Annotated in this window: 100 protein-coding genes, 1 pseudogene and 2 riboswitches (1 of these 103 running past the window's edge); of the genes and pseudogenes, 56 read left to right on the top strand and 45 right to left on the bottom strand. The window is 65.3% G+C overall.

Annotation, left to right across the window (positions count from 1 at the left end):
- Nucleotides 1-205: 205 nt before the first annotated feature.
- The gene (gene thiC, locus IX761_RS11705; protein ID WP_194789748.1) at nt 206-2,086 is read right to left on the bottom strand and encodes a phosphomethylpyrimidine synthase ThiC; all 1,881 of its coding nucleotides are present in this window, start codon (nt 2,084-2,086) and stop codon (nt 206-208) included.
- Between the two features lie 157 nt (nt 2,087-2,243).
- Nucleotides 2,244-2,350, bottom strand: a riboswitch (TPP riboswitch).
- Nucleotides 2,351-2,510: 160 nt separating this feature from the next.
- Between thiC and IX761_RS11710 the strand changes: the two genes are divergently transcribed.
- Nucleotides 2,511-3,944 carry a TolC family outer membrane protein gene (locus tag IX761_RS11710; RefSeq protein ID WP_194789749.1) on the top strand — a complete coding sequence of 478 codons (1,434 nt, stop codon included), beginning with the start codon at nt 2,511-2,513 and terminating at the stop codon, nt 3,942-3,944.
- 120 nt (nt 3,945-4,064) lie between these two features.
- Here the strand turns inward: IX761_RS11710 and waaA are convergent, their stop codons facing one another.
- Nucleotides 4,065-5,339 (bottom strand): lipid IV(A) 3-deoxy-D-manno-octulosonic acid transferase, encoded by a 1,275-nt coding sequence (gene waaA / locus IX761_RS11715; RefSeq protein ID WP_194789750.1) that lies wholly within the window; start codon nt 5,337-5,339, stop codon nt 4,065-4,067.
- Nucleotides 5,340-5,350: 11 nt separating this feature from the next.
- A complete protein-coding gene (locus IX761_RS11720; protein WP_194789751.1) occupies nt 5,351-6,241 on the bottom strand; it encodes a LysR family transcriptional regulator in 891 nt (296 codons plus the stop codon).
- Between the two features lie 89 nt (nt 6,242-6,330).
- Here IX761_RS11720 and IX761_RS11725 point away from each other — a divergent pair, with 89 nt between their 5' ends.
- The 4 genes from IX761_RS11725 (at nt 6,331) to IX761_RS11740 (ending at nt 9,788) form a co-directional block, all read left to right on the top strand.
- Nucleotides 6,331-6,663, top strand: coding sequence for a DMT family transporter (locus IX761_RS11725; RefSeq protein ID WP_194789752.1), 333 nt, complete (start codon nt 6,331-6,333; stop codon nt 6,661-6,663).
- 134 nt (nt 6,664-6,797) lie between these two features.
- Complete coding sequence (locus IX761_RS11730; protein WP_194789753.1) at nt 6,798-7,973, top strand: NAD(P)/FAD-dependent oxidoreductase; 1,176 nt, start codon at nt 6,798-6,800, stop codon at nt 7,971-7,973.
- Nucleotides 7,970-8,782, top strand: a complete 813-nt coding sequence (locus IX761_RS11735) for an aldo/keto reductase (protein ID WP_194789754.1) — start codon at nt 7,970-7,972, stop codon at nt 8,780-8,782. Before IX761_RS11730 ends, IX761_RS11735 begins: the two co-directional genes overlap by 4 nt.
- Nucleotides 8,783-8,819: 37 nt before the next feature.
- Nucleotides 8,820-9,788, top strand: a complete 969-nt coding sequence (locus tag IX761_RS11740; protein WP_194789755.1) for a metal ABC transporter ATPase — start codon at nt 8,820-8,822, stop codon at nt 9,786-9,788.
- A gap of 84 nt (nt 9,789-9,872) precedes the next feature.
- On the opposite strand, the gene hldE is transcribed toward IX761_RS11740, so the two are convergent.
- The 3 genes from hldE to IX761_RS11755 all read right to left on the bottom strand — a co-directional run bounded on the left by hldE (nt 9,873) and on the right by IX761_RS11755 (nt 14,424).
- Nucleotides 9,873-11,294, bottom strand: coding sequence for a bifunctional D-glycero-beta-D-manno-heptose-7-phosphate kinase/D-glycero-beta-D-manno-heptose 1-phosphate adenylyltransferase HldE (gene hldE / locus IX761_RS11745; RefSeq protein ID WP_194789756.1), 1,422 nt, complete (start codon nt 11,292-11,294; stop codon nt 9,873-9,875).
- A 130-nt stretch (nt 11,295-11,424) separates the two neighbouring features.
- The gene (msbA, locus tag IX761_RS11750) at nt 11,425-13,233 is read right to left on the bottom strand and encodes a lipid A export permease/ATP-binding protein MsbA (protein WP_194789757.1); all 1,809 of its coding nucleotides are present in this window, start codon (nt 13,231-13,233) and stop codon (nt 11,425-11,427) included.
- Between the two features lie 15 nt (nt 13,234-13,248).
- On the bottom strand, nt 13,249-14,424 hold the full coding sequence (locus IX761_RS11755) for an O-antigen ligase family protein (RefSeq protein ID WP_194789758.1): 1,176 nt from the start codon (nt 14,422-14,424) through the stop codon (nt 13,249-13,251).
- Between the two features lie 109 nt (nt 14,425-14,533).
- Here IX761_RS11755 and IX761_RS11760 point away from each other — a divergent pair, with 109 nt between their 5' ends.
- Entirely contained in the window at nt 14,534-15,139 is a 606-nt protein-coding gene (locus tag IX761_RS11760) for a toluene tolerance protein (protein WP_194789759.1), read from the top strand.
- Nucleotides 15,140-15,142: 3 nt separating this feature from the next.
- Here IX761_RS11760 and IX761_RS11765 read toward each other — a convergent pair whose 3' ends face one another.
- From IX761_RS11765 to putP, 8 genes are all read right to left on the bottom strand, one after another.
- Entirely contained in the window at nt 15,143-16,231 is a 1,089-nt protein-coding gene (locus IX761_RS11765; RefSeq protein ID WP_194789760.1) for a glycosyltransferase, read from the bottom strand.
- Between the two features lie 16 nt (nt 16,232-16,247).
- Nucleotides 16,248-17,204, bottom strand: coding sequence for a glycosyltransferase (locus tag IX761_RS11770; RefSeq protein ID WP_194789761.1), 957 nt, complete (start codon nt 17,202-17,204; stop codon nt 16,248-16,250).
- A 47-nt stretch (nt 17,205-17,251) separates the two neighbouring features.
- Nucleotides 17,252-18,655, bottom strand: a complete 1,404-nt coding sequence (locus IX761_RS11775; protein WP_194789762.1) for a PIG-L family deacetylase — start codon at nt 18,653-18,655, stop codon at nt 17,252-17,254.
- Nucleotides 18,652-19,548: an antimicrobial resistance protein Mig-14 gene (locus tag IX761_RS11780; protein ID WP_194789763.1), complete on the bottom strand. Its 897-nt coding sequence runs from the start codon at nt 19,546-19,548 to the stop codon at nt 18,652-18,654. The genes IX761_RS11775 and IX761_RS11780 overlap by 4 nt, the downstream gene beginning before the upstream one ends.
- A complete protein-coding gene (locus IX761_RS11785) occupies nt 19,548-20,678 on the bottom strand; it encodes a glycosyltransferase (RefSeq protein ID WP_194789764.1) in 1,131 nt (376 codons plus the stop codon). The genes IX761_RS11780 and IX761_RS11785 overlap by 1 nt, the downstream gene beginning before the upstream one ends.
- Nucleotides 20,662-22,419 (bottom strand): carbamoyltransferase, encoded by a 1,758-nt coding sequence (locus IX761_RS11790; RefSeq protein ID WP_194789765.1) that lies wholly within the window; start codon nt 22,417-22,419, stop codon nt 20,662-20,664. The genes IX761_RS11785 and IX761_RS11790 overlap by 17 nt, the downstream gene beginning before the upstream one ends.
- A gap of 241 nt (nt 22,420-22,660) precedes the next feature.
- A complete protein-coding gene (locus IX761_RS11795; protein ID WP_194789766.1) occupies nt 22,661-23,497 on the bottom strand; it encodes a 23S rRNA (adenine(2030)-N(6))-methyltransferase RlmJ in 837 nt (278 codons plus the stop codon).
- Nucleotides 23,498-23,639: 142 nt separating this feature from the next.
- Nucleotides 23,640-25,118: a sodium/proline symporter PutP gene (gene putP, locus IX761_RS11800; protein ID WP_194789767.1), complete on the bottom strand. Its 1,479-nt coding sequence runs from the start codon at nt 25,116-25,118 to the stop codon at nt 23,640-23,642.
- Here putP and IX761_RS11805 point away from each other — a divergent pair.
- Nucleotides 25,117-25,341: a hypothetical protein gene (locus IX761_RS11805; protein WP_194789768.1), complete on the top strand. Its 225-nt coding sequence runs from the start codon at nt 25,117-25,119 to the stop codon at nt 25,339-25,341. The genes putP and IX761_RS11805 overlap by 2 nt on opposite strands.
- Before the next feature lie 138 nt (nt 25,342-25,479).
- On the top strand, nt 25,480-29,433 hold the full coding sequence (putA, locus tag IX761_RS11810) for a trifunctional transcriptional regulator/proline dehydrogenase/L-glutamate gamma-semialdehyde dehydrogenase (protein ID WP_194789769.1): 3,954 nt from the start codon (nt 25,480-25,482) through the stop codon (nt 29,431-29,433).
- A 59-nt stretch (nt 29,434-29,492) separates the two neighbouring features.
- Here putA and IX761_RS11815 read toward each other — a convergent pair whose 3' ends face one another.
- From IX761_RS11815 to IX761_RS11830, 4 genes are all read right to left on the bottom strand, one after another.
- Complete coding sequence (locus IX761_RS11815; RefSeq protein ID WP_194789770.1) at nt 29,493-29,801, bottom strand: Txe/YoeB family addiction module toxin; 309 nt, start codon at nt 29,799-29,801, stop codon at nt 29,493-29,495.
- On the bottom strand, nt 29,767-30,051 hold the full coding sequence (locus tag IX761_RS11820) for a type II toxin-antitoxin system Phd/YefM family antitoxin (RefSeq protein WP_023630627.1): 285 nt from the start codon (nt 30,049-30,051) through the stop codon (nt 29,767-29,769). The genes IX761_RS11815 and IX761_RS11820 overlap by 35 nt, the downstream gene beginning before the upstream one ends.
- A 333-nt stretch (nt 30,052-30,384) precedes the next feature.
- Nucleotides 30,385-30,654 (bottom strand): DUF3077 domain-containing protein, encoded by a 270-nt coding sequence (locus IX761_RS11825; protein ID WP_194789771.1) that lies wholly within the window; start codon nt 30,652-30,654, stop codon nt 30,385-30,387.
- A gap of 157 nt (nt 30,655-30,811) precedes the next feature.
- Nucleotides 30,812-31,054, bottom strand: coding sequence for a hypothetical protein (locus IX761_RS11830; protein WP_194789772.1), 243 nt, complete (start codon nt 31,052-31,054; stop codon nt 30,812-30,814).
- A 592-nt stretch (nt 31,055-31,646) separates the two neighbouring features.
- On the opposite strand from IX761_RS11830, the gene IX761_RS11835 reads away from it, so the two are divergent.
- The 8 genes from IX761_RS11835 (at nt 31,647) to yccS (ending at nt 43,892) form a co-directional block, all read left to right on the top strand.
- Complete coding sequence (locus tag IX761_RS11835; RefSeq protein WP_194789773.1) at nt 31,647-32,249, top strand: hypothetical protein; 603 nt, start codon at nt 31,647-31,649, stop codon at nt 32,247-32,249.
- A 191-nt stretch (nt 32,250-32,440) separates the two neighbouring features.
- Nucleotides 32,441-34,237, top strand: coding sequence for an acyl-CoA dehydrogenase (locus IX761_RS11840; RefSeq protein WP_194789774.1), 1,797 nt, complete (start codon nt 32,441-32,443; stop codon nt 34,235-34,237).
- Nucleotides 34,238-34,267: 30 nt separating this feature from the next.
- Nucleotides 34,268-35,710, top strand: coding sequence for a TldD/PmbA family protein (locus IX761_RS11845; RefSeq protein ID WP_194789775.1), 1,443 nt, complete (start codon nt 34,268-34,270; stop codon nt 35,708-35,710).
- On the top strand, nt 35,710-37,038 hold the full coding sequence (locus IX761_RS11850) for a TldD/PmbA family protein (protein WP_194789776.1): 1,329 nt from the start codon (nt 35,710-35,712) through the stop codon (nt 37,036-37,038). The genes IX761_RS11845 and IX761_RS11850 overlap by 1 nt, the downstream gene beginning before the upstream one ends.
- Nucleotides 37,039-37,307: 269 nt before the next feature.
- The gene (gene mdtD, locus IX761_RS11855) at nt 37,308-38,735 is read left to right on the top strand and encodes a multidrug transporter subunit MdtD (protein WP_194789777.1); all 1,428 of its coding nucleotides are present in this window, start codon (nt 37,308-37,310) and stop codon (nt 38,733-38,735) included.
- Between the two features lie 112 nt (nt 38,736-38,847).
- A complete protein-coding gene (dbpA, locus tag IX761_RS11860) occupies nt 38,848-40,185 on the top strand; it encodes an ATP-dependent RNA helicase DbpA (protein ID WP_267241130.1) in 1,338 nt (445 codons plus the stop codon).
- A 128-nt stretch (nt 40,186-40,313) separates the two neighbouring features.
- Nucleotides 40,314-41,495 carry an NAD(P)/FAD-dependent oxidoreductase gene (locus tag IX761_RS11865; RefSeq protein ID WP_194789779.1) on the top strand — a complete coding sequence of 394 codons (1,182 nt, stop codon included), beginning with the start codon at nt 40,314-40,316 and terminating at the stop codon, nt 41,493-41,495.
- Nucleotides 41,496-41,708: 213 nt separating this feature from the next.
- Complete coding sequence (gene yccS, locus IX761_RS11870; RefSeq protein ID WP_194789780.1) at nt 41,709-43,892, top strand: YccS family putative transporter; 2,184 nt, start codon at nt 41,709-41,711, stop codon at nt 43,890-43,892.
- 156 nt (nt 43,893-44,048) lie between these two features.
- On the opposite strand, the gene IX761_RS11875 is transcribed toward yccS, so the two are convergent.
- Nucleotides 44,049-44,786 carry a substrate-binding periplasmic protein gene (locus IX761_RS11875; protein WP_194789781.1) on the bottom strand — a complete coding sequence of 246 codons (738 nt, stop codon included), beginning with the start codon at nt 44,784-44,786 and terminating at the stop codon, nt 44,049-44,051.
- 223 nt (nt 44,787-45,009) lie between these two features.
- On the opposite strand from IX761_RS11875, the gene IX761_RS11880 reads away from it, so the two are divergent.
- Complete coding sequence (locus IX761_RS11880; protein WP_194789782.1) at nt 45,010-45,462, top strand: GNAT family N-acetyltransferase; 453 nt, start codon at nt 45,010-45,012, stop codon at nt 45,460-45,462.
- A gap of 143 nt (nt 45,463-45,605) precedes the next feature.
- On the opposite strand, the gene IX761_RS11885 is transcribed toward IX761_RS11880, so the two are convergent.
- The 9 genes from IX761_RS11885 to tkt all read right to left on the bottom strand — a co-directional run bounded on the left by IX761_RS11885 (nt 45,606) and on the right by tkt (nt 55,280).
- Nucleotides 45,606-45,908 carry a winged helix-turn-helix domain-containing protein gene (locus IX761_RS11885; protein WP_110994181.1) on the bottom strand — a complete coding sequence of 101 codons (303 nt, stop codon included), beginning with the start codon at nt 45,906-45,908 and terminating at the stop codon, nt 45,606-45,608.
- A gap of 14 nt (nt 45,909-45,922) precedes the next feature.
- Nucleotides 45,923-46,423 carry a M48 family metallopeptidase gene (locus IX761_RS11890; protein ID WP_194789783.1) on the bottom strand — a complete coding sequence of 167 codons (501 nt, stop codon included), beginning with the start codon at nt 46,421-46,423 and terminating at the stop codon, nt 45,923-45,925.
- A gap of 39 nt (nt 46,424-46,462) precedes the next feature.
- Nucleotides 46,463-48,580 carry a putative bifunctional diguanylate cyclase/phosphodiesterase gene (locus IX761_RS11895; protein ID WP_194789784.1) on the bottom strand — a complete coding sequence of 706 codons (2,118 nt, stop codon included), beginning with the start codon at nt 48,578-48,580 and terminating at the stop codon, nt 46,463-46,465.
- A 431-nt stretch (nt 48,581-49,011) separates the two neighbouring features.
- The gene (gene fba / locus IX761_RS11900; protein ID WP_194789785.1) at nt 49,012-50,076 is read right to left on the bottom strand and encodes a class II fructose-bisphosphate aldolase; all 1,065 of its coding nucleotides are present in this window, start codon (nt 50,074-50,076) and stop codon (nt 49,012-49,014) included.
- Nucleotides 50,077-50,175: 99 nt separating this feature from the next.
- Nucleotides 50,176-50,505, bottom strand: a complete 330-nt coding sequence (locus IX761_RS11905; protein WP_194789786.1) for an MliC family protein — start codon at nt 50,503-50,505, stop codon at nt 50,176-50,178.
- A 158-nt stretch (nt 50,506-50,663) separates the two neighbouring features.
- Nucleotides 50,664-50,915, bottom strand: coding sequence for a hypothetical protein (locus tag IX761_RS11910; protein WP_416366774.1), 252 nt, complete (start codon nt 50,913-50,915; stop codon nt 50,664-50,666).
- Nucleotides 50,915-52,078 (bottom strand): phosphoglycerate kinase, encoded by a 1,164-nt coding sequence (locus IX761_RS11915; protein ID WP_194789788.1) that lies wholly within the window; start codon nt 52,076-52,078, stop codon nt 50,915-50,917. Before IX761_RS11915 ends, IX761_RS11910 begins: the two co-directional genes overlap by 1 nt.
- A 12-nt stretch (nt 52,079-52,090) precedes the next feature.
- Nucleotides 52,091-53,152 carry an erythrose-4-phosphate dehydrogenase gene (gene epd, locus IX761_RS11920; RefSeq protein ID WP_194789789.1) on the bottom strand — a complete coding sequence of 354 codons (1,062 nt, stop codon included), beginning with the start codon at nt 53,150-53,152 and terminating at the stop codon, nt 52,091-52,093.
- A 130-nt stretch (nt 53,153-53,282) separates the two neighbouring features.
- Entirely contained in the window at nt 53,283-55,280 is a 1,998-nt protein-coding gene (tkt, locus tag IX761_RS11925; protein ID WP_194789790.1) for a transketolase, read from the bottom strand.
- A gap of 253 nt (nt 55,281-55,533) precedes the next feature.
- Here tkt and IX761_RS11930 point away from each other — a divergent pair, with 253 nt between their 5' ends.
- The 4 genes from IX761_RS11930 (at nt 55,534) to IX761_RS11945 (ending at nt 60,007) form a co-directional block, all read left to right on the top strand.
- Nucleotides 55,534-56,532, top strand: coding sequence for an ArsR/SmtB family transcription factor (locus tag IX761_RS11930; protein WP_194789791.1), 999 nt, complete (start codon nt 55,534-55,536; stop codon nt 56,530-56,532).
- A 12-nt stretch (nt 56,533-56,544) separates the two neighbouring features.
- On the top strand, nt 56,545-57,735 hold the full coding sequence (gene metK, locus IX761_RS11935; RefSeq protein WP_194789792.1) for a methionine adenosyltransferase: 1,191 nt from the start codon (nt 56,545-56,547) through the stop codon (nt 57,733-57,735).
- Between the two features lie 145 nt (nt 57,736-57,880).
- Nucleotides 57,881-59,551, top strand: a complete 1,671-nt coding sequence (ligB, locus tag IX761_RS11940; protein WP_416366773.1) for an NAD-dependent DNA ligase LigB — start codon at nt 57,881-57,883, stop codon at nt 59,549-59,551.
- Between the two features lie 60 nt (nt 59,552-59,611).
- Nucleotides 59,612-60,007, top strand: a complete 396-nt coding sequence (locus IX761_RS11945; RefSeq protein ID WP_194789794.1) for a DUF1090 domain-containing protein — start codon at nt 59,612-59,614, stop codon at nt 60,005-60,007.
- An 88-nt stretch (nt 60,008-60,095) separates the two neighbouring features.
- Here the strand turns inward: IX761_RS11945 and IX761_RS11950 are convergent, their stop codons facing one another.
- Entirely contained in the window at nt 60,096-60,542 is a 447-nt protein-coding gene (locus IX761_RS11950) for a c-type cytochrome (protein WP_194789845.1), read from the bottom strand.
- A 119-nt stretch (nt 60,543-60,661) separates the two neighbouring features.
- Between IX761_RS11950 and IX761_RS11955 the strand changes: the two genes are divergently transcribed.
- A complete protein-coding gene (locus IX761_RS11955) occupies nt 60,662-61,813 on the top strand; it encodes a murein transglycosylase A (protein ID WP_194789795.1) in 1,152 nt (383 codons plus the stop codon).
- A 151-nt stretch (nt 61,814-61,964) separates the two neighbouring features.
- Here the strand turns inward: IX761_RS11955 and IX761_RS11960 are convergent, their stop codons facing one another.
- Nucleotides 61,965-62,351, bottom strand: coding sequence for an MAPEG family protein (locus IX761_RS11960; protein ID WP_194789796.1), 387 nt, complete (start codon nt 62,349-62,351; stop codon nt 61,965-61,967).
- A 30-nt stretch (nt 62,352-62,381) separates the two neighbouring features.
- Nucleotides 62,382-63,215 (bottom strand): EamA family transporter, encoded by an 834-nt coding sequence (locus IX761_RS11965; RefSeq protein WP_194789797.1) that lies wholly within the window; start codon nt 63,213-63,215, stop codon nt 62,382-62,384.
- Between the two features lie 239 nt (nt 63,216-63,454).
- On the opposite strand from IX761_RS11965, the gene IX761_RS11970 reads away from it, so the two are divergent.
- Nucleotides 63,455-64,690 (top strand): cation:proton antiporter, encoded by a 1,236-nt coding sequence (locus tag IX761_RS11970; protein WP_194789798.1) that lies wholly within the window; start codon nt 63,455-63,457, stop codon nt 64,688-64,690.
- A gap of 133 nt (nt 64,691-64,823) precedes the next feature.
- On the opposite strand, the gene IX761_RS11975 is transcribed toward IX761_RS11970, so the two are convergent.
- Complete coding sequence (locus tag IX761_RS11975; protein WP_139673986.1) at nt 64,824-65,225, bottom strand: acyl-CoA thioesterase; 402 nt, start codon at nt 65,223-65,225, stop codon at nt 64,824-64,826.
- A 179-nt stretch (nt 65,226-65,404) separates the two neighbouring features.
- A riboswitch (S-adenosyl-L-homocysteine riboswitch) is annotated at nt 65,405-65,500 on the top strand.
- A gap of 21 nt (nt 65,501-65,521) precedes the next feature.
- On the opposite strand from IX761_RS11975, the gene ahcY reads away from it, so the two are divergent.
- From ahcY to IX761_RS12000, 5 genes are all read left to right on the top strand, one after another.
- Nucleotides 65,522-66,931 carry an adenosylhomocysteinase gene (gene ahcY, locus IX761_RS11980; RefSeq protein ID WP_194789799.1) on the top strand — a complete coding sequence of 470 codons (1,410 nt, stop codon included), beginning with the start codon at nt 65,522-65,524 and terminating at the stop codon, nt 66,929-66,931.
- Between the two features lie 141 nt (nt 66,932-67,072).
- On the top strand, nt 67,073-67,918 hold the full coding sequence (gene metF, locus IX761_RS11985; RefSeq protein ID WP_194789800.1) for a methylenetetrahydrofolate reductase [NAD(P)H]: 846 nt from the start codon (nt 67,073-67,075) through the stop codon (nt 67,916-67,918).
- A 78-nt stretch (nt 67,919-67,996) separates the two neighbouring features.
- Nucleotides 67,997-69,073 carry a hypothetical protein gene (locus IX761_RS11990; RefSeq protein WP_194789801.1) on the top strand — a complete coding sequence of 359 codons (1,077 nt, stop codon included), beginning with the start codon at nt 67,997-67,999 and terminating at the stop codon, nt 69,071-69,073.
- Between the two features lie 55 nt (nt 69,074-69,128).
- Nucleotides 69,129-69,908 carry a substrate-binding periplasmic protein gene (locus IX761_RS11995; RefSeq protein ID WP_194789846.1) on the top strand — a complete coding sequence of 260 codons (780 nt, stop codon included), beginning with the start codon at nt 69,129-69,131 and terminating at the stop codon, nt 69,906-69,908.
- A gap of 221 nt (nt 69,909-70,129) precedes the next feature.
- Nucleotides 70,130-72,076, top strand: coding sequence for a DEAD/DEAH box helicase (locus tag IX761_RS12000; RefSeq protein WP_194789802.1), 1,947 nt, complete (start codon nt 70,130-70,132; stop codon nt 72,074-72,076).
- A 122-nt stretch (nt 72,077-72,198) separates the two neighbouring features.
- Here the strand turns inward: IX761_RS12000 and IX761_RS12005 are convergent, their stop codons facing one another.
- From IX761_RS12005 to IX761_RS12015, 3 genes are all read right to left on the bottom strand, one after another.
- A complete protein-coding gene (locus tag IX761_RS12005) occupies nt 72,199-72,777 on the bottom strand; it encodes a YceI family protein (RefSeq protein WP_194789803.1) in 579 nt (192 codons plus the stop codon).
- Nucleotides 72,778-72,811: 34 nt separating this feature from the next.
- Nucleotides 72,812-73,363, bottom strand: coding sequence for a cytochrome b (locus tag IX761_RS12010; protein WP_194789804.1), 552 nt, complete (start codon nt 73,361-73,363; stop codon nt 72,812-72,814).
- 321 nt (nt 73,364-73,684) lie between these two features.
- Nucleotides 73,685-75,544 carry a flavin monoamine oxidase family protein gene (locus IX761_RS12015; protein WP_194789805.1) on the bottom strand — a complete coding sequence of 620 codons (1,860 nt, stop codon included), beginning with the start codon at nt 75,542-75,544 and terminating at the stop codon, nt 73,685-73,687.
- A 239-nt stretch (nt 75,545-75,783) separates the two neighbouring features.
- Between IX761_RS12015 and IX761_RS12020 the strand changes: the two genes are divergently transcribed.
- Together IX761_RS12020 and IX761_RS12025 are read left to right on the top strand one after the other, a co-directional pair.
- On the top strand, nt 75,784-77,190 hold the full coding sequence (locus tag IX761_RS12020; RefSeq protein ID WP_194789806.1) for an adenosylmethionine--8-amino-7-oxononanoate transaminase: 1,407 nt from the start codon (nt 75,784-75,786) through the stop codon (nt 77,188-77,190).
- Nucleotides 77,191-77,363: 173 nt separating this feature from the next.
- Nucleotides 77,364-78,083 (top strand): 16S rRNA (uracil(1498)-N(3))-methyltransferase, encoded by a 720-nt coding sequence (locus IX761_RS12025; RefSeq protein WP_194789807.1) that lies wholly within the window; start codon nt 77,364-77,366, stop codon nt 78,081-78,083.
- Here the strand turns inward: IX761_RS12025 and trhA are convergent.
- The 7 genes from trhA to IX761_RS12060 all read right to left on the bottom strand — a co-directional run bounded on the left by trhA (nt 78,080) and on the right by IX761_RS12060 (nt 88,073).
- Nucleotides 78,080-78,697 carry a PAQR family membrane homeostasis protein TrhA gene (gene trhA, locus IX761_RS12030; RefSeq protein ID WP_194789808.1) on the bottom strand — a complete coding sequence of 206 codons (618 nt, stop codon included), beginning with the start codon at nt 78,695-78,697 and terminating at the stop codon, nt 78,080-78,082. The genes IX761_RS12025 and trhA overlap by 4 nt on opposite strands.
- Nucleotides 78,698-78,858: 161 nt before the next feature.
- Nucleotides 78,859-79,341 carry a chemotaxis protein CheW gene (locus IX761_RS12035; RefSeq protein ID WP_194789809.1) on the bottom strand — a complete coding sequence of 161 codons (483 nt, stop codon included), beginning with the start codon at nt 79,339-79,341 and terminating at the stop codon, nt 78,859-78,861.
- On the bottom strand, nt 79,334-84,622 hold the full coding sequence (locus IX761_RS12040) for an Hpt domain-containing protein (RefSeq protein ID WP_194789847.1): 5,289 nt from the start codon (nt 84,620-84,622) through the stop codon (nt 79,334-79,336). The genes IX761_RS12035 and IX761_RS12040 overlap by 8 nt, the downstream gene beginning before the upstream one ends.
- 11 nt (nt 84,623-84,633) lie before the next feature.
- Nucleotides 84,634-86,658: a methyl-accepting chemotaxis protein gene (locus tag IX761_RS12045; protein ID WP_416366775.1), complete on the bottom strand. Its 2,025-nt coding sequence runs from the start codon at nt 86,656-86,658 to the stop codon at nt 84,634-84,636.
- 48 nt (nt 86,659-86,706) lie between these two features.
- On the bottom strand, nt 86,707-87,261 hold the full coding sequence (locus tag IX761_RS12050) for a chemotaxis protein CheW (RefSeq protein ID WP_194789811.1): 555 nt from the start codon (nt 87,259-87,261) through the stop codon (nt 86,707-86,709).
- Complete coding sequence (pilH, locus tag IX761_RS12055; RefSeq protein WP_194789812.1) at nt 87,258-87,623, bottom strand: twitching motility response regulator PilH; 366 nt, start codon at nt 87,621-87,623, stop codon at nt 87,258-87,260. The genes IX761_RS12050 and pilH overlap by 4 nt, the downstream gene beginning before the upstream one ends.
- Before the next feature lie 48 nt (nt 87,624-87,671).
- Nucleotides 87,672-88,073: a response regulator gene (locus tag IX761_RS12060; RefSeq protein ID WP_194789813.1), complete on the bottom strand. Its 402-nt coding sequence runs from the start codon at nt 88,071-88,073 to the stop codon at nt 87,672-87,674.
- Nucleotides 88,074-88,259: 186 nt separating this feature from the next.
- On the opposite strand from IX761_RS12060, the gene gshB reads away from it, so the two are divergent.
- From gshB to IX761_RS12130, 14 genes are all read left to right on the top strand, one after another.
- The gene (gene gshB, locus IX761_RS12065; protein WP_194789814.1) at nt 88,260-89,213 is read left to right on the top strand and encodes a glutathione synthase; all 954 of its coding nucleotides are present in this window, start codon (nt 88,260-88,262) and stop codon (nt 89,211-89,213) included.
- A 91-nt stretch (nt 89,214-89,304) separates the two neighbouring features.
- Entirely contained in the window at nt 89,305-90,204 is a 900-nt protein-coding gene (locus tag IX761_RS12070; RefSeq protein ID WP_194789815.1) for an energy transducer TonB, read from the top strand.
- A gap of 282 nt (nt 90,205-90,486) precedes the next feature.
- Entirely contained in the window at nt 90,487-91,056 is a 570-nt protein-coding gene (locus IX761_RS12075; protein ID WP_194789816.1) for a YqgE/AlgH family protein, read from the top strand.
- A complete protein-coding gene (gene ruvX / locus IX761_RS12080) occupies nt 91,056-91,481 on the top strand; it encodes a Holliday junction resolvase RuvX (protein ID WP_023378332.1) in 426 nt (141 codons plus the stop codon). Before IX761_RS12075 ends, ruvX begins: the two co-directional genes overlap by 1 nt.
- A gap of 51 nt (nt 91,482-91,532) precedes the next feature.
- Nucleotides 91,533-92,051, top strand: a complete 519-nt coding sequence (pyrR, locus tag IX761_RS12085) for a bifunctional pyr operon transcriptional regulator/uracil phosphoribosyltransferase PyrR (protein ID WP_194789817.1) — start codon at nt 91,533-91,535, stop codon at nt 92,049-92,051.
- Nucleotides 92,052-92,063: 12 nt separating this feature from the next.
- Nucleotides 92,064-93,068 carry an aspartate carbamoyltransferase catalytic subunit gene (locus tag IX761_RS12090; protein ID WP_194789818.1) on the top strand — a complete coding sequence of 335 codons (1,005 nt, stop codon included), beginning with the start codon at nt 92,064-92,066 and terminating at the stop codon, nt 93,066-93,068.
- Nucleotides 93,065-94,336 carry a dihydroorotase gene (locus IX761_RS12095; protein WP_194789819.1) on the top strand — a complete coding sequence of 424 codons (1,272 nt, stop codon included), beginning with the start codon at nt 93,065-93,067 and terminating at the stop codon, nt 94,334-94,336. Before IX761_RS12090 ends, IX761_RS12095 begins: the two co-directional genes overlap by 4 nt.
- A gap of 213 nt (nt 94,337-94,549) precedes the next feature.
- Nucleotides 94,550-95,080, top strand: coding sequence for an ATP-dependent protease subunit HslV (hslV, locus tag IX761_RS12100; protein ID WP_194789820.1), 531 nt, complete (start codon nt 94,550-94,552; stop codon nt 95,078-95,080).
- A 73-nt stretch (nt 95,081-95,153) separates the two neighbouring features.
- On the top strand, nt 95,154-96,497 hold the full coding sequence (gene hslU, locus IX761_RS12105; protein ID WP_194789821.1) for an ATP-dependent protease ATPase subunit HslU: 1,344 nt from the start codon (nt 95,154-95,156) through the stop codon (nt 96,495-96,497).
- Between the two features lie 146 nt (nt 96,498-96,643).
- Nucleotides 96,644-97,021, top strand: coding sequence for a gamma-butyrobetaine hydroxylase-like domain-containing protein (locus IX761_RS12110; RefSeq protein ID WP_194789822.1), 378 nt, complete (start codon nt 96,644-96,646; stop codon nt 97,019-97,021).
- A gap of 332 nt (nt 97,022-97,353) precedes the next feature.
- Nucleotides 97,354-99,033, top strand: a complete 1,680-nt coding sequence (gene phaC / locus IX761_RS12115; RefSeq protein ID WP_194789823.1) for a class II poly(R)-hydroxyalkanoic acid synthase — start codon at nt 97,354-97,356, stop codon at nt 99,031-99,033.
- Between the two features lie 64 nt (nt 99,034-99,097).
- Nucleotides 99,098-99,949, top strand: coding sequence for a poly(3-hydroxyalkanoate) depolymerase (gene phaZ / locus IX761_RS12120; RefSeq protein WP_194789824.1), 852 nt, complete (start codon nt 99,098-99,100; stop codon nt 99,947-99,949).
- Nucleotides 99,950-100,015: 66 nt separating this feature from the next.
- Nucleotides 100,016-101,698, top strand: a complete 1,683-nt coding sequence (gene phaC / locus IX761_RS12125; protein WP_194789825.1) for a class II poly(R)-hydroxyalkanoic acid synthase — start codon at nt 100,016-100,018, stop codon at nt 101,696-101,698.
- A 5-nt stretch (nt 101,699-101,703) separates the two neighbouring features.
- Entirely contained in the window at nt 101,704-102,318 is a 615-nt protein-coding gene (locus tag IX761_RS12130) for a TetR/AcrR family transcriptional regulator (protein WP_194789826.1), read from the top strand.
- 151 nt (nt 102,319-102,469) lie between these two features.
- Here IX761_RS12130 and IX761_RS12135 read toward each other — a convergent pair whose 3' ends face one another.
- The 3 genes from IX761_RS12135 to IX761_RS12145 form a co-directional block, all read right to left on the bottom strand.
- On the bottom strand, nt 102,470-103,201 hold the full coding sequence (locus tag IX761_RS12135; protein ID WP_194789827.1) for a phasin family protein: 732 nt from the start codon (nt 103,199-103,201) through the stop codon (nt 102,470-102,472).
- 10 nt (nt 103,202-103,211) lie between these two features.
- Entirely contained in the window at nt 103,212-103,628 is a 417-nt protein-coding gene (locus tag IX761_RS12140; RefSeq protein ID WP_194789828.1) for a phasin family protein, read from the bottom strand.
- A 184-nt stretch (nt 103,629-103,812) separates the two neighbouring features.
- Nucleotides 103,813-104,088 carry a polyhydroxyalkanoic acid system family protein gene (locus tag IX761_RS12145; protein ID WP_194789829.1) on the bottom strand — a complete coding sequence of 92 codons (276 nt, stop codon included), beginning with the start codon at nt 104,086-104,088 and terminating at the stop codon, nt 103,813-103,815.
- 125 nt (nt 104,089-104,213) lie between these two features.
- Here IX761_RS12145 and ubiE point away from each other — a divergent pair, with 125 nt between their 5' ends.
- From ubiE to IX761_RS12200, 12 genes and pseudogenes are all read left to right on the top strand, one after another.
- Nucleotides 104,214-104,984, top strand: coding sequence for a bifunctional demethylmenaquinone methyltransferase/2-methoxy-6-polyprenyl-1,4-benzoquinol methylase UbiE (ubiE, locus tag IX761_RS12150; protein ID WP_194789830.1), 771 nt, complete (start codon nt 104,214-104,216; stop codon nt 104,982-104,984).
- Nucleotides 104,984-105,610 carry a ubiquinone biosynthesis accessory factor UbiJ gene (locus IX761_RS12155; RefSeq protein ID WP_194789831.1) on the top strand — a complete coding sequence of 209 codons (627 nt, stop codon included), beginning with the start codon at nt 104,984-104,986 and terminating at the stop codon, nt 105,608-105,610. Before ubiE ends, IX761_RS12155 begins: the two co-directional genes overlap by 1 nt.
- A complete protein-coding gene (gene ubiB / locus IX761_RS12160) occupies nt 105,607-107,220 on the top strand; it encodes a ubiquinone biosynthesis regulatory protein kinase UbiB (RefSeq protein ID WP_194789832.1) in 1,614 nt (537 codons plus the stop codon). The genes IX761_RS12155 and ubiB overlap by 4 nt, the downstream gene beginning before the upstream one ends.
- 74 nt (nt 107,221-107,294) lie before the next feature.
- Nucleotides 107,295-107,687, top strand: coding sequence for a phosphoribosyl-AMP cyclohydrolase (gene hisI / locus IX761_RS12165; RefSeq protein WP_194789833.1), 393 nt, complete (start codon nt 107,295-107,297; stop codon nt 107,685-107,687).
- A gap of 2 nt (nt 107,688-107,689) precedes the next feature.
- Nucleotides 107,690-108,025: a phosphoribosyl-ATP diphosphatase gene (locus IX761_RS12170; RefSeq protein ID WP_194789834.1), complete on the top strand. Its 336-nt coding sequence runs from the start codon at nt 107,690-107,692 to the stop codon at nt 108,023-108,025.
- A 149-nt stretch (nt 108,026-108,174) separates the two neighbouring features.
- The gene (locus IX761_RS12175) at nt 108,175-108,447 is read left to right on the top strand and encodes a twin-arginine translocase TatA/TatE family subunit (protein ID WP_194789835.1); all 273 of its coding nucleotides are present in this window, start codon (nt 108,175-108,177) and stop codon (nt 108,445-108,447) included.
- 3 nt (nt 108,448-108,450) lie between these two features.
- A complete protein-coding gene (gene tatB / locus IX761_RS12180; RefSeq protein ID WP_194789836.1) occupies nt 108,451-108,825 on the top strand; it encodes a Sec-independent protein translocase protein TatB in 375 nt (124 codons plus the stop codon).
- Nucleotides 108,822-109,613, top strand: a complete 792-nt coding sequence (tatC, locus tag IX761_RS12185) for a twin-arginine translocase subunit TatC (RefSeq protein WP_194789837.1) — start codon at nt 108,822-108,824, stop codon at nt 109,611-109,613. Before tatB ends, tatC begins: the two co-directional genes overlap by 4 nt.
- Nucleotides 109,610-110,317 carry a 16S rRNA (uracil(1498)-N(3))-methyltransferase gene (locus IX761_RS12190; RefSeq protein ID WP_194789838.1) on the top strand — a complete coding sequence of 236 codons (708 nt, stop codon included), beginning with the start codon at nt 109,610-109,612 and terminating at the stop codon, nt 110,315-110,317. The genes tatC and IX761_RS12190 overlap by 4 nt, the downstream gene beginning before the upstream one ends.
- A gap of 99 nt (nt 110,318-110,416) precedes the next feature.
- Nucleotides 110,417-111,478: pseudogene (locus tag IX761_RS27580) on the top strand (methyl-accepting chemotaxis protein); the annotation flags it as partial.
- A gap of 141 nt (nt 111,479-111,619) precedes the next feature.
- Nucleotides 111,620-112,333 (top strand): methyl-accepting chemotaxis protein, encoded by a 714-nt coding sequence (locus tag IX761_RS27585; protein WP_416366776.1) that lies wholly within the window; start codon nt 111,620-111,622, stop codon nt 112,331-112,333.
- A 304-nt stretch (nt 112,334-112,637) separates the two neighbouring features.
- Nucleotides 112,638-114,425, top strand: the 5' portion of a protein-coding gene (locus IX761_RS12200; protein WP_194789840.1) for a methyl-accepting chemotaxis protein. Its footprint extends 165 nt past the window's final position; the window shows 1,788 of its 1,953 coding nt (coding positions 1-1,788); the start codon lies at nt 112,638-112,640; its stop codon lies off the right edge, out of view.

Genomic DNA, 114,425 nt, shown 5'->3' on the forward strand with positions numbered 1-114,425 from the left:
GGACCGGGTGGTCGGGGGAAAAGTGGCTGGGGGTGGTCATGATGGCGCTCGCCGGAATTATTGTGGGTGTTTTTGGCGAGGACTGCGTCCTCGTATCGCGGCACAAGGCCGCTCCTACAGGGACCGCGCCGACCTTGATCACGCGCAATCCCTGTAGGAGCGGCCTCGTGCCGCGAAAGGGCCGCAGAGCGGCCCCCTTTTCTTGTTACACCTTCTGGTACAACTGGCTGCCTTCCTGGCGGAACCGCTCGGCCTGCTCGCGCATGCCCTGCTCGGCCGTCACATCGACGGTGTCGATCTTCGCGGCGTACTCACGCACTTCCTGGGTGATCTTCATCGAGCAGAACTTCGGCCCGCACATCGAGCAGAAGTGCGCGACCTTGGCCGATTCCTTGGGCAGCGTCTCGTCGTGGAACGCGCGGGCGGTGTCCGGGTCCAGGCCAAGGTTGAACTGATCTTCCCAGCGGAACTCGAAGCGCGCCTTGGACAGCGCGTTGTCGCGAATCTGCGCGCCTGGGTGGCCCTTGGCAAGGTCGGCAGCGTGGGCGGCGATCTTGTAGGTGATGATGCCGGTCTTCACATCATCCTTGTTCGGCAGGCCCAGGTGCTCCTTGGGCGTGACGTAGCAGAGCATGGCGCACCCGAACCAGCCGATCATCGCCGCACCGATGCCCGAAGTGATGTGGTCATAACCTGGGGCGATGTCGGTGGTCAGCGGGCCAAGGGTGTAGAACGGCGCCTCGTCGCAGCATTCGAGCTGCTTGTCCATGTTCTCCTTGATCAGCTGCATCGGCACGTGGCCGGGGCCTTCGATCATGCACTGCACATCGTGCTTCCAGGCGATCTTGGTCAGCTCGCCGAGGGTTTCCAGCTCACCGAACTGGGCGGCGTCGTTGGCGTCGGCGATCGAGCCCGGGCGCAGGCCATCACCCAGCGAGAAGCTGACGTCGTAGGCCTTCATGATTTCGCAGATCTCGTCGAAGTGCGTGTACAGGAAGTTCTCTTTGTGGTGCGCCAGGCACCACTTGGCCATGATCGAACCACCGCGGCTGACGATGCCGGTGACCCGCTTGGCGGTCAGCGGCACATAGCGCAGCAGCACGCCTGCGTGGATGGTGAAGTAGTCCACGCCCTGCTCGGCCTGTTCGATCAGGGTGTCGCGGAACAGCTCCCAGGTCAGGTCTTCGGCAACGCCGTTGACCTTTTCCAGGGCCTGGTAGATTGGCACGGTGCCGATCGGTACCGGCGAGTTGCGGATGATCCACTCGCGGGTTTCGTGGATGTGCTTGCCGGTGGACAGGTCCATGACCGTGTCCGAACCCCAGCGGATGCCCCAGGTCAGCTTGGCCACTTCTTCCTCGATCGAGGAACCTAGGGCGCTATTGCCGATGTTGCCGTTGATCTTCACCAGGAAGTTGCGGCCGATGATCATCGGCTCGAGTTCGGTGTGGTTGATGTTGGCCGGGATGATCGCGCGGCCACGGGCGATCTCTTCGCGGACGAACTCAGGGGTGATCTCTTTGGGGATATTGGCGCCGAAGCTGTGGCCGGCGTGCTGCTGGTCCAACAGGCCGGCGGCGCGGGCTTCCTGCAGCTTCATGTTCTCGCGGATGGCGACGTATTCCATCTCGGCGGTGATGATGCCCTGGCGCGCGTAGTGCATCTGCGAAACGTTGGCGCCGGCCTTGGCACGGCGCGGGTTGCGCACGTGGGCGAAGCGCAGCTTGGTCAGCTCGGCATCGTTCAGGCGCTGCTGGCCGAAGTTCGAACTCAGGCCCTCGAGGCGCTCGGTGTCGCCACGGGCGTCGATCCACGCCGAGCGCACATCGCCCAGGCCCTTGCGCACGTCGATGACGACGTTGGGGTCGGTGTACGGGCCGGAAGTGTCATACACCAGCACCGGGGCGTTCTTTTCGCCGCCGAAGTCGGTGGGGGTGTCGTGCAGGCTGATTTCACGCATCGGCACGCGGATGTCGGGGCGCGAACCTTCGACATAGACCTTGCGCGAATTGGGCAGGGGTTGCACGGACTGTTGGTCGACTTGGGCCGACTCGCTCAGGCTGATAATTTTTTCTTGTTTGCTCATCACAGGCTCTCCAGACAGCTTCCTAGCGGGCGGAATGTCGGGGTGAACCTGAAAGGCGCGGACGCACCCGTGGTGACGAGTGCAGTGCCGGATATGGGGTGCCATGAGCTGCATGCAGCTGTGACGATCCCGGACCTGGCACAAGAGGCTCCCGGGAGGTGAGAGCAATCTTGTTCCCTACGCAGGCGCTAACCTGATCAGGTTCAACGGGATCCGCAACTTTGCGATCTCAGCCTTTGCATCAAGGCACCCCGACAAGAACCTGCGCAGTCTAAGCTGGAGTGGTCGGCAAAGCCAAGCGGCTATTTGCGGGCATGACAAATGGCATGAACAGTGGATTGTTGATGCAGGCGCGCGGCACTACACTGGCCCACCGCTCGATACCCGACAGTACAGTAATTAAAACTCGATCAAGGATTGCCCTATGCTGCGCAAACTCTCACTGGCGATTGCCGTGTCTTGTGCGACCCACGGAGTGGCGTGGGCAGTGGATACGCCCACCACGATCAAGACCGACCTGGTCAGCGTCTACCAGGAAGCGGTCGACAACAACGCCGACCTGGCCGCCGCTCGCGCCGACTACGGCGCCCGCCGCGAAGTGGTGCCCCAGGCCCGCGCCGGCTTGCTGCCCAACCTGTCGGCCGGCGCCGAAATGCTCAACACCCGCACCAAGCTGGACGAGCCGTCGATCACCTCCAACCGCAGCGGCAACTCCTGGAGCGCGACCCTGGCGCAACCGATCTTCCGTGCCGACCGCTGGTTCCAGCTGCAAGCCGCCGAAGCCGTCAACGAGCAGGCCGCGCTGGAGCTGTCGGCGACTGAACAGAACCTGATCCTGCAAACCGCCGAGAACTATTTCGCGGTACTGCGCGCCCAGGACAACCTGGCCTCCACCAAAGCCGAGGAAGCGGCCTTCAAGCGCCAGCTGGACCAGTCCAACGAGCGCTTCGACGTCGGCCTTTCGGACAAGACCGACGTGCTGCAATCGCAAGCCAGCTACGACACCGCCCGGGCCAACCGCATCATCGCCGAGCGCCAGGTGCAGGACGCCTTCGAAGCCCTGATCACCCTGACCAACCGCCAGTACAGCTCGATCCAGGGCGTGGTCCACACCCTGCCGATACAGGTGCCCACCCCCAACGACGCGACAGCCTGGGTCGAGACCGCCGGGCGCCAGAACCTCAACCTGCTGGCCACCAACTACGCAGTCGATGCCGCCCAGGAGACCCTGCGCCAGCGCAAGGCCGGCCATGCGCCGACCCTCGATGCGGTGGCCAAGTACCAGAAGGGCGACAACGACAGCCTCGGCTTCACCAACCCTGCGCAGAATGGCATCCGCTACGGCGGCGATGTGGAGCAGACCAGCGTCGGCTTGCAGCTGAACATTCCGATCTACAGCGGCGGTTTGACCAGTTCGCAAGTGCGCGAAGCCTATTCGCGCCTGAGCCAGAGCGAGCAGCAGCGCGAAAGCCTGCGCCGCCAGGTGGTGGAGAACACCCGCAACCTGCACCGCGCGGTGAATACCGATGTCGAGCAGGTGCAGGCGCGCAAGCAGTCGATCGTCTCCAACCAGAGTGCGCTGGAGGCCACCGAGATCGGCTACCAGGTGGGTACCCGCAATATCGTCGACGTGCTGGATGCGCAGCGCCAGCTGTACACCTCGGTGCGCGACTACAACAACAGCCGCTATGACTACATCCTCGACAACCTGCGCCTGAAGCAGGCGGCGGGGACGCTGAGCCCGCAGGACCTGCAGGACCTGGGGCGGTACTTGAAGGCCGACTACAACCCGGACAAGGACTTCCTGCCACCGGACCTGGCAGCGGCAGCGGCGAAGAACTTCGAACGCAGGCCCTGAAGCAGAAGCGAGCTTCGTGGGAGCGGGCTTGCCCCGCGATAGCGCCCGATCAGGCAGTGATGTCGTCTGGTCGGATGCTATCGCGGGGCAAGCCCGCTCCCACGAGTACCGACAGGCTCATCATCGGCTCAGCAGTCGCCCGAGCCCATCCAGCAACCGCTGCAACGCCCCCTGGTTGGCCTGCATCACCGCCCTGCCCGCCTCGCCCATGCGCCGGGCGTCCTGCGGCAACTCGACCAGCCGGCGCACCGCGCCCGCCAACCCTTGCGCGTCATCCACCTGCTGCAACGCCCCCGCCTCGCGCAGCATCGCGCTGATCTCGAGGAAGTTGAACACATGCGGCCCCATCAGCACCGGCAGCGCCAGCGCCGCCGGTTCCAGCGGGTTGTGCCCGCCAGTCGGTACCAGGCTGCCACCGACGAAGGCGATGTCGGCCAGGGCGTAGAGGAACAGCAACTCACCCATGGTGTCGCCCAGCAGCACCTGGGTCTGCGCCTCGACCGCATCACCAACCGAACGACGCACCGTGGCGAACCGCTCGCTGCACAGCGCATGCACCGCAGCGAAACGCTCGGGGTGGCGTGGCACCAGGATCAGCAACGCATCGCTGTGCACCTCGAGCAGCTGTCGATGGGCGTCGAGGATCAACGCATCCTCGCCGTCATGGGTGCTGGCAGCGATCCACACCGGCCGCTGCGTTGCACCCCACTGCTCACGCAGGGCTCTGGCACGCGGCAGCAGTTGGTCATCGACCTTGAGGTCGAACTTGATCGAGCCGGTTACCTGCACGCATTCACGGCGGGCACCCAGGTCGCGAAAACGCTGGGCCTCGGTCTCGGTCTGCACGGCGATCAGGCTCATCGCTTCGAGCATCGGCCGGGTCAGGCCGGCGAAACGCGCATAGCCGCGCGCCGAGCGCGCCGACAGCCTTGCATTGGCCAAGGCCACCGGGATGCCGCGCTTGGCGCACTGGTGGATATGGTTCGGCCACAGCTCGGTCTCCATGATGACCCCAAGCTTCGGGCGCACCTGGTCGAGAAAGCGCCCCGCCGCCCACGGCAGGTCGTAGGGCAGGTAGCAGTGTTGCACCCGCGGCTCGCCTGCGAACATCGCGCGAATACGCTCCGAACCGGTCGGGGTCATGCAGGTCAGGGTGATCGGCAGGTCCGGGTACTGCTTGAGCAAGGCGCGCACCAGCGGCGCGGCGGCGATACTCTCGCCCACCGACACCGCGTGCACCCAGATCCCACCCTGGCGCATCGGCGGCAGCTGGCAGGCGAAGCGCTCGGCGATGCGCGCACGGTACGCCGGCGCCTTGCGCCCACGCAGGAACAGGCGCAGCGCAACCAGCGGCAGGCCCAGGTGAAACAGCAGGGAGTAGAGAGTTCTGTTCATGGCGGCGGAGTTTACCCGATCGCACGCAGGTGCACCGCAAAGCGCTCGGCCAACCACTGCGCGGCGGGCCCCAACGGCTCATCCCGGCGCCAGGCGAGCTCCGCCACCAGCGCCGGCGGGCGCCATTCGCTGTCCAGTTCGACCATCTGCGCCTGGTAGGTGGGGTACTGCACCACGTGCCGTGGCAGCCAGGCCCAGCCCAGGCCGCGCATCAGCAGCTCGGCCATGGCGTAGAAACTGTCGGCGCGCCAGACCTGCGGGCTGATCGCCTCGCCGCCTGGGTAGCCGCTCTGCTGCGGGGTGATCAGCAATTGACGATGCCGCGCCAGCTGTTGCCGGCTGGCCTTGCCCTGCCCCGCCAGCGGATGACCGATCGCACACACGGTGACCATCTCGACGCTGCCCAGGGCGCGCCGCTCCAGCGAGCTGGGGATGCTTTCGTGGTGGAAGAACAGGCCCAGGTCGGCGCGCCTTTCCACCAACTTGCGCGCCACATCGCCCTGGGCGCCGCTGGCCAGTTGCACTTCCAGGTAGGGGAAGTGGGCCGCCAGTTCGTCGAGGCTGTCGATCACCGGCTGGTAAGGCATGGCCTCGTCCTGGGCTACCCGCAGCAACGCCTCCTGCCCGCGCATCAGGGCCAGCGCCCGTCCGTCCAGGCGCTCGCACTGGCGCAGCAGTTCACGGGCATCCTCCAGCAGTGCCGCCCCGCTTTCGGTCAGGCGCGGCTGGCGGCCACTGCTGCGTTCGAACAGGGTCACGCCCAGGTCCGTTTCGAGCAGGGCAATGGCGTTGCTCACCGCCGACTGCGCCTTGCGCTGCTCACGCGCCACGGCGGAGAACGAGCGCAGCTCGGCGGTGCGCACGAACAGGCGCAACTGCTCCAGGTTCCAGTGCTCGGTCATGACCAACCTATCTCCCATACAGATAGGTAATGACTTTACCGCATCCGAAGATCCCCTAGAATGCCCAGCCAGCAACGGAGGAACCGACCATGAACGCCTATACCTATCTCGCCATCGCCATCTGCGCCGAAGTCATCGCCACCGCCTCCATGAAGGCGGTCAAGGGTTTCAGCACGCCGCTGCCGCTGTTGCTGATGATCTGTGGCTATGGCGTGGCGTTCTGGATGCTCACCCTGGTGGTGCGCAGCATCCCGGTGGGCATCGCCTACGCCATCTGGTCGGGGCTGGGGATCGTGCTGATCAGCATCGTTGCGCTGGTGATCTATGGGCAGAAGCTGGATGTACCGGCGATGCTGGGCATGGCCATGATCGTGGGCGGGGTGGTGGTGATCCAGGTGTTCTCCAACACGGCCGGGCATTGAGTGTGGGAGCGGGCTTGCCCCGCGATGACGATGGCAGGGTTGCCTACCTGATCGCGGGGCAAGCCCGCTCCCACGACCAGCACGATCCCACTGTCTGTATACTGCGCACCTGTCCCAGCTTTTGAGGTGCCCGCATGCCATCCGCCATTTCCACCGACGTGCTGATCGTCGGTGCCGGGGTCGCCGGCCTCTGGCTCAACGCCCGCCTGCGCAAGCAAGGCTATTCCACCGTGCTGGTGGAGCGCGCCAGCCTCGGCGGCGAGCAGACCATCAAGTCCCAGGGCATCATCCACGGCGGCACCAAGTATGCGCTGCATGGCGCCCTCACCGGTGCATCCGAAGCCATCGCCGACATGCCGCGCCGCTGGCGCGAAGCCCTCGCCGGCAGCGGCGAGCTCGACCTGACTGGCACCCGCCTGCTGTCCGACGCCCACTACCTGTGGTCCCCCGGCACCTTGGCCGGCAACCTCACCAGTTTCTTCGCCAGCAAGGCCGTGCGCGGCCGGGTCGACCAGGTCAAGGGCGAGCAACTGCCACCGGCCCTGCAGGACCGCGCCTTCAAGGGCAAGGTGTATCGCCTGGCCGAACTGGTCATCGATGTGCCCAGCCTGCTGGCCAACCTGGCGCAACTGGCCGGTGACAGCCTGCTGGCCGGCGAACGCATCGAGCCGCTGCGCGAAGGCGACGAGCTGGTCGGGCTGGTGGTCGATGGCCGCGAGATCCGCGCCCAACGCATCGTGCTCAGCGCTGGCAGCGGCACTGAAGACCTGCTGCACGCACTGGGGCTGTCGCAGCCGGCCATGCAGCGCCGGCCACTGCACATGGTGTTGGCCAAAGGCCCCAACCTCAAGCCGCTGTACGCCCACTGCCTGGGCGGCGGGCCCAAGCCGCGCATCACCATAACCACCCACCCGGCCGCCGATGGCCAGTGGGTGTGGTACCTGGGCGGCGACCTGGCCGAGGCCGACGGCGTCGCCCGCGACCCGGCCGCGCAGATCGCCGCGGCACAAAAGGAAGTCGCCGGCCTGCTGCCCTGGGTCGATCAAGACCTGGTGCGCTGGGCCACCCTGCGCATCGATCGCGCAGAACCCGCGCAATCGGGCCTGGTGCGCCCGGACAACGCCTTCCTCGCCGAGCAACAGCGCCTGCTGGTGGGCTGGCCGACCAAGCTGGCCCTGGCGCCGGACTTCGCCGACCGCGTACTGGCCAGCTTCGAGCGCGACGGCATTCGCCCAGCGGCCCACCCCGAACTTGCCGACCTGCCACGCCCGCCCCTGGGCGTGCCGGCCTGGGAGCAATTGCTGCCATGAGCCTGCCGACCCTGCACGATCATCACCGCGCCCTGGGCAGCACCGGCCTGCGGGTGTCGCCACTGGGCCTGGGCACGGTCAAGCTCGGCCGCGACCAAGGCGTGAAGTACCCCAACGGCTTCACCATCCCCGATGACCAGGCCGCCCGCCAGTTGATGGCCCAGGCCCGTGAGCTGGGCATCAACCTGATCGACACCGCCCCGGCCTATGGCCGTAGCGAGGAGCGCCTGGGCCCGCTGCTGCGCGGCCAGCGCGATGAGTGGGTGATCGTCAGCAAGGTCGGCGAAGAGTTCGACAACGGCCAATCGCACTTCGACTTCAGTGCAGCCCACACCCGTCGCTCGGTGGAACGCAGCCTGCAGCGCCTGGAAACCGACCGCATCGAACTGGTGCTGGTGCACTCCGACGGCAACGACCTGGCAATCCTAGAGCAGCAAGGGGTGTATGAAACCCTCGCGGCGCTCAAGCGCGAAGGCAAGATCCTCGGCTATGGTTTGTCAGGCAAGACCGTTGCGGGTGGCCTCAAAGCCCTGGAGCAGGGGGACTGCGCCATGGTCACCTACAACCTCAACGAGCAGGCGGAGCGCCCGGTGCTCGACTACGCTGCCGAACACGGTAAAGCCATCCTGGTGAAGAAAGCCCTCGCCAGCGGACACATCTGCCTGGCTCCCGGGGTCGACCCGGTGCAGGCCAGTTTCGAGTTGCTGTTTGCCCACCCGGGCGTGAGCAGTGCCATCGTCGGCACCATCAACCCGGTGCACCTGGCCCACAACGTGGCCACCGTCGCCCGCATCCTGGGCCGGCCCTGAGCCGCCCGGGCGGGGGCCCAACGCAAGGAGGAGCCTCGTGCCGCGTACGCTGATCCGCAAGAACCCGAGCAACTTCAAGACCCTGCCGCTGCATGTCGAGGCCACGCCCGACGGCCTGACCTACCAGAGCATCGGCATGCCGTTGAACTTTACCCAGACCCTGCAGCGGCGCAAGGCCATCCAGCTCGCCGACCCGCAACGTTTCGTGGTCGAGCTGGCCAACCTGGGGGTCTCGGTGCGCCTCACCCTCAGTTGGCAAGGCCATGACTACTGGGTGCTGGTGCGCCAACGCCGCCAGGACCGCGGCGATGTGGTGCTCAAGCTGATTTCCGGCTACGTGCCGGCCCATGAGCTGAACCTGCCGCTGCTCACGGCCATTCAGGAAGTCGCCGAGGAGTGCCTGCTGGAAACCCCGGAAGGCTGGCTGGGCGGGCGTTTCAACGACACTTGGCTGCCGGCGCCCTACGCCGCCGCCCTGCACTACCGTGAAGCCCTGCCGTTCGTGCTGACGCCCGAGTCCGGTGCCGCGCGGCCGGTGCATTGCGCCAAGCTGATGCTGCTGGAGCGGCCCCGGGCCTACGTGCATCTGCCCACCGCCTCGCTGCAGCTGATCTATGACCTGCGCCTGCAAGTGCCCCGGGAGGCCAAGCCGCTGAGCCTGTTCCATGTCGATGAACGGCTGGAGGGTGATCAGTTGGTCGCACGGCTGAACCGCAAGCGGCCAGACCTGTACCTGATGCCATTGAAGGATGGGCAGCCGCTGCCCGAGCTCTACACCCTGAAGAAGGATGAGTTGCTGCCGGCGAGCACCCGCGGGGTGTGGCTGGCCGAAAGCTTTGCCCGCCAGGACGGATGGGTGGTGAGGGATGAGCGGGTGCGTTGGAGGGATTGGCTGAAGCAGCAGGGGCTGGTGGAGCGCAAACGCGAACCTGCCGGCCACCTGCAGCGTTTCAGCGACAAGGCCCGCGAACTGCTGGAGCGAGCGCGGGGGACGCTGCACAAGTAGTCATGGGAACCACTATCGTGCGCTGGTTTGCTGTAGGAGCGTGCAGGCTTGCCGGCGATGGGCCGCACAGCGGCCCCAGTGACTTCAGTGCTTGCGGATCTTCTCGACGATCGCCGTGGTCGAGCTGTTCTCGACCAGTCCCAGCACCTTCACCGTCCCGCCATAGGCCTTGACGATATCGGCGCCGACCACCTGGTCGATGCCATAGTCACCGCCCTTGACCAGCACATCTGGCTTGACCTGGCGCAGCAGGTTCTCGGGGGTGTCCTCGGGGAAACTGATCACCCAGTCCACCGCCCCCAGGCCGGCCAGCACGGCCATGCGCCGGTCGACGCTGTTGATCGGCCGACCCGGGCCTTTCAGGCGGCTGACCGAGGCATCGTCGTTGATCGCGACGATCAACCGGTCACCCTGGGCCCGCGCCTGCTCCAGGTAGGTCACGTGACCTGCATGGAGGATGTCGAAGCAACCGTTGGTGAAGACGATCTTCTCGTTGTGCGCACGGGCGTCATCGATGGCCAGCAGCAGTTGCTCCAGGCCCAGTACACCACGCTCGGAACCCTCTTCGCGCTGGATTGCCCGGCGCAGTTCCGGGGCGCTGATGGCTGCGGTACCCAACTTGCCAACCACGATGCCGGCGGCCAGGTTGGCCAAGGCGACAGCATGGGGCAGGTCTTCGCCGGCGGCGATGGCGGCCGCCAGGGTAGAGATCACGGTATCGCCGGCACCGGTGACATCGAACACTTCACGGGCCCGGGCTGGCAGGTGCAGGGCTGGGTGGCCGATGCGCAGCAGGGTCATGCCGTGCTCGCCACGGGTGACCAGCAACGCGCCGAGGTCGAGCTCTTCGAGCAGCTTGAGGCCTTTGGCGACCAGCTCGGCTTCATCGGCGCAACGCCCTACGATCGTCTCGAACTCGCTCAGGTTCGGGGTGATCAAGCTGGCGCCGCGGTAGATCGAAAAATCCTTGCCCTTGGGGTCGGCCAGCACCGGAATGTGCTTGCTGCGCGCTGCCTGGATCAGCGCCTGGTGGTTCTTCAACGCGCCCTTGCCGTAGTCGGACAGCACCAGCACCTTGACGCCTTCGAGCAGGTCATCGACCTCGGCGCCCAGCGACAGCGGGTCAGTGGCGAAGGGTTCTTCGAAATCGATGCGCAACAACTGCTGGTGCCGGCTCATTACCCGCAGCTTGACGATGGTCGGCTGGTGGGCGATGCGCTGGAAGATCGAGCGCACGCCAGCGGCCTGCAGGCTGTTGGCGAGGCTGTCGGCAGCCTCGTCCTGGCCGGTGACACCCACCAGCGCGGCCGGCGCACCCAGCGCGGCGATGTTCAACGCGACGTTGGCCGCACCGCCGGGGCGATCCTCGATCTGATCGACCTTGACCACCGGAACCGGCGCTTCAGGCGAAATACGTGAAGTACCGCCATGCCAGTAGCGGTCGAGCATGACATCGCCGACCACCAGTACCGGGGCTTGATCGAAACGCGGCATGGACAACTTCATGGGCAACCCATATGAAAAAAGTGAACAAGGGCAGGATATTAGCACAGGGTCGGGGATGGCTTTACGGCCACCTTCGCTGTGGACAACTGCGGTGACAATCGGGGCCGTGCAGGCCCCGACTTGTAGGGTTTCAGGTGATATCGGCGCTTTCAGGCGCGTCCAGGCCCATCGCGTGCAGGCGGGCATAATAGCCATTGGCTGCCAGCAGCTCGGCATGCGTGCCACGCTCCACCAGACGCCCCTGGTCCATCACCAGGATCATGTCGGCCTTCTCGATGGTCGACAGGCGGTGGGCGATCACCAGCGTGGTGCGGCCTTGCATGACATGGTCCAGCGCTGCCTGGATGTGCCGCTCGGACTCGGTATCCAGGGCCGAGGTGGCCTCGTCGAGGATCAGCAACGGCGCGTTCTTCAACAGCGCCCGGGCGATCGCCAGGCGTTGACGCTGGCCACCAGAAAGCAGCACACCGTTCTCGCCGACTTCGGTATCGAAGCCTTTGGGCAACTGGTCGACGAACTCCTTGGCGTAGGCATCGGCGGCGGCAGCCTCGATATCGGCGCGTGGCGCGCCGGCCAGGTCGCCATAGGCGATGTTGTTGGCCACGGTGTCGTTGAACAGGGTGACGTGCTGGGTGACCTGCGAGACATGCCGGCGCAGGTTGCGCAGGCGGTACTCCTCGATCTCCACGCCGTCGAGCAGGATCTGCCCTTCGCTGTGGTGATAGAAACGCGGGATCAGCGCCGCCAGCGTCGACTTGCCGCTGCCGGAACGGCCCACCAGGGCGATCATCTGCCCAGGCTCGGCGGTGAAGCTGATATCGCTGAGCACCTGGCGTTCGGTGCCGGGGTAGGTGAAGCTGAGGTTGCGCACTTCCAGGCGGCCCTCGACCCGCTCTTTCTCGACGGTGCCGGTATCGATCTCGGGCGCTTCGTCCAGTTGCTCGAAGATGCTCTCGGCGCCGGCAAGGCCTTTCTGGATGGTCGAGCTGACTTCGGACAGCTGACGAATCGGCTTGGGCAGCAGGCCCGCGGCGGTGATGTAGGCGACCATGTCGCCGGCCGAGGCATCGCCGCGCAGGAACAGCACCAGGAACATCAGCACAGCCATCGCGGTGTAGATCACCAGCTGCAGCATCGGCGTGTACAGTGCGCCGGTCTTGGTCATGCGCAGCTGCTTGTCGGTGTTGCTCTGGCTGGCGTCATCGAAGCGCTGGCGCTCGTAGCCCTCGCCACCGAAACTGCGCACCACGCGGTAGCCCTGGATGGTTTCGGAGGCGACGTGGGTGACGTCACCCATGGCCACCTGGATCTTCTTGCTCTGCTTGCGGAATTTCTTGCTGGCGGTACTCACCATGACCGCGATGACCGGCAGGATGGCGAGCATCACCAGCGTCAGTTGCCAGTTCATCCACAGCAGGTAGACGAACAGGAACACCACCGTCAGCCCCTCACGGATCACCACTTTGATGGCATCGGTGGCCGCACCGGTCACCATGGTCACGTTGAAGGTGATGCGCGAGATCAGGTGCCCGGAGTTGTGGTTGTCGAAGTAGCGATTGGGCAGTACCAGCAGCTTGTTGAACAGCTCGACGCGCAGGTCGTGCACCAGGCACAGCGACACTTTGGCGAGGTAGTAGTTACCCAGGAACGAGCCCAGGCCCTGCCAGGCGGCGATCAGGATGATCAGCAGTGGCACCGCCTGCAGCAGTTGCAGGTCTTGTAGATAGGGTACGCCGGGGAACAGGACGGCCTCGGGGTTGCTCAGGCCATCGACGAAATACTTGAGAATGCCGGCCAGCATCGGCTGGGTGGAGGCGAAGATCACGAACCCGACAATGCTCAGCAGGAAAATGCCGACGTAGGGTTTCACGTAGCTCAACAGCCTGAAATAGATCTTCAGGCTGGAGGAGTTCTCCGCCGGTAGCGGTGTTTCGGCCATCATCGAGCTCGCTGTTCAGGTTGAACCGGCGATTTTACCACAGGCTTGATGACGGTCATGTGCCCAGGGCAACAACATGACCAGCGCCACCGGCAACCAGCTGATGAACCATTCGGCGCGGGGCGTGCCGGTCAGGCTGGCAGCGTCGAACTGCATGGCCAGCGTGGAGAAGATCCACAGCCCGAGCAGGACCTTGCCGAACAGGGTGGCCCGTGCGCGTACGATCTCTCCCAGGGTGAACAACCAGACCGCGGCCCACAGCAGCATGCCGGGCAGTCCCAGTTCCATGGCAACGTGGGTGAACATGTTGTGAGTGTGATCGAACACCATGCCTGCCGCCTGCACCCGGTAGAACGCACCAAGGCCCAGGCCGGTCCATGGGTGCTCACCAATCATCTGCATGGCAGCCTGGAAAATCTCCGGCCGATAGGACGAGCCGCGCTGCATGATCAGGTCGTACATGCCGCAGAAGGCAATGCTGGTCACCAGGGCCGCCAGCAGGGCGATCAGGCAACTGCTGCGATTGCGATGCCACAGCGGCGCGAGGACGAGAGTGACCACCAATGCCAGTGCCGCGCCACGGCTCTGGCTGAACACCACGAACGCCCCCAGGCAGGCCACTGCCACCGCCCACCCCAACTGCAACGCACGCTGACGCGGCGGGTTGTACAGCAACCACAAGATTGCCGCGCCGATCACGTAGGCGCCCAGGATCGGGTGGGAAATCTCACCGATACCCTCCAGACGAGCCTCCAGCGGGTGTCCCAGCACGGCGTAGAAATGCACGATGGAAATCAACGCCGCCAACCCCAGCAATGCCGCTCCCAATTGCAGCAGGCGCGAGGCGCGCCCCAGCCCTGCCTGCGCCAGCAGGGGGAATGCCAACAGGAACAACAGGATGTACAACAGCCGCTTGATTTCGCGGCCATCATCCTCGGCGCTGGACCATGCCAGTGACACCGCGCTCCAGGCAAGCAACCCCAGCAACGCAATCCACAACGCCGGCTGGCGGCGCCAGGCCTGAATGAATACCTGCCGAGCGGACCAGGCAAGACCGAGGGTGGGCAACCACAGGAAAAGAATCAGGCCCTGCTGATAAATCTTGTTGCTAGGCGCCAAGGCGATCGCCGCCAGGAACCAGACAAATCCCAACCCCAGCCAGACCTTGGCCCAGCTCTTCTCGTACAACATCCCTTTCCCCTGTTGGAACCCAATCACACCGGCTTGGTGCTGACAGATAATGTTCTTTTCGGCATTATTGCCGGTCATTTTGCCTGCCCCTAAGACAAGGCCTGAACTCATGCAATGCTCTCGGCTTTCCCAGACCGACTTCGATCGGCTGACACTCGGTGCCAAGGTGCTGGAGGCAGATAGCCATGGTGCGAAAGTCTACCTGCTTGGCGATGGAAATATCTTCAAGGTTTTTCGCCGCAAGCGCCTGATTTCATCTGCGCTGCTGCGCCCTTACTCGCAGCGTTTCATCGACAACGCCATGCGCCTGGCAGAGCTGGGCTTCCCCACCCTGGAAGTGATCAGCCACCACAAGCTGCCGCTGCCTGGGCGTACCGCCGTACTTTACCGCCCGCTACCGGGTGAAACCCTGCTGCGCCTGTCGCGTGATGCCGGTTTCAGCTGGGATGACCATTTGCCGCAACTGATCGAACTGATCCGCCGCATGCATCGCTCGGGTATCTACTTCCGCTCGCTGCACCTGGGCAACGTCGTGCAAACCCCCGAAGGCCCGCTGGGCCTGATCGACGTTGCCGACATGCGTTTCCTGCGCGGGCCGCTGCCGGTGCGCATGGTGCGGCGCAACATACAACACATGGCGCGTTATATCGAGCGAGAAGAGCAGGCCCGCCAGTTCCCCCTCGCACAATTCCAGGCTGCGCTGGCGAACGGTTGAGCCTCAGCCTCCGAGCAGGCGCCTGGCGCTGGCCGTGAACGCCGCCCAGCCCTGCTCGGGCGCCAACGCCCGCCATTGCTGCGCGGCTATCGACGCAGCATCGCCTCGGGCGCAGCGTGCGATGGCCTCGGCCCAACGCGCCGCATCGCCGACCGGCACATAGCAGCCCGCCTCGCCCAACTGCTCGCAAAATACCGGCAGATCGCTGCAGATCACCGGCACCCTGGACAACACCGCTTCCTGCAACACCAGCCCAAGCCCTTCCGAACGCGAAGGCACCAGCAACCAGTCGAGCGCCGGGTACAGCTGCGCCAGCTCCTCGCGATGGCCACAAAAACGCACGCTGTCTTCCACGCCAAGCACTTTGGCCTGGGCCTGCAATGCGCCGCGCAGCTCACCATCCCCGAGGATCACCAACTGCATGCCAGGCGTGCGCGCCTGGGCAAATGCCTCGATGAGCATGCCGAAGCCTTTGCTCTCGACCAGCCGGCCGACCGCCCCCAGCACTGGGCCACCCTCACCCGCTGACAGCCCCAAAGCCTGGCGCGCCTGCTCGCGCCCCAGCAACTGCCGGCCGAAGGCCTGCGGGTCGAGCGCCACGCGCAGGGTCTGCACCGGGCGCCCGAGGTCGTGCGCCAGGGCTTGCGCGAGGGTGGCCGACACCGCGGCAACGCGCAGGCGCTCGGCTGGGAACTGGCCGAACAGGCGGACATCCTTGCCCGTCAACCGCGTCGTACCGTGGAACAACACAGCCACCTGCACGCCCGGCAAACGGTGCAGCAACGGCAGCAACAGCCGCGCCACCCCCAGGCCATCGAGCAGCAACACGTCGGGCGCGTCAGCCTTGAGTGCGCCAAGCAGGCGCCTGCGTAACAAGAACAGGGCCAGGCGATGCCGCCAGCGCCCCTTGAGCACCCGCGGCGACAGCTGCCAATGGCGAACTTCACCCACGCCGCGGCACAGGCCCTCGCCCAGCAGCAGCCAATTGCAGACGCGCGCATCCGCCGGCCCATGGGCCAGCACCTGGCTGTGCACATTGTGCACGGACATGAACGGCGAGCCGCCCGACCACATCACATTGACGATTTTCAACGGAGCCGCTCCCCGCTCAGAAGGGCAGGCGCAGGCGCAAGCGCTGCCAGAAGGTCAGCGGCGGGTGCGGCCGCAGAGGGGGCGCCATGTGCTCGACGATGCTGCGCCCAACCTGGGCGAAGCTGAAGCCCGAGGTCGCCAGCTCACGACCGTTGATGGCGATGCGCGCCGCCAAGGCAGGGTCTTCGCGCAACTGGCGCAGCTTGGCCTGCAACATGGGGATGCTGTCGTACAGCACCACGTTGTGCATGTCGGCCAGGCCCAGGGCGCGGTTTTCCTCTGCGCCCTGGTCGTAGGCCAGCAGCACGCAGCCGCAGGCCATGGCCTCGAAATTCTTGATCATGTACTCGCCCATGCCGACATCGGCACTGACGAAGAAGCGAATGCGGTTGAGGGTGTTGCAGTAATCCTCACCCGACTTGGTGCGGGTGACCACCAGGTTTTCCACCTGCCCCAACTCATCGAGCAGCGCCTTGCGGCCACTGTAGGCGACGCTTTTGGTGCTGCCGACGAAGGCCAGCTCGATATCGCGCTCACGCCCCTGGTCGGTGAGCAACTGCTCGTCGTAACCCTTGGGCACGAACACCGCGTCGAAGCCTTCCTGGCGCAGGCGCTCGCTGACCATGTAGCCGGAGCTGATCACCCGCACCCAGGGCAGCTGGCGGTAGTGCGCACTGAACTTGCCGGTGTACTTGCAAGGGATGTAGTTCTGGTAGGCGTCGTGTTCGAGGATCACCAGGTTGGGGATGCTGCGAATGAACGCGACCTGGCGGATCTCCTGCTTGAAGCGCAGGAAGAACACGATGCGGTCGTAGCGGCTGACGTCCACTTCACGCTTGAAAAAGCGCCGCAGGTTGCGCTGATCCTTATCGGACACCCAGCGCGTGTCGCAGTCGCAGTGGGCCGCGACGCCGTCGTACAGGCGGTCGAGGATCGCCCGTTGTTCCTTCTGCACCAGAAATAGGACTTTCATTGCGTTCCTTGGGCGCTCGGCGCTATCGCGGTCATCATTGATCAGGCTCACAGGTCGCGACGCCAGAACAGTTCGTGCCGGCGTACCGCCTTGCGGAAGAACTCGTTCTCCCCATAGGGCGACGGCCGACGGCCCGCCAGCCAGCGCTGCAGCACACGGCGCAGGCGGCGCTTGAACGGGGCCGGGGGTTGCAGGTCGTGCATCATGCCCAGGGCCATGGCCTTGTCGCGCTGGGTCGCGGCATCCAGCAGCAGGCTGCACGGCGCCCAGGCCTCAGTGCTTTCCAGCTGCGGCGGCAGGGCCACGCCATCGCCGCTATCGCCCATCGGCCAGCGGTCGTTGTCGTGCAGGTGGTTGGCGTAGCACAGCAGCGTTTCGGGCTGCCAGGCCAGGCCTTGCAGCGCTTCACGCACGGCGGCCTGGGCGCAGATGTGATCGGGGTGCGGGTCGAGGGTCGGGTGCGGCATTACCAGCACCTGGGGCCTGGCCATGTCCAGCAGCGTGCGCAGGTCGGCCAGCAGGTTGTGCCAGGTGGGTGCGCCATCGGCGTCAGCGGGCAACGGGAACGGGTTGAAGCGGCGGAACGGGCGGATATCGGCCATGTCCGCTTCGCGCGACACCTGGGGCTGGTCCGGCGCCGCCTGCATGGCGGGCAGCTGCAGGCAGAAGTAGCCCAACTGCACGCAACGCGACTCCGGCACACCCGCCCAGCGGGGCACGGCAATGCTGTCCCAGGCCCGCAGCCGGCCTTTGAGCTGCGCCGCCTCGGCCTTTGCCATGCCCATCTGCTGGTAATGCTCAGCCTCGATTTCGCCAGCGGTCAGGGTCACCACCCAGGTTTCCTCGGCCTGGCTGTACAGCCCGTAGGCGGCAAGCTCGGCGTCGTCGGCGTGGGGCGCGATGACCATCACGCGCCGTTTGCGCAGCTCGATGGCCGGGGTTATCCACAGGCGCGGATTGCCCTGCAGCCGGCAATGGCGCCCGCGCAAGCGCAGCGTGCCCGCCGTCAAGGGCTCGGCCAGGCCGGTCAGGTTGAGGTAGCGCACACCTCGGGCGCCACGCTCGAAGGTTTGCCCATCGCTGGCCGCGGCGCCCAGCAACTCGACCCGAGGGTCGAGCAAGCGCCCCAGCCAAGTGCTCTTGATGCCGACTTCGAGGATCAGTGTCTCGTCGCCTTGCAAGGCGGCATCGGTGCGCAGCAGGTCGCCCTGCAACGTAGCCATCGCTTCGCGGGTCTGCTCGCCAAAGCGGTAGGCGTAGTCTTCGCTGGGCGCATAGAACAGGTGGTCGGCGAACCACGCTTCATGGGCCGCCCACAGCAGCGGCAACAGCAATAGCGGCAGCCACCACCAGCTGAACACGCCCAGCGCAACCAGCAGCACGAGCGCGGCCAACAGGCCAAGGCGCTTGTTGCGCCGGTGGCGCTTGAGCAGTTGCTGCTTGCGGCTCACGACTGGAACACCGGCACAGGGTTGCACCAACGGTCCTTGTACTCGCGGTCGGCGCGACCAAAGGAGAACCGTAGCGCCTTGCCGCGCGCGTTGGCGTCCTCCCAGGCAGCCTGGGTGTTGAGGAAGCTCAACACACTGCCGGGGCTGAATGCCTTGGTCTCGGGGTCGACGCCACCATTGACGTACTCGACGCTGATCCACGTGGGGGCCTCGACGCGGTACACCAGCTGGATCGCGATGGGTTTGCCCTCCAGGAACAGCACCGAGCCGATCAACAGCTCGCGCAGACGCTCGACCACCTCGGCCATGCGCGCCGCGCCAGTGGCCGGGAAGCCCCAGCGGCGCTGGAACAGGTCGCAATACATGGCGGCAATCTCGGCCGCGCTGAAATCGCTGATCGGCCGCACCAACCCACCCGCCTCTTCCAGCAGGCGCAGTTCGCGGCGCTGGTTGTAGCGAAACTTCTTCGACAGGTCTTCATGCGGGCGGGCCATGGCCAGCTGCTCGGGCTGCGCCTTCAGGCCGCTGAAACGGTCCTGATTCAGCTCCGACAGGTAACGCCCGGCATGGCGCAACGGCGCGCCACAGTCGTCGGCGGCCGGCAAGATGATTTCGGCGTTGCCCAGGTCGAACAGCCCCTTCTTGCCGTGGCGCTTGAGCACCTCCTTGGACAGCGCCAGATGGCGCCCCCACACCGGCAGCGCAGCCTTGAGCTCGCCCCCCTGTGGATAACCCAGGTAGCGCACGGGAATCTGTGCCAGTTCGGCCAGTTGCTCGATCACCAGCGGATGAGTCGCGACACTGCCACCGAAACGCTGCCAGGCCTCGCTGTAGGCCGCCGCATCGATCACCTGCCAGCCGCGCTCGCGCCAAGCTTGAATACGGTTGAGCATCAGGCCTCCTGAACCAGCGCGCGCACCTGCGGCAGCTGCCAGAACGCCTCGCGCACCGCCTGGTCGCTGAAGCGCTCGCGCAGGCGCTCCAGCATATGCTGCGCACACGCCGCCTGCTGCTGCGCATCCAGCCCGGCCAGGTGCTTGAGGCCCTGGGCCAGTTGTGCGGCATCGCCCAGCGGGAACAGCACGCCAACGCCCTCGACCACCTCGCGCGCACCACCGCAAGCGGTGGCCAGCAGCGGTACGCCAGCGACCATGGCTTCGAGCAGGACCATGCCGAATGGCTCGTGGTCGGAGCTCAACGCGAACACGTCAAAGGCCTGGAAGTAGCGACGGGCATCCGGCACCTGGCCAAGGAAGTCCACCTGCGTGGTTATCCCCAGCTCGGCGGCCAGCGCCTTGAGGTTCGATTCCAGCCGCCCCTTGCCCAGGATCACCAGCCGCGCACCGGCCGGCAGCCCCGGCAATGCCTGGGCAAAGCCGCGCAGCAGGGTGGCCTGGTCCTTGTCCGGATGCAGGCGGCCGACATTGCCGACCACCCAGGCCTGTTCGTCCAACCCCAAAGCCCGACGTGCCTCGGCGCGGGGCACCAGGCTGGCCTGCAAGGCCTGGATGTCGATGCGGTTGTAGAGGGTCTGGATCCGTTCGGCGGGCCACTGCGCCAGGCAGCGGCGCATATCGTCGCGCACCGCGTCCGACACACCCAGCAGGCTCAGGCGCTTGCGGAACAGGTTGGCGAACAGCCGCCGGCCCTTGCGCTGGTAGTCGCCGAAGGCATGGTGCACGCCGATCACCGGCAAGCCAGTGCCCAGCAGCGCGACATAGATCGGCTTGAAGCGGTGGGCGATGCAGAAGCTGAAGTTGCGTTGCGCGGCGATCTTGCGCAGCGCAGCGATGGCGCCCAGCTTCAGGCCGCGCACGGCCTTGGAGCTGAACTCCAGAAACAGCACCTCGTCCGAGGCGCAACCGGCCGCGACTTGCGCGTCGGCTGCCCCGGTGAGGAACACGGTGGTGACCTTGTATCCGCTGCCCTGGAACAGGCTGGCGTACTGACGGGCGCAATCGAGGAAGGGCCCGTCATAGCCATGGCAGAACTGCAGGATCCGCGGTTCAGAGCGGCTGGTCATAAGGCGCCGCGCCGTCCTTGACCACCAGGATGTCTTCCATGATCAGGTACTGCAGGTCCGAGCCGAAGAACATGTTCAGGGCGTCGGTCGGCGAGCAGATCATCGGCTCGCCACGGCGGTTGAGCGAGGTGTTCAGCGACACGCCGTTGCCGGTCAGCACTTCGAGCGCCTTCATCATGTCGTAGTAGCGCGGGTTGTACTCGCGCTTGAGCACCTGGGCGCGGGAAGTGCCGTCTTCGTGCACCACTTCCGGCACACGGGTCTTCCACTCTTCAGCCACTTCGAAGGTGAAGGTCATGAACGGCGCCGGGTGGTCGATCTTGATCATCTGCGGCGCGACGGTGTCGAGCATCGACGGGCAGAAAGGCCTCCAGCGCTCGCGGAACTTGATCTGGTGGTTGATGCGGTCGGCCACGCCCGGCACGCTCGGGCAACCGATGATCGAACGACCACCCAGCGCGCGTGGGCCGAACTCCATGCGGCCCTGGAACCAGGCCACCGGGTTGCCGTCGACCATGATCTTGGCGATCTGCTCGGGCATGTTCTCAAGCTTGCGCCACACCGGTTTGCTCGGGTGACGGGCGCAGGCGGCGATCACGTCTTCGTTGGAGTACGCAGGGCCGAGGTAGACGTGTTCCATCTTCTCGACCGGCACGCCACGGGCGTGGGACACATAGGCCGCCGCACCCACCGCGGTACCGGCGTCGCCGGAAGCCGGCTGCACGAACAGCTCCTTGACGTCCGGGCGGGCGATGATCTTCTGGTTCAGCTTGACGTTCAGCGCACAGCCGCCGGCGAAGGCCAGCTTGCCAGTTTCTTTCAGCGTGTCGCCCAGGTAGTGGTCGATCATCTGCAGGGCGAGCTTTTCGAACAACGCCTGCATGCTCGCCGCGTAGTGGATGTACGGCTCGTCGGCGATGTCGCCTTCGCGTTTCGGGCCCAGCCACTCGATCAGCTTGGGCGAGAAGTAGAATCCCTTGCCCTTCTCTTTATAGCGGCGCAGGCCGATGACGTTGGCGTACTCGGTGTTGATCACCAGCTCGCCGTTTTCAAAGCTGGCCAGGCGCGAGAAGTCGTACTTGCTGGCATCGCCGTAGGGCGCCATGCCCATGACCTTGAACTCGCCGTCGAGCATCTCGAAACCAAGGAACTCGGTGATCGCGCCATACAGGCCACCCAGCGAATCCGGGTCGAAGAACTCCTTGATCTTGTGGATCTTGCCGTTCTCGCCGTAGCCGAAGAAGGTGGTGGCGTACTCGCCCTTGCCGTCGATCCCGAGGATCGCGGTCTTCTCCTTGAAGCCCGAGCAGTGGTAGGCACTGGAGGCGTGGGCCAGGTGGTGCTCGACCGGCTCGATCTTGATCTTCTTCGGGTCGAAGCCCAGCTGCTCCAGGCACCAGACGATCTTCTTGCGGTAGCGCTTGTAGCGGCGATTGCCCATCAGCAGCGCGTCGAGGGCGCGGTCCGGGGCGTACCAGTAGCGCTTGGCGTAGTGCCAGCGGGCCTTGCCGAACAGGCTGATCGGGGCGAACGGAATGGCCACCACGTCGACGTCCGATGGCTTGATGCCGGCCTGCTCCAGGCAGAACTTCGCCGACTCGTAGGGCATGCGGTTCTTCGCATGCTTGTCACGCACGAAGCGCTCTTCTTCGGCGGCGGCAATCAGCTTGCCGTCGATGTACAGGGCCGCGGAAGGGTCATGGCTAAGGGCGCCGGACAGGCCAAGAATCGTCAGTGCCAAGGGGTTAGCCTCTCAAATCGGTAGAAGTGCGCCAGCGGCCCGTTGGGCGGATGGCGGCTAAAGGGCGGGATTATAACGCAAAGCTCAGGGACGCACCGCCCCCTTGTAGGAGCGGCCTTGTGTCGCGAAAGGGGCGCGAAGCGGCCCCAGGGTTTCAGCTTCGCAGCTGAAATTGCAGGGGGCTGCTTTGCAGCCCTTTCGCGACACTAGGCCGCTCCTACAGGGGACCGCGCATGGTGCGTTATTCCGCGATCAACCAGTCCATACGGAAGCTGCCAGCGGTCTGCGCCAACTCTTTGGCCAGCCACGGCAGCAGCTCCTTGAGCTCGTCCTCCAGGCCCCATGGCGGGTTGGCGATGGCCAGGCCCGAGCCGTTCAGGCCCTGCGGGCTGTCCTGGTGGTGCACGTACAGCTCGACGCGCAGCAGCTTGGGCGCACCGGTGCTGGTCAGGTCCTGGTAGAAGCGCGTCAGCGAGCGCTGGTCCTTGATCGGGTACCAGATGGCCGCGACGGTCTGGCGCATGCGGCCGATCGCCTCTTTCATGGCCACGGTGCAGCGCTTGAGCTCGTCGGCCTGCTCGAACGGCGGGTCGATCAGCATGATCGCGCGCTTTTCCTGCACCGGCAGCAGCGCCCGCGGGATATGCCAGCCCTCACCCAGGTGCACGGTGACGCGCGGGTCTTTCTTCATGTTCTCTTTGAGCAGCACGCCGTCTTCAGGGTGCTTTTCGTTGAGCTGCGCGCGGTCCTGCTCGCGCATCAGGCGGCGGGCCAGCTCTGGCGAGCCTGGGTAGTAGCGCAGTTCGCCATTCTTGTTCAGGCGCTTGATCACGGCCATATAGTCGGCGGTGACGGCAGGCAGGTCATCGCGCCCCCACAGACGGGCGACGCCTTCGAGGTATTCACCGGTGCGGGTCGCCTGGTCGCCCTGCAGGTCGTACAGACCAAGGCCGGCGTGGGTGTCGATATAGGCGAACGGCTGCTCCTTGCGCGACATCAGGGCGATGAGGCGGGTAAGCACGATGTGTTTGAGGACGTCGGCGTGATTGCCGGCGTGGAAGGCGTGACGATAGTTCATGGCGGCTCCTGCGGGGGCGGCAAGTTTACCCTGTCAGACCAAGGACACAAAAGCATCGCGGGGCAAGTCCGCTCCCACGCGATCTAAGACTGCGTGGGAGCGGGCTTGCCCCGCGATAGGGACAACGCCGATTCAGCAGGTGTTACTTGTCGGCGTGATACTGCGCATCAGCGGTTTCAAAACGCGAAACCATGCTGTTCGACGGGCTGCCCAGCTTGCTCACCACCAGGATCGCGATGCTGGCGAACAGGAAGCCCGGGATGATCTCGTACAGGCCCAGGCCGACGTAGTTCTTCCACAGGATCACGGTCAGCGCACCGACCACGATACCGGCCAGGGCGCCGTTGCGGGTCATGCCCTTCCACAGTACCGAGATCAGCACCACCGGGCCGAAGGCGGCACCGAAGCCGGCCCAGGCGTAGGCCACCAGGCCCAGCACACGGTTCTCGGGGTTGGCAGCCATGGCAATGGCGATCAGCGCAACGGCCAGCACCATCAGGCGGCCGACCCAGACCAGCTCAGTCTGAGAAGCGTTCTTGCGCAGGAACGACTTGTAGAAGTCTTCGGTCAGGGCGCTGGAGCACACCAGCAGCTGGCAGCTCAGGGTGCTCATTACCGCGGCCAGGATGGCCGACAGCAGCACACCGGCGATCCACGGGTTGAACAGGATCTTGGCCAGTTCGATGAACACCCGCTCATGGTTCTCGGTGACCGGGCCGGCGAGGTCCGGGTGCGCCGAGAAGTAAGCGATGCCGAAGAAGCCCACGGCGCAGGTACCGGCCAGGCACAGGATCATCCAGGTCATGGAGATGCGGCGGGCGTTGGCGATCGACTTGACCGAATCGGCGGCCATGAAGCGCGCCAGGATGTGCGGCTGGCCGAAGTAGCCCAGGCCCCAGCCCATCAGCGAGATGATGCCGATGAAGGTCGCGCCCTTGAACATGTCGAAGTGCGCCGGGTTCACCGCCTCGATGGCGAGGAAGGTGGTGTCGAAGCCACCGGTGGAGATCAGCACGATGATCGGGGTGAGGATCAGCGCGAAGATCATCAGCGAGGCCTGCACGGTATCGGTCCAGCTCACCGCCAGGAAACCACCGACGAAGGTGTAGGCGATGGTCGCGGCAGCACCGGCCCACAGGGCAGTCTCGTACGGCATGCCGAAGGTGCTTTCGAACAGGCGGGCGCCGGCGACGATGCCGGAGGCGCAGTAGATGGTGAAGAACACCAGGATCACGATGGCGGAAATGATCCGCAGCAGGCCGGTCTGGTCTTCGAAGCGGCTGGAGAAGTAGTCCGGCAGCGTCAGGGCGTCACCGTTGTGCTCGGTCTGCACACGCAGACGTCCGGCGACGAACAGCCAGTTCAGGTAGGCGCCGACGGTCAGGCCGATGGCGATCCAGGCCTCGGAAAGGCCCGCGAAGTAGATGGCGCCCGGCAGGCCCATCAACAGCCAGCCGCTCATGTCCGATGCGCCGGCGGAAAGCGCGGTGACCACGCTGCCGAGGCTACGGCCGCCGAGAATGTAGTCGGAAAGGTTCTTGGTGGAGCGATAGGCGGCGAAGCCGATCAGCACCATTGCCGCAATGTAGATCACGAAGGTGATCGTTAGTGGATTGCCCATGAGTTGTGCCCTGGCGTTGTTTTTATCTCTTGCAACCACCGTGCGCGACGATGGTTGCACCCAGGCGGCGCATCCTATGCAACAACGTGAACGAGGTGCAACCATTTTTCATTTGCAAGTTGCACCCGGCCATGTATTTTCGGACAGAACCGCTTTTTTGCTCCTTTTCGGAGCAAACATGCTGCTTTCCAGAAGAAAACGCACCAAGAACCTTCCTTTTTAGTCCGTGGAAACTTCCTTCAGACGAGTTGCACCTTAACCCGCTAATTTTCGGGTTGCACCCGGTTGCACCCGAATTGTCCTACAGGCTAATCTTGCCTCCAGCTTAGGCCACATTCGTGGCCAATAACGAGGACAAGAAATGGCGACTACCACCCTTGGGGTCAAACTCGACGACCCGACCCGTGAGCGACTCAAAGCAGCTGCGCAGTCCATCGACCGCACGCCGCACTGGTTGATCAAGCAAGCGATCTTCAACTATCTCGAGAAGCTCGAGGGTGGCGCCACCCTGAACGACCTCAACGGCCACCCGGCCGCGACCGGCGACGACGCCGGCGAAGCCCCGACCGACCACGCCCACCAGTGCTTCCTGGAGTTCGCCGAAAGCATCCTGCCGCAGTCGGTGCTGCGCTCGGCGATCACCGCCGCGTACCGCCGCCCCGAGCAGGAAGTGGTGCCGATGCTGCTGGAGCAGGCGCGCCTGCCTGCCGCCCAGGCCGAGGCCACCAACAAGTTGGCCGCAAGCCTGGCCGACAAGCTGCGCAACCAGAAGAGCGCCGGCGGCCGTGCCGGCATCGTCCAGGGCCTGCTGCAGGAGTTCTCGCTGTCCTCGCAAGAAGGCGTGGCATTGATGTGCCTGGCCGAAGCCCTGCTGCGCATCCCCGACAAAGGCACCCGTGACGCGCTGATCCGCGACAAGATCAGCACCGGCAACTGGCAGCCGCACCTGGGCAACAGCCCGTCGCTGTTCGTCAACGCCGCCACCTGGGGCCTGCTGCTGACCGGCAAGCTGGTCAGCACCCACAACGAATCCGGCCTGACCTCCTCGCTCACCCGCATCATCGGCAAGAGCGGCGAGCCGATGATCCGCAAGGGCGTCGACATGGCCATGCGCCTGATGGGCGAGCAGTTCGTCACCGGTGAAACAATCGCCGAAGCCCTGGCCAACGCCAGCAAGTTCGAAGCCAAGGGCTTCCGCTACAGCTACGACATGCTCGGCGAAGCCGCGCTGACCGAGCACGACGCGCAGAAATACCTGGCCTCCTACGAGCAGGCGATCCACTCGATCGGCAAAGCGTCGCACGGCCGCGGCATCTATGAAGGCCCGGGCATCTCGATCAAGCTCTCGGCCCTGCACCCGCGCTACAGCCGCGCCCAGTACGAGCGCGTGATGAGCGAGCTGTACCCGCGCCTGCTGTCGCTCACGCTGCTGGCCAAGCAGTACGACATCGGCCTGAACATCGACGCCGAAGAGGCCGACCGCCTGGAGCTGTCGCTGGACCTGCTCGAGCGCCTGTGCTTCGAGCCATCGCTGGCCGGCTGGAACGGCATCGGCTTCGTCATCCAGGCCTACCAGAAGCGCTGCCCGTACGTGATCGACTACGTCATCGACCTGGCCAAGCGCAGCCGCCACCGCCTCATGATCCGCCTGGTAAAAGGCGCGTACTGGGACAGCGAGATCAAGCGCGCCCAGGTCGAAGGCCTGGAAGGCTACCCGGTGTACACCCGCAAGGTGTACACCGACGTTTCCTACGTCGCCTGTGCCCGCAAGCTGCTGGCGGTCCCGGAAGCCATCTACCCGCAGTTCGCCACCCACAACGCCCACACCCTGTCGGCCATCTACACCATCGCCGGGCAGAACTACTACCCGGGCCAGTACGAGTTCCAGTGCCTGCACGGCATGGGCGAGCCACTGTACGAGCAGGTTGTAGGCAAGGTTTCCGAAGGCAAGCTGAATCGTCCGTGCCGCGTGTACGCCCCGGTCGGCACCCACGAAACCCTGCTGGCCTACCTGGTACGCCGCCTGCTGGAAAACGGCGCCAACACCTCGTTCGTCAACCGCATCGCCGACCACTCGATCTCGATCCAGGAACTGGTCGCCGACCCGGTCGTCAGCATCGAGCGCATGGGCACCCAGGAAGGCAGCATCGGCCTGCCGCACCCGCGCATCCCGATGCCGCGTGAGCTGTATGGCAACGAGCGGGCCAACTCGGCCGGCATCGACATGGCCAACGAACACCGCCTGGCGTCGCTGTCCTGCGCCCTGCTGGCCACCGCCCACAACGACTGGAAAGCCGCCCCGCTGCTGGCCTGCGCCGCCAGCGAACAGGCTGCCGTGCCGGTGCTGAACCCGTCGGATCATCGCGATGTGGTCGGCCATGTGCAGGAAGCCACCGTCGCCGACGTCGACAACGCCATCCAGTGCGCGCTCAACGCCGCACCGATCTGGCAGGCCACCCCGCCAGCCGAGCGCGCCGCGATCCTGGAACGCGCCGCCGACCTGATGGAAGCCGATATCCAGCCGCTGATGGGCCTGCTGGTGCGCGAAGCCGGCAAGACCTTCGCCAACGCCATCGCCGAAGTGCGCGAGGCCGTGGACTTCCTGCGCTACTACGCGGTGCAGGCACGCAACGACCTGCGCAACGACAACTGCCGCCCACTGGGCCCGGTGGTGTGCATCAGCCCGTGGAACTTCCCGCTGGCGATCTTCTCCGGCCAGGTGGCCGCAGCGCTGGCCGCCGGCAACCCGGTACTAGCCAAGCCCGCCGAACAGACCCCGCTGATCGCCGCCCAGGCCGTACGCCTGATGCTCGAAGCCGGTATCCCTGAAGGCGTGCTGCAACTGCTGCCAGGCCAGGGCGAAACCGTCGGTGCCGGCCTGGTCGGTGACGAACGCGTCAAGGGCGTGATGTTCACCGGCTCCACCGAAGTTGCCCGCCTGCTGCAACGCAACATCGCCGGCCGTCTGGACAACCAAGGCCGCCCGATCCCGCTGATCGCCGAAACCGGTGGCCAGAACGCCATGATCGTCGACTCCTCGGCCCTCACCGAGCAGGTGGTGATCGATGTGGTCTCCTCCGCGTTCGACAGCGCCGGCCAGCGTTGCTCGGCCCTGCGTGTGCTGTGCCTGCAAGAAGACTCCGCCGACCGCGTGATCGAAATGCTCAAGGGCGCCATGGCCGAAAGCCGCCTGGGCAACCCGGAGCGCCTGTCCGTGGACATCGGCCCGGTGATCGACGCCGAAGCCAAGGCTGGCATCGAGAAGCACATCCAGGGCATGCGCGACAAAGGCCGTACGGTCTATCAAGTCGCCATCGCCGAAGGTGAAGAGATCAAGCGCGGCACCTTCGTGATGCCGACCCTGATCGAGCTGGAAAGCTTCGACGAGCTGCAGCGCGAGATCTTCGGCCCAGTGCTGCACGTGGTGCGCTACAACCGCAACGACCTGGACCAGCTGATCGAGCAGATCAATGCTTCCGGCTACGGCCTGACCCTGGGCGTGCACACCCGCATCGACGAGACCATCGCCAAGGTGGTGGGCAACGTCAACGCCGGCAACATGTACGTCAACCGCAACATCGTTGGCGCCGTGGTCGGTGTGCAGCCGTTCGGTGGTGAAGGCCTGTCCGGCACCGGTCCGAAAGCTGGCGGCCCGCTGTACCTGTACCGCCTGCTGTCGACCCGCCCGGCCGACGCCATCGCCCGCCACTTCCAGGCCGACGATGCACGCAGCCAGGCCGACACCAGCCTGCGCGACCAGCAGCTCAAGCCGCTGACCACCCTCAAGACCTGGGCGGCCGGCAGCCAGCAAAGCGACCTGGCCGCGCTGTGCGAGCAATTCGCCGAGCAGACTCAGAGCGGTATCACCCGTGTACTGCCTGGCCCGACCGGCGAGCGCAACAGCTACAGCGTGCTGCCCCGTGAACACGTGCTGTGCCTGGCCGACAACGAAGCCGACCTGCTGGCGCAGTTCGCAGCGGTGCTGGCGGTGGGCAGCTCGGCAGTGTTCCAGGACGGCGAGCCGGGCAAAGGCCTGCGTGGTCGCCTGCCGAAGGAGCTGCAAGGCAAGATCAAGCTGGTATCCGACTGGAGCCAGGATGACGTGGCGTTCGACGCGGTGATCCACCACGGCCATTCGGACCAGCTGCGCGCTATCTGTGAGCAGGTGGCCAAGCGCGCCGGTGCGATCGTTGGTGTGCATGGGCTGTCCAGCGGCGATCACCAGATCGCCCTGGAGCGCCTGGTGATCGAGCGGGCGGTGAGTGTGAACACCGCTGCTGCCGGCGGTAACGCCAGCTTGATGACCATCGGCTGACGCTGACGGTGTGAATGAAAAAGGAGAGCTTCGGCTCTCCTTTTGTGTGGGCGCTAGGCCTAATCGTCGTAGTGGTAACGGCACTGCAGGATGGTCAGGGTTCCCACTTCGTAGAAGTAGACCAATCGGTGTTCGCGAGTGATACGGCGAGACCAGAAACCTGACAAGTCGCCTTTGAGCGGCTCTGGCTTGCCGGTGCCTTTGAAAGGGCTGCGCAGACACTCACAGATCATTGTGTTGATGCGCTGGAAGATAGCGACATCACTGTTTCGCCAGTAACCGTAGTCTTCCCAACCCTCAGTAGTGAAGGCCACGCTTGTGGTGCTTCGCGCCTCAGTCTTGTTTCGTTGCTTGGCTTTCACATTCATCGAGTGCCAGTTCCTGGGTAACGGCCTTACCAGCCCGGAGCTGAGCAATGGAAGCGCGAAGACGCTTGGCGTTCGCGGACGACTCCAGCAGGTACATGGTCTCGCGCATGCCGTTGTAGTCCTCGAGCGAAATCATCACCACCGGTTCACCACGCTGACGTGTGATGACAGCCGGCTCATGGTCCCGGCATACGTCGTCCATTGTCTGCTTCAGGTCGGCGCGTGCCTGGCTGAACGTCAGTACATGCATTTTTCTTTCCTTTCCAGGTACCGCCTGGATCAGTTCTCGGGGGCCAACAAGCCTTGATGGCAGGTCGGTGCTGTGCGACCTGCCTGCCAAACATTGTACAAACTTACGTACAACTCGCAAGGTCGAGCCCTGAAACAATTTGGAGCACTGATCGCCGCTGGGAAAGGTGGATATGGAACCGAAATTTCCGCAGCGGCAGAACAGCGTTAACTCCGGCCGTCATGTAGGAGGTGTCCCAAACCGGCGCTTGGCGCGATTTCAAGACAGCCCCACTCCCGCGGCAGTACCCAGTGGCGTGGGAGCGGGGTTGCCCCGCGATGTCCTTATGGGGCGTCAACGCCCCATGCCCAGTTCGGCATCGTCCATCAGCGCCTTGGCCAACGCGCTCAAGTAATAAGAGGCCCAAAGCAACTGCGGCTTCTCTTCCATGATCCCGGTGATGGTCAGGTCGCGTACGCAGCCCATCAACTCCGAAGCCTGGTCACGCGCATGCTGGCAAGGGATGCCGGGTTCGATGCAAAACAGCGGGGCGGTCATGCCCTCGCCTTGGTAGAACTTGGTCTTGCCCACGGTGGTTTTGGGGGTGGTGTCTTCTATGGTCATTGCTTTATCCCCTGAAGTTATACGGCGCCTGTGAGGCCCTCATCGCTGCGGTTCGTCGCCACGACAAGCCAGCTCCCACAAAGTTTGGTGTACGCCCTACCTGTGGGAGCCGGCTTGCCGGCGATGAGGCCCGCCGGAACAACACAAGCCTAACGGCCTAGTGCAACGCCCCTGCCTGGGCCGGCATCTGCACCTGGATCAACGCCGATTCGAGCAACACCCGCAGCGACTCGATCTCATGCATTGATGCCAGCATCAGGATCGAAGCCGGTGACCTGGGCTGCAACAACACCGCCTGATGGGCCACGGTCACCGCGCACAAGGCGTACTCGGTGGCCTGGATCAGGGTGTCTTCAAGGGAATGATGATTGTGGGGTGGATCGGGGACGATCTTCAGCATTTTGGGGTACCTGGATAGGGCCGCAACACGCCTGCTGTCAAACAAGAAGGTGGCAGCTGTACATGGGTTGACAGACCGGTAGGCATCCCAAAACCCGGCGCACACGAAGTGCCCCACGTACAGCCGCCATAAAAGCCAGCCATGAGAATGAACCTAAGTCGGCCTGTCAAAGCCGGTCACTGTTTTCGCAGCGACCGCCCGAGACTAGAGAGCAACCCAGAGCACCGCAATGGCTTGAATGAGGCCAGAAGCTTGTTTGGGAAACGGACTACAAGCAATAGGGAAAAGCTGAGAAAGTGCACACAAATCGCAATCAAATGCCAACCTAATAGATAGCATGACGTCCTGACACCCAGGACCAATCCGCTCTAAACTCGCCCGAGCCACTTCCACCAACACGGAGTCAAGGGGGGTCAACATGAGTACAAAGGCATTGAACAGGTCGAGGGCCGACAACCCACACATCGAGGCAGTCCAGCGCATTCGTCAGCTCGCACAGATTCTGTCACGTAACCCCGACGAAGCCAGGGCGTTCTGGGTAAAAACCGGGGTTTTCACTGAAGAAGGTGAACTTAAGGCTCCGTACCGCTAGATGTATCAATTCCTTCCCTCATTCGTTCTCGGTTTCCATGGCTGTGATCGCGAGGTAGGCGAAGCCATCCTCGCAGGCGAACCCATTTCACCCAGTGTCAATGCTTACGACTGGCTCGGTGAGGGCGCGTATTTCTGGGAAAACAGCCCCGACCGAGCGCTTAGTTATGCCCAACGCCTGAAGGAACATAAGCGCGGCCAAGGAAGTATAAAAAGCCCCTACGTAATTGGCGCTGTCATCAACCTCGGTATGTGTCTGAACCTCACGGACGAAGGCGCACTACAAGAGCTTGGTGTCGCCTACCAATTGTTGATCGATAAAGGTGACGTAATTCCTGAAAACGCGCGGGGCTTCCCAGGCGATATGGACAACCTCAAGCGGTACTTGGACTGCGCTGTTTTCCAACTCCTTCACACAGCCCGAGAGCTTGTTGAGTTAGAGCCCTATCAATCCATCCGTTCTCCTTTTCTGGAAGGCCCCGAACTCTACCCCGGCACCTCCTTCCGACAGGAGACGCACATTCAGCTCTGTGTACGTGATGTCAGCTGCATCAAAGGTTTTTTTCGGCCCCTAAAATCAGACGGCATGCTGTTCTTAGCTTAATGCCCACCTGAAAATCGCTGTCAGGCGAGCCGGCACGTACCCGGATGCTATTAGCGATAAGTCAACGCATATCAAATACATGGCACCTTTTTCAGCGCTCCTTCTGGAGCCATATCACCCAGACCAATTAACCTGTCCCACCCGCTGCCACCCAACCTAGACTCGCCGCACCCCGAACCAGGAATGCCGCCATGTCCGAGCAACTCCTCAGCAGCCGCAACCTCGCCTTCGAACTGTACGAAGTCCTCGACGCCGAGGCCCTGACCCAGCGCCCGCGCTTCGCTGAGCACAGCCGCGAGACCTTCGACGCCGCGCTGACCACCGCCCGCACCATCGCCGAGAAATACTTCGCCCCGCACAACCGCAAGGGCGACGAAAACGAGCCGTGCTACGTGGACGGCCGCGCCGAACTGATCCCGGAAGTGAAACCGGCCGTGGATGCGTTCCTGGAGGCGGGCTTCCTCAACGCCAACCGCGATTTCGAAGTGGGCGGCATGCAGTTGCCCAGCCTGGTATCGCAAGCCTGCTTCGCCCACTTCCAGGCCGCCAACGCCGGCACCACGGCCTACCCGTTCCTGACCATGGGCGCGGCCAACCTGATCGAGAGCTTCGGCAGCGAAGAACAGAAGCGTCTGTTCCTGCAACCGATGATCGAGGGCCGCTACTTCGGCACCATGGCCCTCACCGAGCCCCACGCAGGCTCCTCGCTGGCCGATATCCGCACCCGCGCCGAGCCTGCCGGCGATGGCAGCTACCGGCTCAAGGGCAACAAGATCTTCATCTCCGGCGGCGACCACGCATTGTCCGAGAACATCGTGCATATGGTGCTGGCCAAGCTGCCGGGCGCACCGGCCGGGGTGAAAGGCATCTCGCTGTTCATCGTGCCCAAGTACCTGGTCAACCCCGACGGCAGCCTCGGCCCGCGCAACGATGTGCTGCTGGCCGGGCTATTCCACAAGATGGGCTGGCGCGGCACCACCTCCACCGCGCTGAACTTCGGCGACAACGGTCAGTGCGTGGGCTACCTGGTGGGCCAGCCGCACCAGGGCCTGGCCTGCATGTTCCAGATGATGAACGAGGCGCGTATTGGCGTCGGCATGGGCGCGGTGATGCTCGGTTACGCCGGCTACCTGTATTCACTGGAGTACGCCCGCCAGCGCCCGCAAGGCCGCCTGCCGGACAACAAGGACCCGCACAGCCCGGCGGTGCCGATCATCGAGCACAGCGACGTCAAGCGCATGCTGCTGGCGCAGAAGGCCTATGTGGAAGGCGCTTTCGACCTGGGCCTGTACGCCGCCCGACTGTTCGACGACACCCACACTGCGCCGGATGAAAACATCCGCCAGCAAGCCCAGGAATTGCTCGACCTGCTCACGCCCATCGTCAAATCCTGGCCCTCGACCTTCTGCCTCAAGGCCAATGAACTGGCGATCCAGATCCTCGGCGGCCACGGCTACACCCGCGAATACCCGGTCGAGCAGTACTACCGCGACAACCGCCTGAACCCGATCCACGAAGGCACCGAGGGCATCCAGTCCCTCGACCTGCTGGGTCGCAAGCTGGCACAGAATGGTGGGGCCGGGCTCAAGCAGCTGATCCGCCTGATCGCCGGCACCTGCGAGCGCGCCAGCCATCACCCCAACCTGGACAACCTGCGCCAGCCGCTGGAGCAACTGGTCAACCGCCTGCAAGCGGTCACCCTCGCCCTGCTCGGCGACCTGGCCCAGGGCAAGGTCGCCGGGGCCCTGGCCAACTCGGCGCTGTACCTCAAGGCCTTCGGCCACTGCGTGATCGGCTGGCGTTGGCTGGAGCAGGCCATCCATGCCGAAGTGGGCCTGCTCAAGGGCAACGACCGCGACTTCTACCAGGGCAAGCTGCAGGCCGCGCGTTATTTCCTCACCTGGGAAGTACCGGGCTGCCATAATGACCTCGCTTTGCTCGAGGCCCGCGACGATACGTGCCTGGGCATGCACGAGGGGTGGTTCTAGGGGGAGCCACCGCGCACCGGAGGTTCCCGCATGTTCGATTCCAGCGCCCTGCTGCGCCAGCGCTTCGCCGCGCTGCGCAGCACGGCCGAAGTGTTCTCGCTTCGCCACGTCAAGCAATCGCACCAGTCACTTTCAGTTCGCCGCAACGTTACCGAGCCGCCGCACTTCAGCCAGGACGAAGGCGCCATGCTCACCGTTCGGGTCAACGGCGTCGAGGCCTACGCGGCCACCGCCGACCTGTCGCAAAGTGGCCTGCAGCGCGCATTGGAGCAGGCCGAAGCACTGGCCCGGCGGATCAAGGCCCACAGCCTGCTCGACCTCAGTGGCCAACCCGCGCCGAGCGAGCGCCACGACCATGTCTCACCCAACTTCGACCAGCCCCTGCCCAACCTCGCCGACTGCCTGGACCTGCTGGCCGCAGAGTCCGCCAGCGTGCCCAAGGACAGCCGCCTGGTGGACTGGCAGGCCAGCCTGGGCATCAGCCTGGTCGAGCAGACCTACCTGAATTCCGCTGGCGCCGAGCTGCGCCACGCCCAACGCTTCGTCTACCCAGGCCTGGGCGTCACCGCCAGTGACGGCCAGGACAGCCAGAGCCGCACCCTGGGCCGCGACAATTTCGGCCAGCAAGGCAGTGTCGAGGTGATCGAGCGCTGCGGCCTGGTGGGCGCAGCCCGCCGCGTGGCCGACGAGGCCCTGCAATTGCTGCTGGCGCCCAATACGCCCAGCGGTACCCGCGACCTGCTGCTGATGCCCGACCAGATGATGCTGCAGATCCACGAGTCCATCGGCCACCCGCTGGAGATGGACCGCATCCTCGGTGACGAGCGCAACTATGCCGGCACCAGCTTCGTCAAAGCCGCCGACTTCGGCCATTTGCAGTACGGCTCCAAGCTGCTCAACGTGACCTTCGACCCGACCATCGGCGAAGAGCTGGCCAGCTACAGCTTCGACGACGACGGCACCCCGGCCAGCAAGCAGTTCCTGATCCGCGATGGCTTGCTGGTGCGCCCGCTGGGCGGCGCGCTGTCGCAACTGCGCTCGGGCCTGGACGGCGTGGCCAACAGCCGCGCCTGTGGCTGGAACCGCGCACCGATCGACCGCATGGCCAACCTCAATATCGAGCCCGGCGACCAGTCGCTGGAACAACTGGTCGGCGGCATCGAGCACGGCATTTTGATGCGCACCAACCGCTCCTGGTCCATCGACGACGCGCGCAACAAGTTCCAGTTCGGCTGTGAATGGGGCCAGTTGATCGAAAACGGTCAACTCAAAGGCGTGGTGAAAAACCCGAACTATCGCGGCATCTCCGCCGAGTTCTGGCGCAACCTGTCGGCAGTCGGCGATCGCAGCACGTTCCAGGTGCTTGGCACGCCCAACTGCGGCAAGGGCGAACCCAACCAGGTGGTGCGGGTCGGCCACGCCTCGCCGGCCTGCGTGTTCCGCCAGATCGACGTATTCGGAGGGGACGCCTGATGAGCACTTATCAACAACGTTTCGAAGACCTGCTCGGCGCCCTGCGCAATGCACTGCAAGCGGGCGAGCAGTTCACCCTGGGCTACAGCGCCGAGCACTCGCAGTTCGTGCGTTTCAACCATGCCAAGGTGCGCCAGGCGGGTTTGGTCAGCCAAGCCAGCGTGCAATTGCGCTTGATCCGTGATGGCCGCCAGGCGGAGCAGCAGATCACCTTGGGGGATGACGCCGAGCTGGATCGCCAGCGCCTGCATGACGGTCTCGGGCAACTGCGCCAGACCCTCCCGCTGCTGCCGGTCGACCCTTACCTGAGCCTCGACGAGAGCGCCTGGCACAGCCACAGCCTGCTGGAGCAGCCGCTACCCGAGCTGGATGAAGTGCTGGCCTTGGTCGAACGCGAAGCCAGCGACCTGGATCTGGTCGGCATCTACGCCGCGGGCCCTATCTGCCGCGGCTTCGCCAGCTCGTTCGGCGCCTTCGGCTGGCACCAGGCCAACAGTTTCAACTTCGACTGGAGCCTGTTCCACGCCAACGGCCAGGCGGTCAAAGCCAACTACGCGGGCCAAACCTGGAGCGGCGAGGCCTTTGCCGCACGCCTACGCCTGGCCCGCGAACAGCTGGAACACCTGGGCCGCCCGGCCATCACCCTCAAGCCCGGCAGCTACCGCGCTTACCTAGCGCCGGCGGCGATGGACGAGATTGCCGGCATGCTCTGCTGGGGTGGTTTCTCCGCCCAGGCACTTGCCACGGGCAACAGCTCGCTGCAACGCCTGTACAACGGCGATGCACGACTGAGCCCGCTGGTGAGTTTCAGCGAACAGGTCAGTGGCTCATTGAGCCCGGCGTTCTCCGACGAAGGCTCGCCGCGTTGCGACCTGCTGCTGATTGGCGAAGGCCAGGCACGCGAGCGCCTGGTCAGCGCCCGCAGCGCCGCCGAGTTCACGCTTGAGGCCAATGGCGCCGACAGCTACGAGTCGCCCTGTGCACTGAGCCTGGCGCCGGGCAACCTGCCCAGCGCGCAGATCCTCGAGCGCCTGGGCACCGGGCTGTACATCAGCAACCTGTGGTACCTGAACTATTCGGACCTGCCGGCGGCGCGGATGACCGGGCTGACCCGCTTCGCCACGTTCTGGGTGGAGAACGGCCAGATCCAGGGGCCGGTGAGTACCATGCGTTTCGATGACAGCTTGTACACCTTGCTGGGCAGCCAGTTGGAAGACCTGACCTGCGAGCGCGAGATGATTCTGTCGACCAGCACTTATGGACAGCGCAGCACCGGGTCGAGTCATCTGCCGGGGGCGTTGGTCAGAGGGTTGACCCTGACATTGTGATTGGCAGGTCTGACCTCATCGCTGCGGTTCGTCGCCACGACAAGCCAGCTGCCACATGGAGCGCACGACATTTGTAGGAGCGGCCTTGTGTCGCGAAAGGGCTGCGCAGCGGCCCCGGAATACAGGTGGAAACGCAAAAAACTGGGGCCGCCTTGCGGCCCTTTCGCGACACAAGGCCGCTCCTACAATGAACGGCGTGCGCTGACCCTGTGGGAGCCGGCTTGCCGGCGATGAGGCCGGCACAGGCAAACAGCAGAATTGAGATAACCATGTCCGATCGCGCACCACTGGACCCCGTCACCGCCCGCTGGATCCCCTGGGTGGTGGCCATCGCCTTCTTCATGCAGTCACTGGACGGCACCATCCTCAACACCGCGCTGCCGGCCATGGCCCGCTCGCTGGCCGAGGACCCGCTGCGCATGCAGGGGGTGATCATCGCCTACATGCTCACCGTGGCCCTGCTGATCCCGGCTTCGGGCTGGATCGCCGACCGCTTCGGCACCAAGCGCATCTTCTTCAGCGCCATCCTGCTGTTCAGCTTCGGCTCGCTGCTGTGTGCCATGGCCAACAGCCTCGGTTTCCTGATCTTCGCCCGCGTGGTGCAAGGCCTGGGCGGGGCGCTGATGCTGCCGGTCGGGCGGCTGGTGGTGCTGCGCGCCTACCCGCGTAGCGAGCTGGTGCGGATCATGAGTTTCATCACCATCCCCGGCCTGCTCGGTCCTCTGCTGGGGCCAACCCTTGGCGGCTGGCTGGTGGAGATCCTCACCTGGCACTGGATCTTCCTGCTCAACCTGCCCGTCGGCGCCCTCGGGTGCTATGCGGTGTGGAAATTCATCCCTGACTTGCGCGGCGCCGAGCGCACCCGCTTCGACGGCCCGGGCTTCTTGCTGTTCGGTGCGGCGATGGTACTGATCACCATCGCCATGGAGGGCCTGGGCGAACTGCACCTGCCACACCTGCGGGTGATGCTGTTGCTGTTCGCCGGCATGGCCTGCCTGGCCGCCTACTGGCTGCGTGCCGGGCGCGACCCCGAGCCGCTGTTCTCGCCGTCGCTGTTCCGCGTGCGCACCTTCGCCATCGGCATCCTTGGCAACCTGTTCGCCCGCCTGGGCAGCGGCGCCCTGCCCTTCCTGGTGCCGTTGCTGCTGCAAGTGGCGCTGGGCTACTCGCCGGCCCAGGCGGGGATGAGCATGATCCCGCTGGCGGCAGCGGCGATGCTCGCCAAGTCGGTCGCCCGGCCGCTGATCGAGCGCCTGGGCTACCGCATCGTGCTCACCGGCAACACCCTGTTGCTGGGGATCCTGCTGGCCAGCCTGGGGCTGGTCGACGAGCAGACGCCCTATGCCCTGCTGCTGGTGCAGCTGGCATTGCTGGGGGCGGTGAACTCGATGCAGTTCACGGCGATGAACACGGTGACCCTGATCGACCTCGACGATGCCAGCGCCAGCAGCGGCAACAGCCTGCTGTCGGTGGTCGCGCAGCTGTCGCTGAGCCTGGGCGTGGCCTGTGCCGGTGCGCTGCTCGGAGGCTTTACCGCGGCGGGCAGCGCCGAAGGCGTGGAAAGCACGCTGGGGGCGTTCCAGCTGACCTTCGTGACCATTGGCGTGATGGCCATGCTGGCGGCGGCGATCTTCCTGCAACTGGCACCGACAGACGGAAGGCGCGCCCGTCGTCCGGAAGAGCACGTCGAGTCGTAGGGCGAATGGCCATGAGGCTGGTAGACTGTGCGACATTTTTCGCTTCGCACCGCAGGCCCGCCTCGTGACCGTTGAAACCACCGCCTTTGCCACCCTCCCGCTGTCCACCGCCATGCTGGCCAACCTGGACGCCCTGGGCTATGCCTCGATGACCCCGATCCAGGCCCAGAGCCTGCCGGTCATCCTCAAGGGCCAGGACCTGATCGCCCAGGCCAAGACCGGCAGCGGCAAGACCGCCGCCTTCGGCATCGGCCTGCTCAACCCGATCAACCCGCGCTACTTCGGGTGCCAGGCGCTGGTGCTGTGCCCTACCCGCGAACTGGCCGACCAGGTCGCCAAGGAGCTGCGCCGCCTGGCCCGCGCCGAGGACAACATCAAGATCCTCACCCTGTGCGGCGGCGTGTCGCTGGGCCCGCAGATCGCCTCGCTGGAGCACGGCGCGCACATCATCGTCGGCACTCCGGGGCGCATCCAGCAGCACCTGGACAAGGGCACCCTGGTACTCGACGGCCTCAACACCCTGGTGCTCGACGAAGCCGACCGCATGCTCGACATGGGCTTCTTCGACGCCATCGCCAGCATCATCGGCAAGACCCCGTCGCGCCGCCAGACCCTGCTGTTCTCGGCCACCTACCCGGCCGGCATCGAGCAGCTGGCCAAGGCCTTCATGCGCCAGCCGCAGCAGGTCAAGGTCGAGGCGCTGCACAGCGACAGCCAGATCGAACAGCGTTTCATCGAGATCGACCCGCAACAGCGCCTGGAAGCGGTGACCCGCGTGCTCGGCCACTACCGCCCGCAGTCCTGCGTTGCGTTCTGCTTCACCAAGCAGCAGTGCGAGGATGTGGTCGCCCACCTGACCGCCAAAGGCATCGTCGCCCAGGCCCTGCACGGCGACCTGGAACAACGCGACCGCGACCAGGTGCTGACCATGTTCGCCAACCGCAGCAGCTCGGTGCTGGTGGCCACCGACGTGGCCGCCCGCGGCCTGGACATCGACGGCCTGGACCTGGTCATCAACGTTGAGCTGGCGCGCGACGCCGAGATCCACGTGCACCGCGTCGGCCGTACCGGCCGTGCCGGTGAAAAAGGCGTGGCGATCAGCCTGGTGGCCCCGGCCGAGGGCTACCGCGCCCAGGCCATCGAAGACCTGCAAAAGCAGCCGCTGCGCTGGGAACAGCTGGACAACCTGAAGAACAAAGGCGGTGAGCCGCTGCTGCCGGCGATGACCACCCTGTGCATTGGCGCCGGGCGCAAGGACAAGCTGCGCCCGGGCGACATCCTCGGTGCGCTGACCGGCGATGCCGGGTTGCCGGGAAAGCAGGTGGGCAAGATCGCCATCTTCGACTTCGTCGCGTTCGTGGCGGTGGAGCGGGCGGTGGCCAAGCAGGCCATGCAACGCCTGAACAGCGGCAAGATCAAAGGCCGCGCGCTGAAAGTCCGCATTATCTAAAGCCAGGCAAGGTCCCTGTGGGAGCGGGCTTGCCCGCGAATAGGGCAGTGCATGCACCATCGCATTCGCGGGCAAGCCCGCTCCCACAGGTTCAGCGCTCCCATGACGAATCCAGATAGGTTTACACCGTGCACTCCACCGACGTGATCATCCTCGGCGCCGGCGCCGCCGGCCTGATGTGCGCCCAGCTCACCGCCAAACGCGGCCGCCGGGTGCTGGTGCTCGACCACGCCAACAAGCCGGGCAAGAAGATCCTCATGTCCGGCGGCGGGCGCTGCAACTTCACCAACATGTACACCGAGCCGGCCAACTTCCTCTCGCACAACCCGCACTTCTGCAAGTCGGCGCTGGCCCGCTACACCCAGTGGGACTTCATCGAGCTGGTGTGCAAGCACGGCGTGCCGTACCACGAGAAAAAGCTCGGCCAGCTGTTCTGCGACAACAAGTCCAGCGACATCCTCGACATGCTACTGGCCGAGTGCGACGAGGCCGGTGCCGAGCTGCGCATGAACACCAGCATCGAACAGATCGAGAAAACCGAGGGCGGCTACCGCCTGCAGACCAGCGCCGGCCCGTTCGCCTGCCAGTCGCTGGTGATCGCCACCGGCGGCCTGTCGATCCCGACCCTGGGTGCCACCGGCTTCGGCTATCAGGTGGCCCGCCAGTTCGGCCACGAATTGCTGCCGACCCGCGCCGGCTTGGTGCCGTTCACCATCACCGAGCCCCAGCTCAAGGCACTGTGCAGCGAGCTGTCCGGCACCTCGCTGGACTGCACCGCCAGCTGCAACGGCGTCAGCTTCCGCGAGAACCTGCTGTTCACCCACCGCGGCCTGAGCGGCCCGGCGATCCTGCAGATTTCGTCGTTCTGGGAGGCCGGCGACACTGTCGAGATCAACCTGTTGCCCGACCGTGATGCCCTGGAGTGGTTGCAGGGCCAGCAGGTCGAGCGGCCCAACAGCGAGCTGAAGACCGTGCTGGGCGAAGTGTTCACCCGCAAGCTGGCCAACCTGCTGGCCGAGCAGTGGTTCGAATCCAAGCCACTGAAGCAGTACACCCCGGCGGAACTGGCCGAGGTCGCCGACAAACTGGCGGCCTGGCAGGTGGTGCCAGCGGGCACCGAGGGCTATCGCACCGCCGAGGTGACTCTGGGTGGCGTGGACACCCGTGAGGTGTCGTCCAAGACCATGGAATCGCTGAAGAGCCCAGGGTTGTATTTCATCGGCGAGGTGTTGGATGTGAGCGGGCACTTGGGCGGGTTCAACTTCCAGTGGGCCTGGGCTTCGGCCAACGCTGCGGCGCAGTTCGTGTAGAGTAGAATCCATTCAGCAGCACGGAACGCTTCTTGCTGGTCTGTGCTGGAGTGCCGTTTTTTTGGGGGCTGCTGTGCAGCCCTTTCGCGGCACAAGGCCGCTCCTACAGGAGATCGCGTACCTCTGTAGGAGCAGCCTTGTGTCGCGAAAGGGCCGCAAAGCGGCCCCCGACGGCCTCGAAAGGTATTCATCTGCTCACAGCCCAGGGCCAACATGTCATCGAGCTCGTTCCGCCATTCCTTGCGTCGCCTGTGGGGCCAAGACAAGTTCAGCTACGCCATCCGCGTAACCATCGCCCTCACCGGCAGCATGGCCTGGTGCTGGTTCCAGAACGAGATGAGCCTGCTGATCCCGCTGTTCCTCGGCATCATCGCCAGCGCCCTGGCCGAAACCGATGACGGCTGGCAAGGCCGCCTGAGCGCCCTGCTGGTCACCCTCGGCTGCTTCGCCATCGCCGCCCTGTCGGTGGAGCTGCTGTTCCCCTACCCCTGGATCTTCGCCGTGGCCCTGGCCCTGGCGGCCTTCGGCCTGACCATGCTGGGTGCGCTGGGCGAGCGCTACGGGGCCATCGCCTCGGCAACCCTGATCCTGTCGGTGTACACCATGATCGGGGTCGACCAGCGCGGCGGCGAAGTCAGCGATTTTTGGCACGAGCCGTTGCTACTGGTGGCCGGCGCCGCCTGGTACGGGCTGCTGTCGGTGCTGTGGCAGGCGCTGTTCTCCAACCAGCCGGTGCAGCAGAGCCTGGCCAAGTTGTTCTACGAGCTGGGCAGCTACCTCAAGCTCAAGGCCAGCCTGTTCGAGCCGATCCGTGGCCTCGACGTCGAAGCCACACGCCTGGAGCTGGCCAAGCAGAACGGCAAGGTGGTGGCCGCGCTCAACGCCGCCAAGGAAATCATCCTGCACCGGGTGGGCAACAGCCAACCCAACTCCAAGGTCAGCCGCTACCTCAAGCTGTACTTCCTGGCCCAGGACATCCACGAGCGGGTCAGCGCCTCGCACTACCCGTACAACGCCCTTACCGAGGCCTTCTTCCACAGCGACGTGATGTTCCGCTGCCAGCGCCTGCTGCGCAAACAGGGGGCCTCGTGCCAGGAACTGGCCCGGTCGATTCGCCTGCGCCAACCCTTCGTGCTCGCCAGCGGCTACCCCGAGGCGCTGGAAGACCTGAATGCTTCGCTGGAACACCTGCGCGAGCAGAACAACCCGGCCTGGCGCAGCCTGCTGCGCTCGCTGCGGGCCCTGGCCGCCAACCTGGCCACGCTGGACCGCCTGTTGGGCGCCGCGAGCAACCCGGACAGCCTGGCCGACGCCAGCGACAGCAGCCTGCTCGACCGCTCGCCGCGTAACTTCAAGGACGTCTGGAAGCGCCTGCGCACCCAGCTCACCCCCACCTCGTTGCTGTTCCGCCACGCGCTGCGCCTGTCGCTGGCGCTGTCGGTGGGCTACGGCATGGTGCACCTGATCCACCCGACACAGGGCTACTGGATCATCCTCACCACCTTGTTCGTCTGCCAACCCAACTACGGGGCTACGCGGCGCAAGCTGGGGCAGCGGATGATCGGTACGGCCATTGGCCTGACCGTGGGCTGGGCGCTGTTCGACCTGTTCCCCAACCCGTTGATGCAGTCCGCGTTCGCGGTGGTGGCCGGGGTGGTGTTCTTCGTCAACCGCACCACCCGCTACACCCTGGCCACAGCGGCCATCACCCTGATGGTGCTGTTCTGCTTCAACCAGACCGGCGACGGCTACGGGCTGTTCCTGCCACGCCTGTTCGATACCCTGGTCGGCAGCCTGATCGCCATCCTCGCGGTGTTCCTGTTCCTGCCCGACTGGCAGGGGCGGCGGCTGAACAAGGTGCTGGGCAACACCCTGGCCTGCGCCAGCGAGTACCTGCGCCAGATCATGCAGCAGTACGCCCACGGCAAGCGTGACGACCTCGCCTACCGCCTGGCCCGGCGCAACGCCCACAACGCCGACGCGGCGCTGTCCACCACCCTGGCCAACATGCTCATGGAGCCGGGGCACTTCCGCAAGGAGGCCGACGTGGGCTTCCGTTTCCTGGTGCTGTCGCACACGCTGCTCAGCTACCTCTCGGGGCTGGGCGCGCACCGCGACACCGCACTGCCGGCCGAAGTGCACGAGCAACTGATCGATGGCGCCGGGCGAACCCTGGCCGCCAGCCTCGATGAGATCGCCAACGGACTGGCAGCGCGGTTGCCGGTGGCGATCCACAGCGATGCCGAGGAGGCCCTGGCCGACGCGTTGGAGCAGATGCCCGAGGAGCTCGATGAACATCAGCGCCTGGTGCAGACCCAGCTGGCGCTGATCTGCCGCCAGCTAGGGCCGCTGCGCACGCTGGCGGGGCACCTGATCAAGGAAGGCGAGCCCGTGTAGGAGCGGCCTTGCCGGAGCGCCGGACCGGTCGGAAAGGGCCGCGAAGCGGCCCCAGCAATCGGCGCGTCAACGCTGAAATCCTTGGGGCCGCGTTGCGGCCCTTTCCGGCCGGTCCGGCGCCCCGGCAAGGCCGCTCCTACAGGGACCGCGCAGCTTTCAGAAGCCGTGCTGACGTAACAAGCGGGCGTAGCTGCCGTCGACCTTCATCGCCGCGATGGCCTTCTCGAATCGTGCGACGACCTGCTGGTGCTGCGGGTGCTTGAGGCTCACCAGGATATGCAGGCTGTTCTCCCCCAGCGGCGGGTCGACGAAACTCACCGCTTCACGCACCTGAGGCGGTTCGCGCTGCAGGTTGTAGCGCGCCACGTATTCATCCTCCACCGCCAGGTTGACCCTGCCCGCCGCGAGCATGCGCACCGCCGACGAAAAGTTGCGCACCAGCACCTTGTTCAGGCGCTCGTCGCTGTCGAAGGCCGGGGAATAGGCATAGTCGCGCACTACGGCGATGCTGTAGGGGTAGAGGTCGGCCTGGCGCTTGTAGTTGAAGGTTTCGCCCTCGCGCTTGAGCAGGCGGATGCGGTTGGTCAGGTAGGCGCCAGAGAACTGCCCGATCTGTGTGCGTTCGTCGTTGTACCAGGCGTTGACCAGCACGTCATAGCGCCCCTCGCCGATGCCCATCAACGCCCTGGCCCAGGGCACTTCCTCGTAGGCCGTGACGTAGCCGGCACGGTTCAGCGCGGTGGTGACGATGCTGGTGGCCAGGCCGCCGCCAGGCATGGCGCTGTCGGTGAAGGGCGGCCAGGTATCGGCCACCAGGCGCAGTTTCTGCTCGGCGGACGCCGGCAGCAGCCACACCATGCCCAGTAATCCAAGAACGCAAAGCAGTGGCCGCATGCTCAAATCCTTTCGCAGTGGGGGGCACACGCTGAATCTGGCGATCTCAACTGCAACAGAGCCTGCAGATTACACAAGCCGCTCCCCGGCGACAGCGGACAATAATGTCATTTAGCCTCTATTTTGGCCGAACCGCTGGCGACGTGATTTGCAGCAACTGCGGCCTCGTCCCGAGCGGCTGGATTTGCGATGATCGGACGCCTCATCCAAGGAGCTCACAGCCATGTCCATCGAGTGGATCTGCAAACACCACACCGACCTCGGCAAGGAACAACTCTATGCCATCCTGCAGCTGCGCACGGCGGTGTTCGTGGTCGAACAGCGCTGCGCCTACCAGGAGGTCGACGGGCAGGATTTGAGCGGCGACACCCTGCACCTGATGGGCTGGCAGGACGACAAGCTGGTGGCGTACCTGCGCCTGCTCGACCCGCAGTCACAAGGTGGCGACGTGGTGATCGGGCGTGTGGTGACCGCAGCGGATGCACGTGGTGGCGGCCTGGGCCATCAGTTGCTGCTCAAGGGGCTGGAGGCCGCCGAGCATTGCTGGGCGGGGACACCGGTTTACCTCTCGGCGCAGGCGCATCTGCAGGGTTACTACGCCCGGCATGGTTTCGTGGCGGTGGGCGAGGAATACCTGGAAGACGATATTCCCCACATCGGCATGCGCAAGGGTTGATTGCTCAGCATCAACCCTGTGGGAGCGGCTTCAGCCGCGAAGCTGGCACCGAAGTGAGTGGCACGGGCTTCGCCCGTGTTCGCGGGGCAAGCCCGCTCCCACAAGGATCGCGCCAGCTTCTGGATTTTCAGCAAGGCGGCCCTTCACGGGTAACCCAGCACATCCCTGATCTGGCGCAGGTGCTGGATGATCCACTGCTTGTCGATCGCTCCCCAGTCGCGAATGCGGTAATGCCCGGCATGGTTGCGGGCACCGCTCTGCTGCTCGAACTCACAAACGATATCCAGGTCGGCCAAGGCGGCGATGGTGTCCTGGGCGGTGCGTCGAGGCATGCCGGTGGCCTCCATCAACGCCGGCACGCTGGTGGCGGTCTGGCTGTCGATCAGCCAGGCCACGTACAGGCGGCGGTAGAAGCTGCTGCGGGTCTTGCTCACTTCCGTGGTCATCTGCTGCTTGTCCCTCAGGTATTGCCTGGCAGCTCCCGATAAGTCAGGTAGACGCGCAGGTCGAATTCCAGTTGATGGTAGTCCGGCTCCATGTGCTGGCAGAGCTGGTAGAACGCCTTGTTGTGATCGCGCTCTTTCAAGTGTGCCAGTTCGTGCACCACGATCATGCGCAGGAATTGCGGTGCCGCCTCCTTGAACAGGGCGGCGACGCGGATCTCTTTCTTGGCCTTGAGCTTGCCGCCCTGCACCCGCGAAACGGCGGTGTTCAGGCCGAGGGCGCGATGGGTGAGGTCCAGGCGGTTGTCGAACAGCACCTTGTCCAGCGGCGGCGCGCTGCGCAGGTATTGCTGCTTGAGGTCCTGGGCATACTGGTACAGCGCCTTGTCGTTCTGCACCGCATGCTGCCCGGGGTAGCGCTGCTCGAGGTAGGCACCCAGGCGATCGCTGGCGATCAGCTGGCGCACCTGCTCTTGCAGGTGCGGCGGGTAGGCTTGCAGGTAGCATAATACGGTCATGACAGGCGGGCCGGTACAAGGAGACGCGAGTGTAGCCAATCACGCGCCCCAGGGGTAAATCATCGGAAAATCACCGGCATCGGCAGGCGTCATCGGGCGGGCAACCAGGAACCCTTGTACATAGGCGCAACCAGCACGCTTGAGCCACTCTGCCTGGGCCTGGGTCTCCACGCCTTCGGCGATCACCGTGATGTCGTAGTCGGCGCACAGCGCAATGACGCTGCGTACCAGGGCGATGTCCTGCGCCGAATCCGGCAATCGCGCCACCAGATGGCGGTCGAGCTTGAGGGTGTCGATGGGCAGGTCGCGCAGCATGCGCAGCGAACAGTCGCCCGCGCCGAAATCATCCAGCGCCACGCGGATGCCCAGCGCGCGCAGGCGATGCACCTGCTTCACCGCGGCATCGATGTTGTACATCAGCGAGGTCTCGGCTACCTCGACCTCCAGTTGCGCGGGCTTGAGTCCATATTCGTCGATCACCCGCGCCAGCTCCTCGGGGAGGCCGGGCATGGCGAACTGCGCGCGGCTCAGGCTGATCCCCAGCACCAGCCCGGTGCCGAAGCGCTCATCCCACGCTCTTCGCTGGGCCGCGCCCTTGCGATAGATCCAGCTGGCCAGGCGGTTGATCAGCCGAGCCTCCTCCAGCAGCGGAATGAACAACCCCGGCGGCACATCGCCGACGCTGGGGTGCTGCCAGCGCAGCAAGGCCTCGAAGCCACGCAGACGCCCGTCGGCAAACGCCACCTGGGGCTGGTAGACCAGGTTGAAGTCGTGCTGCTCGATTGCCGCACGCACACCGTCCTCGAGCATCAACCGTGAGCGGGCGCGGCCGTTCAGTTCCTGGTCATAGAAACGGTATTGCTGGCGCCCCGCCTGCTTGGCCGCGTACATCGCGGCGTCGGCCGCGCGCAGCAGGCCCTCGACAGTGGCACCGCAGTCCGGGTAGGTGGCGATGCCGATGCTCACCCCCAGGCTGACGTCCAGGCCATCCACCTCCTGCAAGCCCGACATGCGCTCCAGCAATTGCTCGGCGTAACGCCCGGCCTGTTCCGGGTAGGGCAAACCGTCGAACAACGCCGTGAACTCATCGCCGCCCATGCGCGCCAGCAACGCTTCACTGCCCAGGCAATCCTTGAGCTGCTCCCCGACCCAGCGCAACACCTTGTCACCTGCCTCATGGCCCAGCAGGTCGTTGATCCGCTTGAAGCCGTCCAGGTCCATGTACATCAGGGCCTGGGCCTTGTCCGAGCGCTCGTTGCGCAACAACGCGCCTTCGGCGGCCTGGTAGAAGCCACGGCGGTTGAGCAACCCGGTCAGCGGGTCGGTTACCGCCTGGTACTCCAGCTGCTGATGCAGGCTGCGCACCACCGACATGTCCAGCACCGTCACCACCATGGCCTTTTGTTCAACCGGCAGCGGCGCGCAGGAAAGCGCCACCGGTACCAACTGACCATGCACCGTACGCAGTTGGGCGTCGTGGACACGGAAGATCTGCCGGCCGAGGTAGGCCTGGTAGAAGTCCGACTCACGCCACAGGTTGGCGCAAGGCAGCTGGATCAGGTCCAGCACATGGGCACCTTGCAACCTGTCCACCGGGGCATCGAGCAGCCGCGAGATTGCGGGGTTGGCGAAACCGATGGTGCCGGCCTCGTCCACCACCAGAATGCCTTCGGCGGCGTTTTCCAGGATCGAGCCGTTGAACGCCCTGGCGGCTTCCAGCTCGCGGGTCAGGCGCTGCAACATGCGCCGGTTATGCTGCTGCTCGAGCAGGGCCTGTACCTTGGGTTTGAGGATCTGCGGGTCGAAGGGTTTGAACAGGTAGTCCACCGCGCCACTGGCATAGCCCTTGAGCACCGCGGCCTCGGACTGTTCGTTGGCGGTGAGGAAGATGATCGGGGTCAGCCGGGTGCGCTGGCTGCCGCGCATCAACCGGGCGACTTCGAATCCGTCCATCTCGGGCATCTGCACGTCGAGCAGCACCAGGTCGACTTCGTGTTCGAGCAACGCGCTCAGGGCTTCCATCCCGGAGCTTGCGGTCAACACTTGCCAGTCCTGACGGGCGAGCAACGCCCGCATGCTGATGAGGTTTTCCGGATAGTCGTCTACGACCAGCAGAACCGACCGGCTGTCCGGTATTTGTGTGTGAGCGACATCCATGCTGCTTCTCTTGTAAGCCAGACTACGACCCACGATTGGATCCGATCTTTACTCTAGACAGGGCGAGCGAAGACGCAATGCGCGCAGATGGCGATACGCCATCGAAATTGATGGTAGCCGACTAACGGTACATGCGCAGGAAGAAGACCAAGAACTTGCAGGATCAATCCTGCAGGAGCAACGGTCTTGCGCAGACCTCTGTAGGAGCGGCCTTGTGCCGCGAAAGGGGTGCGCAGCGCCCCCAAGATCTTGAGTACGCCCAAGATCGCCGGGGCCGCTTTGCGGCCCTTTCGCGACACAAGGCCGCTCCTACAGAGGGCTGAGCTGGACAGTTGCTCCCACAGACCTGCAAGACCGCAGCAGGGTTTCGCCTGGATACGGGCACAAAAAAACCCGCATCTTTGCGGGTTTTCTTGTGCAACGGCGCCGGATCAGTTGACCTTGGCCACCAGCTCGCCCTTGGCGTAGCGCTGGAACATGCCTTCAAGCGAGATCGGCTTGATCTTCGAGGCATTGCCGGCGGTGCCGAAGGCTTCGTAGCGGGCGATGCACACGTCGCGCATGGCCTTGACGGTTTCACCGAAGAACTTGCGTGGGTCGAACTCGCTCGGGTTCTGCGCCATCAGGCGACGCATGGCACCGGTGGAAGCCAGGCGCAGGTCAGTGTCGATGTTGACCTTGCGCACGCCGTACTTGATGCCTTCGACGATCTCTTCGACCGGCACGCCGTAGGTCTCTTTGATGTCACCGCCGTACTGGTTGATGATCGCCAGCCACTCTTGCGGCACCGAGGAGGAACCGTGCATCACCAGGTGGGTGTTGGGGATGCGCTTGTGGATTTCCTTGATGCGGTCGATCGCCAGCACGTCGCCGGTAGGCGGCTTGGTGAACTTGTAGGCACCGTGGCTGGTACCGATGGCGATGGCCAGGGCGTCGACTTGGGTTTTCTTGACGAAGTCGGCGGCTTCTTCAGGGTCGGTCAGCATCTGGCTGTGATCGAGCACGCCTTCGGCGCCGATGCCGTCTTCTTCACCGGCCATGCCGGTTTCCAGCGAACCCAGGCAGCCCAGCTCGCCTTCTACCGAAACGCCGCAGGCGTGGGCCATGGCCACGGTCTGCTGGGTCACACGGACGTTGTACTCGTAGTCGGTCGGGGTCTTGCCGTCTTCACCGAGCGAGCCGTCCATCATCACCGAGCTGAAGCCCAGCTGGATCGAGCGCTGGCACACATCAGGGCTGGTGCCGTGGTCCTGGTGCATGCACACCGGGATGTGCGGGAACTCTTCGATGGCCGCCAGGATCAGGTGGCGCAGGAACGGGGCACCGGCATATTTGCGGGCGCCTGCCGAAGCCTGGACGATGACCGGGGAGTTGGTCTTGTCGGCGGCTTCCATGATGGCGCGCATCTGCTCGAGGTTGTTGACGTTGAAAGCTGGAACGCCGTAACCGAACTCGGCGGCGTGGTCCAGCATCTGGCGCATGCTAATGAGTGCCATGGTGTATCTCTCTCCCGACAAGCGTCGTTGTGTCTTGCAAGCCTGCCGCAGGGGCGGTTGCTGTTCAAGTAGTGTGGGCCATCGTCGTGGCCCGGCCAGTCACGGTGCCTTGCAGCCCCGCCCAATCAGATCGTTGGTTGCCACCCAGTACACCAGGCCTTCCTGGCCTTTGGTATGGAAGGCCAGCACGCCATCGCTGTACAGCGCGCCCGAGGCGCCCGGCTCGGCCTTGAGCCGGTAGACCTGGTCGCCGCCGCCAAGGCGCACGTCGACCGCATCCTGTTTCGCATCGGCGAAGCGCCACAGCACCTCGGCCTGGCTGTCGCAGACCCAGCGGGTCCAAGTGTCCGCCGGGGCGGGTTGGGCAGGTTGCAGCAACGAGCAGCCTGCCAGGGTCGCCAGGGCCAGAGCGGCCAGAAGCGCTTTCATTAAACATCCTCGCAGCAGGCCTGCTGTATCAGCCTCATCGCGGGGCAAGCCCGCTCCCACGCATTCAACGTGGGAGCAGGCTTGCCCCGCGATGAGGCCGCAGCGGCAGACCCAATGTCCAAGACCACGAAACCCCAGTTAGGTTGCCTACCACCCGATCAAGGGCAGCCCGGCGCCTTGCGCTGGTGCTCGTCGTCATACTTTTCCAGGCCGTCCGGGCCCAGGCGCTTGTTGATCACCGGTGCCGTCTCCGCCTGCCACTGGGACTGGTAGCACCCTCCCTTGGGCGGCTGCGCCGGATCGGCCTCGTTGCCCTTGTTGCTGGAGCAGGCGCCCAGTAACAAGGCCACGATCATCACAGGCAATTGCTTGACCATCGGCTCGCTCCCTTTGCCAGGCGCCGTTTCAATCAGGCCTTGGCTCGCTCTTCCAGGATTGCCACGGCCGGCAGAACCTTGCCCTCGACGAACTCGAGGAACGCACCGCCACCGGTGGAAATGTAGGAGATATCCTTGCTGACGCCATATTTGTCGATGGCTGCCAGGGTGTCGCCACCACCAGCGATGGAGAACGCGGCGCTGTCGGCGATGGCCTGGGCCAGCACCTTGGTGCCGTTGCCGAACTGGTCGAATTCGAACACACCGACCGGGCCGTTCCACAGGATGGTCTGCGACGACTTCAGCAGTTCGGCGAAGTTGGCAGCGGTCTGTGGGCCGATGTCGAGGATCATGTCGTCAGCCGCCACGTCGGCGATGGCCTTGACGGTGGCTTCGGCGCTTTCAGCGAATTCCTTGGCAACCACCACGTCGACCGGCAGCGGCACGTTGACCTTGGCGGCGATGGCCTTGGCGGTGTCGACCAGGTCGGCTTCGTACAGCGACTTGCCCACCGGGTGACCGGCAGCGGCGAGGAAGGTGTTGGCAATGCCGCCGCCGACGATCAGCAGGTCGCACACGGTGCTCAGGCTGTTCAGCACGTCCAGCTTGGTCGATACCTTGGAGCCGGCGACGATGGCCGCCATCGGCTTGGCCGGGGCCTTCAGGGCCTTGCCCAGGGCGTCCAGCTCGGCGGCCAGCAGCGGGCCGGCAGCTGCGACTTTGGCGAACTTGGCCACGCCATGGGTGGAACCCTCGGCGCGGTGGGCGGTGCCGAAGGCGTCCATCACGAACACATCGCACAGGGCAGCATACTGCTGCGCCAGCTCGTCGGCGTTCTTCTTCTCGCCCTTGTTGAAGCGCACGTTTTCGAACAGCACGATGTCACCGGCCTTGACCTCGACGCCGCCCAGGTAGTCGGCGACCAGCGGCACTTCGCGGCCCAGGGCCTTGCTCAGGTAGTCGGCGACCGGCTTGAGGCTGTTCTCGGCCGAAAACTCGCCTTCGGTCGGGCGGCCCAGGTGCGAGCAGACCATTACCGCCGCGCCCTTTTCCAGGGCCAGCTTGATGGTCGGCAGCGCGGCCAGGATACGCGCATCGCTGGCGACCACGCCGTCCTTCACAGGCACGTTGAGGTCTTCGCGGATCAGTACGCGCTTACCTTGCAGGTCGAGGTCGGTCATCTTCAACACGGTCATGAATGCAGTCCTTCAGGGCTGTTTGCTGCGGGTGGGGTGGACGACGTGCAGATAGTGTTCGGCAACGTCGAGCATACGGTTGGCGAACCCCCATTCGTTGTCGAACCAGGCCAGCAGGTTCACCAGGCGAGGGCCGGAAACGCGGGTCTGGCTGGCATCGACGATGGCCGAATGCGGGTCATGGTTGAAATCACAGCTGGCGTGGGGCAGCTCGGTGTAGGCCAGCAAGCCTTTGAGCGGGCCATCCAGGGCGGCCTCGCGCAGCACCCGGTTGACCTCGGCCGCGCTGGTGTCGCGGGCGGTCTGCAGGGTGATGTCCAGGCACGACACATTGACGGTCGGCACGCGTACCGCTTTGGCCTGGATTCGCCCGGCAAGTTCCGGCAGCAGGCGCTCGATACCCCGGGCAAGCCCGGTGGACACCGGGATCACCGACTGGAACGCCGAACGGGTACGGCGCAGGTCTTCGTGGTGATAGGCGTCGATCACCGGCTGGTCGTTCATTGCCGAATGGATGGTGGTGATCTGCACGTATTCGATGCCGAACGCCTGGTCCAGCACCCGCAGCAACGGCACGCCGCAGTTGGTGGTGCAGGAGGCATTCGACACCAGCAACTCACTGCCGGTCAGACAATCCTGGTTCACGCCGTAGACCACCGTGGCGTCGACGTCGGCTTCGCTGGCCATGGGCTGCGAGAACAGCACGCGCGGCGCGCCGGCATCAAGAAAGCGTTGGCCATCGGCGCGGGTGTTGTAGGCACCGGAGCACTCGAGCACCAGGTCGATGCCCAGCGCGGCCCAGTCGATGCCTTCGGGGGTGGCACTGCGCAGTACTTTCACGCAGTCGCCATTGATGTGCAGACAGTCGCCGTCGACCTTCACCTCGCCGGGGAAACGCCCGTGGGTGGAGTCGAAGCGCGTCAGGTACTCCAGGCTGGCCTGGTCGGCCAGGTCGTTCAGCGCGACGATCTCGAAACCGGCCTTCGCCCCCCGCTCGAACAGTGCGCGCAGGACACAGCGGCCGATGCGGCCGTAACCGTTGAGTGCAACTTTGTAGGGACGCGGGTGGGGCATTCGATACTCACGTGACAAGTGCGTTGAACGACCATCGCGGGGCAAGCCCGCTCCCACAAGGCACCTTGATGCCTTGTGGGAGCGGGCTTGCCCCGCGATCAGGTGGGAGGCACATGGTCTCCCGGATACATCAGTCTTCCAGCAGCTCTTCAGCGGTACCCAGGATGTTGTCCAGGGTGAAGCCGAACTCTTCGAACAGCGCGCTGGCCGGCGCCGACTCACCGTAGGTGGTCATGCCGATCACGCGGCCTTCGAGGCCGACGTACTTGTACCAGAAGTCCGCGTGGGCGGCTTCGATGGCGATGCGCGCACCGACCTGCAGTGGCAGTACCGACTGCTTGTAGGCTGCGTCCTGGGCGTCGAACACGCTGGTGCTCGGCATCGACACCACGCGGACCTTGCGGCCCTGCTCGGTCAGTTTGTCGAAGGCCTGGACGGCCAGGCCCACTTCGGAACCGGTGGCGATCAGGATCAGCTCAGGCTCACCGGCGCAGTCTTTGAGCACGTAACCGCCACGGGCGATGTCGGCGATCTGCTGGGCGTCGCGGTCCTGGTGCTGCAGGTTCTGACGCGAGAAGATCAGCGCCGATGGGCCATCCTTGCGCTCCAGGGCGGCTTTCCAGCTGACGGCGGATTCGACCGCGTCGGCCGGGCGCCAGGTGTCCAGGTTTGGCGTGCTGCGCAGGCTGGTCAGCTGCTCGATCGGCTGGTGGGTCGGGCCGTCTTCGCCCAGGCCGATGGAGTCGTGGGTGTAGACGTGGATCACGCGCTGCTTCATCAGTGCCGACATGCGCACGGCGTTGCGAGCGTATTCCATGAACATCAGGAAGGTCGCGCCGTACGGGACCAGGCCGCCGTGCAGGGCGACGCCGTTCATGATCGCGGTCATGCCGAATTCGCGCACGCCGTAGAACACGTAGTTGCCGCTGGCGTCATTGGCTTCGACGCCCTTGCAGCCTTTCCACAGGGTGAGGTTGGAGCCGGCCAGGTCGGCCGAACCACCGAGGAATTCAGGCAGCAGCGGGCCGAAGGCGTTCAGGGCGTTCTGGCTGGCCTTGCGGCTGGCGATGGTCTCGCCCTTGGCGGCGACTTCGGCGATGTAGGCAGCGGCTTTCTCCGAGAAGTCAGCCGGCAGCTCGCCACTCAGGCGACGCTTGAGTTCGCTGGCCAGTTCAGGGAAGGCGGCGGCATAGGCATCGAAACGCTTGTTCCACTCGGCTTCGACCTTGGCGCCAGCTTCCTTGGCATCCCACTCGGCCTGGATGTCGGCCGGGATTTCGAACGGGCCGTGGTTCCAGTTCAGTTCTTTGCGGGCCAGAGCGATTTCGTCGTTGCCCAGCGGAGCACCGTGGCAGTCTTCCTTGCCCTGCTTGTTTGGCGAACCGAAGCCGATGATGGTCTTGCAGCAGATCAGGGTCGGACGGTCGCTCTTGCGCGCGGTCTCGATGGCGGTCTTGATCTCGTCGGCGTCGTGGCCATTGACGTTGCGGATCACCAGCCAGTTGTAGGCCTCGAAGCGCTTCGGCGTGTCATCGGTGAACCAGCCGTGCACTTCACCGTCGATGGAAATGCCGTTGTCGTCGTAGAAGGCGACCAGCTTGTTCAGGCCCAGGGTGCCGGCCAGCGAGGCGACTTCGTGGGAGATGCCTTCCATCATGCAGCCGTCGCCGAGGAACACGTAGGTGTTGTGGTCGACGATGTTGTGGCCTTCACGGTTGAACTGGGCACCCAGCACTTTTTCCGCCAGGGCGAAGCCCACGGCGTTGGCCAGGCCCTGGCCCAGCGGGCCGGTGGTGGTTTCGACGCCTGGGGTGTAGCCGAACTCCGGGTGGCCCGGGGTGCGGCTGTGCAACTGGCGGAACGACTTGAGGTCGTCGATGGTGACGTCGTAGCCGGTCAGGTGCAGCAGCGAATAGATGAGCATGGAGCCGTGGCCGTTGGACAGCACGAAGCGGTCACGGTCGGCGAAGCTCGGGTTGCTCGGGTTGTGCTTCAGGTAGTCGCGCCAAAGCACTTCGGCGATATCCGCCATGCCCATGGGGGCACCTGGGTGGCCGCTGTTGGCCTTTTGCACGGCATCCATGCTGAGGGCACGAATGGCGTTGGCACGTTCACGACGGCTGGGCATCGCTGAGTCTCCTGGGGCTTGAATAGGTGGTGAAACGAAAAAAGGCGGCCATTTTCGCCCACTGGGGGGGCCGGGGGCAATGACGGATGGTCGCAGTCGGGCATTTTTCCTGTGATTGGCCGGGTATTTGGGTAAAAACAGCGGGAACCGTTAACCCTCGAAGCAACCATCGAAGCCCCGCCCATCAGGCAATATCAAAACTTTTTGATATTGCTATTGCGATGAAAGCATTGCCTGTCTAGACTCCCGCCCCATGAATCTTCGCGCCCCCATTCCACTTCTAAGCAGCGAGACGCTGGCCGCCCTGTGCAAGGCCAGCGGCGACCCGTTGCGCCTGAATGTATTGCGGGCACTGGCCAGCGACTCGTTCGGCGTGCTGGAGCTGGCGCAGATCTTCGACATCGGCCAGTCCGGCATGAGCCACCACCTCAAGGTGCTGGCCCAGGCCGAGCTGGTGGCGACCCGCCGTGAAGGCAACGCGATCTTTTACCGCCGCGCCCTGCCCGACAGCCTGAAACCTGGCGGGCGCCTGCACACGGCGCTGCTGGAGGAGGTCGATGACCTGGCCCTGCCGCAGGACGTTCAGGCGCGTATCGCCCAAGTGCAACAGCGCCGCGCCGCCACCAGCCAGGATTTTTTCCTGCGCGTGGAAGAAAAATTCCGCGCCCAGCAAGACCTCATCGCCGGCCTGCCGCAGTACCGCGACAGCCTGCTGGCGCTGCTCGACAAGCTGAGCTTCGCCAGCGATGCCAGCGCCCTGGAAGTCGGCCCGGGCGATGGCGGTTTCCTGCCAGACCTGGCCCGGCGTTTCGCCCAGGTCACGGCCATGGACAACAGCCCGACCATGCTCGACCTGGCCCGCCAGGTCTGCGAGCGCGACAAGCTGGATAACGTAAACCTGCAGTTGGCCGATGCACTGGGTGCAACGGAGGTGCAAGCCGACTGCGTTGTGCTGAATATGGTCCTGCACCATTTCAGCGACCCGGCCCTGGCCTTGCGCCTGCTGGCCAAACGGGTGAAGGCGGGCGGCAGCCTGCTGGTCACCGAGCTGTGCAGCCATGACCAGGGGTGGGCGCGTGATGCCTGCGGCGACCTCTGGCTTGGTTTCGAACAGGACGACCTGGCCCGTTGGGCCAATGCGGCGGGGCTGGCCCACGGGGACAGCCTCTACGTTGGCTTGCGTAACGGTTTCCAGATCCAGGTCCGGCATTTCCAGCGGGCCGCTGGCGACACACACATCGGTAAATTTTAGGAACCCCTCGAGATGAGCGAATACTCCCTTTTCACTTCCGAGTCCGTGTCCGAAGGGCATCCGGACAAGATCGCCGACCAGATCTCCGACGCAGTGCTGGACGCCATCATCACCCAGGACAAGTTCGCCCGCGTCGCGTGTGAAACCCTGGTCAAGACCGGTGTCGCCATCATCGCCGGCGAAGTCACCACCTCGGCCTGGGTCGACCTGGAAGACATCGTGCGCAAGGTCATCGTCGACATCGGCTACAACAGCTCCGACGTCGGTTTCGATGGCGCCACCTGCGCCGTGATGAACATCATCGGCAAGCAGTCGGTGGACATCGCCCAGGGCGTCGACCGCAGCAAGCCGGAAGACCAGGGCGCTGGCGACCAGGGCCTGATGTTCGGCTATGCCAGCAACGAAACCGACGTGCTGATGCCCGCCCCGATCTGCTTCTCGCACCGCCTGGTCGAGCGCCAGGCCGAAGCGCGCAAGTCCGGCCTGCTGCCGTGGCTGCGCCCGGACGCCAAGTCGCAGGTCACCTGCCGCTACGAAGGCGGCAAGGTGGTCGGTATCGACGCCGTGGTCCTGTCCACCCAGCACAACCCTGAAGTGTCGCAAAAAGACCTGCAGGAAGCGGTGATGGAGCTGATCGTCAAGCACACCCTGCCGGCCGAACTGCTGCACAAGGACACCCAGTTCCACATCAACCCGACCGGCCAGTTCATCATCGGTGGCCCGGTGGGTGACTGCGGCCTGACCGGCCGCAAGATCATCGTCGACAGCTACGGCGGCATGGCCCGCCACGGTGGCGGCGCGTTCTCCGGCAAGGACCCGTCCAAGGTCGACCGTTCCGCCGCCTACGCCGGCCGCTACGTGGCCAAGAACATCGTAGCCGCAGGCCTGGCCGAGCGTTGCGAGATCCAGGTGTCCTACGCCATCGGCGTGGCCCAGCCTACTTCGATCTCGCTGAACACCTTCGGTACCGGCAAGATCTCCGACGACAAGATCGTCCAGCTGGTGCGCGAGTGCTTCGACCTGCGTCCGTACGCGATCACCACCATGCTCGACCTGCTGCACCCGATGTACCAGGAAACCGCTGCCTACGGTCACTTCGGCCGTACCCCACAGCAGAAGACTGTCGGCGACGACACCTTCACCACCTTCACCTGGGAGCGCACCGACCGCGCCGACGCCCTGCGCGCCGCTGCTGGTCTGTAAGCCTCCTACGGCGGTACAGGAAAGCCCCTGCCGAGTGATCGGCAGGGGCTTTTTTTGTGACATATCGGCATACAACGTGAGGCATCGACAGCGTTGCTCCGCGCCTAGGCTGAGCATTCACCTTCGCCGCGCAAGGATGCCGGGCATGTCGTTCAGGTTGTTGCTTTTCCTGCTGCTATCGCACTTCCCACTGGCCAGCGCCCAATCCTGCCCGGACTGGAGCACAGGGCGGGCCCGCGCTGAGGTCATTGACTTGCGCCAAACGCTGGCGCACTGGGACGACCTCTACCACCGCCAGGGCGTGGCCCTGGTGGCCGACGAGCTCTACGACCAAAGCCGGCAGCGACTCGAACACCTGCTGGGCTGTTTCAAGTTGCCCGGCAATGACACCCCACTGGCGAGTGCTCGCGGCCCCATCCCACACCCCATTCCCCATGTCGGTGTCGACAAGCTCGTCGATGACGAGGCCGTGCGTCGCTGGCTGGAGGGTAGGCAGGCGGTGTGGCTACAGCCGAAAGTCGATGGCGTGGCCGTGTCGCTGATCTTTCGCCAGGGGCTGCTGAGCCAGGTGCTAAGCCGCGGCGACGGCATCCAGGGACATGACTGGAGCCGGCATATCCCCCATCTGAGCGGCATTGTGCGACAGCTGTCGGAGCCGCTGGATGCGGTCTTTCAAGGCGAACTGTACTGGCGCCTGGAAGGCCATGTACAAGCCGCGGCTGGCAGCGTCAATGCGCGCGGCACCGTGGCCGGCCTGCTGGCGCGCAAGCGGTTGAGTGAAGCCGAGGGCGCCGGTATCGGCCTGTTCATCTGGGACTGGCCGGCCGGGCCGAACACCCAGGCCGAACGCCTGGCACGGCTGGCTGCACTGGGATTTAGCGACACCCTGCACCACAGCGTGGCCATTGCCGGCTATGAAGACGCTGCGCGCTGGCGCCAGCACTGGTATCGCAGCGCCCTGCCCTTCGCCACCGACGGCGTGATTCTGCGCCAGGACAGCCGGCCACCGGCAGAACGCTGGCACGCGCAAGCCCCCTACTGGATCGCTGCCTGGAAATACCCGTTTCAGCAAGCGCTGGCGCAGGTCCGCGACGTGCGCTTTCGCATCGGCCGCACCGGGCGTATCACCCCATTGCTGCAGCTCGAACCCCTGCGGCTCGATGACCGGCGTATCAGCCAAGTCAGCCTCGGTTCACTGGCACGCTGGCAGCAACTGGACATTCGCCCAGGCGACCAAGTCGCCATAAGCCTGGCAGGGCTGACCATTCCACGCCTGGAGAGCGTGGTGCACCGTAGCGCACACCGGGCGCCAGTCATCGCGCCTGATCCAGCGCTTCACCATGCCTTGAGCTGCTGGCAGGCCAGCCCAGGCTGCCAGCAACAGTTTCTCGCCCGAGCCACCTGGCTAAGTGGCAAACAGGGCTTGAACATGCCGGGGGCTGGCCCGGGCACATGGCAATTGCTGATCGACAACGGGCAGCTCGGCACCTTGGCCGACTGGTTGGACCTCGACCGAGGCGCCCTGGCGGCGCTACCAGGTATTGCCGATGCCCGCGCCGAGTACCTGCACCAAGCCTTCCTGCATGCGCGCCGGCAGCCATTCGAGCGCTGGTTGCGCGCCCTTGGCGTACCGGCCCCGAAAAGCCTGAGGCTAGGCCCCGACTGGCATACCCTGGCCTCCAGAAACATTGAGCAATGGCTTGCCGAACCCGGTGTCGGCCCTGGCCGAGCCACGCAGTTGCATGGCTTTTTCCAGCATGAACAGGTGCAGAGTCTGGCACTGCGACTGCGCGACCATGCAATCGAGGGTTTCTAATTTGCGCGGATCAGGGCAGCATTTCCCCTTTCCGCTGCCCCGCCCCGAATGGAGCCCCCGATGAAACTGCTTTCGTCCCTCGCCCTGTCTACCCTGCTCGGCTTCGCCGCCACCCCGCTGCTGGCCGCCGAAGAACAGCCGGCGCTGACCGGCTGCGCGGCCAAGCGCCAGGCCATCAGCGAACAGATCGAACAAGCTCGCGCCCATGGCAACGCCGACCAACTGGCCGGGCTGGAGACGGCCCTGAGTGAAGTGACCGAGCATTGCACCGATGCGGGTCTGCGCAAGGAGCGCGAGCAGAAGGTGCTCGACGCCCGTCACGAAGTGAACCAGCGCACCAAGGACCTGGACAAGGCCATGAAGAAAGGTGACGCGGAGAAGATCAACAAGCGCAAGGACAAGCTCGCCGAGGCGAAAAAAGAACTGCAGGAAGCGGTGGACGAGCTGGAGCGCTGATCGCCTGTTAGGGCCCTATCGCCGGCAAGCCGGCTCCCACAAATACCCTGTGGGAGCCGGCTTGCCGGCGATAGGGCCGGAGCGTCGATCAGTGATTACGAAACTCGGTATGGCACGCCTTGCACGCCGCCTCGACCTTGTCCATCGGCCCCTTGAGCTGCGCGGCCTCCAACGGCTGACTGCGCGTCACGTCCACCAGCTCGCCTGTGACTCCTTCCAGTTGCCGGGCCAGGGCATGGAACCGCGCCTGGCGCTCCCAGACGTCCGCCCGGGCACTGCTGTCGCCCTCGTCACGCACCTGCGGGAAGTGCTGCCAAGGCTGGTGGGAAAGGCCATCGAGCTTGACCGCGCCGTCGGCGAACTTCGCGCCATCGAACGGCAACCGCCCGCGCAACATGCCGCCCATGTCCTCGCTGGTCTTGAGCATCTGCTTGAAGATCGCCTTGCGCTGGCCCAGCGGCGAGTTGGGGTCGACCTGGTCACAGGCGGCCAGGGCCATTGCGGCGAGCAGTACTACGGTCAATCGCTTGAACATCACGGTCTCTTCGGCCAGGAACAACGGGGCGCCAGTATCGCCGCCCATTGGCCAAAGACCAATAGCCACACAGAAAACAAGGGCGAATATTCATCTTCGTCCGCCACAGGATCGCATTCATGACCTCTGCATTGCGTCACCTTGCCTGGGCGCTGCCTGCCCTGGCCCTGCTGGCCGGCTGCAACGGCGGCGAGAACGCCAAGCCAGAACCCCACGCCATCGCCACCTACGCCCTCGCCACCTGGCAGGATTTGCCCGCAGTGAGCGACGACGACCTGCTGGCCGGCTTCAACGCCTGGCGCAGCGGCTGCGAAAAGCTCAAGCGTGACCCGGTCTGGGCCGCCACCTGCGAGGCGGCCGGCACGGCGACGGCAAGCGCCGCCCAGGTGCGCACCTTCCTCGAACAGAACCTGCAGGTGTATGGCCTGCGCTCGGCCGAGAACAACGCCAATGGCCTGATCACCGGTTACTACGAGCCGGTCTACCCGGGCAGCCTCAACCGCACGGAAGCGGCGCACGTGCCGGTGTACGGCGTGCCCGAAGACATGATCGTGGTCGACCTGGCCAGCGTGTACCCCGAACTCAAGGGCAAGCGCCTGCGCGGTCGTCTCGAGGGGCGGGTGCTCAAGCCCTACGACACCGCCGAGACCATCAACCGCGACGGCGCCAAGGCACCGGTGCTGGCCTGGCTGACCGACCCGATGGACCTGCAGTTCCTGCAAATCCAGGGCTCCGGGAGGGTTCAACTGGAGGATGGGCGCCAACTGCGCATGGGTTATGCCGACCAGAACGGCCACCCCTATCGGCCCATCGGCCGCTGGCTGGTGGAGCAAGGCCAACTGAAAAAGGAAGACGTGACCATGGGCAGCATTCACGCCTGGGCCATGGCCAACCCGCAGCGTGTGCCCGAGCTGCTGGCCAGCAACCCCAGCTACGTGTTCTTCAGCACTCGCCCGGACAGCAACGAAGGCCCGCGCGGTTCGCTCAACGTACCGCTGACCGCCGGCTACAGCGTGGCCATCGACCGCAAGGTGATCCCGCTGGGCAGTTTGTTGTGGTTGTCCACCACGCGGCCTGACGGCAGCCCGGTGGTACGCCCAGTGGGCGCGCAGGACACCGGCGGGGCCATCACTGGCGAGGTGCGCGCGGACCTGTTCTGGGGCACTGGGCCCGAAGCCGGCGAATTGGCGGGCAACATGAAACAGCAGGGGCAGATCTGGATGTTGTGGCCCAAGGGCCAGCCATTGCCCGAGGTACCGAAGGTGCCCTGACGCACACTCGCCTGTAGGAGCGGCCTTGTATCGCGAAAGGGCCGCAGAGCGGCCCCAGCAATTTGTGCGCTGACACCAAAACCCGGGGGCCGCTTCGCGGCCCTTTCGCGACACAAGGCCGCTCCTACAGGGGACGGTGTTCGACGCGGTCTCAGACCGACACGACGAAGAACGCCACGATCAACGCCAACCCCGCGAACCACACGATCGAGCGCAGCGCCGCCCAGTCGGCCAGGTAGCAGATGATGTACAGCAGCCGGCTGGTGATATACATCACCCCCAGCACATCCTGGGTCACCTGCTCGGCATTGCCGACGATGTCGGCCACCAGCACCGCCGCGGCAAACGCCGGGAACGCCTCGTAGCTGTTCTGCTGGGCGGCGTGGGCTCGCCGCGGCAGGCCCGACAGGGTGTCGAGGAAAGCACGCGGATCATGATTGTCCTTCAGCCCGAAGCGGCCACTGCTGGCCTTGGCAATCAGGGCGCACAGCGGGGGCAGGACCAGGGCGATAAGGATGCACCACAGGGCTACGGTCATGGTCAGGACTCCTTGTTCAAAATGGATCGGTCAGAGCTTCATCACCAGCATGCCCGCCAGGACCAGCCCGCAAGCTAGGAGTCTCGGGCCGCCAAAAGGTTCTTTGAGGTAGCGCATGCCCAGCAGCACCACCAGGATCACGCTGAGCTCGCGCAACGCCGCCGCCTCGGCCACCGAGCCCAGGTGCATGGCCCACAGCACCAGGGCGTAGCTCAACAGCACGCACACCCCCACCGCCAGCCCCAGCTTCCACTGCGTGCGCCAGAACAGCACGAACGGTGCGCGCCGGGCCACGCCGGCCAGCAACGGGAATGGCCAGGCACTGAGCAGAGTGAGCCACACCAGGTAATCCAGCGGTTTGCCCCACAGGCGCACGGCCTGGCCGTCGAACCAGGTGTAGCAACCGATGCACAGGCCGATCAGCGCCACCACCGGCAGCATCGACCAAGGCAGCCGGTCGCCGCCGCCGCCCTGCCACAGCAGACAGGCCATGCCGCAAGGGATCAGCAGGATGCCGATGATCTGTTGCTGACTGAGCGATTCGCCGGCGAAGGCCAGGGTCAACCCCAGCACCACCAGCGGCGACAGCCCACGCATCAGAGGGTAGACCAGGCCCAGGTCACCGACTCGGTAGGCTTTGATCAGCAGCACGCGGTACAGCTGCTCGGCCAGTGCCGAAGCCAGCAGCCAAGGCCAGATCTCGCCTGGCGGGAAGTCGACGAAGGCCACGGCCAGGACCGCGAACACCAGTGCCACCAGGTCCATGCTGGCGATCACCAGCAGGCGCTCGGCGCTGAACTTGATCAGGGTGTTCCAGGTGGCGTGCAGCAGGGCTGCGACCAGTACCAGAGAGGTTGCCAACACGCCTTGAGATCCTTGCAGTCGTTTTGGGGCGATCACTATATAGCGGTTCGCCGGCAAGCATAGAGGGGCGCCCCGTAGGAGCCGGCTTGCCGGCGAACAAGCACTTACACAGGGCCTATCCCTGGAACCATCCCGACAATTCTGGTCATAAGGTGTGTCCCGAACGCGCCGCCAGATCATCCAAGAACTGCCCGAGCCATTCGGGTAACGACTTGGAAGCCACTGTCACAGGATTCGGGATGCTTGAATTAGTTGCCGCGTTTATCTGCCTCACCACCCTCCTCACCTATGTGAATTACCGTTTCATCGGCCTGCCACCCGCCATCGGCGTGATGGTCACGGCGCTACTGTTCTCCCTGATGCTCCAGGGCCTGAGCCTGATCGGCTTCCCGGGCCTGGAAGAACGCGTCGAAGGGCTGATGAACCAGATCGATTTCAACGACCTGCTGATGCACTGGATGCTGGCGTTCCTGCTGTTCGCCGGCGCCCTGCACGTCAACCTCGCCGACCTGCGCAGCTACCGCTGGCCGATCGGCCTGCTGGCCACGCTCGGGGTGCTGATCGCCACCGTGGTGATCGGCTACCTGGCGCACTGGGTGTTCGGCCTGTTCGGCTGGCACGTGCCGCTGATCTACTGCCTGCTGTTCGGCGCGCTGATCTCGCCGACCGACCCGATCGCCGTGCTCGGCGCGCTGCGTACCGCCAACGCGTCGAAACCGCTGAAGACCACCATCGTGGGTGAGTCGCTGTTCAACGATGGCACGGCCGTAGTGGTGTTCACTGTGTTGCTGGGCATCATCCAGCTGGGCGAGACGCCGAGCGTTGCCGACACCGCCCTGCTGTTCGCCCGCGAAGCGATTGGCGGCGTGGTGTTCGGCGGCCTGATCGGCTACGCCACCTACCGCATGATCAAGAGCGTCGAGCAGTACCAGGTCGAGGTGATGCTGACCCTGGCACTGGTGATCGGCGGCTCGGCGATGTGCTACGAGCTGCATGTGTCGGCGCCGATCGCCATGGTGGTGGCTGGCCTGATCATCGGTAACCTGGGGCGCAACCTGGCGATGAACGACATGACCCGCCGCTACATGGACGGTTTCTGGGAACTGATCGACGACATGCTCAACGCGCTGCTGTTCGCCCTGATCGGCCTGGAGCTGTTGCTGCTGCCGTTCAACTGGCTGCACCTGGCGGCGGGTGGCGTGCTGGCGGTGGCAGTGCTGCTGGCGCGGCTGCTCACAGTGGCCCCGGCCATCGTCCTGCTGCGCCGCTGGCGCGCAGTGCCGCAGGGCACCATTCGTGTGCTGACCTGGGGTGGTTTGCGCGGGGGCGTGTCGGTGGCGCTGGCACTGTCGCTGCCGATAGGTGAAGAGCGCGACCTGCTGCTGTCGATCACCTATATCGTGGTGTTGTCGTCGATCCTGATTCAAGGCCTGACGGTGGGCAAGGTGGTGCGCAAGGTCAGCGCCCAGCCTTGAGCATGCCGGGGCCGCTGTGCGGCCCTATCGCTGGCAAGCCAGCTCCCACAGGCTTGTGCAAGCCAATGGCCTGCGCTGTACCTGTGGGAGCCGGCTTGCCGGCGATAGGGCTGCATAGCAGCCCCAAGACGGTTCACTCGACCGCAGAATCCGGAAACTGGTCCTGGATGTACTTGATCTCGGTCCTGCCGTGCGCAGCCGGCAAGCCATCTTCACCCAGGTTGACGAACACCATCTTGTCCACCGTGAGGATGGCCCTGCGGGTGATCTTGTTGCGCACTTCGCACTTGAGGGTGATGGAGGTGCGGCCGAACTCGGTGGCGGTGATGCCCAGTTCGATGATGTCGCCCTGACGCGAGGCGCTGACGAAATTGATTTCGGAAATGTACTTGGTCACCACGCGCTGGTTGCCCAGCTGGACGATGGCGTAGATCGCCGCCTCTTCGTCGATCCAGCGCAGCAGGCTGCCGCCGAACAAGGTGCCATTGGGGTTGAGGTCTTCGGGTTTTACCCATTTGCGGGTGTGAAAGTTCATCTGTACTCCTGACCTGCGTGTTTGACGTGCGGTAATGATGGCAGACCGGCGGGTCACGCTCCATTGAGCATCGACTATCGTCTCGATTAATCGACAGAAAGCCTTGGGTCTGTCACACGCCCACGGCTATAATCCCCGCCGATTCAAATGGCCCCCCGCAGTGGTGGCCATCCCGCCACCCGACCGAGGGGCGCTGCAGCAGGTTCGTCCTGTCAGGCTCGGTTGGGGCGTTGTCCGCCACGCGGACGCTCAACGCACAACGGCGCCCATTCGCACACTACGAATGGAGGCTCTTCATGAGCGCTGTAAACACGCCTGCCGGCTTTACCGATTTCAAAGTCGCTGACATCTCCCTGGCCGCCTGGGGTCGTCGCGAAACCATCATCGCCGAATCGGAAATGCCTGCCCTGATGGGCCTGCGTCGCAAGTACCTGACCGAGCAACCGCTCAAGGGTGCCAAGATCCTGGGCTGCATCCACATGACCATCCAGACCGCCGTGCTGATCGAAACCCTGGTTGCCCTGGGTGCCGAAGTGCGCTGGTCGTCCTGCAACATCTTCTCCACCCAGGACCAGGCCGCCGCCTCCATCGCTGCCGCCGGTATCCCGGTCTTCGCCTGGAAAGGCGAAACCGAAGAAGAGTACGAGTGGTGCCTGGAGCAGACCATCCTCAAGGATGGCCAGCCATGGGACGCCAACATGATCCTCGACGACGGCGGCGACCTGACCGAATTGCTGCACAAGAAATACCCTGCCGTCCTGGACCGCGTCCACGGCGTGACCGAAGAGACCACCACCGGCGTGCACCGCCTGCTGGACATGCTGGCCAAGGGCGAGCTGAAGGTCCCGGCGATCAACGTCAACGACTCGGTCACCAAGAGCAAGAACGACAACAAGTACGGCTGCCGTCACAGCCTGAACGACGCCATCAAGCGCGGTACCGACCACCTGCTGTCGGGCAAGCAAGCCCTGGTGATCGGCTACGGTGACGTGGGCAAGGGTTCGGCCCAGTCGCTGCGCCAGGAAGGCATGATCGTCAAGGTTTCCGAAGTTGACCCGATCTGCGCCATGCAGGCCTGCATGGACGGCTTCGAGCTGGTCTCGCCGTTCATCGACGGTATCAACACCGGTACCGAAGCGAGCATCGACAAGGCACTGCTGGGCAAGATCGACCTGATCGTCACCACCACCGGTAACGTCAACGTCTGCGACGCCAACATGCTCAAAGCGCTGAAGAAGCGTGCCGTGGTGTGCAACATCGGCCACTTCGACAACGAAATCGACACCGCCTTCATGCGCAAGAACTGGGCGTGGGAAGAGGTCAAGCCGCAGGTGCACAAGATCCACCGCACCGGCGCTGGCGACTTCGACCCGCAGAACGACGACTACCTGATCCTGCTGGCCGAAGGCCGCCTGGTGAACCTGGGCAACGCTACCGGTCACCCAAGCCGCATCATGGACGGTTCGTTCGCCAACCAGGTACTGGCGCAGATCTTCCTGTTCGAGCAGAAGTTCGCCGACCTGTCGGCCGAGAAAAAGGCCGAGCGCCTGACTGTTGAAGTACTGCCGAAGAAGCTGGACGAAGAAGTGGCCCTGGAAATGGTCCGTGGCTTCGGCGGCGTGGTCACCCAGCTGACCCCGCAGCAGGCTGAGTACATCGGTGTGACCGTCGAAGGTCCGTTCAAGCCGCACGCCTACCGCTACTAAGCGGCGGGATGCCGGCATCAGGGCACACGCCCGATGCCGGCAGGCAACGTTTCGAACCGATGTCCGAGCCAGGCCGGCCCCCACCGCCCTGGCTTTTATTTGCAGGCAGCAGCCGATGGCCCACTGCCGAAGGAACGAGTGATGTCACAAGAACGCCGCTACAGTTTCGAGTTCTTCCCCACCAAGACCGACGCCGGCCACGAAAAGCTGATGGGCGTCGCCCGCCAGCTGGCCAGCTACAACCCGGACTTCTTCTCCTGCACCTACGGTGCCGGTGGCTCGACCCGCGACCGCACCTTGAACACCGTGCTACAGCTGGAAAGCGAAGTGAAGGTGCCCGCCGCCCCGCACCTGTCCTGCGTGGGTGACAGCAAGGACGACCTGCGCTCGCTGCTGGCCGAGTACCAGGCCGCCGGGATCAAGCGTATCGTCGCCCTGCGCGGCGACCTGCCGTCGGGCATGGGCATGGCCAGCGGCGAGCTGCGCTACGCCAGCGACCTGGTCGAGTTCATCCGCCAGGAAACCGGCGACCACTTCCACCTGGAAGTGGCGGCTTACCCGGAAATGCACCCGCAGGCGCGCAATTTCGAGAACGACCTGGCCAATTTCGTGCACAAGGTCAAGGCCGGTGCCGACAGCGCCATCACCCAGTACTTCTTCAACGCCGACAGCTACTTCTACTTCGTCGAGCGCGCACAGAAGCTGGGCGTGGACATCCCGGTGGTGCCCGGCATCATGCCGATCACCAACTACAGCAAGCTGGCGCGCTTCTCTGACGCCTGCGGCGCCGAGATCCCGCGCTGGATCCGCAAGCAGCTGGAAGCCTATGCCGACGATACCGCCAGCATCCAGGCGTTCGGTGAGGAAGTGATCACCCGCATGTGCGAACAACTGCTGCAAGGCGGCGCACCGGGCCTGCACTTCTACACCCTGAACCAGGCCGAACCGAGCCTGGCGATCTGGAACAACCTGAAGCTGCCGCGCTGAAAATCGTCGCCATGAAGGAGGCTTTGGCTTAGGCTAAAGCCTTCTTCACTTTTACCTTGCGATAGGTTAACGGCCCGTATGCAGCACCCAGTCTCCGCCAATCCTCAGCTCGTCTACCTGGCATTCGGCCCGGCCACCTATCACCAGGAAGCCTGCTTCAGCATCGTCAGTGCCCTGGCGCACCTGGGCGGCACGCCCGGCGCAGCACTCGACATCCAGGTCTACACCGACAACCTCGAACCGTATCGCCAGCTGCCGGTGACCACCCACCTGCTCGACGAAGCCACGCGCAAGGCCTGGAACCAGCCCCACGGCTATCACTTTCGCAGCAAGCATGTGTTGATCCACAAAGTCCTGGAGCAGCATCCCCAGGCGGTCCTCATCGACACCGATACCTTCTTCCGCACTTCTCCACTTGAGCTGTTCCGCCGTATCGAGCCCGGCACCCTGCTGTGCAATGCCATCGGTGGGCGCTTTGGCGAGAACCAGAAGTGCGTGCTGTACAAGAACCTGCTGGATATCCTCCAGGCGCGTGGCCTGGCCGATTGCCAGATGCCGCTGCTCAACTCCGGGGTCATCGGCCTCAACGCCGAGGACGCGCCGCTGCTCGAGCGCTCCATCGCCATGATGGACGAGTTCCACCCCCTGGCCCGCGAGGCCTACACGCTGGAAGAGTTCTGTTTGGCAGTGGCCGCCTACCGCACCCTGAACGTCAGCGAATGCACCGACGTCATCCACCACTACTGGAGCCGCAAGGCGCAGTTCCGCGCCAAGATCCAGGCCTGGCTACGCAAGCATGGCGATGCGCCGCTGAGTGAGGCTGCACTGGCCGACGTGCTGCTGGTCAACGACCAGTTGCCGCGCCCGCCCGCCCTGCACCGCATGGGTTACAAGGCGTTGACCCTGATGCTCCCGAGCCACCAGCGCCAGTTCGCCCGTGAACTGCTGTACGGCTGCTACCCCTACCCGAACGAGTTCGACCGCGCCTGTGCCTCGGCCTGGTGGGACAAGGCGCTGGAAAACCTCAACCAACGCCACGGCCAGCTGGACCCGCAACAACTGCGCCGCTGCCTGCGCCACCCCGGGTTGCGCCTCTCCCTGGGGGGCCGGCGGCATGAGGTCGAGTCGCACCTGATGAAGCGACAACAGGACTGATCGGCATGCCGGGGATGCCATTGCAGGGCTACCAGCCTTGAGCCCGCCCCGCGCCATGCCCGCCCGCCTACGTATGCTCTGCCTGCTGTTGGCCTGCCTTAGCCCGCTGGCCCACGCTGAACGCCTGCGCATCGTCAGCGATGACTGGGCGCCCTACCTCTACCAGGACGGTGCCCAACCCAAAGGCATCGACTACGAAGTGACCAACGAAGTGTTCAAGCGCCTGGGCGTCGAGGTGCAATGGGAAATCCTGCCCTGGAAGCGCTGCCTGGCGATGATCCAGCAGGGCCTGGTGGACGGCGTGATGGATGTCTTTCGTATCGATTCACGCCAAGGGTTCATGGTCTACCCTGACGAGCCGATGTCGGATGTCGAGTTCGTCCTGTTCCAGGCCCGCGCCCGCCGCCACACGGTGAACAACCTCGAAGACCTCGCCGGCCTGACCGTGGGCACCTCGCCGGGCTACACCTACGACAGCACCTTCGCCGACTCGCCGCTGTTTCGCCGCGAATCGGCGCCCAGCCACGAAGCCAACTTCGGCAAGCTGGCACTCGGGCGCATCGACCTGCTGGTGACCGACCGCAAGGTTGGGCGCTACCTGATACGCAAGCTCGGCATGGAGCAGACCGTCGAGGAACTGCCGCTGGTGATCGGCCGCCAGCAACAGTACCTGGGCCTGGCCCGCAAGCCCGGCAGGGAACAACTGGCCCAGGCGTTCTCCGAAGAGTTGCAGCGGTTCAAGCAGGAGCCGGGGTACGCCGCCATCAATGCGCGTTATGTCGGCGCCGAGCAGATTCCTTTCGCCGTTGAGCAGCAGGAACGCAGCACACGCTGATTGCTCTGTTATACTCGGGCCTTCCCGCCCGGCTCACGCCCGGACGCTCGGCCTCTTCACAGGCATCCCGACCCGCAGCGCAGCACCCTCCGTGCTACCCGCCGCCCCCTGGATACCCTGTGATCGCCCAGCTGGACCGGACGCGATCGCATCCCTCCGATGCCCGTCGCGCCAGGCAGAACACCCCATCGGGCCCAGCCCCCACGAGAACAGGATTGCCCATGTCCTTTGCTTCCCTCGGTCTCTCCGAGGCTCTTGTCCGCGCCATCGAGGCCGCGGGCTATACCCAGCCCACTCCGGTGCAACAGCGGGCCATTCCCGCCGTGTTGCAAGGCCGCGACCTGATGGTCGCCGCCCAGACAGGTACTGGTAAAACCGGCGGCTTCGCGCTCCCGATCCTCGAGCGCCTGTTCCCGGGTGGCCACCCCGACAAATCGCAGCGCCACGGCCCGCGCCAACCGCGCGTGCTGGTGCTCACCCCGACCCGCGAGCTGGCAGCGCAAGTGCATGACAGCTTCAAGGTGTATGCCCGCGACCTGAACTTCATCAGCGCCTGCATCTTCGGCGGCGTCGGCATGAACCCGCAGGTCCAGGCCATGGCCAAGGGCGTCGATGTGCTGGTGGCCTGCCCCGGTCGCCTGCTCGACCTCGCCGGCCAGGGCAGCGTCGACCTGTCGCACGTGGAAATCCTGGTGCTGGACGAAGCCGACCGCATGCTCGACATGGGCTTCATCCACGATGTGAAGAAAGTGCTGTCGCGCCTGCCGGCCAAGCGCCAGAACCTGCTGTTCTCGGCGACCTTCTCCAAGGACATCACCGACCTCGCCGACAAGCTGCTGCACAACCCCGAGCGCATCGAGGTGACGCCGCCGAACACCACCGTCGAGCGTATCGAGCAGCGCGTGTACCGCCTGCCGGCCAGCCACAAGCGCGCCCTGCTGGCCCACCTGATCACCCTCGGCGCCTGGGAACAGGTGCTGGTGTTCACCCGCACCAAGCACGGTGCCAACCGCCTGGCCGAGTACCTCGAAAAGCACGGCCTGACCGCTGCCGCGATCCACGGCAACAAGAGCCAGAACGCCCGCACCAAGGCGCTGGCCGACTTCAAGGCCAACACCGTGCGCGTGCTGGTGGCCACCGACATCGCCGCCCGTGGCCTGGACATCGACCAGTTGCCTCATGTAGTCAACTTCGAGCTGCCCAACGTCGAGGAAGACTACGTTCACCGCATCGGCCGTACCGGCCGTGCCGGGCGTTCGGGCGAAGCCATCTCGATGGTCGCCCCGGACGAAGAAAAGCTGCTCAAGAGCATCGAGCGCGTCACCAAGCAGAAAATCCCTGATGGCGACTGGATGGGCTTTGACGCTTCGCAAGTCGAGGCGGAAAAGCCCGAAGTGCGCGAGCGCCCGCAGAACAACGGCCGCGGTGGCCGCAACCAGCAAGCTCGCGGCGACGCCGGCAAAGACGGCAGCGGCGGTCGCAAGGACAAGGGCAAGGACAAAGGCAAGCAGAAGCCTGCCGCCGAGAAACAGGCCGACAAGGAGAAGTCTGGCGACAAGCAGCAGCAAGGCGAGCAGCGCAAGCCGCGTGACAAGAAGCCGCGCCAGCAGCAGGCCAGCCAGGGCCAGAACGCCGCACCGAAGGCGCCGGCTAATCGTGACCCGGAAGAGTTCCTGGACGACGACGTGGACAACTTCGGTAACCGCGCCGACTACGTCAGCCCCTACCAGAACGCCAAGAACCAGGGCCGCAACCGTCGCCCCGGTGGCAATGGCGGTCAGGGCCAGGGGCAAGGTCAGCGTAGTGGCGGTGGTCAAGGCCAGGGCCAGGGTCAAGGCCAGCGCAGTGGCGGCGGCCAGGCTCAGGGCCAAGGCCGTGGCAATGGCCAGCAGCGCCAAGGCCAGAACCAGGGCTCGGGCGAAAAACGCGCCCGTAACGGTGGCGGCAGCAATGGCGGCGCCCGTCGTGATAACAACGGTGGCCGCAACCGCCGTGACGATTCGGCGCGCCAGGAACCGGCCGTGCGCAACCCGCGCGACTCGCAGCCGGCACCGGTAATCATCCGCAAGGAGTCCAAGCTCGACCGTTACCCAACGCCCGAGCAACTGGACGACCTGCCGAGCCGCCCACGCGGCGAGCGCCCGGCGCTGTTGACCCGCAAGGGCTGATGCCGCATTCGCCGGCAAGGCCGGCTCCTACAGCTACACACCTGTAGGAGCCGGCCTTGCCGGCGAACAGAACACAAACAAAAACGCCGCCCATTGGGCGGCGTTTTTGTTAGCGAGGCAAATTACTTCTGCTTCACACCTTCGACACTGATATCCAGGTCCAGGGTTTGCGAGGTAGCACCCGGGCCCTTGATGCCGAAGTCGTTCAGGTTGAGGGTCGTGGTGGCGTTGAAGCCGGCGCGCTCGCCGCCCCATGGGTCCTTGCCTTCACCGTTGAAGGTGGCCTTGAAGGTGACTGGCTTGGTCACGCCGTGCATGGTCAGGTCGCCGGTCACGTCAGCGGTCTTTTCACCGGTGGACTTGACGCTGGTGGAGACGAACTTGGCTTGCGGGTACTTCTTCACGTCCAGGAAGTCGGCGCTGGCGATGTGCTTGTCACGCTCGGCGTGGTTGGACCACAGGCTGGCGGTTTTCAGGTCGACGCTGATCTTGCTGGCCTCAGGCTTGGCGCTGTCCCAGGTGAACTGGCCGTCGAAATCCTTGAAGGTGCCGTGGATGAAGCTGTAGCCCAGGTGGCTGATCTTCCAGTCGACGAACGCGTGCTGGCCTTCCTTGTCGATCTTGTACTCGGCGGCCATGGCCTGGCCGGCGGAAAGCAGAGCGGTACCGAGCGCCAGAGCGGCAAAAGTCTTTTTCAACATCCTTACTTCCTTCCTTTGCAATTGAGGTTGAGAGTCAAGCTTTGCGGCCCAGCATACGGATGAGGGTCGCGTCACGGTCGATGAAATGATGCTTGAATGCCGCCAGCGCGTGGAGCACGGCGAAGATCACCAGGCCCCAGGCCAGCCACAGGTGGATAACCCCGGCGGTATCGGCTTGATCCGGCAGGTCGCTGACCAGCGCCGGCACTTCGAACAGGCCGAACACCGGAATGCCGACACCGTCGGCGGTGGAGATCAGGTAACCGGCGATCATCACGGCGAACAGCCCCAGGTACAGGGCCAGGTGCCCAAGTTTCGCCGCCAGGCGCGTCACCTTGCCATGGTTGGCCGGTGCCGGTGGCGGTGGGCTGACGAAACGCCAGAGCACCCGCAGCAGCATCACCGCCAACAGCACAAGGCCAATGCTCTTGTGCAGGTCGGGGCCGGATTTGCGCCAGGGGCTGTAATAATCCAGGCCGACCATCCACAGCCCCAGGCCGAACAGGCCGAAGACTGCCAGCGCCACACCCCAGTGCATGACGATGCTGACCAGGCCATAGCGAGAAGATGAATTGCGCAGTTGCATGTTGGCGTATTTCCCCGTGAAAGCTGTGCACAGACTAGCGCGAAACGTATCGAAGAAAAGCGTAAAAAACTGCTCGGGATTATCGACAAACCCGATAGCAATTTTGCAAGCTTGCCATTAAGGAAACGTTAACGATAGCCGCTCCCACAGGTACTGCACCGTATTCTTGTAGGAGCGGCCTTGTGCCGCGAAAGGGCCGCATAGCGGCCCCGGCAATTCCTGCAACAATGCAGAAATCTGGGGCCGCTTCGCGGCCTTTTCGCGGCACAAGGCCGCTCCTACAGTGGACGGACAAGCCCGTTAAACGAGGCTGGCGAAGGTTCAGTCGGCCTTGGCCTGGCTGTTGACCACCGCCTTCTTCGCAGGCTCGGCCTTGGCCGTGGCTTTCTTCACAGGTTCCGGCTTGGCAGCTGGCTTTTGCGCCTGCTTGGCAGCTGGCTTGTGTGCCGCAGGCTTGGCCGGTGCGGCTTTGGCAGGGGCTGCCTTGGCTGGCTCTTCCTTGGCAACCACCGCAGGGGCTGGCGCTGGCGCTGCGGGAGCAGGAGCAGGCACCACTGCCTCGGCCTTGGCGATCGGTGCGGCCTTGGCCTCTGGCTTGTCAGCCCCACCGAACAGGCGCGAGAAGAACCCAGGCTTGTCCTGCTTGGCCTCTTCGACCTTCACCGGCTCCGGCTTGGCAGGCGCTTTCTCGGCCTTGTCCGACGCGCCGCCGAACAGGTTGGAGAAGAACCCGCCCTTGTCCTTGGCCGCCACTGCTGCCGCCGTACCAGCGGCGGCGGTGGCCGCAACCGACTTGACCGGGTCGAACGATTTGCCGGCAGCCAAATCCTGCACTTGGCTGGCCGCGCGCTGGCCACTGCGCAGGGCGCCTTCGAGGGTGCCCGGGTAGAGGGCGTCGGTGTGCTCGCCGGCGAAGGCGATGCGCTGCACCGGGCGCTCCCACAGCCGCCAGTACTTGCTGATCTGGCCAGGGCCGAAGGCCAGGTAGGCGCCGCCCATGCCCGCATCGGTGCTGTAACGGCGTACTTCGTAGCCGGTGAACGCGCCACGGGCCTGTGGATAGAAAGCGTGCAGGCGGATCAGCACCTGGTCGACCATCTGCTTGTCACCGAATGCCTGCAGCAGGCGGGCATTGTCACCGGACAAGTTGATCACCACGTTGGCGCCGCCCTTGAGTGCCGGTTCGATCCACAGCATGCCCAGGCCGGTGTTGCTGAAGATCTCACCGGACATGCGCGCCCGGCTTTCCCACACCGGGTTCTTGAACTTGAGCATCAGCTGGTCGCGCCAGCCGTAGTTGGTGCCCTTCAGCGCCGCCAGGTGCTGGTTGTCCAGGCCCGGGGTCATCTGGATCTTGGCCAGGGCGCGCAGCGGCACGGCCATGACCAGGTAATCGGCCTGGTAGCCCACCGCACCGACCTTGACCGTCACGCCGTCCTTGTCCTGGACGATGGCGGTGACCGGCGAGCTGGTCTTGATGGTCTTGAGCTGCTTGACGAAGGCCTGGGCCAAAACCGGGCTGCCACCCGGCAGGCGCGCGGCACGCAGGTCACGGTCGCTGACGTTGCGGTACACCCGGCCCTGCTGGGCGAAGTACAGCAGCGACAGGCGCGACGGTTCGTCGTAGCGGGTGCGGATCTGCTGGTTGATCAGCTGACGGGCGGTGGCCGGCAGTTGCAGCTTGTCCAGCCAAGTGGACACGTTCATCTGGTCGAGAGCGAACAGTGTGCTGTTGGCCGCTGGGTTGAGCGGGTCTTCGATCGAGCGCGCCAGGTCGTCGAGGGTCTTCTCGTAGCGCTTGAGCGCATCGGCGGTGGCCGGCTGCTTGGTGGCCAGGTCGGCGGCGCTGAAGTACTCACCATCGATCAGGTAACCCGGGGTGCGGACAAACTCTGGTGCAGGCAAGGTCGAGACCTTGAATTGCTCCAGGTACTGGTTGAGCACCGGCTGGGTCTTGTTGTTGCCGATCCACTCGCTGGTGGCCAGGCCCGAACGCCCGCCCATACCGGCCTTGGCCTCCAGCAGGGTGACCTGCCAGCCTTTGCTCTGCAGCTCGTAGGCTGCGGTCAGCCCCGCCAGGCCGCCACCGACGACGATCGCCGTCTTGTCCTTGGCCAGCGCGCCCGCGCTGGAGACACCAATCAATACAATCGCGCACAGGCGCACCCAAGCAGCAGCCATGATGGCGAACTCCGGTTCAGAAACGTGGGATGAAAAGGGGGAAGAACACCCCCGGGGCAAGTAGCGTTAAGAATACGTCAGGTCCGCGCACCTCGCCAGCCAGCGACAACAAGTGCCTTTGCCTGTTCAGATTTTTCTTGCAGCGTGCGTGAGGGCCCTGCGCCTGACGGTTGTCCCGCCTGCCGGCTTTGCTTAGGCTTACGCGGTCTAGCAAAGCTGCCAAGCCAGGAGAAGTGCCCATGGGCCTCAACGATCAGTGGATGCAACGCGACCTCAAGGTCCTGTGGCACCCCTGCACCCAGATGAAAGACCACGAGCAACTGCCGCTGATCCCGATCAAGCGCGGCGAAGGCGTGTGGCTTGAAGACTTCGAGGGCAAGCGCTACCTGGATGCGGTCAGCTCCTGGTGGGTCAACGTGTTCGGCCACGCCAACCCGCGCATCAACCAGCGCATCAAGGACCAGGTCGACCAGCTCGAACACGTGATCCTGGCCGGGTTCAGCCACCAGCCGGTGATCGAGCTGTCCGAGCGCCTGGTGGCGATGACCCCGGCCGGCCTGGACCGAGTGTTCTACGCCGACAACGGCTCGTCGTGCATCGAAGTAGCACTGAAGATGAGCTTCCACTACTGGCAGAACACCGGTAAGCCTGCGAAAAAGCGCTTCGTCACCCTGACCAACAGCTACCACGGCGAGACCATCGCAGCGATGTCGGTGGGTGATGTGCCGCTGTTCACCGAGACTTACAAAGCTCTGCTGCTGGACACGATCAAGGTGCCCAGCCCGGACTGCTACCACCGCCCCGAGGGCATGGGCTGGGAGGAGCACTCGATCAATATGTTCGCGGCCATGGAGCAGACCCTGGCCGAACACCACCAGACCCTCTCGGCGGTCATCGTCGAGCCGCTGATCCAGGGCGCCGGTGGCATGCGCATGTACCACCCGGTGTACCTCAAGCTGCTGCGCGAAGCCTGCGACCGCTATGACGTGCACCTGATCCACGACGAAATCGCCGTGGGCTTCGGCCGCACCGGCACGATGTTCGCCTGCGAGCAGGCCGGCATCCGCCCCGACTTCCTGTGCCTGTCCAAGGCGTTGACCGGCGGCTACCTGCCGTTGGCCGCCTGCCTGACCACCGACAAGGTGTACCAGGCGTTCTACGACGACTACCCCACGCTGCGCGCGTTCCTGCACTCGCACAGCTACACCGGCAACCCGCTGGCCTGCGCCGCGGCCCTGGCGACGCTGGACATCTTCGAGCAGGACAACGTGATCGAAAACAACCAGGCCCTGTCGGCACGCATGGCCAGTGCTACGGCGCACCTGGCCGACCATGCCCACGTTGCCGAGATCCGCCAGACCGGCATGGCCCTGGCCATCGAGATGGTCCAGGACAAGGCGACCAAGGCCGCCTACCCCTGGCAGGAGCGTCGCGGCCTGAAGGTGTTCGAGCACGCCCTGACTCGGGGCGCGCTGTTGCGCCCGTTGGGCAGCGTGGTGTATTTCCTGCCGCCCTACGTGATCACCCCGGAGCAGATCGACTTCCTGGCCGAGGTAGCCAGCGAAGGCATCGATATCGCCACCCGTGACAGCGTCAGCGTGGCGGTGCCGGCCAACTTCCACCCCGATTTCCGCGATCCGGGCTAGCCTGCAGAGCAACGAGCATACCCCTGTAGGAGCGGCCTTGTGTCGCGAAAGGGCCGCAAGGCGGCCCCGGCAATTTGTGCATCGCCGCTGAAATCCTGGGGCTGCTGCGCAGCCCTTTCGCGACACAAGGCCGCTCCTACAGAGGGCGAGTACACCCTTTCAATGAGCGCCCCATGAGACTCTCCCGCTTCTTCATCGACGCCCCCCTGGCCCTCGGCGAGCACGACCTGCCCGAAGCCCAGGCCCACTACATCGGCCGTGTGCTGCGCATGGCTGCCGGCGACGCCGTGCAACTGTTCGACGGCAGCGGCCAGGAATACCTCGGCCAACTGCTCGAAGTCGGCAAGAAAAGCGTGCGCGTGAACCTCGACCAGGCCCTCCCCGGCCAGGCCGAATCACCGCTGCACATCCACCTCGGCCAGGGCCTGTCCCGTGGCGAGCGCATGGACTGGGCGATCCAGAAAGCCACCGAACTGGGCGCCAACCAGATCACCCCGATCGTCAGCGAGCGCTGTGAAGTCCGCCTGAAGGACGAGCGCGCCGACAAGCGCCTGGCCCACTGGCGCCAGGTGGCGATCAGCGCCTGCGAACAATGCGGTCGCTCCACCTTGCCGGTCATCCACCCCCCGGTCACCCTGGCCGAGTGGCTGAAAAGCACCGAAGCCGACCTGAAACTGGTGCTGCACCCGGTGGCCGAACCACTGACCAGCCATGCCCAGCCCGCCAACCTAGCCTTCCTGATCGGCCCCGAGGGTGGCCTGAGCGACGCTGAAGTGGAACAGGCCAAGGCCGCCGGCTTCCACGCCGCCCGACTCGGCCCGCGGGTGCTGCGCACCGAAACCGCGCCGGTGGTGGCGCTGTCGGTGGCGCAGCAGTTGTGGGGCGATTTCTAACTGACGTAGAACAACACCGCGACGAAGTGCATCAGGCTGCCGGCGATGACGAACAGGTGCCAGATGCCGTGCCAGTGGCGGAACCGGCTGTCGAAGGCAAAGAACACGATGCCGACGGTGTAGAACACACCGCCGGCCGCCAGCCAGGCGAAGCCGGCGCCGCCCAGGCTGTGCAGCAGCGGCTTGACCGCCACCAGCACGATCCAGCCCATCACCGCGTAGATGATGATCGACAGGATGCGCGCCTCCGAGCGCGGCTTGATCTCTTGCAACATGCCGATCAGCGCCAGCCCCCAGACCACCCCGAACAGGCTCCAGCCCCAAGGGCCACGCAGGCTGACCAGGCAGAACGGCGTGTAGCTGCCGGCGATCAGCAGGTAGATCGACAGATGGTCGAGCTTGCGCATCACCCGCTTCGCCTTGCCGCGGGTGCTGTGGTAGAGGGTGGAGATGCTGTAGAGCAACAGCAGCGTGAAGCCGTAGATGGAGAAGCTGACGATCTTCCAGGGGTCGCCCTGCAAGCCCGCGACGACGATCAGCCAGACCGCGCCGATGCAGGCCAGGACCGCGCCGACCAGGTGGGTCCAGGCGTTGAAACGTTCACCGTAGTACATGCAGGCACAGACCTCCTGAGGTCGATGTGGTTCCTGATACATCGCCCCCTGTAGGAGCGGCCTTGTGTCGCGATAGGGCTGCGAAGCAGCCCCAGGATTTCAGCGACAACGCATAGATTGCTGGGGCCGCTTTGCGGCCCTATCGCGACACAAGGCCGCTCCTACAGGGGAATACCCGCTTGTGATTGCAATTGCGCGTCACGCACCATCCGCTCCAGCGCCGCCAGGTCCGGCACCCGCGCCACTTGCTCGCCCACCTGCACCGCCGCCAGTTCCAGCGCGGCCAGCGGCACATCGACATAGTTGAGCTGGCTGTCGAGCTTGCACGAGCGCGGAATCCCTTGCAGCAGCAGCGCCAGGTAACGCAACCCGGTATCGCCCAGGGCATTGAGCACCACCACCCGCGCCCGCTCGCCACAGGTCGTCTGCCCGCCGCAGGCGGCCTCGAAACCGATCAACGGCAGGCGCTGCTGGCGCCAGTCCACCCAGCCCAGGTGCCAGGCTGGCTCGCCCGGTACACAGGCAAAGGCGCGATGGCCGATCAGCTCGGCCACCGCGACGTTGGGCAGCACCAGGGTGCGGTCGCCCAACGGTAGCAGCAGCCCGGTCAGGCTGCTGCGCTGGCCAGCAATATGTTCAAGCATGGCGCTGGCTCCAGTGTGCGATGCTGTGCAACAGGACCGACTCCTGGTACGGCTTGCCCAGGTATTCGTTGACGCCAATGGCCATGGCCCGTTCGCGGTGCTTCTGGCCGGTGCGCGAGGTGATCATGATGATCGGCAACTGTTTCAGACGCTCGTCGCGGCGGATGCGCGTGGCCACCTCGAAACCGTCCATGCGTGGCATCTCGATGTCCAGCAGCAACACGTCAGGGCGGTGTTCTTCGAGCAAGGCCATGGCATCGACGCCGTCCTTGGCGGTCAGCACGCTCATGCCGTGGCGCTCCAGCAGGCGGCTGGTGACCTTGCGCACGGTCACCGAGTCGTCCACCACCATTACCAGCAAGGCCCGGCGCGGCGCCGGGCCGGTCAGCCCGTGCCGGCTGTCGGCGGCCCCGGGCAGGCGCGCCAGGCGTCGCTGCTGGCCACGCAACTGGCCGAGCAGGTCAAGGATCAGCACCACCCGACCATCGCCCAGCAGCGTCGCCCCTGACAACCCCGGTACTGCGGCGAACTGCGGCCCCAGGCTCTTGACCACGATCTCGCGGCTGGGCGACAGGTTGTCGACCTGGATGGCGAACGACTGGTCGACGGAATGGGTGAGCAGCACCGGCAACGGCACGCTCTGGCCCAGCAGGTTGGGTTGCCCACCGCCCTGCACCAGTTCGCCGAGGTAGCGCAGCGCATAATCATGCCCCCCGTACTGGTAGCGCGGCGGGTCAAGCCGGTAGCAGGCTTCGAGCTCCGCTGGCGGCACGCGGACAATGCCTTCGATGGTATTGAGCGGGATGGCGTATTGTTCATCGCCCAGGTGCACCATCAACGCGCGGTTGACCGACACGGTGAACGGCAGGCGGATCAGGAAGCGTGCGCCCTTGCCCGGGCTGGACTCGATGCTCATCGAGCCGCCCAGTTGCTTGACCTCTTCATGGACCACGTCCATGCCCAGGCCGCGCCCAGAGATCTGGGTGATCTTCTCGGCGGTGGAGAACCCCGGGCGCAGGATGAATTGCAGGATCTCGTGGTCGCTCAGGCGCGCCTGAGGATCGAGCAGGCCACGCTTGATCGCCTTGTTGCGCACCGCCTCCAGCGGTACCCCGGCACCGTCGTCGCTCATCTCGATGACGATATCGGCGCCCTCGTGCAGCAGGTTGAGGTGGATGGTGCCCAGCTCCGGCTTGCCGGCGGCCAGGCGCACGTCGCCGGGCTCCAGGCCATGGTCGACGGCATTGCGCAGCATGTGCTCCAAAGGCGCCACCATGCGCTCCAGCACACTGCGGTCGAGTTCGCCCTCGGCATTGCCGACCACCAGCTCGACCTGCTTGCCCAGCTCGCTGGCCACCTGCCGCACCACCCGTTGCAAGCGCGGCACCAGGCGCTCGAACGGCACCATCAGGGTGGCGGTCAGGCCCTCCTGCAACTGGCTGTTGACCCGCGCCTGCTGCTGCAACAGGCCGTGGGTCTCTTGCGAGCGCTGCAGCAGGGTCTCCTTCAGGTCGAGCAGGTCCGAGGCCGACTCGAACAGCGCCCGCGACAGCTGCTGCAATTGCGAGTGGCGGTCCATCTCCAGCGGGTCGAAATCGTCGTAGGCGTCGCCTTCGAACTGCTGGCGGCTGGACATCCGCCCCTGGGTCTCGATGTCCAGGCGCAGCAACTGGTCGCGCATGCGCTCCAGCGTGGTTTCCATCTCGTTGAGGGCGAACTGCGCGTCGTTGACCTGCTGTTCGATGCGGCCACGGATCACCGCATGCTCGCCGGCCAGGTTGCCCAGGTCGTCGAGCAGTTCGGCATCGACCTTGACCATGTCCCCGGCCCGCTCGGGCGCGGCAGCAGGCACCTCGAGTGGTGCCGCCTCGGCCTGTGGCTGGGCGGCGGCGCTGTCGGTCAGCGCGGCGCTGGAGAAGTTGCGGATGTAGTCGATCAGCGCCGTGGCGGCATGCAGCGGCTGGCCCAGGCGCACGGCGTCGAGCATGTGCGCCAGGCGGTCGTGGCAGTTCTGTAGCAGGCTGAACAATGCCGGCGTGGGCGGCAGGCGCCCGGCGGCCAGAAGCTCGTAGAGGAATTCCAGTTCGTGGGCCAGGTCGCCGATGGCAGCGATCTCGACCATGCGCGCGCCGCCCTTGAGGGTGTGCAGGTCTCGCAGCAGGTTCTCCAGCTCTACCGTGCTGCGTGGGTCAGCCTGCCAGCGGCCCAGCGATTCGGCGGCGCTCTCGACGATGTCGGAGCTTTCTTCGAGGAAGACTTCCAGCAGCTCCTTGTCGCCGGCGCTCTCCGCCAGTTCATCGGCCGCTTCGGCCGGGCCGGGCGGCGGCGCGGTATGGCGGAACTCGCGCAGCTCGCCCAGCAGCGCCACCGCCGAGGCCGGTGCCTGGCCCTGGCGCAAGTGCTGCAACATGCCCGCCAGCGCATCGTGGCTGCGCCACAGCAGTTCGAACAGCGCCTCGCTGGCACCTAGCCGGCGATCCACCAGCCCTTCGTAGAGCAGGCCCAGCTCCTGGGCCAGTACCTCCACCGCGCCGAGTGCGGCCATCTGCGCACCACCCTTGAGGGTCTGCACGTCATGTTGCAGTGTCGACAGCGCCGACACGCTGTCCGGCTCGTGCTGCCACTGGCGCAGGGCCTGCTCGGCGCTGTCGAGGATGTCGCCGGCCTCGTCCAGGAACAGCTCGACCACCGCCGGCTCCGGCAGGTCGTCGAGCGCCGCCAGCGGGGTCACCGCCTCGGCACCGACCACGCCCATCGCCGTGGGGTCGAGCGCGTCATCGAGCAGCCCACGCAAGGCCGCCAGGCATTCGGGGCGGGCTTGCAGGTCCTGGCCGGCGGCGATCTCGTCGAGCATGTCGAGCAGCACTTCATGGGCCTGGCCGGCCACCTCGAAGAATCGCGCAGAGGCAGCCAGGCTGCCCTCTTCCACGGCCCCGTACAGGTCGAGCAGCCCTTCGCACACTTCGTCCACCTGCCACAACTCGGCCTGGTGGGCGGCGTGGCCGAGGCTGGTCATGGCGTCGAGCAGGCTTTCCAGGCTGTCGCGCCGGGCGGGGTGCGCCTGCCAGTGCGCCAGCTGCGCTTCGGCGTCGAGCAGCGTATCCATGCCCTGGCCGAGGAAGCTGGCGATCAGCTGCGGATCGCGGCGGCTGCGCCGCGGCTGGTGCGGGTCATCGGCCTGGCGCAGCGCAAGGCGCGCATCGACGGTCTGCCCGACCCGCTCGATCAGTTCGCCCGCGCCGGGGATCGGCGCCAGCGGCGAACTGCCCAGCTGCGCCAGCCCCAGGTGGAACAGTGCCCGGGCAGCCTCCAGCAACTCGATCTCGGCCACTTGCAAGGCCAGCTCGTGGCCCTTGTACTCGCGCACCAGGCGGTCGAGTGCGGTGGCCAGTTCCGCCACCGGCATCACCCCGGCCATGGCCGCACTGCCCTTGAGCGTGTGCAGCGCGCGTTGCAGGCCGTCGCTGACCGGCGTGCCGGCACCATTGGCGCTGTGCAGGTAGGCATCGAGCCCGGCCAGGTGGCCTTGGGCTTCGTTGCGGAAAATCTCCAGCAGCTGCGGGTCGAGGCCGTCGATGCTGGCAGCGGGCGGTATGTCGTTGAGCGCCAGGGCGTGCAGGTGGGCGGCCAGTTGCTCGATTTCGGCACTGGGCGGTACCTGGCTGGCAGCGAAATCGGCGAGCAGGTCGGGCAGGCGCACGAACACCTGCTGCAGCGCCACCAGGCCTTCGGCACTGAGCACGATGCGGCCTTCCAGCACACGGTTGAGCAGGTGCTCGGCGCCCCAGGCCAGCTCGGCCAGCGCCTGGGCATGCACCATGCGCCCGCTGCCCTTGAGGGTGTGCAGCGCACGCCGCACTTCGATCAGGGCATCGCGCAAGCTGTTGTCGGCTCGCCAGCGCAGCCAGTGGCGCTCGATCTCCGGCAACAGTTCGCCGGCCTCCTCCAGGAACACCTCGCGCAGTTCGTCGTCGATGCCATCGATGCTCTGGCTTGCACTGGCCTCGACCTGCTGGCACTGCACACCCAGCGCCGCGAGGCTGGTACGGGCCATGTCGATGAACGGCTGCGCGTCAGCCAGCGGGTCGGCCACCCGCCATTGCAGGTAGGCCTCGGCGGCGCACAGCACATCGGCCAGGTGCGCCAGCTCGTCCGGCAGCGGCTCGTCTTCCAGGTGCACCAGCCAACCCTGCACGTAGCCGGCCGCACCGGTGAACACTTCGGCGGCGGCTGGCAGCATCAGCATCGCCAGGGCGCCACGCACCTGTTGCAGCAGGCCAGGCAAGGCCTGCAAGCGCTGGCGCGACCAGTCCGACTCCAGGCAGTCGCCAATCAGGTCCTTGGCCTGCTCCAGCACGTTGAGCGCTTCGTTGAGTACCAGCTGACGGATTTCGGCGAGATCGGAGCCAGGCAGGCTGCCAGGGGCGGTTTCTTCCAGCGGGCCGACCATGCCATTGAGGGTCGCTTCCACGTACAGCAGCGCCCCGGCGACATCCATCAAAACGGCTTCGTCCACGCCGGTGTCCTGCTCCAGCAGTGCCTGCAAGGCCAGCACCTGGTCGATGATCACCCGCCGTGGCTGCTGGAAGCCCAGCACCGCCAGGGTGTCGGCCACATGGCGCAACGGCGCGACCAGGGTTTCGAGCGGCTCGCGCGCTGGGCGCTCACCGCTGACGAAGGGGTCGAGGCGCTCCTTGATGCGCATCAGGTCGTCACACAGGGCCATCACCACCGAACGCAGGGCGTCGCGCCCGGGGCCGGCCTGCATGTGCTCGCGCCAATTGCCCAGCGACAGGTCGAGGTTGGCCAGGTCTTCGGCACCCGCCAGGCGCTGCCCCAGGTCACCGAGCAGGCTGCCTTGGGCCAGCGGCTCGGCGCCACGGCACAGGCGCATCTGGTTGAGCAGCGGCATCACCACCAGTGGCAGGTCGTGGCGCGCGCCGCGCAAGCGGTCGAGGTACGGCGGCAGCTGCTCCAGCCCCCGGAACAACGCGCCCAGGCAATCCCCCCGTGGGTTGACCTGGCCGTCGGCCATGGCCCGCCCAAGCAGCTCGAGTTCTTCGGCCAGGCGCGTGGCGCCGGGCAGTTCGAGCATGCGCAGGCAGCCGTGCACCTGGTGCAGGTTGTCGACGAAGAAGGTCAGCGTCGACAGCTCGTCCGGCGCCCCGGTGAAGTGCTCCAGGGCCTGGCGCGCCTGGCCCAGGCAATCGAGGATCGGCGCCTTGACCCAGGCCAGGGCGACCGTGTCGTGCCGTTCGCGGCTCGCCGCCACCGAGGTCATGTTGGTTTCCTTCACGTGCGCTCCACCGGCGCCGGCAGGGTGAAGCCGGACACCGAGCGGCGCATCTCGCTGGCCATTCGCGCCAGGTGGCGGATGCTGTCGGCGGTGGCGCCGGAGCCGGCGGAGGTTTGCGCGGTGATCTGCTGGATGACCGACATGGTGTGGGAGATCTGCCCGGCAGAGGAGGTTTGCAACTGGGCGGCGTCGGAGATGCTGTGGATAAGTTCGGCCAGGGTCTGCGACACGCCCTCGATCTCGGCCAGGGCCACACCGGCGTCCTGCGCCAGGCGTGCGCCGCGCACCACTTCGGCGGTGGTCTGTTCCATGGAAGTCACCGCCTCGTGGGTGTCGGCCTGGATGGTGCGCACCAGCGCCTCGATCTGCCGGGTGGCCGACGACGAACGCTCGGCCAGGCGCTGCACCTCGTCGGCGACCACGGCGAAGCCGCGCCCGGCCTCGCCGGCCAGCGAGGCCTGGATCGCCGCGTTGAGGGCGAGGATGTTGGTCTGGTCGGCAATGTCGTCGATCAGGCTGACGATGTCGCCGATCTCTTGGGAGGACTCACCCAGGCGCTTGATCCGCTTGGCGGTGTCCTGGATCTGCTCGCGGATGTTGTCCATGCCGTTGATGGTGTTGTGCACCACCTCATTGCCTTTGTTGGCGATGGCCACCGAGCGCTCGGCCACCTTGGCCGACTCGTAGGCGTGGGCCGACACCCGGTCGATCGACTCGACCATGTCGCCCACCGCCTCGGACGCTTCGCTGATCTGCTCGGCCTGGTGCTCCGAGGCCTTGGCCAGCTGGCGCGCGGTGTTCTGGGTGTCCTGCACGGCGGCGGCGACCTGCACGGCGCTGTGGTTGATGGTCGCGACCAGGTCGCGCAGCTGGTCGACCGAGTAGTTGATCGAGTCGGCGATGGCGCCAGTGAAATCCTCGGTCACCGAGACTGTGACGGTAAGGTCGCCGTCGGCCAGCTCTTCGATCTCATCCAGAAGACGCATGATCGCCTGCTGGTTACGTTCGTTCTTTTCAGCGGTCTCGCGCAGTTGGCGGTGGGTGGCGCGCACCATCACCAGGCCGATGAGGATGATGCACGCCAGCGCCAGCAAGCCGAGTACGTAGCCGCCGACGGTGTCGAGGGTGCGCCCGCCGGCCAGGTTCTCGAAACCGTTGGCCAGGTGCGAGGCTTCATCGAGCAGGGTTTGCGACAAGCTGAAGATATTGCCGGCGGCCTCACGCACCCGGAACAGCTCGGGCGAGGTTTCCAGAATTTCGTCCACGGAGCCGGCGACGAACTGGAACAGTTCGGCGATCTCGCCCAGGCGTGCCCGGGCGTCGGCGTCCTCGACCCGGGTCACCTGGAGTGCCGGGTTGCCGGCGAGCATGCCTTCGAGCACCTGGCCGAACCGGCTGGCGTCGCGGCCGAAGGCATCGGCGGCCTGCACCGAGGTCTCATCGCCAGCCAACACCGTGTTGACCGAGCCGAGGATGCGCTCGGCCAGCAGCAGCTGGCGCTGGGCCACCGCCACCTGGCTGGCCGGGGCGCCGCTTTGCAGGAGGATCTCGACGACCTTTTCGTACTCCACTTGCAACTGCGGCACGGTTTCGGCCAGCGTGGCCGCCACCTGGTGCAGCGACAGCACGGTCTGCTCGCTGGCGAGGATGGTGTCGGTGTTCTTGCGCAGGTTCTCCCAGTCCTGGCGCACGGCGTCCATCTCGTCGCGCACCGCCACCGGCGCAGCCGGCAGGCCAGTGCTCTTGTCGCCCTCGCGCAGGTAGCCCCAGCGCCGCTCGAAATCGTTGCGCGCGTCACTGAGCAGGCGGAACGCCAGGGCCTTGCCGGCCGCCGCCTCGGTGGCGTTCTTGGCGATGCGTTGCGACAGCACGCGCAGCTCGCCGGCATGGCCGATGTACTGCTTGTCGTGGTTGGCCTGGGTGTTGAGGTAGGCGAAGTTGGCGAACAGCAGGACGATCGACAGGATCAGCACCACGAACAGCACGGTGATCTGCGCGCTGCTGCGCGGGCGTTGGGCCACGGCGGCGGGGGAAACGGTGGGGCCAGGCTTGTTCACGTCGAAAATCCTCTACAACGCCACATCGAGAAAGCCCGGCGCCTGGGCCAGGGCGAACGGGCTGAAGATCGCCCAGTTGCGCTCGCGGGCAAAATGCCCTTGCACGAAGGCGGCGGCGGCGCGAATCAGGGGCTGCGGCGGCGACAGCTCGAGGCTGCTCAGGGCGAAGTGCTGCAGGCCCACCACTTCATCCACCAGCAGCCCGGCGAACAGTTCTTCATGGTCCAGCACCAGCACCCGCCGCTGCTTGCCGGAGGCGGCAGGGCCCAGGCCGAAGAAGGCGCACAGGTCCATCACCGGCAACAATCGCCCACGCAGGTTGGCCACGCCACGCACCCAGGGCTGTACGCCTGGCACCCGGCTGCTGCGCGGCTCGCGCAGCACTTCGGCGACTTCGCCCATCGGGGCGACGAACCATTGCCCGGCAATGCGAAAACCGATGCCGCTCCACTGTTGCAGGCGGGTGTCCTGCGGTGGCTGGTCGGCCACCAGCAAACGGCAGCGCCGGTCGATGTCCAGCAGCAGCTCGAAAGCGGTCAGCGACGCGCCCTGGGGCCGGGTGGTCAAGCCTTGAGCACTTCTTCAAGCTTGGCGATCAGCGCCTCTTCTTCCACCGGCTTGGTCAGGAAATCCCGGGCGCCCTGGCGGGTGGCCCAGATCCGGTCAGTCTCCTGGTCCTTGGTGGTTACCACTACCACCGGGATGGCGCTGGTTTCAGGGTCCTTGCTCAACTGGCGGGTGGCCTGGAAGCCGTTCATGCCGGGCATGACGATATCCATCAGCACCGCGTCGGGCTTCTCCTGGCGGGCCAGGGCCACGCCGTCGGCACCATTGCTGGCCTTGAGCACCTGGTGGCCGTGCTTCTCGAGCCATTCGGTCAAGCGGTACATCTCGGTCGGCGAATCGTCGACAATCAGAACTCGGGCCATGCTGTTTCCCCATGAGGAACGTGAGGCGCCGCCAACGTTCGGGCGGCGTCAGGGTGCGGGTTGTTCGGGCGCGGCGAAACCGGGCACATGGGCGCGGATTGCGTCGAGCAGTTCGTCCTTGCTGAAGGGTTTGGTCAGGAACTGGTCGGAGCCGACCACCCGGCCGCGGGCCTTGTCGAACAGGCCGTCGCGCGAAGACAGCAGGATGACCGGGGTGTCCTTGAATTCGCTGTTGTGCTTGATCACCGCGCAGGTTTGATAGCCGTCCAGGCGCGGCATCAGCACATCGACGAAGATGATGCGGGGCTTGTGGTCGACGATCTTGGCCAGGGCGTCGAAACCGTCGCTGGCGGTGATCACCTCGCAGCCCGCCTCGCCGAGCAACATCTGGGCGGTGCGGCGGATCGTGCGGGAGTCGTCGATCACCATCACCTTCAGGGGTTGTTCCATAGTGCGTTTCTGCCTGGGAGCGGGTTCGCCAAAGGGCCGTGCAGGCCACGTGCCAGGCCTTTTTAGCACACTCCGCAGGGGCATTCCATCCGCCCGCCCCCTTGACCCGGCGCGCGCCCGGCGCCACCCTGAGCCACTTTCATTTTCGAGCCATCGCGGCCACCCGCCGCCAAGAGGAATTACCCCATGAGCGTTCGCCTCGGGATTGTCATGGACCCCATCGCGTCCATCTCCTATAAAAAGGACAGTTCGCTGGCCATGCTGCTGGCCGCCCAGGCCCGTGGCTGGGAGCTGTTCTACATGGAGCAGCGCGACCTGTACCAGGGCGAAGGCAAGGCCCGTGCGCGGATGCGCCCGCTGAAGGTGTTCGCCGACCCGGCGCGCTGGTTCGAGCTGGGTGACGAGCACGACAGCCTGCTCAATGAGCTGGACGTGATCCTGATGCGCAAGGACCCGCCCTTCGACATGGAGTTCGTCTACAGCACCTACCTGCTGGAGCAGGCCGAGAGCGAAGGCGTGCTGGTGGTCAACCGCCCGCAGAGCCTGCGCGACTGCAACGAAAAACTGTTCGCCACGCTGTTCCCGCAGTGCACCCCGCCCACCCTGGTCAGCCGCCGCCCGGACATCATCCGCGAATTCGCCGCCCAGCACGGCGACGTGATCCTCAAGCCGCTGGATGGCATGGGCGGCACCTCGATCTTCCGCCACCGGGTTGGCGACCCCAACCTGTCGGTGATCCTCGAAACGCTCACCGCCCTGGGCGCCCAGCAGATCATGGCGCAGGCCTACCTGCCGGCAATCAAGGACGGTGACAAGCGCATCCTGATGATCGACGGCGAGCCGGTGGACTACTGCCTGGCGCGCATCCCGGCCAGCGGCGAAACCCGCGGCAACCTGGCCGCCGGTGGCCGTGGCGAAGCCCGCCCCTTGAGCGAGCGCGACCGCTGGATCGCCGCCCAGGTCGGCCCCACGCTACGCGAGAAGGGCCTGCTGTTCGTCGGCCTGGACGTCATCGGTGAACACCTCACCGAGATCAACGTCACCAGCCCGACCTGCATCCGCGAGATCGACGCCGCCTACAACACCGACATCGGCGGCAAGCTGATGGACGCCATTGATCGAAAGCTCAAGGCGCGCTGACCGAGGACAGGTGGCAACACCGCGCGGTGGGGTATGATGCCGGTCCTTTTCGACTGAGCCGCTGCCCTACCGAGTGGTTGCTGGATACCCGATGACGCTGCAAGCCGACATCCCGCCCGACATGCTGCCACCCCGCGTTCGCCCGGTGGACCGGCTCGGCTTTACCCTGTTCCTGGCCGCGCTGGTGCACCTGGCGCTGATCCTGGGTGTGGGTTTCACCGTGATCAAACCGGCTGAAATCCGCCACACCATGGACATCACCCTGGCCACCTTCAAGAGTGAGAAGGCCCCCGAGAAGGCCGACTTCCAGGCCCAGGAGAACCAGCAGGGCAGTGGCACCCTGGACAAGAAGGCGGTGCCCAAGACCACCGAGGTCGCGCCGTTCCAGGACAGCAAGATAAACAAGATCACCCCGCCACCCGCCGCCAAGGTAGAAACACCACCCCCACCGGCCAAGGCCGTGGTCGCCACCCAGGCACCCAAGCCGCAGAAAGTTGAACCCAAGCCCAAGGAAAGCAAACCGCAGCCCAAGGCCGAGGCCAAAGTGCCGGACTTCGACAGCTCGCAGCTGTCCAGCCAGATCGCCAGCCTCGAGGCCGAGCTTTCGAATGAACAGCAGCTGTACGCCAAGCGCCCGCGCATCCACCGCCTGAACGCCGCCTCGACCATGCGCGACAAGGGCGCCTGGTACAAAGAGGAGTGGCGCAAGAAGGTCGAGCGCATCGGCAACCTCAACTACCCCGATGAAGCCCGGCGCCAGCAGCTTTACGGCAGCTTGCGGCTGATGGTGTCGATCAACCGTGATGGCTCGCTGTTTGAGGTCATGGTGCTGGAATCGTCCGGCCAGCCGGTGCTGGACCAGGCGGCCCAACGCATCGTGCGCCTGGCGGCGCCGTTCGCGCCATTTACCGGGGATATGGCGGAGTTCGATCGGCTGGAGATCATCCGGACCTGGCGCTTTGCGCGTGGGGACCGACTTTCGAGCAACTGATTGGGGCCGCATCGCCGGCAAGCCGGCACCCACCCGACGGGTTGGCTCGTCCACTGTAGGAGCGGCCTTGTGCCGCGAAAGGGCCGCAACGCGGCCCCACGATTTCAGGGTGAAAGCTGAGATTGCCGGGACCGCTTCGCGGCCCTTTCGCGGCACAAGGCCGCTCCTACAGAAAAGCTGCGCAAGACAGTTGCTCCCACCCTGACCGCATAAACCAAAGCTTTGCGCTATCCCTGTGGGAGCACCTTGCCAGCCCCGCCACCTGACGCCACACTATCCCCCATGAAAACCCTCGCCCCCAGCTACCTCAAGCACCAGTTCCTGATCGCCATGCCACACATGGCCGACCCGAACTTTGCCCACACCCTCACCTACATCGTCGAGCACAATGCCAACGGCGCCATGGGGCTGGTGGTCAACCGCCCGCAGGAGCTGAACCTGGCCGACATCCTCGAGCAGTTGCGCCCGGATGAGCAGCCGCCCGCCAGCACGCTGCAGGTGCCCATCTACCAGGGCGGCCCGGTGCAGACCGACCGTGGCTTCGTGCTGCACAGCAACGAGTGCAGCTTCCAGGCCACGGTGGCGCTGGAAGGGCTGTCGCTGACCACGTCGCAGGACGTGCTGCTGGCCATCGCCGCTGGCGTGGGCCCGAAACAGAGCCTGATCACCCTCGGTTACGCCGGCTGGGAAGCGGGCCAGCTGGAGGCCGAGCTGGCCGACAACGCCTGGCTCAACTGCCCATTCGACCCCGAGATCATCTTCGGCATGGCCAATGACCTGCGCCTGGACGCCGCCGCCGCCAGCCTGGGCATCAACCTGAGCTTGCTGACCAGCCAGGCGGGGCACGCCTGATGGCCGAGCTGCGCCTGCTGCTGGGCTTCGACTACGGCAGCAAACAGATCGGCGTGGCCGTCGGCCAGGTCATCACCGGCCAGGCCCGCGAGCTGTGCGTGCTCAAGGCGCAGAACGGAGTGCCGGACTGGAACCAGGTCGAGAAGCTGATCAAGGAATGGAAGCCCGACGCCATCGTCGTGGGCCTGCCGTTGAACATGGACGGCACCCCCAGCGACATGAGCGAGCGCGCCGAGAAGTTCGCCCGCCGCCTGAACGGGCGCTTCAACCTGCCGGTGCATACCCACGACGAACGCCTGACCACCTTCGAAGCCAAAGGCGAGCAGATGGCCCGTGGCGGCCGCCACGGCAGCTACCGCGACAACCCGGTCGACGCCATCGCCGCCGCCCTGCTGCTGCAAGGCTGGCTGGAGGCCAACACTTAATTCCGCTTTGCCGCCGGAGTGACCCGGCGCCCGCCTTCCGAGGAGCACGCAATGAGCCTACCCAATCCCGCCGACCTGATCCGGCAGATGGCCGTCGACCTTCGCGCCCACCTGGCCCGCCGTGAAATCACCGAACCACGCTTCATCGGCATTCGCACCGGCGGCGTCTGGGTGGCCGAGGCCCTGCAAGTCGAAATGGGCGACCAGAGCCCGCTGGGCACGCTGGATGTGTCGTTCTACCGTGACGACTTCAGCCAGAATGGCCTGCACCCACAGGTGCGCCCCTCGGAGCTGCCGTTCGAGATCGAAGGCCAGCACCTGGTGCTGGTGGACGACGTGCTGATGAGCGGCCGCACCATCCGCGCCGCCCTCAACGAACTGTTCGACTACGGTCGCCCGGCCAGCGTGACGCTGGTGTGCCTGCTGGACCTGGATGCCGGCGAGCTGCCGATCCGCCCCAATGTGCTGGGTGCCACCCTGTCGCTGGCCACCCATGAACGGGTAAAATTGACCGGCCCCGCGCCGCTCGCCCTCGAGCGCCAGGACCTCGCTTCCGCTTCCGCCCTTTAAGAGTCCCCCGCGATGACGCCATTCGACGCCAAGCGCCCGCTGCAGCTCAATGACCAGGGCCAGCTGCGCCACTTCCTCTCGCTCGACGGTTTGCCCCGCGAACTGCTCACCGAGATCCTCGACACCGCCGACTCGTTCCTCGAAGTCGGTGCCCGGGCTGTGAAGAAAGTCCCGTTGCTGCGCGGCAAGACCGTGTGCAACGTGTTCTTCGAGAACTCCACCCGTACCCGTACCACCTTCGAACTGGCCGCCCAGCGGCTGTCGGCGGACGTGATCAGCCTGAACGTGTCGACCTCCTCGACCAGCAAGGGCGAGACCCTGTTCGACACCCTGCGCAACCTCGAGGCCATGGCCGCCGACATGTTCGTGGTGCGCCACTCCGACTCCGGCGCCGCCCACTTCATCGCCGAGCACGTGTGCCCGGACGTGGCGGTGATCAACGGCGGTGACGGCCGCCATGCGCACCCCACCCAGGGCATGCTCGACATGCTGACCATTCGTCGGCACAAGGGCAGCTTCGAAAACCTGTCGGTGGCCATCGTCGGCGACATCCTGCACTCCCGCGTGGCCCGCTCGGACATGCTCGCGCTCAAGGCGCTGGGCTGCCCGGACATCCGCGTGATCGGCCCGAAAACCCTGATCCCGATCGGCATCGAGCAGTACGGGGTGAAGGTCTATACCGACCTGGCCGAAGGCCTGAAGGACGTCGACGTGGTGATCATGCTGCGCCTGCAGCGTGAGCGCATGGCCGGCGGCCTGTTGCCCAGCGAAGGCGAGTTCTACCGCTTGTTCGGTTTGACCACCGCACGCCTGGCCGGCGCCAAGCCCGACGCCATCGTCATGCACCCGGGCCCGATCAACCGGGGCGTGGAGATCGAATCGGCGGTAGCCGACGGCAAGCACTCGGTGATCCTCAACCAGGTCACCTACGGCATCGCCGTGCGCATGGCGGTGCTGTCCATGGCCATGAGCGGGCAGAACGCGCAACGTCAACTCGAGCAGGAGAACGCCCAGTGACCCTCAGCATCATCGGCGCCCGGGTCATCGACCCCGCCAGCGGCCTGGACACCATCACCGACCTGCACCTGGATGGCGGGCGCATTGCCGCCATCGGCGGGGCCCCGGCCGGTTTCAGCGCCAGCCGCACGCTCCAGGCCGACGGCCTGGTGGCCGCCCCGGGCCTGGTCGACCTCGGCGTGTCGCTGCGCGAGCCGGGTTACAGCCGCAAGGGCACCATCGCCAGCGAGACCCGCGCGGCGGTTGCCGGCGGTGTCACCAGCCTGTGCTGCCCGCCGCAGACCAAGCCGATCCTGGACACCTCGGCAGTGGCCGAGCTGATCCTCGACCGCGCCCGTGAAGCGGCCAACAGCAAGGTCTACCCGATCGGCGCCCTGACCAAAGGCCTGGAGGGCGAGCAGCTGGCCGAACTGGTGGCCCTGCGCGACACCGGTTGCGTGGCCTTCGGCAACGGCCTGAAAGAGATCCCCAACAACCGCACCCTGGCCCGCGCGCTGGAGTACGCCGCCACCTTCGACCTGACCGTGGTATTCCACTCCCAGGACCGCGATCTGTCGCAAGGCGGCCTGGCCCACGAAGGGCCGATGGCCAGCTTCCTCGGCCTGCCCGGCATCCCCGAGAGCGCCGAAACCGTGGCCCTGGCGCGCAACCTGCTGCTGGTCGAGCAGAGCGGCGTGCGCGCGCACTTCACCCAGATCACCAGCGCCCGTGGCGCGCGGCTGATCGCCCAGGCCCAGCAGTTGGGGCTGCCGGTCACCGCCGACGTGGCGCTGTACCAGCTCATTCTGACCGACGAGGCCCTGCGCGATTTCTCCAGCCTGTACCACGTACAGCCGCCGCTGCGCAGCGCCGCCGACCGTGATGGCTTGCGCGAGGCGGTGAAGTCGGGGGTGATTCAGGCGATCTCCAGCCACCACCAACCCCACGAGCGCGACGCCAAGCTGGCGCCGTTCGGTGCCACCGAGCCGGGTATCAGCAGCGTCGAGCTGTTGCTGCCGCTGGCCATGACATTGGTCGAGGACGGCCTGCTCGATTTGCCGACGTTGCTGGCACGCCTTTCCAGCGGCCCGGCCCAGGCCATGCGCCTGCCGGCGGGCGAGCTGAAGGTGGGTGGCGCGGCGGACCTGGTGCTGTTCGATCCGAAAGCCTCGACGGTGGCGGGAGAGCAGTGGTATTCCCGCGGCGAGAACTGCCCGTTCATCGGCCACTGCCTGCCGGGCGCGGTGCGTTATACCTTGGTCGATGGGCACATCTGTCACGAAGCCTGAGTAGGCCTTCCTGGCCTCATCGCCGGCAAGCCGGCTCCCACAGGAAAACCACTGAGCTCATGCCTGTGGTACTCCTGTGGGAGCCGGCTTGCCGGCGATGAGGCCGGAGCTGGCAAACATCAACCATTCATCCCCCCCGGTTGAAATCCTTCCCCCCTCCCCCCATATGACTCTCCATCAGGCATTTTCGCCCCGCTGCGTGGAGACTCTCCCTTGACTACCATCGTTTCTGTCCGCCGTAACGGCAAAGTCGTCATGGGCGGCGACGGCCAGGTTTCCCTCGGCAACACCGTGATGAAAGGCAACGCCAAGAAAGTCCGTCGCCTGTACAACGGCCAGGTCATCGCCGGCTTCGCCGGTGCCACCGCCGACGCCTTCACCCTGTTCGAGCGCTTCGAAGCCCAGCTGCAGAAACACTCCGGCCACCTGGTGCGCGCTGCCGTCGAGCTGGCCAAGGAATGGCGCACCGACCGTTCGCTGAGCCGCCTGGAAGCGATGCTGGCCGTGGCCAACAAGGACGCCTCCCTGATCATCACCGGCAACGGTGACGTGGTCGAACCCGAGGATGGCCTGATCGCCATGGGTTCCGGTGGCGGTTACGCCCAGGCCGCGGCCCGCGCCCTGCTGAACAAGACCGACCTGTCGGCCCGGGAAATCACCGAGGCCGCGCTGAATATCGCCGGTGACATCTGCGTGTTCACCAACCACAACCTGACCATCGAGGAGCAGGACCTGGCCGACTGATCAGTTGTTCTGGCGTCCCGCCCACGGCGGGACTTTTCCACACTGATCAGGCTGTCCGAGGACCATTTTCATCATGTCCATGACCCCCCGCGAAATCGTTCACGAACTCAACCGCCACATCATCGGCCAGGACGACGCCAAGCGCGCCGTCGCCATCGCCCTGCGCAACCGCTGGCGCCGCATGCAGCTGCCTGCCGAGCTGCGTGCCGAAGTCACCCCGAAGAACATCCTGATGATCGGCCCCACCGGCGTGGGCAAGACCGAAATCGCCCGCCGCCTGGCCAAGCTGGCCAACGCGCCGTTCATCAAGGTCGAAGCCACCAAGTTCACCGAGGTCGGCTATGTGGGCCGTGACGTCGAATCGATCATCCGCGACCTGGCCGATGCCGCGCTGAAGATGCTGCGCGAGCAGGAGATCGTCCGTGTGCGCCACCGCGCCGAGGACGCCGCCGAAGATCGCATTCTCGATGTGCTGCTGCCGCAGGCGCGCACCAGCAGCTTCGCCGAGGAGGCCGCGCCGTCGAGCAGCGATTCCAACACCCGCCAGCTGTTCCGCAAGCGCCTGCGTGAAGGCCAGCTGGACGACAAGGAAATCGAGATCGAAGTAGCCGATGCGGTCGGTGTCGAAATTGCCGCGCCACCCGGCATGGAAGAGATGACCAACCAGCTGCAGAGCCTGTTCGCCAACATGGGCAAGGGCAAGCGCAAGGCGCGCAAGCTTAAGGTCAAGGACGCGCTGAAGATGGTGCGTGACGAAGAAGCCAGCCGCCTGGTCAACGACGAAGAGCTCAAGGCCAAGGCCCTGGAAGCGGTCGAGCAGCACGGCATCGTGTTCATCGACGAAATCGACAAGGTGGCCAAGCGTGGCAACGTCGGCGGCGCCGATGTGTCCCGCGAAGGCGTGCAGCGCGACCTGCTGCCGCTGATCGAAGGCTGCACGGTCAACACCAAGCTGGGCATGGTCAAGACCGACCACATCCTGTTCATCGCCTCCGGCGCGTTCCACCTGAGCAAGCCGAGCGACCTGGTGCCCGAGCTGCAGGGTCGCCTGCCGATCCGTGTCGAGCTCAAGGCCCTGACCCCGGAAGACTTCGAGCGCATCCTCAAGGAGCCGCACGCCTCGTTGACCGAACAGTACCGCGAGCTGCTCAAGACCGAAGGCCTGAACATCGAGTTCGCCGACGAGGGCCTCAAGCGCTTGGCCGAGATCGCCTTCCAGGTCAACGAGAAGACCGAGAACATCGGCGCCCGTCGCCTGCACACCCTGCTCGAGCGCCTGCTCGAAGAGGTGTCGTTCAGCGCCGGTGACCTGGCCAGCGCCCACGACGAGACGCCGATCCACATCGACGCCGCGTACGTGAACAGCCACCTGGGCGAGCTGGCGCAGAACGAAGACCTGTCGCGCTACATCCTGTAAGACAGCGTCGCCATCTTCGCGGGCAAGCCCGCTCCCACAGGGACTGCACGATCCCTGTGGGAGCGGGCTTGCCCGCGAAAGGGCCCTTGAATCCCAGCCCAAGAAGCTGGAAGCTGACTCCATCAGCTCCCGAGAGATTCCAGCCCATGGCCCGCTTGCCCACCGCCATCAACCTGCACAAAGCCTCGAAAACCCTCACCCTCACCTACGCCCCCGGCGAGGTCTACCACCTGCCCGCCGAGTTCCTGCGGGTGCACTCCCCCTCCGCCGAGGTCCAGGGCCACGGCAATCCCATCCTGCAATTTGGCAAGATCAACGTCGGCCTCAACGGCCTGGAACCGGCCGGCCAATATGCACTGAAACTGATCTTCGACGATGGCCATGACTCAGGATTGTTCACCTGGGAGTACCTCGAACAGTTGTGCCTGCGCCAGGAACAGCTGTGGGCCGAGTATCTGGATGAATTGCACAAAGCCGGCAAATCCCGCGACCCGTCCGAATCGGTCGTGAAACTGATGCTCTAGCGCAAGGGCTCCAGGCTTTAGAGCGCATTTTCTAATCTCATCTGCTTGAATGCGAGAACAGCAGCCCAAGACGGGCTGTCTTGCGCATTACATGAAAGTCGGGTAACCAATGGAGCTGGCAAGTTCCCTGCATTGCTTTTCAGGCAGGGCCAGGCCGGTATGTAGACGTCGCGAGCGAAAGCAGGTTGTCTTCACACGCAGAAACCCCCGCAGCTCATCACCGACACGCATCCGGTCGCAGCACCGCTGTTCCTTATCACTGGTCACCCGAGTAGCAGTACCGGGCTGTCACAGCACACCGGTACTCGTCTCAGGACAACGGAGCGTCGTAGATGAGTAACAAGAACAACGATGAGTTGCAGCGGCAGGCCTCGGAGAACACCCTGGGGCTGAACCCGGTCATCGGCATTCGTCGCAAAGACCTGCTGACCTCGGCGCGTACGGTATTGCGCCAGGCCATTCGCCAGCCCCTGCACAGTGCCAAGCACGTGGCGCATTTCGGGCTGGAGCTGAAGAACGTATTGCTGGGCAAGTCGGGCCTGCAGCCGGAGAGCGACGACCGTCGCTTCGCCGACCCGGCATGGAACAACAACCCCCTGTACCGCCGTTACCTGCAAACCTACCTGGCCTGGCGCAAGGAGCTGAACGACTGGATCGGCGAGAGCGACTTGTCGCCCCAGGACATCAGCCGCGGCCAGTTCGTCATCAACCTGATGACCGAGGCCATGGCGCCCACCAACACCCTGTCCAACCCAGCCGCGGTCAAGCGCTTCTTCGAGACCGGCGGCAAGAGCCTGCTCGATGGCTTGTCCAACCTGGCCAAGGACATGGTCAACAACGGCGGCATGCCCAGCCAGGTGAACATGGCCGCCTTCGAGGTGGGCAAGAACCTGGGCACCAGCGAAGGCGCGGTGGTGTACCGCAACGATGTGCTGGAGCTGATCCAGTACAAACCCATCACCGAGCAGGTGCACAGCCGCCCGCTGCTGGTGGTGCCGCCGCAGATCAACAAGTTCTACGTGTTCGACCTGAGCCCGGAGAAAAGCCTGGCGCGCTTCTGCCTGCGCTCGCAGCAGCAGACCTTCATCATCAGCTGGCGCAACCCGACCAAGGCCCAGCGCGAGTGGGGCCTGTCCACCTATATCGACGCGCTCAAGGAAGCGGTCGACGCAGTGCTGGCAATTACCGGCAGCAAAGACCTGAATATGCTCGGCGCCTGCTCCGGCGGCATCACCTGCACCGCGCTGGTGGGCCACTATGCGGCGCTGGGCGAGAAAAAGGTCAACGCCCTCACGCTGCTGGTCAGCGTGCTCGACACCACGGTCGACACCCAGGTAGCGCTGTTCGTCGACGAACAAACGCTGGAAGCCGCCAAGCGCCACTCCTACCAGTCCGGGGTGCTCGAAGGCAGCGACATGGCCAAGGTGTTCGCCTGGATGCGCCCCAACGACCTGATCTGGAACTACTGGGTGAACAACTACCTGCTCGGCAACGAGCCGCCGGTGTTCGACATCCTGTTCTGGAACAACGACACCACGCGCCTGCCGGCCGCCTTCCACGGCGACCTGATCGAGATGTTCAAGAACAACCCGCTGATCCGCTCCAACGCGCTCGAAGTGTGCGGCACCGCCATCGACCTCAAGCAGGTCGACTGCGACATCTACAGCGTCGCCGGCACCGCCGACCACATCACCCCGTGGCAGTCGTGCTACCGCTCGGCACACCTGTTCGGCGGCAAGATCGAGTTCGTGCTGTCCAACAGCGGCCATATCCAGAGCATCCTCAACCCGCCCGGCAACCCCAAGGCGCGCTTCATGACCGGCGAGGACCGCCCGGACGAGCCGCTGGCCTGGCAGGAGAACGCGGTCAAGCACGCCGACTCCTGGTGGCTGCACTGGCAGACCTGGCTGGGCGAGCGTGCGGGAGCTCTGAAAAAGGCCCCGACGCGCCTGGGCAACCGCGCCTATGCCGCCGGCGAGGCAGCGCCTGGCACCTATGTCCACGAACGCTGAGTGAAGCCGCGGTGACTGGCCGGTTGGCCGGTCGCCGCGCCCTTTCCACCACAGAGTCACGCGCATGCCGCAACCGTATATCTTCAGGACCGTCGAGCTGGACAACCAGTCCATCCGCACGGCGGTCCGCCCGGGCAAGCCGCACCTGACGCCGTTGCTGATCTTCAACGGCATCGGCGCCAACCTCGAACTGGTGTTCCCGTTCATCGAGGCGCTGGACCCGGACCTGGAAGTGATCGCCTTCGACGTGCCCGGGGTCGGCGGCTCGTCGACGCCGCGCCACCCCTACCGCTTCCCCGGCCTGGCCAAGTTGACCGCACGGATGCTCGACTACCTCGACTACGGCCAGGTCAATGCCATCGGTGTGTCCTGGGGCGGGGCGCTGGCCCAGCAGTTCGCCCACGATTACCCCGAGCGCTGCAAGAAGCTGGTGCTGGCCGCCACCGCCGCCGGCGCGGTGATGGTGCCGGGCAAGCCCAAGGTGCTGTGGCTGATGGCCAGCCCGCGGCGTTACATCCAGCCCTCCCACGTGATCCGCATCGCCCCGATGATCTACGGCGGCGGCTTTCGCCGCGACCCGGACCTGGCGCTGCACCACGCCTCGAAGGTGCGCTCCGGCGGCAAGGTGGGCTACTACTGGCAGCTGTTCGCCGGGCTCGGCTGGACCAGCATCCACTGGCTGCACAAGATCCAGCAACCGACCCTGGTGCTGGCCGGCGACGACGACCCGCTGATCCCCCTGGTCAACATGCGCCTGCTGGCCTGGCGGATTCCCAATGCCCAGCTACACATAATCGACGATGGCCACCTGTTCCTGATCACCCGGGCCGAGGCCGTCGCCCCGATCATCATGAAATTCCTCCAGCAAGAGCGCCAGCGCGCGGTCATGCACCCCCGGCCCGCCTCAGGCGGCTGATACCGGGCCGGCGCATGGAGTACGTGCCGGCCTGCCCTTGCTGTGTTCTGACGATGGAGTGTTGGCATGAAAGACAAACCGGCACCAGGGACGCCACCGGTCCCCGCCACCAGCATGAACGTGCGCAACGCCATCACCGGCCTGCGCGGCCGCGACCTGATCTCGACCCTGCGGCATGTCGGTCGCCATGGCTTGCGCCACCCGCTGCATACCGCCAAGCACCTGCTGGAGCTGGGCGGCACCCTGGGCCGGGTGATGCTCGGCGACACCCCCTATCAACCACACCCGCGCGACAGCCGCTTCAGTGACCCGACCTGGAGCCAGAACCCCTTCTACCGTCGCGGCCTGCAAGCCTACCTGGCCTGGCAGAAGCAGACCCGCCTGTGGGTCGAGGAAAGCTCGCTGTCGCAGGATGACCGCGCCCGCGCGCAGTTCCTGTTCAACCTGATCAACGACGCCATCGCCCCCAGCAACTCGCTGCTCAACCCCCTGGCGGTCAAGGAGCTGCTCAATACCGGCGGCCAGAGCCTGCTGCGGGGGGCAAGCCACCTGCTGGACGATCTGCGCCACAACGACGGGCTACCCCGCCAGGTGGACGAGCGCGCCTTCGAAGTCGGTGGCAACCTGGCCGCCACGCCTGGCGCGGTAGTGTTTCGCAACGAGCTGCTGGAGCTGATCCAGTACAAGCCCATGAGCGAAAAGCAGTACGCCCGCCCGTTGCTGGTGGTGCCACCGCAGATCAACAAGTTCTATATCTTCGACCTCAGCCCGACCAACAGCTTCGTCCAGTACATGCTCAAGCACGGCTTGCCGGTGTTCATGGTCAGCTGGCGCAACCCTGACCCGCGCCACCGCGAGTGGGGCCTGTCGAGCTACGTGCAGGCCCTCGAGGAAGCCCTCAACGCTTGCCGCAGCATCAGCGGCAGCCGTGACCCCAACCTGATGGGCGCCTGCGCCGGCGGGCTGACCATGGCCGCCCTGCAGGGCCACCTGAAAGCCAAGAACCAGCTGCGCAAGGTGCGCAGCGCCACCTACCTGGTGAGCTTGCTGGACAGCCAGTTCGACAGCCCGGCCAGCCTGTTCGCCGACGAGCAGACCATCGAGGCGGCCAAGCGCCGCTCGTACCAGCGCGGCGTGCTCGACGGCGGCGAAGTGGCGCGGATCTTCGCCTGGATGCGGCCCAACGACCTGATCTGGAACTACTGGGTCAACAACTACCTGATGGGCAAGACCCCACCCGCCTTCGACATCCTCTACTGGAACGCCGACAACACCCGCCTGCCGGCAGCCCTGCACGGCGACCTGCTGGACTTCTTCAAGCACAACCCGCTACCCCACGCCGACGGGCTGGAGGTGTGCGGCACCCCTATCGACCTCAAGCAGGTCGACCTGGACAGCTTCACCGTGGCCGGCAGCAACGACCACATCACCCCGTGGGACGCGGTGTACCGTTCGGCGCTGCTGCTCGGTGGCGATCGGCGCTTCGTGCTGTCGCACAGCGGGCATATCCAGAGCATCATCAACCCGCCCGGCAACCCCAAGGCCTACTACCTGGAAAACCCCAAGCTGTCCGGCGACCCGCGCGCCTGGTTCTACGATGCCGAACGCCGCGACGGCAGCTGGTGGCCGCAGTGGCTGGAGTGGATCGGCCAGCGCTCCGGCGCGCTCAAGGCACCGCGCAACGAGCTGGGTAACGCCACCTATCCACCACTGGGCCCCGCGCCAGGCACCTACGTACTGGCACGTTGACCCGAATGAAGACCCGCGACCGCATCCTCGAATGCGCCCTGCAGCTGTTCAACCGCCAAGGCGAACCCAACGTCTCGACCCTGGAGATCGCCAACGAACTGGGGATCAGCCCGGGCAACCTGTACTACCACTTCCACGGCAAGGAGCCGTTGGTGATCGGCCTGTTCGAGCGTTTCGAAGAACAACTGATGCCACTGCTCGACCCGCCGCTGGACGTGCGCCTGGACGCCGAGGACTACTGGCTGTTCCTGCACCTGATCGTCGAGCGCATGGCCCAGTACCGCTTCCTGTTCCAGGACCTGTCCAACCTCACCGGGCGCCTGCCCAAGCTGGCGCGCGGCATGCGCAGCCTGATCAACGCGCTCAAGCGCACCCTCGCCGCACTGTTGGCCAGCCTCAAGGGCCAGGGCCTGGTGACCAGCGAAACGCAAGCATTGGGGCAGTTGGTGGAGCAGATCGCCCTGACCCTGATCTGCTCGCTGGACTACCAGCGGGTGATTGGCCGTGAGGGGGATGTAGGGGTGGTGGTGTACCAGGTGATGATGCTGGTGGCGCCGCACTTGCAGGCCCCGGCGCGCACGGCGGCGGAGCAGTTGGCGATGAAGTATCTGGAGGGTTAAGCCTGCAACCATTGCGTTGAAGCATTCGCGGGCAAGTCGCATCGGCGCACCGCCGCTCCCACAGGTGCGGCGCTGAGCTTGGATTCAGCGCCGCACCTGTGGGAGCGGCGGTGCGCCGATGCGACTTGCCCGCGAAAAAGGCGACGCGGTATCAGGCCTGGGCGGCCGCGTTCACCGGTGCCGACGGGGTGGCGCTGGCCGGGGCCGCGCTGGGTGCCGGTGCGGCGGTGGCGGCGGGTGCCGCTGCTGCCGGTTTGGCCGCCGCAGGCTTGGCCGGGGCCGCTTTCTTCACGGCAGGCTTTTTCACCGCTGCCGGTTTGGCCGCAGGCTTGGCGGCAGCCGGTTTGGCCGCTGCGGTTTTAGCCGCAGGCTTGGCAGCCGGTTTCGCCGCGGCGGTCTTGGCGGCCGGTTTGGCGGCAGCCTTGGCCAGGGGTTTGGCGGCGGTCTTGCTGGCGGTAGCCTTGGAGATCGGGGTCACCGAAGCGCCGGTGAGTTTCTCGATCTGCTTAGTCAGCGTGTCGACCTGCTGGTGCAAGGCCTTGATCTCGTTGCGGCTGGGCACGCCCAGGCGCGAGATGGCGCTGTTCAGGCGCTTGTCGAAGGCTTCCTCGAGTTCGCTCCACTTGCCCAGTGCACGCTCCTTGACGTCCGATACCCGCGAGGTGGTGGCGGATTTGGCCGTATCGGCCGCCGAGTCGACGCTTTTCTTCGCCTGCTTCTCGGCTTTTTCGCCATCCTTCACCAACGAGTCGAACAGCTTGGGACCATCCTGGTCGATCTTGGAGTAGATACCCAGGCCCGCCAGCCAGATCTTGCGCGAGTACTTCTCGACTCCGCCGATCCAGGAGCTGCCTTCTTTCTCGGTGTTCTTCTTGCCAGCCATCCTGCTCTCCTTATGGTTTGTGCGCGACGCGCTCGAGCAGCTCGTGCAGCTGTTCAAGCTTGATGGACAACGCCTCAACGTCATGTTTAGACGGAATGCCGAGGCGATTCAAGGCGCGACCGACGCGCGCGTCGAAGGCTTTCTCGATCTTGTCCAGCTGGACCTCGACCTTGCCGCGCACGCGGGTCACTTCGCGGCCGGCCTCGTCGAGCTGCTGGTTGGCGGCATCGAGCTCTTTGTCGATGCGTTTCTTGCCGCGTTTCTCGACGCCTTCGCCGGCCTTGACCAGCTCCTTGAAGTAGTCGGAACCTTCCTGGCCGACGCGGGCGTAGGCGCCGATGCCTGCCAGCCAGATCTTGCGCGCGTAGCCGCGCACTTCGCCCAGGGTGCCCTGGGCGTCGTCCTGCTTGAGATTCACTTTGGCCATGCTCTGTACCTCATGCTCATTCGGGGAGGGAGGATGGGCCCAGGGTGGTAGGGCTTGAGCGTGAAGGTAGGCGGAAAAATTAGAATCCTCACCCTAAGGTGGGCATTGCTCCTGTGGGAGCTGCGGTTTCCCGCTGCGACCTGCCAGCGATCGAGGGCAAAGCCCTCGCCCACCGATCATCGGGTCACACCAAGGCTTTATCCAGCGCCCGCTCGATCTCGCCCTTGATGGTGCCGCTCATCATCGACAGCATCATGCCCAGCTTGAGCTCGACGCGGATGCTGTCCTCACCGATGTGCACGCTGCCATTGGCGCCGCTGCGGGTCACGTCGACGCGGTCACCGTTCCAGCTGGCCTTGAGGTCGTACTCGCGGCTGAGCTTGTCCACCAACGCTTCGGCCTTGGCACGGGCGGCATCACGGCCGAGGGAGTGTTTGCGTTCGACGCTGATCTGGGTCATGCGGGTGTTCCTGGATGTGAAGACAATGGCCGCATTATGCCCCCGCCCGCCCGGCGACACACCCTGCCAAGACAAAACCGCCCGCAGCCCATAGAATGGCGGTAATTTTTTTCTGGTGAAGCGAAATGACCGACCAGCGCAAAGGCGACCACGCCGAACCCACCACCCACTTCGGCTACCAGGACGTGCCCGAGAGCCAGAAGGCGAAGAAAGTCGCCGAGGTGTTCCACTCCGTCGCCGCCAAGTACGACCTGATGAACGACGTGCTGTCCGGCGGCATGCACCGCCTGTGGAAGCGCTTCACCATCGAGCTGTCGGGTGTGCGCAGTGGCAACCGGGTGCTGGATATCGCCGGCGGCACTGGTGACCTGGCGGCCAAGTTCTCGCGCCTGGTGGGCCCCACCGGCCAGGTGGTGCTGGCCGATATCAACGACTCGATGCTCAAGGTCGGCCGCGACCGCCTGCTCGATCGGGGTGTATCGGGCAATATCGAGTTCGTCCAGGCCGACGCCGAGAAGCTGCCGTTCCCGGACAACCACTTCGACTGCGTGACCATCGCCTTCGGCCTGCGCAACGTGACCCACAAGGATGAAGCCATCCGCTCGATGCTGCGGGTGCTCAAGCCAGGCGGTCGCCTGCTGGTGCTGGAATTCTCCAAACCCACCAACAAACTGATGGCCAAGGCCTACGACGCCTATTCGTTCGCCTTCATGCCACTGGCCGGCAAGCTGATCACCAACGACTCCGAAAGCTACCGTTACCTCGCCGAGTCGATCCGCATGCACCCCGACCAGGAAACCCTGAAAAGCATGATGGTCGAGGCCGGTTTCGACCGCGTCACCTACCACAACATGACCAGCGGTATCGTCGCCGTGCACCGGGGAATCAAGCCCTGATGCTGCTCGCCGGCCTTCTCGCCAGCGTCGAGCACGGCCTCAACCGTGTCCTGCGCCTGGACAGCACGGCGTTGCCGCGCCTGGCCGCGCTGGAGGGCAAGGTGGTCGAGATCGACTGCGTGCAGCCGGCCCTCAAGCTGTTCGTGCTGCCCGACGAAGAAGGCCTGATGCTGGCCGCCCACTGGGAGGGCGAGGTCGACTGCACCCTGCGCGCCCCCGCCGGGCGCCTGGCGCAGCTGGCCTTGGCCAAGGACAAGACCGCCGTGCTGCACAGCCCGCAGGTCGAACTGCATGGCGACAGCGCCGTGTTGCTCGACCTGTTCGGCGTGCTGCAAGACCTGCAACTGGACTGGGAATACGAGCTGCAACGCTGGCTGGGCCCGGTGCCCACCGCGCTGCTCGCTGGCCACGTGCGCCTGCGCGCGCGCTGGACCCAACAGGGCCTGGCCCGTTTCAGCCAGAACCTGTCCGAATACCTCGCCGAAGAGTCCCGCACCCTGGTCGGCAAACGCGAAGCCGAGGCCGCCTTCAGCGAGCTCGATGCGTTGAAAATCGACATTGAACGCCTCGAGGCGCGCCTGCGCCGCCTCGCCGCCCACTTTCCTGATACCAGCGATAACGCATGAAGCTGCTCGCCGTCCGCCGTCTGTTGCGCATCCAGCGCGTCGTGATCCGCTACCGCCTCGATGACCTGCTGTTCGAACAACCCCTGCTGCCCTGGTGGCTGGCCAGCCTGCGCCTGCTGATGCCGTGGCGCTGGCTGCCGCGCAAGCCGCTGGAGCTCAGCCGTGGCGCGCGCCTGCGCCTGGCGTTGCAGGACCTGGGGCCGATCTTCATCAAGTTCGGCCAGCTGCTGTCGACCCGCCGCGACCTGCTGCCCACCGACATCGCCGATGAGCTGATGCTGCTGCAGGACCGGGTGCCGCCGTTCGACCCGCAGCACGCCGTGGCGCTGATCGAAGAACAGCTCGGGGCCAAGGTCGGCGAGGTGTTCAGCCGTTTCGACGTCGAACCGCTGGCCTCCGCCTCGGTCGCCCAGGTACACGCCGCACGCCTGAAAAGCGGCGAGGAAGTGGTGGTCAAGGTGGTGCGCCCGGGCCTGAAACCGGTGATCGCCCAAGACCTCGCCTGGCTGTTCCTGATCGCCAAGGCCGCCGAGCGCGCCTCGGCCGATGCCCGTCGCCTGCACCCGGTGGAAATCGTCGGCGACTACGAAAAGACCATCTACGACGAGCTCGACCTGCTGCGCGAGGCGGCCAACGCCAGCCAGCTGCGGCGCAACTTCGAAGGCTCGGAGCTGATGTACGTGCCCCAGGTGTACTGGGACTTGTGCCGGCCCAAGGTGCTGGTGATGGAGCGCATCTACGGCGTGCCGGTCACCGACATGGCGACCCTGGCCGACCAGCGCACCGACATGAAGATGCTCGCCGAGCGCGGCGTCGAGGTGTTCTTCACCCAGGTGTTCCGCGACAGCTTCTTCCACGCCGACATGCACCCCGGCAACATCTTCGTCAGCACGGTCAAGCCGTGGAGCCCGCAGTACATCGCCATCGACTGCGGCATCGTCGGCAGCCTCACCGCCGAGGATCAGGACTACCTGGCGCGCAACCTGATCGCCTTCTTCAAGCGCGACTACCGCCGCGTCGCCCAGCTGCACATCGATTCGGGCTGGGTGCCGGCGCAGACCAAGGTCAACGAGTTCGAAGCGGCGATCCGCACCGTGTGCGAGCCGATCTTCGAAAAACCGCTCAAGGACATCTCTTTCGGCCAGGTGCTGATGCGCCTGTTCCAGACCGCCCGGCGCTTCAACATGGAAGTCCAGCCGCAGCTGGTGCTGCTGCAGAAGACCCTGCTCAACATCGAAGGCCTGGGCCGCCAGCTGTACCCCGACCTGGACCTGTGGAGCACCGCCAAGCCGTTCCTCGAACGCTGGATGCGCGAGCGCATGAGCCCCAAAGCAGTAATCGGCAACCTGTACAGCCAGGCCGAGCAATTGCCGCACCTGGCCGACATGACCCGCGACCTGCTCGAACGCCTGTCGCAGCCGCACCTGCACGACCCGCAGCTGCCCGAGCGCCGGCGCCAGGGCGACAACTGGGCGCTGCGCCTGCTCGGTGCCGGCCTGCTGGCGGGCGGTGCTACCCTGGCCGCCGGTGCCGTCAGCCTGAGCGCCCCGGCCGCCTGGCCGGCCTGGCTGATGCTGGCCGCCGGGCTGTACCTGATCGTGCGCCGATAGCCAGCCACGCGGCTGGCTGGCACACTAGCGCAACAGGGGCCCGGTACGGGAGCGGGCCTGGTTTGGAGTCGACGATGAAAGACTGGCTGGACGAGATCAAGTGGAACAGCGATGGCCTGGTACCGGCGATCGCCCAGGACCACAAGACCGGGCGCGTGCTGATGATGGCCTGGATGAACCGTGAATCCCTGCTGCTCACCGCCACCGAGCAGCGCGCCATCTACTGGTCGCGCTCGCGCGGCAAGCTGTGGCGCAAGGGCGAAGAGTCGGGCCATGTGCAGAAGCTGCATGAAATGCGCCTGGACTGCGACGCCGACGTGATCATCCTGATGGTCGAGCAACTGGGCCATATCGCCTGTCATACCGGCCGTGAAAGCTGCTTCTACCGCGTCTATGAAAACGGCCAGTGGAACATCGTCGATCCGGTCCTGAAGGACCCGGACGCCATCTACAGCGCAGGACACTGAACATGAGCGATACGCTGAACCGCCTCGCCGAGGTGCTGGAAGAACGCAAGCAGGCCGCCCCCGACAGCAGCTATGTGGCCAGCCTGTATCACAAGGGCCTGAACAAGATCCTCGAAAAGCTCGGCGAAGAGTCGATCGAGACCATCATCGCCGCCAAGGATGCCGCCAGCAGCAAGGATTACAGCGATGTCATCTATGAAACCGCCGACCTGTGGTTCCATAGCCTGGTGATGCTCAGCGCGCTGGGCCAGCACCCGCAGGCGGTGCTCGATGAGCTGGAGCGCCGGTTCGGGCTGTCCGGGCATGATGAGAAGGCGGCGCGTCAGCCGTCTGCCTGATGGATTGCCGGGGGCGCTGTGCGCCCCTTTCGCGACGCAAGGCCGCTCCTACAGCGGCCTCGTCGCAAGCTTTGTAGGAGCGGCCTTGTGTCGCGAAAGGGCTGCAAAGCAGCCCCAGAAAGCCGACCGATATTTTTCAGGAGTACAAAATGGGCATTTTTGACTGGAAACACTGGATCGTCCTGCTGGTCGTCGTGGTACTGGTGTTCGGCACCAAGAAGCTGAAGAACCTCGGCAGCGACCTGGGCGAGTCGATCAAGGGCTTTCGCAAGGCCATGAACGAAGAAGAGAACAAACCAACCGACCAGACCCCGCCGCCCGCCCAGCCCGTGCCACCGGTACAGAACACCGCGCAGCAGGCCCAGGGCCACACCATCGAGGGCCAGGCGCAGCCGGTCCAAGAGCCGCAGCGGAAAGACTGACCCATGTTCGGCATCAGTTTCAGCGAGCTGCTGCTCGTCGGCCTGGTCGCCCTGCTGGTGCTCGGCCCCGAGCGCCTGCCGGGTGCCGCGCGCACCGCAGGCCTGTGGATCGGCCGGCTCAAGCGCAGCTTCAATGCGATCAAGATGGAGGTCGAGCGCGAGATCGGCGCCGACGACATCCGCCGCCAGCTGCACAACGAGCACATCCTGCAGATGGAACAGGAAGCCAAGCGCATCCTCAATCCGCTGACACCGCCCGCGCAGCCGCCGGCCCCTGCGCCTGGCACTGAAACGCCCGCCGCACCTGTCGCCGCAGCGCCCGAACAGCCTGGCGCAGCGAGCCCTACCGAGCCGCCACAACCGCCGCGAGCCCCATGAGCGAGAATCCGGAAACCGACCAGCCAATGCCGCTGGTTTCACACCTGACCGAACTGCGCACGCGCCTGCTGCGCTGCGTCGCCGCCATCTTCCTGATCTTCGCCGGGCTGTTCTCCTTCGCCCAGCAGATCTACACCCTGGTGTCGGCGCCCTTGCGCGCGCACTTGCCGGCCAATGCGACGATGATCGCCACCGACGTGGCCTCGCCGTTCCTCACGCCGTTCAAGCTGACCATGATCGTTTCGCTGTTCCTGGCGATCCCGTTCATCCTCCAGCAGATCTGGGGTTTCATCGCGCCGGGGCTGTACCGCCACGAAAAGCGCATTGCCATCCCATTGCTGGTGTCGAGCATCTTCCTGTTCTACGCCGGCATGGCCTTCGCCTACTTCCTGGTATTCCCGCTGATCTTCGGTTTCTTCGCCAGCGCCACCCCCGAGGGCGTGTCGATGATGACCGACATCGCCAGCTACCTCGATTTCGTCATGACCCTGTTCTTCGCCTTCGGCGTGGCGTTCGAAATCCCAGTGGCCGTGGTGCTGCTGGTGTGGATCGGCGTGGTCGACGTGCAGTACCTGAAGAAGATCCGCCCGTACGTGATCATCGGCTGCTTCGTGGTCGGCATGGTGCTGACGCCACCGGACATCTTCTCCCAGACCTTGCTGGCCGTACCCATGTGGATGCTGTTCGAGGTCGGGGTGCTGTGCGGCAGCCTGATCCGCAAGCGCAGCCATGAGCCCGACGAAGCCAGCAAAGACCACAACGACCAGCCGCCTGCGACCCAACCGTGAACCTGTTGCTCCTCGAAGAGGCCGACTTCGTGTCGGCCGACCGCGTCATCCTCGCCGACCGCCGTTTCACCCACATGCAGGAGATCCACGGCGTGGCGGTGGGCGACAGCCTGCGCGTCGGGCGTATCAACGGCTTGATGGGCAAGGCCGAAGTCATTCGCCTCGAAGGCCATGAGGCCGAATTGCGCGTCGCCTTCGACCATCAGCCCCCGGCCAAGCTGCCACTCACCCTGGTGCTGGCCGTACCCCGGCCGAAAATGCTCCGCCGGCTGTTCCAGACCATCGCCACGATGGGCGTGCCACGGCTGATCCTGGTCAACAGCTACAAGGTCGAGAAGAGCTTCTGGCAAACACCGTTCCTCAACCCCGAAACGATCCGCGAGAACCTGATCCTGGGCCTTGAGCAGGCCCGCGACACGGTGCTGCCGGAAATCATCATCGAGAAACGCTTCAAACCGTTCGTCGAAGACCGCCTGCCCGCGATCACCGCCGGCACCCTCGGCCTGGTCGGCCACCCCGGCCCCTACCCGGCCTGCCCCCGCGCGGTGGTAGGCGCGGTTACCCTGGCGATCGGCCCCGAAGGCGGCTGGATCCCGTACGAAGTCGACCTGTTGGCCAAGGCTGGCTTGGCTCCCGTGCAGCTGGGTGATCGCATCTTGCGGGTCGAAACAGCTGTCACCGCCCTGCTTTCGCGAATTTTCTGACAAGCTGGTCAAGTTTTTACCATCAAGTTTCCCCACCCCGCGCCGATGGCCTGTGCAACAGAACAATAATCCGCACTGCCACGCGCCGGGGAGTCGTCCATGTACCGTTGGTTTGCCCAGTCACTGGGAAATGTAAGCGTCAATCGCAAGCTGGGGATCGGCTTCGGCCTCGTGCTGCTGCTCACCCTGGGCATCACCTTCACCGGCTGGTCCGGGATCAGCAACGTCACCGCGCGCGGTGACAAGCTGGGCAATATCTCGGTGATCTTCCAGTACACCCAGGACCTGCGCCTGGCCCGCCAGCAATACGAACGCAACCGCGACGACGCGGCGGTGGCCGGCCTGGAGAAGGCCCTGGCCACGCTGGAGCGCCAGGTCCAGCTGATGCTGGGCCAGATCGAGCAGGCCGCCGATCGTCAGCGCCTGAACCAGCAACTGGAGGCCGTGCGCCAATACCAGCAAGCCTTCAACGAACTCAAGCAGGCCGGCCAGCGTCGCGAAGCCAGCCGCGGCATGCTGGGTGACAGCGCCGACAAGGCCGCCGCGCTGGTCGACAAGGTTCAGCAACGCCTGTTGCAGGCGGGCGACATCAACCAGTACCAGCAAGCCGTGGAGGCCAGCGCCCTGTTGCAACAGGCACGCTTCCAGGTGCGCGGCTACACCTACAGCGGCAAGGCCGAGTTCCAGCAGACCGCACTCAACGCCATCGACCAGTCGCTGGCCGTGATCAAGGCGCTGCCTGCCAAGTTGCCGGCTGAATTCGCCGCCAGCCTGGACGACGCCGCCACCGCCCTGGCCGGCTACCGCGACGCGGTGAACCAGTTTGGCACTGCCCAGGCGGCCAGCGAGCAAGCCTTGCAGCGCATGGCCGCCCAAGGCCAGGTCCTGCTCGACGCCAGCCAGGCGATGAGCGTGTCGCAAACCGCGGTCCGTGACCAGGGCACCCAGCAGGCCAAGACCCTGCTCGGGGGCGCTACCGCCCTGGCCCTCGTACTGGGCGTGCTCGCCGCCTTCGCCATCACCCGGCAGATCATCGTGCCCCTGCGCCAGACCCTGAACGCCGCCGAGCGCGTGGCCAGTGGCGACCTGAGCCAGGACCTGCAGGTCGAGCGGCGCGACGAACTGGGCCAGTTGCAGGCCAGCATGCAGCGCATGACCCTGAGCCTGCGCCAGCTGATCAGCGGCATCGGCGACGGTGTCACGCAGATTGCCAGCGCCGCCGAGGAGCTCTCGGCGGTGACCGAACAGACCAGCGCCGGGGTGAACAACCAGAAGGTCGAGACCGACCAGGTGGCCACCGCCATGAACGAAATGGCCGCCACCGTGCAGGAAGTGGCGCGCAACGCCGAGCAGGCTTCCGAAGCGGCCCTGGTGGCCGACCAGCAGGCCCGCGAAGGCGACAAGGTGGTCGGCGAGGCGATCACCCAGATCGAACGCCTGGCCCGCGAGGTGGTGAACTCCAGCGAAGCGATGAACCAGCTCAAGGCCGAGAGCGACAAGATCGGCAGCGTGCTCGACGTGATCAAGTCGGTGGCGCAACAGACCAACCTGCTGGCCCTCAACGCCGCCATCGAGGCTGCCCGCGCCGGCGAGGCCGGGCGTGGTTTCGCCGTGGTCGCCGACGAGGTGCGCAGCCTGGCCCAGCGCACCCAGCAATCGACCGAAGAGATCGAAGAGCTGATCGCCGGCCTGCAGAGCGGCACCCAGCGCGTGGCCAGCGTGATGGATAGCAGCCGCGGCCTCACCGACAGCAGCGTCGAGCTGACCCGCCGTGCCGGTGGCTCGCTGGAAACCATCACCCGTACCGTGTCGTCGATCCAGGCGATGAACCAGCAGATCGCCACCGCCGCCGAGCAACAGAGCGCGGTGGCCGAGGAGATCAACCGCAGCGTCATGAACGTGCGCGACATCTCCGACCAGACCTCCGCCGCCAGCGAAGAAACGGCCAGCTCCAGCGTCGAACTGGCGCGCCTGGGCACCCACCTGCAAGGGTTGGTGGGCAAGTTCAGGCTGTAACTTGCCAGTTAAGCGATTTGGGCCGCTTTGCGGCCCTTTCGCCGGCAAGCCGGCTCCCACAGGACCCGCGCATATCACCCGCTTCGCGCGATCCCTGTGGGAGCTGGCTTGCCAGCGATAGGGCTGCGTAGCAGCCCCCTGAGAGGTATCAACCCGGCCCCTGCCTGCGGGCCGGGAATCTTCTTAGCCTTCCGCCGGAAATTTCCTACCGCATTCACAGGTCCAGTCTTACCCCCCTCCGGCCGATGAGCAGGGTGTTCACGCCTCGCTTACCGCCAGGTGTCTCAACGACCGGAGACTCATCATGCTCGGACCTTTCAACCGCATGCTCGGCCACCTCAGCGTGCGCCTCAAGCTGGCCATCGGCTTCGCCGTGGTCCTGCTGCTCACCCTGCTCACCACCCTGACCGGCTGGCTCGCCCTGGGCGATGCCATCGAGCGTTCGCAAAAGCTCACCCAGATCGCCCAGCTCAACGACTACAGCAAGGACCTGCGCGCCGAGCGCATCACCTTCCGCGTGCTGGACGACGACCAGAGCCGCGCCCAGCTGGCCGACACCCTCAAGCAACTCGAAGGGCTGGTCGACAGCATGCGCCCGCGCTACCTGTCGCCGGAAAACGTGCGCCTGATCAGTGAGAAGCGCGATATCGTCGGCCGCTACCGGGCCGACTTCGAAAAGCTGCAGCACAGTGTCGTCAGCCGTCGCCAGCAGCGCCAAGCCCTGCAAGCGCAGGAGAGCGAACTGGATACCCGCATCGATGCCCTGCAAGGGCAGCTGGTCACGCGCCTGAGCCAACTCGGCCAGCCAGCGGTCCAGGGCCAGGCCCTGAACCTCGTCGACACGCTCGGCCGGCATGTCGAGGTCGCCCATCAGCGCGCCAGCATCCCCGCTTATTTCAGCGACCCGCTGCAAGCCTTCGAAAGCGTCGGGCAAACGCCCATGGACGCGGCCGAGGCCACACTCGGGCAACTGCGTGAGGTGCTCCAGCGCCTGGGCCAGGATGACACCCTGCTGGCCCCGGTCGCCGCGGGCATGGACCGCTACCGCCAGCTGCTGCGCCAGTATGCCCAGGCGTCGATTGCCGTGGAGTTGCTGCAGAACGACATGGAACAACTGGGCAACCAGGTCACCGTCAGCAGCCGTGAACTCAGCGATAACCAGGTGGCCCAGCGTGACGAGCAGGCGCTGGCCGCCCGCAGCCTGATGACCAGTGTCGCGCTGCTCGCGCTGTTGATCGGCGGCCTGGCCGCCTGGTTGATCAGCCAGCAGATCACCGCGCCACTGAGACAAACCCTGGAACAGGCCGAACGCATCGCCAGCGGCGACCTGAGCCAGATTGACGCCGTGGATCGTCGCGACGAGCTGGGGCAGCTGCAAGGCAGCATGCGCGCCATGGCCTTGAGCCTGCGTGAGCTGCTAGGCGGTATCGATCGTGGCGTCGGCCAGCTGTCACAGGCCGTCGACGAACTGGCGACGGTCAGCGAGCAGACGCAACAGCGGGTTGGCCAGCAAAAGGAAGAGACCGATCAGGTGGCCACGGCCATGAACCAGATGAGCGCGACGGTGCAGGAGGTGGCGCAGAACGCCGAACAGGCCTCCCAGGCCGCGACCACCGCTGACCATCAAGCGCAATTGGGCGACCAGGTGGTGGCCGAGGCCATCGGCCGTATCGAGCAGCTGGCCGGGCAGATGGAGCATTGCCAGGCGGCCATGGGTCACCTGGCCAGTGAAAGCCAGCGCATCGGTTCGATCCTCGACGTGATCAAGTCGGTGTCCGAACAGACCAACCTGCTGGCGCTCAACGCCGCCATCGAGGCGGCCCGTGCCGGTGAAGCCGGGCGTGGCTTCGCGGTGGTGGCCGACGAAGTGCGCGGCCTGGCCCAGCGCACCCAACAGTCGACCGAGGAGATCGAGCAGCTGATTGGCAACCTGCACAGCGGCACCGACCAGGTCATCGCCCTGCTCGACGACAGCAAGCGCCTCACCGGCCAGAGCGTCGAGCTCAGCCGCAAGGCCGGCGAGGCACTGGGGCAGATCACCGCGACGGTGTCGACCATCCAGGGCATGAACCAGCAGATCGCCACGGCCAGC

Source organism: Pseudomonas sp. UFMG81 (assembly GCF_015354575.1).
Taxonomy (GTDB): Bacteria; Pseudomonadota; Gammaproteobacteria; order Pseudomonadales; family Pseudomonadaceae; genus Aquipseudomonas.

What these genes read in the sequence shown, in the direction of transcription:
- thiC (WP_194789748.1), bottom strand. Translation starts at nt 2,086, where the DNA reads ATGAGCAAACAAGAAAAAATTATCAGCCTGAGCGAGTCGGCCCAAGTC.
- IX761_RS11710 (WP_194789749.1), top strand. Translation starts at nt 2,511, where the DNA reads ATGCTGCGCAAACTCTCACTGGCGATTGCCGTGTCTTGTGCGACCCAC.
- waaA (WP_194789750.1), bottom strand. Translation starts at nt 5,339, where the DNA reads ATGAACAGAACTCTCTACTCCCTGCTGTTTCACCTGGGCCTGCCGCTG.
- IX761_RS11720 (WP_194789751.1), bottom strand. Translation starts at nt 6,241, where the DNA reads ATGACCGAGCACTGGAACCTGGAGCAGTTGCGCCTGTTCGTGCGCACC.
- IX761_RS11725 (WP_194789752.1), top strand. Translation starts at nt 6,331, where the DNA reads ATGAACGCCTATACCTATCTCGCCATCGCCATCTGCGCCGAAGTCATC.
- IX761_RS11730 (WP_194789753.1), top strand. Translation starts at nt 6,798, where the DNA reads ATGCCATCCGCCATTTCCACCGACGTGCTGATCGTCGGTGCCGGGGTC.
- IX761_RS11735 (WP_194789754.1), top strand. Translation starts at nt 7,970, where the DNA reads ATGAGCCTGCCGACCCTGCACGATCATCACCGCGCCCTGGGCAGCACC.
- hldE (WP_194789756.1), bottom strand. Translation starts at nt 11,294, where the DNA reads ATGAAGTTGTCCATGCCGCGTTTCGATCAAGCCCCGGTACTGGTGGTC.
- msbA (WP_194789757.1), bottom strand. Translation starts at nt 13,233, where the DNA reads ATGGCCGAAACACCGCTACCGGCGGAGAACTCCTCCAGCCTGAAGATC.
- IX761_RS11755 (WP_194789758.1), bottom strand. Translation starts at nt 14,424, where the DNA reads ATGTTGTACGAGAAGAGCTGGGCCAAGGTCTGGCTGGGGTTGGGATTT.
- IX761_RS11760 (WP_194789759.1), top strand. Translation starts at nt 14,534, where the DNA reads ATGCAATGCTCTCGGCTTTCCCAGACCGACTTCGATCGGCTGACACTC.
- IX761_RS11770 (WP_194789761.1), bottom strand. Translation starts at nt 17,204, where the DNA reads ATGAAAGTCCTATTTCTGGTGCAGAAGGAACAACGGGCGATCCTCGAC.
- IX761_RS11780 (WP_194789763.1), bottom strand. Translation starts at nt 19,548, where the DNA reads ATGCTCAACCGTATTCAAGCTTGGCGCGAGCGCGGCTGGCAGGTGATC.
- IX761_RS11785 (WP_194789764.1), bottom strand. Translation starts at nt 20,678, where the DNA reads ATGACCAGCCGCTCTGAACCGCGGATCCTGCAGTTCTGCCATGGCTAT.
- IX761_RS11795 (WP_194789766.1), bottom strand. Translation starts at nt 23,497, where the DNA reads ATGAACTATCGTCACGCCTTCCACGCCGGCAATCACGCCGACGTCCTC.
- IX761_RS11805 (WP_194789768.1), top strand. Translation starts at nt 25,117, where the DNA reads ATGAGTTGTGCCCTGGCGTTGTTTTTATCTCTTGCAACCACCGTGCGC.
- putP (WP_194789767.1), bottom strand. Translation starts at nt 25,118, where the DNA reads ATGGGCAATCCACTAACGATCACCTTCGTGATCTACATTGCGGCAATG.
- putA (WP_194789769.1), top strand. Translation starts at nt 25,480, where the DNA reads ATGGCGACTACCACCCTTGGGGTCAAACTCGACGACCCGACCCGTGAG.
- IX761_RS11815 (WP_194789770.1), bottom strand. Translation starts at nt 29,801, where the DNA reads ATGAATGTGAAAGCCAAGCAACGAAACAAGACTGAGGCGCGAAGCACC.
- IX761_RS11820 (WP_023630627.1), bottom strand. Translation starts at nt 30,051, where the DNA reads ATGCATGTACTGACGTTCAGCCAGGCACGCGCCGACCTGAAGCAGACA.
- IX761_RS11825 (WP_194789771.1), bottom strand. Translation starts at nt 30,654, where the DNA reads ATGACCATAGAAGACACCACCCCCAAAACCACCGTGGGCAAGACCAAG.
- IX761_RS11830 (WP_194789772.1), bottom strand. Translation starts at nt 31,054, where the DNA reads ATGCTGAAGATCGTCCCCGATCCACCCCACAATCATCATTCCCTTGAA.
- IX761_RS11835 (WP_194789773.1), top strand. Translation starts at nt 31,647, where the DNA reads ATGTATCAATTCCTTCCCTCATTCGTTCTCGGTTTCCATGGCTGTGAT.
- IX761_RS11840 (WP_194789774.1), top strand. Translation starts at nt 32,441, where the DNA reads ATGTCCGAGCAACTCCTCAGCAGCCGCAACCTCGCCTTCGAACTGTAC.
- IX761_RS11845 (WP_194789775.1), top strand. Translation starts at nt 34,268, where the DNA reads ATGTTCGATTCCAGCGCCCTGCTGCGCCAGCGCTTCGCCGCGCTGCGC.
- IX761_RS11850 (WP_194789776.1), top strand. Translation starts at nt 35,710, where the DNA reads ATGAGCACTTATCAACAACGTTTCGAAGACCTGCTCGGCGCCCTGCGC.
- mdtD (WP_194789777.1), top strand. Translation starts at nt 37,308, where the DNA reads ATGTCCGATCGCGCACCACTGGACCCCGTCACCGCCCGCTGGATCCCC.
- dbpA (WP_267241130.1), top strand. Translation starts at nt 38,848, where the DNA reads ATGCTGGCCAACCTGGACGCCCTGGGCTATGCCTCGATGACCCCGATC.
- yccS (WP_194789780.1), top strand. Translation starts at nt 41,709, where the DNA reads ATGTCATCGAGCTCGTTCCGCCATTCCTTGCGTCGCCTGTGGGGCCAA.
- IX761_RS11875 (WP_194789781.1), bottom strand. Translation starts at nt 44,786, where the DNA reads ATGCGGCCACTGCTTTGCGTTCTTGGATTACTGGGCATGGTGTGGCTG.
- IX761_RS11880 (WP_194789782.1), top strand. Translation starts at nt 45,010, where the DNA reads ATGTCCATCGAGTGGATCTGCAAACACCACACCGACCTCGGCAAGGAA.
- IX761_RS11885 (WP_110994181.1), bottom strand. Translation starts at nt 45,908, where the DNA reads ATGACCACGGAAGTGAGCAAGACCCGCAGCAGCTTCTACCGCCGCCTG.
- IX761_RS11890 (WP_194789783.1), bottom strand. Translation starts at nt 46,423, where the DNA reads ATGACCGTATTATGCTACCTGCAAGCCTACCCGCCGCACCTGCAAGAG.
- IX761_RS11895 (WP_194789784.1), bottom strand. Translation starts at nt 48,580, where the DNA reads ATGGATGTCGCTCACACACAAATACCGGACAGCCGGTCGGTTCTGCTG.
- fba (WP_194789785.1), bottom strand. Translation starts at nt 50,076, where the DNA reads ATGGCACTCATTAGCATGCGCCAGATGCTGGACCACGCCGCCGAGTTC.
- IX761_RS11905 (WP_194789786.1), bottom strand. Translation starts at nt 50,505, where the DNA reads ATGAAAGCGCTTCTGGCCGCTCTGGCCCTGGCGACCCTGGCAGGCTGC.
- IX761_RS11915 (WP_194789788.1), bottom strand. Translation starts at nt 52,078, where the DNA reads ATGACCGTGTTGAAGATGACCGACCTCGACCTGCAAGGTAAGCGCGTA.
- epd (WP_194789789.1), bottom strand. Translation starts at nt 53,152, where the DNA reads ATGCCCCACCCGCGTCCCTACAAAGTTGCACTCAACGGTTACGGCCGC.
- tkt (WP_194789790.1), bottom strand. Translation starts at nt 55,280, where the DNA reads ATGCCCAGCCGTCGTGAACGTGCCAACGCCATTCGTGCCCTCAGCATG.
- IX761_RS11930 (WP_194789791.1), top strand. Translation starts at nt 55,534, where the DNA reads ATGAATCTTCGCGCCCCCATTCCACTTCTAAGCAGCGAGACGCTGGCC.
- metK (WP_194789792.1), top strand. Translation starts at nt 56,545, where the DNA reads ATGAGCGAATACTCCCTTTTCACTTCCGAGTCCGTGTCCGAAGGGCAT.
- ligB (WP_416366773.1), top strand. Translation starts at nt 57,881, where the DNA reads ATGTCGTTCAGGTTGTTGCTTTTCCTGCTGCTATCGCACTTCCCACTG.
- IX761_RS11945 (WP_194789794.1), top strand. Translation starts at nt 59,612, where the DNA reads ATGAAACTGCTTTCGTCCCTCGCCCTGTCTACCCTGCTCGGCTTCGCC.
- IX761_RS11950 (WP_194789845.1), bottom strand. Translation starts at nt 60,542, where the DNA reads ATGTTCAAGCGATTGACCGTAGTACTGCTCGCCGCAATGGCCCTGGCC.
- IX761_RS11955 (WP_194789795.1), top strand. Translation starts at nt 60,662, where the DNA reads ATGACCTCTGCATTGCGTCACCTTGCCTGGGCGCTGCCTGCCCTGGCC.
- IX761_RS11960 (WP_194789796.1), bottom strand. Translation starts at nt 62,351, where the DNA reads ATGACCGTAGCCCTGTGGTGCATCCTTATCGCCCTGGTCCTGCCCCCG.
- IX761_RS11970 (WP_194789798.1), top strand. Translation starts at nt 63,455, where the DNA reads ATGCTTGAATTAGTTGCCGCGTTTATCTGCCTCACCACCCTCCTCACC.
- IX761_RS11975 (WP_139673986.1), bottom strand. Translation starts at nt 65,225, where the DNA reads ATGAACTTTCACACCCGCAAATGGGTAAAACCCGAAGACCTCAACCCC.
- ahcY (WP_194789799.1), top strand. Translation starts at nt 65,522, where the DNA reads ATGAGCGCTGTAAACACGCCTGCCGGCTTTACCGATTTCAAAGTCGCT.
- metF (WP_194789800.1), top strand. Translation starts at nt 67,073, where the DNA reads ATGTCACAAGAACGCCGCTACAGTTTCGAGTTCTTCCCCACCAAGACC.
- IX761_RS11990 (WP_194789801.1), top strand. Translation starts at nt 67,997, where the DNA reads ATGCAGCACCCAGTCTCCGCCAATCCTCAGCTCGTCTACCTGGCATTC.
- IX761_RS11995 (WP_194789846.1), top strand. Translation starts at nt 69,129, where the DNA reads ATGCCCGCCCGCCTACGTATGCTCTGCCTGCTGTTGGCCTGCCTTAGC.
- IX761_RS12000 (WP_194789802.1), top strand. Translation starts at nt 70,130, where the DNA reads ATGTCCTTTGCTTCCCTCGGTCTCTCCGAGGCTCTTGTCCGCGCCATC.
- IX761_RS12005 (WP_194789803.1), bottom strand. Translation starts at nt 72,777, where the DNA reads ATGTTGAAAAAGACTTTTGCCGCTCTGGCGCTCGGTACCGCTCTGCTT.
- IX761_RS12010 (WP_194789804.1), bottom strand. Translation starts at nt 73,363, where the DNA reads ATGCAACTGCGCAATTCATCTTCTCGCTATGGCCTGGTCAGCATCGTC.
- IX761_RS12015 (WP_194789805.1), bottom strand. Translation starts at nt 75,544, where the DNA reads ATGGCTGCTGCTTGGGTGCGCCTGTGCGCGATTGTATTGATTGGTGTC.
- IX761_RS12020 (WP_194789806.1), top strand. Translation starts at nt 75,784, where the DNA reads ATGGGCCTCAACGATCAGTGGATGCAACGCGACCTCAAGGTCCTGTGG.
- IX761_RS12025 (WP_194789807.1), top strand. Translation starts at nt 77,364, where the DNA reads ATGAGACTCTCCCGCTTCTTCATCGACGCCCCCCTGGCCCTCGGCGAG.
- trhA (WP_194789808.1), bottom strand. Translation starts at nt 78,697, where the DNA reads ATGTACTACGGTGAACGTTTCAACGCCTGGACCCACCTGGTCGGCGCG.
- IX761_RS12035 (WP_194789809.1), bottom strand. Translation starts at nt 79,341, where the DNA reads ATGCTTGAACATATTGCTGGCCAGCGCAGCAGCCTGACCGGGCTGCTG.
- IX761_RS12040 (WP_194789847.1), bottom strand. Translation starts at nt 84,622, where the DNA reads ATGACCTCGGTGGCGGCGAGCCGCGAACGGCACGACACGGTCGCCCTG.
- pilH (WP_194789812.1), bottom strand. Translation starts at nt 87,623, where the DNA reads ATGGCCCGAGTTCTGATTGTCGACGATTCGCCGACCGAGATGTACCGC.
- IX761_RS12060 (WP_194789813.1), bottom strand. Translation starts at nt 88,073, where the DNA reads ATGGAACAACCCCTGAAGGTGATGGTGATCGACGACTCCCGCACGATC.
- gshB (WP_194789814.1), top strand. Translation starts at nt 88,260, where the DNA reads ATGAGCGTTCGCCTCGGGATTGTCATGGACCCCATCGCGTCCATCTCC.
- IX761_RS12070 (WP_194789815.1), top strand. Translation starts at nt 89,305, where the DNA reads ATGACGCTGCAAGCCGACATCCCGCCCGACATGCTGCCACCCCGCGTT.
- IX761_RS12075 (WP_194789816.1), top strand. Translation starts at nt 90,487, where the DNA reads ATGAAAACCCTCGCCCCCAGCTACCTCAAGCACCAGTTCCTGATCGCC.
- ruvX (WP_023378332.1), top strand. Translation starts at nt 91,056, where the DNA reads ATGGCCGAGCTGCGCCTGCTGCTGGGCTTCGACTACGGCAGCAAACAG.
- pyrR (WP_194789817.1), top strand. Translation starts at nt 91,533, where the DNA reads ATGAGCCTACCCAATCCCGCCGACCTGATCCGGCAGATGGCCGTCGAC.
- IX761_RS12090 (WP_194789818.1), top strand. Translation starts at nt 92,064, where the DNA reads ATGACGCCATTCGACGCCAAGCGCCCGCTGCAGCTCAATGACCAGGGC.
- hslU (WP_194789821.1), top strand. Translation starts at nt 95,154, where the DNA reads ATGTCCATGACCCCCCGCGAAATCGTTCACGAACTCAACCGCCACATC.
- IX761_RS12110 (WP_194789822.1), top strand. Translation starts at nt 96,644, where the DNA reads ATGGCCCGCTTGCCCACCGCCATCAACCTGCACAAAGCCTCGAAAACC.
- phaC (WP_194789823.1), top strand. Translation starts at nt 97,354, where the DNA reads ATGAGTAACAAGAACAACGATGAGTTGCAGCGGCAGGCCTCGGAGAAC.
- phaZ (WP_194789824.1), top strand. Translation starts at nt 99,098, where the DNA reads ATGCCGCAACCGTATATCTTCAGGACCGTCGAGCTGGACAACCAGTCC.
- phaC (WP_194789825.1), top strand. Translation starts at nt 100,016, where the DNA reads ATGAAAGACAAACCGGCACCAGGGACGCCACCGGTCCCCGCCACCAGC.
- IX761_RS12130 (WP_194789826.1), top strand. Translation starts at nt 101,704, where the DNA reads ATGAAGACCCGCGACCGCATCCTCGAATGCGCCCTGCAGCTGTTCAAC.
- IX761_RS12135 (WP_194789827.1), bottom strand. Translation starts at nt 103,201, where the DNA reads ATGGCTGGCAAGAAGAACACCGAGAAAGAAGGCAGCTCCTGGATCGGC.
- IX761_RS12140 (WP_194789828.1), bottom strand. Translation starts at nt 103,628, where the DNA reads ATGGCCAAAGTGAATCTCAAGCAGGACGACGCCCAGGGCACCCTGGGC.
- IX761_RS12145 (WP_194789829.1), bottom strand. Translation starts at nt 104,088, where the DNA reads ATGACCCAGATCAGCGTCGAACGCAAACACTCCCTCGGCCGTGATGCC.
- ubiE (WP_194789830.1), top strand. Translation starts at nt 104,214, where the DNA reads ATGACCGACCAGCGCAAAGGCGACCACGCCGAACCCACCACCCACTTC.
- IX761_RS12155 (WP_194789831.1), top strand. Translation starts at nt 104,984, where the DNA reads ATGCTGCTCGCCGGCCTTCTCGCCAGCGTCGAGCACGGCCTCAACCGT.
- ubiB (WP_194789832.1), top strand. Translation starts at nt 105,607, where the DNA reads ATGAAGCTGCTCGCCGTCCGCCGTCTGTTGCGCATCCAGCGCGTCGTG.
- hisI (WP_194789833.1), top strand. Translation starts at nt 107,295, where the DNA reads ATGAAAGACTGGCTGGACGAGATCAAGTGGAACAGCGATGGCCTGGTA.
- IX761_RS12170 (WP_194789834.1), top strand. Translation starts at nt 107,690, where the DNA reads ATGAGCGATACGCTGAACCGCCTCGCCGAGGTGCTGGAAGAACGCAAG.
- IX761_RS12175 (WP_194789835.1), top strand. Translation starts at nt 108,175, where the DNA reads ATGGGCATTTTTGACTGGAAACACTGGATCGTCCTGCTGGTCGTCGTG.
- tatB (WP_194789836.1), top strand. Translation starts at nt 108,451, where the DNA reads ATGTTCGGCATCAGTTTCAGCGAGCTGCTGCTCGTCGGCCTGGTCGCC.
- tatC (WP_194789837.1), top strand. Translation starts at nt 108,822, where the DNA reads ATGAGCGAGAATCCGGAAACCGACCAGCCAATGCCGCTGGTTTCACAC.
- IX761_RS27585 (WP_416366776.1), top strand. Translation starts at nt 111,620, where the DNA reads ATGAACGAAATGGCCGCCACCGTGCAGGAAGTGGCGCGCAACGCCGAG.